The sequence below is a fragment of the Pseudomonas sp. CC11G genome, assembly GCF_056174845.1.
On sequence record NZ_JBWBZC010000001.1, the window covers coordinates 57,261 to 145,000 of the forward strand.

71 protein-coding genes, 1 tRNA gene, 1 rRNA gene and 3 pseudogenes (2 of these 76 cut by a window edge) are annotated in these 87,740 nt (G+C 58.5%); 30 read left to right on the forward strand and 46 right to left on the reverse strand.

Annotated elements, in window-relative coordinates; genetic code table 11:
- The 3 genes from AC0V2S_RS00265 to AC0V2S_RS00275 form a co-directional block, all read right to left on the reverse strand.
- A protein-coding gene (locus tag AC0V2S_RS00265) for an endonuclease (protein ID WP_475508023.1) crosses the window boundary here: on the reverse strand, nucleotides 1–388 show its 5' portion. It extends 272 nt beyond the left edge of the window; only the first 388 of its 660 coding nucleotides appear in the window; it begins with the start codon at nucleotides 386–388; the stop codon falls past the left edge of the window.
- Between the two features lie 398 nt (nucleotides 389–786).
- A complete protein-coding gene (locus AC0V2S_RS00270; RefSeq protein ID WP_475508024.1) occupies nucleotides 787–1,347 on the reverse strand; it encodes an NADPH-dependent FMN reductase in 561 nt (186 codons plus the stop codon).
- 84 nt (nucleotides 1,348–1,431) lie between these two features.
- A complete protein-coding gene (locus AC0V2S_RS00275) occupies nucleotides 1,432–2,331 on the reverse strand; it encodes a LysR family transcriptional regulator (RefSeq protein WP_475508025.1) in 900 nt (299 codons plus the stop codon).
- A gap of 165 nt (nucleotides 2,332–2,496) precedes the next feature.
- On the opposite strand from AC0V2S_RS00275, the gene AC0V2S_RS00280 reads away from it, so the two are divergent.
- From AC0V2S_RS00280 to AC0V2S_RS00290, 3 genes are all read left to right on the forward strand, one after another.
- Nucleotides 2,497–3,591 carry a polyamine ABC transporter substrate-binding protein gene (locus AC0V2S_RS00280; RefSeq protein ID WP_475508026.1) on the forward strand — a complete coding sequence of 365 codons (1,095 nt, stop codon included), beginning with the start codon at nucleotides 2,497–2,499 and terminating at the stop codon, nucleotides 3,589–3,591.
- A gap of 11 nt (nucleotides 3,592–3,602) precedes the next feature.
- The gene (gene speB, locus AC0V2S_RS00285) at nucleotides 3,603–4,562 is read left to right on the forward strand and encodes an agmatinase (protein WP_475508027.1); all 960 of its coding nucleotides are present in this window, start codon (nucleotides 3,603–3,605) and stop codon (nucleotides 4,560–4,562) included.
- A 79-nt stretch (nucleotides 4,563–4,641) separates the two neighbouring features.
- Nucleotides 4,642–4,800, forward strand: coding sequence for a YqaE/Pmp3 family membrane protein (locus AC0V2S_RS00290; protein ID WP_074939855.1), 159 nt, complete (start codon nucleotides 4,642–4,644; stop codon nucleotides 4,798–4,800).
- Nucleotides 4,801–4,860: 60 nt separating this feature from the next.
- On the opposite strand, the gene AC0V2S_RS00295 is transcribed toward AC0V2S_RS00290, so the two are convergent.
- Together AC0V2S_RS00295 and AC0V2S_RS00300 are read right to left on the reverse strand one after the other, a co-directional pair.
- The gene (locus tag AC0V2S_RS00295; RefSeq protein WP_475508028.1) at nucleotides 4,861–5,370 is read right to left on the reverse strand and encodes a hypothetical protein; all 510 of its coding nucleotides are present in this window, start codon (nucleotides 5,368–5,370) and stop codon (nucleotides 4,861–4,863) included.
- Between the two features lie 100 nt (nucleotides 5,371–5,470).
- A complete protein-coding gene (locus AC0V2S_RS00300) occupies nucleotides 5,471–5,671 on the reverse strand; it encodes a YjfB family protein (protein WP_475508029.1) in 201 nt (66 codons plus the stop codon).
- A gap of 272 nt (nucleotides 5,672–5,943) precedes the next feature.
- Here AC0V2S_RS00300 and AC0V2S_RS00305 point away from each other — a divergent pair, with 272 nt between their 5' ends.
- Nucleotides 5,944–7,896, forward strand: coding sequence for an acyltransferase family protein (locus AC0V2S_RS00305; RefSeq protein ID WP_475508030.1), 1,953 nt, complete (start codon nucleotides 5,944–5,946; stop codon nucleotides 7,894–7,896).
- Nucleotides 7,897–7,946: 50 nt separating this feature from the next.
- Here the strand turns inward: AC0V2S_RS00305 and AC0V2S_RS00310 are convergent.
- The 9 genes from AC0V2S_RS00310 to AC0V2S_RS00350 all read right to left on the reverse strand — a co-directional run bounded on the left by AC0V2S_RS00310 (nucleotide 7,947) and on the right by AC0V2S_RS00350 (nucleotide 24,569).
- Nucleotides 7,947–9,169 (reverse strand): IS3 family transposase gene (locus AC0V2S_RS00310; protein ID WP_475508031.1). Its coding sequence is split into 2 segments (ribosomal slippage): nucleotides 7,947–8,818 and nucleotides 8,818–9,169, totalling 1,224 coding nucleotides; the frame shifts between segments, so codons are not numbered across the junction.
- 605 nt (nucleotides 9,170–9,774) lie between these two features.
- Nucleotides 9,775–10,752 carry a radical SAM family protein gene (locus AC0V2S_RS00315; RefSeq protein ID WP_475508032.1) on the reverse strand — a complete coding sequence of 326 codons (978 nt, stop codon included), beginning with the start codon at nucleotides 10,750–10,752 and terminating at the stop codon, nucleotides 9,775–9,777.
- Nucleotides 10,753–11,776: 1,024 nt separating this feature from the next.
- On the reverse strand, nucleotides 11,777–17,212 hold the full coding sequence (locus AC0V2S_RS00320; protein ID WP_475508033.1) for an ATP-binding protein: 5,436 nt from the start codon (nucleotides 17,210–17,212) through the stop codon (nucleotides 11,777–11,779).
- Nucleotide 17,213: 1 nt separating this feature from the next.
- Complete coding sequence (locus AC0V2S_RS00325) at nucleotides 17,214–18,689, reverse strand: hypothetical protein (protein WP_475508034.1); 1,476 nt, start codon at nucleotides 18,687–18,689, stop codon at nucleotides 17,214–17,216.
- Between the two features lie 53 nt (nucleotides 18,690–18,742).
- The gene (locus tag AC0V2S_RS00330) at nucleotides 18,743–20,203 is read right to left on the reverse strand and encodes a hypothetical protein (RefSeq protein WP_475508035.1); all 1,461 of its coding nucleotides are present in this window, start codon (nucleotides 20,201–20,203) and stop codon (nucleotides 18,743–18,745) included.
- Between the two features lie 281 nt (nucleotides 20,204–20,484).
- Nucleotides 20,485–20,883 carry a hypothetical protein gene (locus tag AC0V2S_RS00335; protein WP_475508036.1) on the reverse strand — a complete coding sequence of 133 codons (399 nt, stop codon included), beginning with the start codon at nucleotides 20,881–20,883 and terminating at the stop codon, nucleotides 20,485–20,487.
- A 20-nt stretch (nucleotides 20,884–20,903) separates the two neighbouring features.
- On the reverse strand, nucleotides 20,904–22,214 hold the full coding sequence (locus AC0V2S_RS00340) for a DNA cytosine methyltransferase (protein WP_475508037.1): 1,311 nt from the start codon (nucleotides 22,212–22,214) through the stop codon (nucleotides 20,904–20,906).
- Nucleotides 22,215–24,004: 1,790 nt separating this feature from the next.
- Entirely contained in the window at nucleotides 24,005–24,343 is a 339-nt protein-coding gene (locus AC0V2S_RS00345; protein ID WP_475508038.1) for a helix-turn-helix domain-containing protein, read from the reverse strand.
- A 7-nt stretch (nucleotides 24,344–24,350) separates the two neighbouring features.
- Nucleotides 24,351–24,569: a DNA-binding protein gene (locus AC0V2S_RS00350; RefSeq protein ID WP_475508039.1), complete on the reverse strand. Its 219-nt coding sequence runs from the start codon at nucleotides 24,567–24,569 to the stop codon at nucleotides 24,351–24,353.
- A gap of 136 nt (nucleotides 24,570–24,705) precedes the next feature.
- On the opposite strand from AC0V2S_RS00350, the gene AC0V2S_RS00355 reads away from it, so the two are divergent.
- Nucleotides 24,706–25,236, forward strand: coding sequence for a hypothetical protein (locus tag AC0V2S_RS00355; protein WP_475508040.1), 531 nt, complete (start codon nucleotides 24,706–24,708; stop codon nucleotides 25,234–25,236).
- A gap of 322 nt (nucleotides 25,237–25,558) precedes the next feature.
- Here the strand turns inward: AC0V2S_RS00355 and AC0V2S_RS00360 are convergent, their stop codons facing one another.
- From AC0V2S_RS00360 to rpsU, 6 genes are all read right to left on the reverse strand, one after another.
- Entirely contained in the window at nucleotides 25,559–26,632 is a 1,074-nt protein-coding gene (locus AC0V2S_RS00360) for a tyrosine-type recombinase/integrase (protein WP_475508041.1), read from the reverse strand.
- Nucleotides 26,633–26,760: 128 nt separating this feature from the next.
- Nucleotides 26,761–26,837 (reverse strand) — tRNA-Ile (locus AC0V2S_RS00365).
- 16 nt (nucleotides 26,838–26,853) lie between these two features.
- Nucleotides 26,854–30,585: an EAL domain-containing protein gene (locus AC0V2S_RS00370; protein ID WP_475508042.1), complete on the reverse strand. Its 3,732-nt coding sequence runs from the start codon at nucleotides 30,583–30,585 to the stop codon at nucleotides 26,854–26,856.
- A 143-nt stretch (nucleotides 30,586–30,728) separates the two neighbouring features.
- Nucleotides 30,729–32,579: an RNA polymerase sigma factor RpoD gene (gene rpoD / locus AC0V2S_RS00375; RefSeq protein ID WP_475508043.1), complete on the reverse strand. Its 1,851-nt coding sequence runs from the start codon at nucleotides 32,577–32,579 to the stop codon at nucleotides 30,729–30,731.
- 67 nt (nucleotides 32,580–32,646) lie between these two features.
- A complete protein-coding gene (gene dnaG, locus AC0V2S_RS00380) occupies nucleotides 32,647–34,653 on the reverse strand; it encodes a DNA primase (RefSeq protein ID WP_475508044.1) in 2,007 nt (668 codons plus the stop codon).
- Between the two features lie 318 nt (nucleotides 34,654–34,971).
- Nucleotides 34,972–35,187, reverse strand: coding sequence for a 30S ribosomal protein S21 (gene rpsU / locus AC0V2S_RS00385; RefSeq protein ID WP_002551877.1), 216 nt, complete (start codon nucleotides 35,185–35,187; stop codon nucleotides 34,972–34,974).
- Nucleotides 35,188–35,388: 201 nt separating this feature from the next.
- Between rpsU and tsaD the strand changes: the two genes are divergently transcribed.
- The gene (tsaD, locus tag AC0V2S_RS00390; protein ID WP_475508045.1) at nucleotides 35,389–36,414 is read left to right on the forward strand and encodes a tRNA (adenosine(37)-N6)-threonylcarbamoyltransferase complex transferase subunit TsaD; all 1,026 of its coding nucleotides are present in this window, start codon (nucleotides 35,389–35,391) and stop codon (nucleotides 36,412–36,414) included.
- Nucleotides 36,415–36,417: 3 nt separating this feature from the next.
- Here tsaD and plsY read toward each other — a convergent pair whose 3' ends face one another.
- Complete coding sequence (gene plsY / locus AC0V2S_RS00395) at nucleotides 36,418–36,987, reverse strand: glycerol-3-phosphate 1-O-acyltransferase PlsY (protein WP_475508046.1); 570 nt, start codon at nucleotides 36,985–36,987, stop codon at nucleotides 36,418–36,420.
- 74 nt (nucleotides 36,988–37,061) lie between these two features.
- On the opposite strand from plsY, the pseudogene folB reads away from it, so the two are divergent.
- Nucleotides 37,062–37,417, forward strand: a pseudogene (gene folB, locus AC0V2S_RS00400) (dihydroneopterin aldolase).
- Nucleotides 37,408–37,913, forward strand: a pseudogene (gene folK / locus AC0V2S_RS00405) (2-amino-4-hydroxy-6-hydroxymethyldihydropteridine diphosphokinase). The pseudogenes folB and folK overlap by 10 nt, the downstream one beginning before the upstream one ends.
- A 76-nt stretch (nucleotides 37,914–37,989) precedes the next feature.
- On the opposite strand, the pseudogene AC0V2S_RS00410 reads toward folK, so the two are convergent.
- The 12 genes and pseudogenes from AC0V2S_RS00410 to AC0V2S_RS00465 all read right to left on the reverse strand — a co-directional run bounded on the left by AC0V2S_RS00410 (nucleotide 37,990) and on the right by AC0V2S_RS00465 (nucleotide 52,448).
- Nucleotides 37,990–39,209 (reverse strand): annotated as a pseudogene (locus AC0V2S_RS00410) (multifunctional CCA addition/repair protein).
- A 54-nt stretch (nucleotides 39,210–39,263) separates the two neighbouring features.
- A complete protein-coding gene (locus tag AC0V2S_RS00415; RefSeq protein ID WP_475508047.1) occupies nucleotides 39,264–39,773 on the reverse strand; it encodes a DUF4136 domain-containing protein in 510 nt (169 codons plus the stop codon).
- Nucleotides 39,774–39,834: 61 nt separating this feature from the next.
- Nucleotides 39,835–41,400, reverse strand: coding sequence for a SpoVR family protein (locus tag AC0V2S_RS00420; protein WP_475508048.1), 1,566 nt, complete (start codon nucleotides 41,398–41,400; stop codon nucleotides 39,835–39,837).
- A gap of 9 nt (nucleotides 41,401–41,409) precedes the next feature.
- Nucleotides 41,410–42,681: a YeaH/YhbH family protein gene (locus AC0V2S_RS00425; RefSeq protein ID WP_475508049.1), complete on the reverse strand. Its 1,272-nt coding sequence runs from the start codon at nucleotides 42,679–42,681 to the stop codon at nucleotides 41,410–41,412.
- Between the two features lie 130 nt (nucleotides 42,682–42,811).
- Complete coding sequence (locus AC0V2S_RS00430; RefSeq protein WP_475508050.1) at nucleotides 42,812–44,734, reverse strand: PrkA family serine protein kinase; 1,923 nt, start codon at nucleotides 44,732–44,734, stop codon at nucleotides 42,812–42,814.
- A gap of 279 nt (nucleotides 44,735–45,013) precedes the next feature.
- A complete protein-coding gene (glpE, locus tag AC0V2S_RS00435) occupies nucleotides 45,014–45,343 on the reverse strand; it encodes a thiosulfate sulfurtransferase GlpE (protein ID WP_475508051.1) in 330 nt (109 codons plus the stop codon).
- Complete coding sequence (locus AC0V2S_RS00440) at nucleotides 45,340–46,164, reverse strand: symmetrical bis(5'-nucleosyl)-tetraphosphatase (protein WP_475508052.1); 825 nt, start codon at nucleotides 46,162–46,164, stop codon at nucleotides 45,340–45,342. The genes glpE and AC0V2S_RS00440 overlap by 4 nt, the downstream gene beginning before the upstream one ends.
- The gene (apaG, locus tag AC0V2S_RS00445) at nucleotides 46,164–46,544 is read right to left on the reverse strand and encodes a Co2+/Mg2+ efflux protein ApaG (protein ID WP_475508053.1); all 381 of its coding nucleotides are present in this window, start codon (nucleotides 46,542–46,544) and stop codon (nucleotides 46,164–46,166) included. The genes AC0V2S_RS00440 and apaG overlap by 1 nt, the downstream gene beginning before the upstream one ends.
- Nucleotides 46,545–46,582: 38 nt before the next feature.
- A complete protein-coding gene (rsmA, locus tag AC0V2S_RS00450; protein WP_475508054.1) occupies nucleotides 46,583–47,398 on the reverse strand; it encodes a 16S rRNA (adenine(1518)-N(6)/adenine(1519)-N(6))-dimethyltransferase RsmA in 816 nt (271 codons plus the stop codon).
- A gap of 76 nt (nucleotides 47,399–47,474) precedes the next feature.
- A complete protein-coding gene (gene pdxA, locus AC0V2S_RS00455) occupies nucleotides 47,475–48,461 on the reverse strand; it encodes a 4-hydroxythreonine-4-phosphate dehydrogenase PdxA (protein WP_475508055.1) in 987 nt (328 codons plus the stop codon).
- A complete protein-coding gene (locus AC0V2S_RS00460) occupies nucleotides 48,458–49,750 on the reverse strand; it encodes a peptidylprolyl isomerase (RefSeq protein ID WP_475508056.1) in 1,293 nt (430 codons plus the stop codon). Before AC0V2S_RS00460 ends, pdxA begins: the two co-directional genes overlap by 4 nt.
- Nucleotides 49,731–52,448, reverse strand: a complete 2,718-nt coding sequence (locus AC0V2S_RS00465; RefSeq protein ID WP_475508057.1) for an LPS-assembly protein LptD — start codon at nucleotides 52,446–52,448, stop codon at nucleotides 49,731–49,733. The genes AC0V2S_RS00460 and AC0V2S_RS00465 overlap by 20 nt, the downstream gene beginning before the upstream one ends.
- A 126-nt stretch (nucleotides 52,449–52,574) precedes the next feature.
- On the opposite strand from AC0V2S_RS00465, the gene AC0V2S_RS00470 reads away from it, so the two are divergent.
- From AC0V2S_RS00470 to AC0V2S_RS00480, 3 genes are read left to right on the forward strand one after another with little or no spacing between them, the layout of a single operon-like run.
- Entirely contained in the window at nucleotides 52,575–53,600 is a 1,026-nt protein-coding gene (locus AC0V2S_RS00470; protein ID WP_475508058.1) for an aminoglycoside phosphotransferase family protein, read from the forward strand.
- Complete coding sequence (gene murU, locus AC0V2S_RS00475; protein WP_475508059.1) at nucleotides 53,597–54,268, forward strand: N-acetylmuramate alpha-1-phosphate uridylyltransferase MurU; 672 nt, start codon at nucleotides 53,597–53,599, stop codon at nucleotides 54,266–54,268. Before AC0V2S_RS00470 ends, murU begins: the two co-directional genes overlap by 4 nt.
- Nucleotides 54,268–55,041: a TerB family tellurite resistance protein gene (locus tag AC0V2S_RS00480; RefSeq protein ID WP_475508060.1), complete on the forward strand. Its 774-nt coding sequence runs from the start codon at nucleotides 54,268–54,270 to the stop codon at nucleotides 55,039–55,041. The genes murU and AC0V2S_RS00480 overlap by 1 nt, the downstream gene beginning before the upstream one ends.
- A 171-nt stretch (nucleotides 55,042–55,212) precedes the next feature.
- Here the strand turns inward: AC0V2S_RS00480 and AC0V2S_RS00485 are convergent, their stop codons facing one another.
- On the reverse strand, nucleotides 55,213–55,773 hold the full coding sequence (locus tag AC0V2S_RS00485; protein WP_475508061.1) for an alpha/beta fold hydrolase: 561 nt from the start codon (nucleotides 55,771–55,773) through the stop codon (nucleotides 55,213–55,215).
- Nucleotides 55,701–56,282 carry a DUF3530 family protein gene (locus tag AC0V2S_RS00490; RefSeq protein ID WP_475508062.1) on the reverse strand — a complete coding sequence of 194 codons (582 nt, stop codon included), beginning with the start codon at nucleotides 56,280–56,282 and terminating at the stop codon, nucleotides 55,701–55,703. Before AC0V2S_RS00490 ends, AC0V2S_RS00485 begins: the two co-directional genes overlap by 73 nt.
- A gap of 111 nt (nucleotides 56,283–56,393) precedes the next feature.
- Between AC0V2S_RS00490 and AC0V2S_RS00495 the strand changes: the two genes are divergently transcribed.
- The 12 genes from AC0V2S_RS00495 to trpC all read left to right on the forward strand — a co-directional run bounded on the left by AC0V2S_RS00495 (nucleotide 56,394) and on the right by trpC (nucleotide 69,954).
- Nucleotides 56,394–58,796, forward strand: a complete 2,403-nt coding sequence (locus AC0V2S_RS00495) for a PAS domain-containing sensor histidine kinase (RefSeq protein ID WP_475508063.1) — start codon at nucleotides 56,394–56,396, stop codon at nucleotides 58,794–58,796.
- A 15-nt stretch (nucleotides 58,797–58,811) separates the two neighbouring features.
- Nucleotides 58,812–59,441 carry a response regulator gene (locus AC0V2S_RS00500; protein ID WP_475508064.1) on the forward strand — a complete coding sequence of 210 codons (630 nt, stop codon included), beginning with the start codon at nucleotides 58,812–58,814 and terminating at the stop codon, nucleotides 59,439–59,441.
- 308 nt (nucleotides 59,442–59,749) lie between these two features.
- Nucleotides 59,750–60,862: an ABC transporter ATP-binding protein gene (locus AC0V2S_RS00505; RefSeq protein WP_475508065.1), complete on the forward strand. Its 1,113-nt coding sequence runs from the start codon at nucleotides 59,750–59,752 to the stop codon at nucleotides 60,860–60,862.
- A gap of 62 nt (nucleotides 60,863–60,924) precedes the next feature.
- On the forward strand, nucleotides 60,925–61,956 hold the full coding sequence (locus AC0V2S_RS00510) for an ABC transporter substrate-binding protein (protein ID WP_475508066.1): 1,032 nt from the start codon (nucleotides 60,925–60,927) through the stop codon (nucleotides 61,954–61,956).
- Between the two features lie 80 nt (nucleotides 61,957–62,036).
- The gene (locus AC0V2S_RS00515; RefSeq protein WP_475508067.1) at nucleotides 62,037–63,266 is read left to right on the forward strand and encodes an ABC transporter permease; all 1,230 of its coding nucleotides are present in this window, start codon (nucleotides 62,037–62,039) and stop codon (nucleotides 63,264–63,266) included.
- A 15-nt stretch (nucleotides 63,267–63,281) separates the two neighbouring features.
- A complete protein-coding gene (locus AC0V2S_RS00520) occupies nucleotides 63,282–64,112 on the forward strand; it encodes an ABC transporter permease (RefSeq protein ID WP_475508068.1) in 831 nt (276 codons plus the stop codon).
- A 197-nt stretch (nucleotides 64,113–64,309) separates the two neighbouring features.
- Nucleotides 64,310–64,984 (forward strand): ribulose-phosphate 3-epimerase, encoded by a 675-nt coding sequence (gene rpe / locus AC0V2S_RS00525; RefSeq protein ID WP_475508069.1) that lies wholly within the window; start codon nucleotides 64,310–64,312, stop codon nucleotides 64,982–64,984.
- A complete protein-coding gene (locus AC0V2S_RS00530) occupies nucleotides 64,981–65,817 on the forward strand; it encodes a phosphoglycolate phosphatase (protein WP_475508070.1) in 837 nt (278 codons plus the stop codon). The genes rpe and AC0V2S_RS00530 overlap by 4 nt, the downstream gene beginning before the upstream one ends.
- A 164-nt stretch (nucleotides 65,818–65,981) precedes the next feature.
- The gene (gene trpE, locus AC0V2S_RS00535) at nucleotides 65,982–67,475 is read left to right on the forward strand and encodes an anthranilate synthase component I (RefSeq protein ID WP_475508071.1); all 1,494 of its coding nucleotides are present in this window, start codon (nucleotides 65,982–65,984) and stop codon (nucleotides 67,473–67,475) included.
- A 12-nt stretch (nucleotides 67,476–67,487) separates the two neighbouring features.
- Nucleotides 67,488–68,084: an anthranilate synthase component II gene (locus tag AC0V2S_RS00540; RefSeq protein WP_475508072.1), complete on the forward strand. Its 597-nt coding sequence runs from the start codon at nucleotides 67,488–67,490 to the stop codon at nucleotides 68,082–68,084.
- Nucleotides 68,081–69,130 (forward strand): anthranilate phosphoribosyltransferase, encoded by a 1,050-nt coding sequence (gene trpD / locus AC0V2S_RS00545; protein WP_475508073.1) that lies wholly within the window; start codon nucleotides 68,081–68,083, stop codon nucleotides 69,128–69,130. Before AC0V2S_RS00540 ends, trpD begins: the two co-directional genes overlap by 4 nt.
- Nucleotides 69,127–69,954 (forward strand): indole-3-glycerol phosphate synthase TrpC, encoded by an 828-nt coding sequence (gene trpC / locus AC0V2S_RS00550; protein WP_475508074.1) that lies wholly within the window; start codon nucleotides 69,127–69,129, stop codon nucleotides 69,952–69,954. Before trpD ends, trpC begins: the two co-directional genes overlap by 4 nt.
- A 91-nt stretch (nucleotides 69,955–70,045) precedes the next feature.
- Here the strand turns inward: trpC and crp are convergent, their stop codons facing one another.
- Nucleotides 70,046–70,690, reverse strand: coding sequence for a cAMP-activated global transcriptional regulator CRP (gene crp / locus AC0V2S_RS00555; protein WP_108099316.1), 645 nt, complete (start codon nucleotides 70,688–70,690; stop codon nucleotides 70,046–70,048).
- Nucleotides 70,691–70,926: 236 nt separating this feature from the next.
- Between crp and AC0V2S_RS00560 the strand changes: the two genes are divergently transcribed.
- Together AC0V2S_RS00560 and speD are read left to right on the forward strand one after the other, a co-directional pair.
- Entirely contained in the window at nucleotides 70,927–71,349 is a 423-nt protein-coding gene (locus AC0V2S_RS00560) for an OsmC family protein (protein ID WP_122450745.1), read from the forward strand.
- Between the two features lie 264 nt (nucleotides 71,350–71,613).
- Nucleotides 71,614–72,411: an adenosylmethionine decarboxylase gene (speD, locus tag AC0V2S_RS00565; protein ID WP_475508075.1), complete on the forward strand. Its 798-nt coding sequence runs from the start codon at nucleotides 71,614–71,616 to the stop codon at nucleotides 72,409–72,411.
- Between the two features lie 189 nt (nucleotides 72,412–72,600).
- Here the strand turns inward: speD and coq7 are convergent, their stop codons facing one another.
- The 3 genes from coq7 to AC0V2S_RS00580 form a co-directional block, all read right to left on the reverse strand.
- Nucleotides 72,601–73,248 carry a 2-polyprenyl-3-methyl-6-methoxy-1,4-benzoquinone monooxygenase gene (gene coq7 / locus AC0V2S_RS00570; protein ID WP_475508076.1) on the reverse strand — a complete coding sequence of 216 codons (648 nt, stop codon included), beginning with the start codon at nucleotides 73,246–73,248 and terminating at the stop codon, nucleotides 72,601–72,603.
- Nucleotides 73,249–73,317: 69 nt separating this feature from the next.
- Nucleotides 73,318–74,121 carry a formylglycine-generating enzyme family protein gene (locus AC0V2S_RS00575; protein WP_475508077.1) on the reverse strand — a complete coding sequence of 268 codons (804 nt, stop codon included), beginning with the start codon at nucleotides 74,119–74,121 and terminating at the stop codon, nucleotides 73,318–73,320.
- Nucleotides 74,121–74,459, reverse strand: coding sequence for a histidine triad nucleotide-binding protein (locus tag AC0V2S_RS00580; protein WP_108099325.1), 339 nt, complete (start codon nucleotides 74,457–74,459; stop codon nucleotides 74,121–74,123). The genes AC0V2S_RS00575 and AC0V2S_RS00580 overlap by 1 nt, the downstream gene beginning before the upstream one ends.
- A gap of 55 nt (nucleotides 74,460–74,514) precedes the next feature.
- Here AC0V2S_RS00580 and AC0V2S_RS00585 point away from each other — a divergent pair, with 55 nt between their 5' ends.
- A complete protein-coding gene (locus tag AC0V2S_RS00585; protein WP_475508078.1) occupies nucleotides 74,515–75,996 on the forward strand; it encodes an AAA family ATPase in 1,482 nt (493 codons plus the stop codon).
- Here the strand turns inward: AC0V2S_RS00585 and AC0V2S_RS00590 are convergent.
- From AC0V2S_RS00590 to hemJ, 5 genes are all read right to left on the reverse strand, one after another.
- A complete protein-coding gene (locus AC0V2S_RS00590; RefSeq protein ID WP_475508079.1) occupies nucleotides 75,993–76,781 on the reverse strand; it encodes an SDR family NAD(P)-dependent oxidoreductase in 789 nt (262 codons plus the stop codon). The genes AC0V2S_RS00585 and AC0V2S_RS00590 overlap by 4 nt on opposite strands.
- 42 nt (nucleotides 76,782–76,823) lie before the next feature.
- The gene (locus tag AC0V2S_RS00595; protein ID WP_475508080.1) at nucleotides 76,824–77,906 is read right to left on the reverse strand and encodes a DUF805 domain-containing protein; all 1,083 of its coding nucleotides are present in this window, start codon (nucleotides 77,904–77,906) and stop codon (nucleotides 76,824–76,826) included.
- A gap of 93 nt (nucleotides 77,907–77,999) precedes the next feature.
- Nucleotides 78,000–79,265 carry an alanine racemase gene (locus AC0V2S_RS00600; RefSeq protein WP_475508081.1) on the reverse strand — a complete coding sequence of 422 codons (1,266 nt, stop codon included), beginning with the start codon at nucleotides 79,263–79,265 and terminating at the stop codon, nucleotides 78,000–78,002.
- The gene (locus tag AC0V2S_RS00605) at nucleotides 79,262–80,224 is read right to left on the reverse strand and encodes an NAD(P)H-dependent flavin oxidoreductase (RefSeq protein ID WP_475508082.1); all 963 of its coding nucleotides are present in this window, start codon (nucleotides 80,222–80,224) and stop codon (nucleotides 79,262–79,264) included. Before AC0V2S_RS00605 ends, AC0V2S_RS00600 begins: the two co-directional genes overlap by 4 nt.
- 35 nt (nucleotides 80,225–80,259) lie before the next feature.
- Nucleotides 80,260–80,685, reverse strand: coding sequence for a protoporphyrinogen oxidase HemJ (hemJ, locus tag AC0V2S_RS00610; protein ID WP_475508083.1), 426 nt, complete (start codon nucleotides 80,683–80,685; stop codon nucleotides 80,260–80,262).
- A 300-nt stretch (nucleotides 80,686–80,985) separates the two neighbouring features.
- On the opposite strand from hemJ, the gene argC reads away from it, so the two are divergent.
- Both argC and erpA read left to right on the forward strand, forming a co-directional pair.
- Nucleotides 80,986–82,020, forward strand: a complete 1,035-nt coding sequence (gene argC, locus AC0V2S_RS00615; protein ID WP_475508084.1) for an N-acetyl-gamma-glutamyl-phosphate reductase — start codon at nucleotides 80,986–80,988, stop codon at nucleotides 82,018–82,020.
- A 125-nt stretch (nucleotides 82,021–82,145) separates the two neighbouring features.
- The gene (gene erpA / locus AC0V2S_RS00620) at nucleotides 82,146–82,496 is read left to right on the forward strand and encodes an iron-sulfur cluster insertion protein ErpA (protein ID WP_108099340.1); all 351 of its coding nucleotides are present in this window, start codon (nucleotides 82,146–82,148) and stop codon (nucleotides 82,494–82,496) included.
- Between the two features lie 65 nt (nucleotides 82,497–82,561).
- Here the strand turns inward: erpA and AC0V2S_RS00625 are convergent, their stop codons facing one another.
- Entirely contained in the window at nucleotides 82,562–83,656 is a 1,095-nt protein-coding gene (locus AC0V2S_RS00625) for an anhydro-N-acetylmuramic acid kinase (RefSeq protein WP_475508085.1), read from the reverse strand.
- Between the two features lie 4 nt (nucleotides 83,657–83,660).
- Nucleotides 83,661–85,091, reverse strand: a complete 1,431-nt coding sequence (locus AC0V2S_RS00630; RefSeq protein WP_475508086.1) for a peptidoglycan DD-metalloendopeptidase family protein — start codon at nucleotides 85,089–85,091, stop codon at nucleotides 83,661–83,663.
- A 211-nt stretch (nucleotides 85,092–85,302) separates the two neighbouring features.
- On the opposite strand from AC0V2S_RS00630, the gene tyrS reads away from it, so the two are divergent.
- Both tyrS and AC0V2S_RS00640 read left to right on the forward strand, forming a co-directional pair.
- A complete protein-coding gene (gene tyrS / locus AC0V2S_RS00635; protein ID WP_475508087.1) occupies nucleotides 85,303–86,502 on the forward strand; it encodes a tyrosine--tRNA ligase in 1,200 nt (399 codons plus the stop codon).
- 544 nt (nucleotides 86,503–87,046) lie between these two features.
- Nucleotides 87,047–87,740: ribosomal RNA gene (locus AC0V2S_RS00640) — 16S ribosomal RNA — on the forward strand; it runs 843 nt beyond the window's last position.

Below are 87,740 nucleotides of genomic sequence, written 5' to 3' on the forward strand. Positions count from 1 at the left end.
ACTTGCTCGTCACGCCATCGCCCAGCTCGCCGAACTGCGCATTGCGCCGCGCCAATTCCACCAGGCTCAACGCTGGGTACATGTTGTGCAGGTCACTCAACATGAAGGGGTATTGCGGGTTGGCGGCTGTGCATTGTTCGTCGGTGACGCAGCGCAGCGCCGATTTGATCTGCTTGGCGGTATACACCAGGCTGGCCGTGACCTGGCCGCGCTCGCCGGTAAAAGGTTTGGCGCAGTACAAGGTGGTGCCGCCTTTGGCGTAGAGCTGTTTCCAGAAGAATTGGTCGATGGCGACCTTGGGATCGGAGTGCTGATTTTGCCCGCCAGCAAACGCGGCACAACACGCGCAAAACGTTAAACCAGCGACGGCAACTGCTACGGCGCGCATGAGACTAACCCCAGGGAACTGCAAAATTCGGCGATCTGATTGTGTTGTTATTTTGTAGGACAATGCGAGTCTAACAAGACGCCCTTCACAAAATAAAGCCGACCATAAGGCTTGGTTTAAACCTGTGTAAGCCAAAGCTTACAAAGCGTGCTGCTTATCGCCACTTTTGTTAGTAATAACGTCTGGTTACTCTCTTTTCCCATGGACGTTGCGTAGGAAGCGCCAAGGAACCAACAGGGATACGCTGGATTTCCATCAGGATGATGGTTGATTACGGATCGTCAGGACACAGTCTGCAAAGCCCCGCCTCGGCGGGGTTTTCTTTTTTCCGGGGTTGCATTTCCCGCCAGTCAGAAAAACACCGACGCTCTGTCGGTGTTTTTGTCTGCGGGCCGCGCTTAGCCTTTGCTGTGCAACGCCACCCATTGGGCATAGGTGTCGATGAATTTCTGCAGGAAGGGTTTGATGCCGTCGCTCAGTTTGCCGTCTTCGCTAAAGAAGCTGCCGGCACCGCCCAAGTAGGCTTCCGGCTGCTGGAGCATATGCACGTCGAGAAACACCATCGACTGGCGCAGATGGTGGTTAGCGCCAAAGCCGCCGACCGCGCCGGGCGAGGCACTGACCACGCCGCCAGCCTTGCCGCTGAACACGCTCTGGCCATAGGGGCGTGAGCCCACATCAATGGCGTTTTTCAGCGGCGCCGGCACCGAGCGGTTGTATTCCGGGGTGATGAACAGCAGCGCTTCGGCAGCTTTCACTTTCTCGCGGAAGGCGGTGTAGGCGGCCGGCGCCGGGCTGACGTCGATATCTTCGTTGTAGAGCGGCAGGTCGCCGATTTCGACAATCTCCAACTGCAGCGAGGGCGGTGCCAGCTCGGCCAGGGCCAGTGCCAGCTTACGGTTGATCGAGGCTTTACGCAGACTGCCAACCAAAACCGCGACGCGGTGAACCTTGCTCATGGTGACTCCTCAGGCGGGATGGAAAAGGGTGAGCTAGGAACTATAGCTGGCGTTTGCCGCTGCACCGCCCCGGTTAGAGCCTTCTCAGTGCTGCTTGAACGCACTGAACAAGTCGGCGGAAAACGCCTTCTGCGCCTCGCTCGGTTGGCGACCGCGGTGGCTGCCCAGGTAGAAATTGACGCTGAAGCCCAGCTGTTTCGGCAACAACGCACGCAGCCGACCGGCTTGCACCCAGGGCGCTGCGATATGCGTCGGCAAGTAACCCAAGTGAGCGCCCGACAACACGAATGCCAGCGTGCCTTCCACCTGCTCGCTGCGCGCGCTGCTGACTTGCGCCTGCCAAGGGTCGTCGGCCTGGTCGAACCGGTACGGGTATTTCACCCCGTCCTGCGCGCGCAGTTCTTCCAGGGTTACTTTCTTGCGGGCAAACAGCGGATGCCCTTCGGCGCAATAAAGGGCCTGCTCTTCGGTAAACAACAGTTGATGATCGATGGCCGCCTGCACCCCGGAAAAATAACCGATGGCCAGGTGCATCTGGTCTTGCAACAGGCGCCGCTCCAGCTCGGCCGGTGCTGCGCTGCGCAACTCGATTTGCACGGCCTGGTTGCGCTGGCGGAAACGGCGGATGGCCTCGCTCACCTTGGCCAGCACGTGCGGGTCCAGCGCTTCGGATAAACCGATGCACAAATCCCCCAGCAGCTTGTCGGCCATGCCGCGCGCTTCGTTCTTGAACACATCGAGGGCAGTGAACAGCTTGCGCGTGGCCAGCAGCACTTCTTCACCCTTGGGCGTCAGGCGAAACCCGGCTTTGCCGCGCTCGCACACGCGAAAGCCCAGACGGGTTTCCAGCTTGGCCATCTGCGTGCTGATGGTGGATTGGCCAATGCCCAGATCACCTTGCGCGGCGCTAAAGCCACCGTTCTCCACCACGGCGATAAACAGCCGCAGCAGTTGCAGATCAAGGTCGCGTACCTGGCTGAGCATGGCGGCTCCAAACATTGATGGCTGTCGATGCCAAGGTATATCACTTTGCATTTATCAGAAGCAAAGCGCGGCGCAGTATCGACGCCATCCAGAGCTTCCGGCCACCGCTGAGTGGCGTTCATTTGAGAAGCGCGGTAACCGTCATCTGCCCAGGAGATCATCACCATGCGAATTACCGCGTGCGCTTTACTGCTGGCCGCCACTTTGCCGATGCACCTGTCGGCCCAGGCCGAAGAGAAGGCGCTGAATATCTACAACTGGTCCGACTACATCGGTCCTGAAGCGCTAAAAGCCTTTCAGGCTGAAACCGGCATTCAGATCAAGTACGACGTGTTCGACAGCCCCGAAGCCCTGGACAGCAAACTGCTCACCGGCGGCAGCGGCTACGATCTGGTGTTTCCATCGTCCAGCGGCCTGGCCCGCGCGGTGAAAGCCAAGGCTGTGCAGCCCATCGACCACAGCGGCCTCAAGCTCTACAGCAACCTCGACCCCGACCTGCTGGGCAAACTCGCCACCTCCGACCCCGGCAACCGCTACGGCGTGCCCTACACCTGGGGCACTGTTGGCCTGGGCCTGAACAAGGAGGCCGTGAGCAAACGCCTGGGCGCAGACGTGCCGCTCAATACGCTCGATTTGCTGTTCAAGCCCGAATACGCCAGCAAGCTGAAAGACTGCGGTATCGGCGTGCTCGACTCGCCGCAGGAAGTGATCAGCATCGCCCTCAACTACCTCGGCCACGACCCCTACAGCGACAAACCGGCCGACCTCAAAGACGTGCAGCAACTGCTCGCCAAGCTGCAGCCGAACGTGCGTTACGTCGCCTCCGGCCGGCAGATCGATGACCTGGCCAAGGGCGAGGTGTGCATGGCCCTGAGCTACAGCGGCGACGCCGCCACCGCCGCTGCCCGGGCAGTAGAAGCCAAGCAGCCGTTCGAGGTGGTGTACCGCATTCCTCGCGAAGGCACGCTGGTGTGGTTCGACACCATGGCCATTCCGGTGGATGCCCCGCACCCGCAAGCAGCGCTCGCGTTTATCAACTACATGCTGCGCCCGGAAGCCATCGCCGAAGTCACCAACACCGTGTTCTTCGCCAACGCCAACAGTGCGGCGACGGCCCTGGTAGACCCGGCCGTCACCAGCGATCCGGATATCTACCCGCCGGCCGAGGTGCGTGCGCGCCTATTCAGTGACCAGATGCAAAGCCTGTCGGCACAACGTGATCGCACTCGCCTGTGGACCGCCTTCCGCAGCCATTACTAAGGAGCAACGCAATGGACCAGGCCTCTCGCAACGACCAAGCCATCACCCGTGAAAGCCTCTACGGCACAGCCGCCGAATCCACCTACGGCGGCATCACCAGCTTTATGCGCCGCCGTTACAGCCGCGACCTGCAGGGCGTGGACGTAGTGGTCAGCGGCGTGCCGTTCGACACCGCCACCACCAACCGCCCCGGCACCCGTTTTGGCCCACGGGCGATTCGTGCGGCGTCTTGCCAGATGGCCTGGGCGCGCCCGTCGGCCTGGGACTTCGACCCCTTCGATGAACTGGCGGTAATCGACTACGGCGACTGCGATTTCGACCACGGCCAGCCGCAGCTCACCCCTGGCGCCATTGAAGCCCATGCCGATGAAATACTCGACGCGGGCTGCGCGATGCTCACCCTGGGCGGCGACCATTTCATCAGCTACCCGCTGCTCAAGGCCCATGCGAAAAAACACGGCGCGCTGTCGCTGATCCACTTCGACGCCCATAGCGACACCTGGCCGGACGAAGAGGTGCAGCGCATCGACCACGGCACCATGTTCTATCACGCGGCCCGCGAAGGCCTGGTGGACCCGGCGCGTTCAGTCCAGATCGGCCTGCGCACCACGAACGACGATGTGATGGGGTTTCAAGTGCTCGACGCCCGCCATGTACACCGTCATACCCCGGAGCAGATCGCTGAACAGATCCGCGCGCGGGTTGGCGACAACCCGGTGTACCTGACTTTTGATATCGACTGCCTCGACCCGGCTTTTGCCCCCGGTACCGGCACGCCGGTATGCGGCGGCTTGAGCAGTCACCAGGCCCTGGAAATTCTCCGTGGCCTGCGCGGCATCAACCTGGTGGGCATGGACGTGGTTGAAGTAGCGCCACCTTACGATCACGCCGAAGTAACCGCCCTGGCCGGCGCCACCATCGCCGTGGAAATGCTCTGCCTGTACGCCGCGAAACATACGCACAAAGACTGAGGGCAGCGTTAGGTTGAACCACGCGGCACGGCGGCGGGTCGGTTATGGGGTACGTTTTCTCACTAAAGGAACTGACTTCATGGACCTGATCCGCATCCTGATCGCCATTCTGCTGCCGCCGCTGGGCGTCTTTCTGCAAGTAGGGTTTGGCGGCGCGTTCTGGCTCAATATTCTGCTGACGTTGTGCGGCTACATCCCTGGCATCGTGCATGCCGTGTACATCATCGCCAAACGCTAAGCCGTTCGCCGCCCCATAAAAAAGCCCCGCAATAGCGGGGCTTTTGTTCACGGATAACGGTTACGGCTGAAGCGTCAGCTGAATATCGTCACCCAGGTCATCGGCGAGCAAGCCCAGCGAGAAGCCGGAAATGGACGCGATGGTGCCACGCCACAGCAAGCCTTCACTGGCCGGCAACTGCCCGGACGGCGTGCTCAGCTTGGCGTCTTTCAGATGCAGGTACTGTACAGGCGGCGGGGTTTCCGAGTCGGACGTTGGCAGTCGCGACTTGCCCAGCTCGGCATAGTGCGCGCGCAACCGATCGGCATCCGCCACCGGCCAGGAACTGGCGAACGACTCGCCGAACAGGCGGAAATACTGCTCCACGCTGATCAGAATGCCCGAGATAAGGCCGGCCGGCGTCGACAAGGTGATGCCCACCTGCAGCTCGGTCTCATTGGTCAGCTGCACCAGATCCTGCAAAAACCAGTCGGTGGTCCGACCGTGCCAGGTCAAGTCCTTCATCACCGGGTCGACCAGATCATCGGCCACTTGTTGATGCCAACTTGGTTTTGCATTGTCCTGAGTCATCTTCGCTCCATGCTGCCGATGAAGGCAGTTGTCAGTCATTACGGGTGTCTGTTTATCAACCCAGTGTAGGCAACGTCCCGCACTGAAGGCCAATCTGCCGTCAGGCCATTACATCCACCGAATTACCAAGATTAGGCGGATTGCTGGTAACCGCCGATAACTCGGGGATCGCCTCCAGGAGCTGCAGCGCGCTGCTCTCCTGAAAATCCAGAGCCTTGTTAAGCATCTTGATCGATACGTCCGAAGCCAACTTCGCTGAGTTCGAATTCGAGACCGCAGTGGCAACGCTGGAAATGTCCATGCCGTACCTCCGTATTTAACGGTTACCTAAGGTCGACTGGCCTATAGCGCTTGAAGTTCAAATTTGCCGCCCAGGCCAGGCGCTATCGAACAGAGGGTATCGGCCGGGAAGGGGAATGCTGGAGGTCCGTTGGTCCAGCGCGCTGGCAGTCGGGAATTGCCTGCGTAGCTAACGAAGCTGCTGCGAGTTTTGTAGGAGAAACAATACAATGCGGCACGAATTCGTACAGGTGCGCGCTCTTCGGCCTCGTATCGCCTTTTGGAATTGTTTTGATGGTTCAAACTTCAGACGGATTTCGCCTCGACATCAATGGACTGCGAGCGTGGGCGGTAGTAGCTGTGGTGCTTTACCACTTCGGTATCACAGGGATAGGCGGCGGCTTTGTCGGCGTCGACGTGTTTTTTGTGATTTCCGGTTTTCTGATGACCCGCATCATCGTGGGTGGTCTGGAGTCGGCGCGTTTTTCTGTCTGGTCTTTTTACCTGGCGCGAGCCCGCCGGATTATTCCAGCGTTGCTGGTCGTAACGCTGGTGCTATTCGCCGTCGGCTGGTTTTGGCTGCTGCCCGACGAATACCAGATGGCGGCCAAGCACGCCTATAAAAGTGTCTTCTTCGTTTCCAACCAGACCTACCTGAGCGAAGCCGGCTACTTCGATCAGTCGTCCCACGAAAAGTGGCTGCTGCACACCTGGTCGCTCTCCGTTGAATGGCAGTTCTACATCCTGCAACCGCTGGTGCTGATGGCGCTCTGGAAGCTTCTGCCCGGCCGCCGAACCGTCGCCATTGCCCTGGCGCTGCTGTCGCTTGCCTCGCTGGCCTGGTGCCTGAAGCTGACCGAGAGCAACCCCGCCGCTGCGTTTTATAGCCTGAGTTCCCGGGCCTGGGAGCTGATGGCCGGCGGCCTGGTGTTTTTGGCGGCGCCTTATGTACAGGGTTCCACGCGGCTACGCGTCGGCCTGGAATGCGCCGGCTTTGCCCTGATTATTGGCGCCATCGTGCTGCTCGACCCACAGAGCCAGTGGCCCGGTTGGCGTGCCCTGTTCCCGGTGCTCGGCGCCGCGCTGGTGCTGCTGGCCGCCAACCAGGCCTCGTGGTTTACCGGCTCGCGCGTGGCGCAATGGCTGGGCGAGCGGTCGTACTCGATCTACCTCTGGCATTGGCCGCTGGTGGTCACCCTGGTGTACGCACAAAAACTCACCGACCCGTTCTGGGTAGCGGGCGGCCTGCTGCTTACGCTGCTGCTCGGCGATCAATCCTACCGTTGGGTGGAAGTGCTGGCCCGGCGCGGCCTGGCCCGCTTCAAATCCGCTTCGGCCACCCTGCTGATTGTGGTCGTGGTGCTGCTGTGCATGCTCCCGGCGCGTTTAATCCGCACCCACGACGGTTACCCCCAGCGGGTGCCGGCGGCCGTTGCAGCCGTTGAAGCCGAGAAAAAGAACTACGACAAACGCCGCTCTGCCTGCAAAAAAGCCTCCGCCCGCTGCGTGTACGGCGGCCACAACGTAGCGGCAATCATGCTCGGCGACAGCCACGCCGACGCACTCGTGAGCAGCTTGGCCGCAGCGCTACCCCATGCCGACCAAGGCATTTTGCTGCGCGCCGCCAACGGCTGCTTTATCAGCTTCTCGTCGGCATTCGAGGCACCCAGAAAAGACTGCAAACGCCTCAACACCCAAATCCGTGAACACCTCGCCAACGAATACCCCGGTGTGCCCGTGGTACTCGTCACCCGCACCACCGCCAACCTGTTCGGCGGCTTGCCCGGCGAACCCGAAGACCCACCGCTACGCCGCCCGGCTTTCTTGTTCGGCACCCAATACGACAGCTTCACCCCCGAATACCTGGCCGAGGTGGAAAAAGACTACCTGGCCACCGCCTGCCAGATCGCCAAACACCACCCCCTGTACCTGATGCGACCGGTACCGGAGATGGGCGTCAACATACCCGGCACGGTTGCCCGCGGCATGGTGTGGGGGGAAGAGCGCCCCGTGTTCACCACCCTCAACGCCTATCACCAACGGCACGCATTTGTCTGGGCCCTGCAAGACAAAGCCCAAGCCCAATGCGGCGCGCAGATCCTCGACCCGCTGCCATTGCTATGCGACGGCGAACGCTGCTCCGGCACGCGCAACGGCTGGCCGCTGTACTTTGATGATGACCACATGAGCGAGACGGGGAATAAGGTGCTTAGGCCGATGTTTGAGGCGGTTTTTAAGCAGGGTTGAGTTGGGCATTGCATGTCTAGTCCTGAAATAGGTTTACACCTGTTTCACTCTCAAAACGCCCGATGCACCGCATCGGGCGTTTTGTATTCCAAGGCCAGATGTGGCCGCTCTTCGTTATAAATCCCCACTGACTCGTCCACCATCTTCCGTGCGTGCGCGAGGTTTTTGGGGCGATGCAGCAGGAACTCCATCTTCAAAATCCCGTTCACCCGCTCGGCCATCGCGTTCTGGTAACAGTCGTAGCCATCGGTCATGGAGCAAGTGATGCCGTGCTTGATGTGCAGACGTTGGTAAAGGTCCGAGCAGTACTGCGCGCCACGGTCTGAGTGATGGACCAACTGCTGATCAGTTTTTCGCTCGCCCACGGCTTTTTTCAAAGCCTTGAGTACCGACTCTGTGTGTAACGTCTCATGCACGTGGTGTCCCACAATTTTTCGCGAGAAGGCATCTGTCACCAGGCTTAGATACGCCACGTTTTCTTGGGTCGGCAGGTAGGTTATGTCGGCCACCCAAACTTGCTCAGGCCCCGTAGCAACGATTTGTGCAGGCCCTTCTTTTAGCAGGTTGGGATGGCGCCGGAACCGATGATGGCTGTGGGTGGTTTTGTGGTAGGCACGCTTGCGAGGCACCAGTTCTCGGGCCTCTCGCAAGATCGTGAACAAGCGATCCCGACCAACTTGTAGGCCCGCTTCAGCGTCGATATGCAGCAAGTGATGCAGCTTGCGCGTCCCCAGTCTTGGCTGGCGACGGCGCTTCTCCAAGACAAACTCCAGCACGTTCTGATCATGCTGGTCGCGGGCTTCGGCGGCCCAGATTCGCTTGTAGTAAGCCTGGCGCGAAATCCCCATGAACAGGCAAGCCCTGGTAACACTCAGGCCTTCGATTTGCCCTTGCGAGAGGACTTGCCGGGTCGCTTTTTTACGATGGAAACGCCGTAGTCGTTCTTTAGAACATTCACGACAGCTTCAAAAAATTGAGCCTTCTGGTTGCTCAAGGCGAGCTGCTCTTCAAGCTCTTTGATCCGCTGTTCTGGCGTCAGCGGTGCAGATGGCTCGTTCACGGCACGGGTCCTCTGAACTCGAATGGAGGCGCCTTGGCTCCAGTCCTGCCGACCATGCTTGCGTAACCACACCAACACTGTCGACCTGCCCTGGATGCCATAGCGGGTTTGAGCGTCTTTATAACTCAACTCGCCTTTTTCGACTTGATCAACGACCGCCAGTTTAAAAGCCAAGGTGTAATCGCGCTGGCTGCGCCTTTTCCCCGAATCCATTGAGTCCTCCTGAAAATAGGTCAGAAGGTGTAAACCTTATTCAGGACGGGACAGCAGAAACAAAAAAGCCGCGCATTTGCGCGGCTTTTTAATTGGTGGGGCCACACGGGTTTGAACCGTGGAGCAAAGGATTATGAGTTGGCTAGAAACGCTGCAAGCCCAGTGAAATCGGGCGTAGCTTGGCGTAGGTACAGTTAGCTGGAAGTAGCGTCGTAGAGAGTGTTAAGCGAAATTGAGCGAAATCTGTAAAAGCTGGACGCTGTACCGTCAGCGTACTGTTTTTTGTACCGCGAAACGGTCAGGTTTTGACTTTTCCATCGTGAGCATAGAGTAATCTCCAAAAGCTGAGCACTGTGCCGCGTGAGTAATTTTTTAGGTCGCACGGAGAGAAGTATTGACCACCTTTACGCTTCAGTGTTCTTTAGTGTGCAGCGGGACGTCAGTGAGCACTCAAACGGTCGAAAAAATTAGCTGCTTTTGAAAACGTAAGCAGACACTTTGAATGTTTAAATATCCTGCATCTTTTATTTTCAGCAAGGCGTTAAGCGTTCATTTTTTTTTCGGGGTGGAAAATCCAAAGGTTTGTTCGAGCTCACTTTTAGCTCTCATAAAAATAGGTAGTCCGGTCTGATCTTTTCCCCAGTGTCTATTATTCCGTCAAAATAAGATGGCGAATAAATGCCGTACTCTCCAATCCAAATGGCTCGCAAATAAGATATCCACTTTAAAGTTTCGCCATTTGTTTTCTTTAACCGAGACTTTGAGTTTAGATAAGTGGCTATAGAGAGTTCCGGGAACCACTCATTCACAAAGTCATCAAATGTCAGCGTCTCTCCTATAAGTTTATTTTTTGCCTGCGCTACGATGTTGGCGGAGAAAAAATTAGCATCTTTTAAGTACAGGTCTGAAGCGCTACAGCACGAGCTACCGTCGGAGTGTAGTAATAGGTCGTTATCAGCGAAGCCAAAGGTCATGTCAGCTGCTCTAGTTTCACTTTGCATGTATATTAGATGTTTGGAACGATACGATTTTGGTAGAGCGTATTCGCTGCCCTGCTTGCTGGCGCCATACTGGCGGTAGCGTGAAACAGGTTCTCCTCCGAGAAGATCAGAGAGGGGTTTGCCGAAATTAGCGTTAGCTTCTAATGGGACCTTTAAGTACTCGGCAGAGATGTGTCTTACGCCAGCGGTTTTGGCGACTTGAAGCAGTCTGTCGAAGCTATCCTCAAATTCCGGGATTATCGGTTGCATGCGGAAGCTAACGGGAATGCCAATCGCTGATAACCTTTCTGCGGCGTACGCTAAATCAATAATAGGCGGGCAGCCTTTATCAATAAATTTTCTCGCAGAATCTGAAATCACGGTTGTGGAAAAGCGCACGTAGCAATTTGAGTCACGCAGCGCGTCTGTATATTCGATAGTTCCAGAAAGAGAACTTTTTGTGCTTATTATGAACGGATAATTATGCTCGTTGAGTACTCTTATATATTCAAGGGTTTTCTTTTCTTTGGTTTCTATCGGGGAGAATGGGTCAGACATTCCCCCCATTTGAAATGGAATTCTTCTCGAAATGAACTCATCCAATGCAGACTGGATAACTCCACTCGAAACTCTGCTCAGCCTCTTTCGTAAAGCATCTGGATTGGAGATTTGCAGGCGCTCATCTCGTCCAAAACCTTCTCGTGTACGAGCAAAGCAATACCCGCAACTGAATTGGCAGTGATTATAGCTATCAAGTCTTAGCGGGGTTGCACAAAATGCAAGTTGGCTGGTGATGGCGGCCGAGTATCTATAAGTTTTCCTCATCCGAGTATCTTGTTGATGCAAGGAAAGATATAAGAAAGGCCTGCATAGATATGTTGCGCGAAGACCAGAGCGAACGACAAAAGACTAAAGGTTAAAAGTATGCGGATTGCTATTCTCGAACACCTTCTAGAATTCGAATGACGACCAAATATTTCCCAGAATATTGAACTTTCAGCGGTCTCAATTTTTTCAGGTGTGCCTTCTGTCATTGGCATTGCCAAAGAGTACGTTACATTGTTAACTGTCATATACACGACCGTTTGGTCGGCTTCAACATTGGGGTTTTCACTTGGAGGAGTGAAATTCGAGTCATGCTTTACTAGATAGTTTTTTTAAGAAGACGAGAAATGAATTTAGGTAGTTCAGTACCTTCATCATATAATTCTTTGGTAAGCCAAGAAATCCATCTTTCATCATGCCCATACATTTTGTAGTCGGAAAATTGATTGTACTTTTTAATGAATTCCGGGCATCTTATGAGGTATATTAGGAATGATATTAGGAATAAAAAAGATGATAGCCAAAGGAACTCCCAGTTGAAGGGGAGGGAGAGACTTATAAGATAGGTTTCCCCGCTAATTTTCAAAGGAAGAGGATTTGGTAATCCCTGCAAGATTCCAGCGAGAATCGGAACCAAAGAGAACCAAACTGTCAGATATCTGAATATAGATATCTGGTAAAAGTTTTTATATGCTTCCCATCGCTTTGGTTCATATATTTTTCGCCAGTTCATTTTGGCTCCGATTTTAGTTAAAGGTCACACGGCTGCTTTCGGATGCAGCGAGTAAAGTATAAGCGGAAATCACCGATGGAGCTCAAAAAAAGGAAGCCCTCGAATTACTTCGCCAGCTACATCGAAGGATTTGTATAAACACTGGTGGTTTAGTAGAGTTTTAACTCGGTCTGATAGCTCCGCAAGGTCAGAGGTAAAACCCAACGCGCCCAGTTCTGCTGGTGTGACATTGGGAACCTTGTGGATAAACCAGGTGAGTAGAGGCTCTCGATAGTCAGTAGCTCCTGCCTTGAAATGCTTAAGGTACTGCGACGCAAGTATCACGCCGGTGCCGAATTCGCGCCCTTGTAGAAGTAGTTTCCTGAGTACGTCGAACTCATACCGCATTATGTTATCCGCTTCATCAACCAGAAGATATGAGTCAATGGCTCGAAGCTGCGGCTGATCCCCAATAAATGGACGTTTAGGGGTTTTTAGCATGTTTTCATAGAACATGTTTAGCATGATGGCTACGAGCATGTTTTTGCTTTTATCATCCTGCCCCATTGAATCTAAAGATATCACTACAACACCGTCAAAAAACTCGTCGAATGACATCGTCTCTGAAACGTTGCGAGAGAAAACTTCCATGTCGACGAGATCGTCAATAATTGCCATGGGTGAGTCTGACTTCCCATCGAGTATCAGTTGATATTCTTTGTGTATGTCGTAAATCGTCGGTTGCAGTCCTGCTGGACTGGTTGCTTCGTAGGCGTTGCGGACAGCACTTTTTAGCTTTCCAAGCTGCACCGGCCCCATGCCGGAATAAATTTTGTCCAATACATCTGCGAAAAATCTAAATCTGTCGAGCCATGGCGCGGACGACTCGCCCATGCCAGTGGTATCGAATAAGTTCAGTGGGAGACGAAAAGGCTTTATTACTTTTGCGCCCGTTGCCTTTACGAAGTCTTCGCTGCTGTAGTCTCGTTTGTAATCAAATATCAGGAAGCGGGGCTTGATGGCGCGGTTTTCTAACGCCGATCTTGATATTTGAGAAATTAGCGATTTTAAGAACTGAGTTTTGCCGGTCCCAAGATCTCCAACTACCCCAATATTTAACTGGTTTAGCCGAGTGTCTGAGATATTCAGGGTTAGCGGGCGAGGTTCAAATCCATCTACGGTAGCACCCACAGATAAAATTACGCCGCTGCCGCCAACGGTATCAGGGGCGCATAAGTCTTCATGGGCAATCTCAGAGTCAATGTTTTCTCGTAGCACCAGACTCTCCGGTTTAACAGGTGAGGCTATTGGTACTTCGGGGGTGGAGCTTAAGTGGGAAATTAGTTCGTTATTAGCTGCGACCGGTATCAGCGCCCAATCACCTACTTTCTCGCGGACAGCATCGTAGAAGGTTTGAGCGTCATTCCCCGCGACTATGCGTCCTGCATCCTGACTAGAAATAACAATTGTCTCGTTGAATTCATCTCCATCCCGGTTTTGCGCCCCGCTGTGAGGTGAGCCATCCACGATAATAAGTCGCCCACGCAGATCTAGGCTGGGTGTCGAGGTGGGATCGAGGATCGCTGCGGCAATTTTCTGGTGGTAAAAGGCCCAGCGGGGGCCCTGCCCCTCAACGGCTTGATGTTGGCTATATACCCGAAGCCCAAAGCCTACAATCGAGAGGAGCAGGTGCTGATAAGCCAAACGCCATATCATGGACGTTTTCGCCTTATCCTCGATTGCTTGCAACAACGATGATAGGGCCTTGGCTTGAGCGAGAGCATCTGCTGTTTCACTCGTGGTAAAGACACCTTGCCGGCACTTAACTTCTATTGGGGTCAGATGTAGGCAAACTCTTTCATTCTGAACTCGTACACCTACGACAAGAAGATCTGGACGAGAAAGAGAAGTGTCCTTACGTTCCTTACCAAGAGATCTAGCCAGATCGGCGAGATAACCTCTGAAGGGGTCGACCGGGACGATAATGGCAATAGTGGCATCGTCAAGTGTGCCTCCCAGGACTGGCAGAAGGCTGTTTTGGTTTCCGGAAATACGGAATTGATCCTGTAGCAGTCGAACGGCCAAGAACAGGCCGAGATCTCCCGTAGCCCCTGTATCGTCCCCAGATAGACCTCGAACTGTCGGAATTCCTCTTCTGGCGACCTCAAGGAGAATTTGTTCGACTTTCTCGTCGTCTAGATCATCGCACCCCGGCAGTGGCTTCAAGACCCGACGCAGCGCTTCACTATCCGCCGGTTTGACTTTAGATAGAAGATAGTAACCGCTCGTATCGCCAGCTCGATGCGAGTATGACGGCAGATCGTAATCCCACAGGAACGTACCTTTTATCCATCCGCCTAGGAAGCAGGCAGGGTCAATTGCAGAAGACGATACCGCGACGTAACCGGCACTGTTTTCTTTGAGCATGTCGGAAATTGCGTGAACACTAGGTGAAAACTGCAGGCCTAGTTTTCCGTCCTTCAGCTTTTCGACCATCAGCATGCATGCGGAGACTTTGTCAGCGAATAGTTCTCCAGTGAGAGGCATTTGAAGCCCTTGTCGTGACTCACATAAGAAAGACCCTAGTAGCTGCCGTCTTACGCGATGTCTGATGAGGCCGCCGGCTCCCATCGGGGAGAGCATTCCAACTTCTTTGGATTCAGGTTGTGCCGAGTCTAACTGCGCAATAATTCCGAGGTCTGGCTTAGTACCTCTAGGCTGTTTGTCATACCAGCGAACATGATTCTCGGTGTCTTCGCAAAGGTTTGCGATCGTAGCCTGATCCGGTCGACCAGATAGCCTAGTATCAAACACCTCAAGAATTCGAGTGCCTACACTTTGTCTAGATGTCTCTGGATCGGCGTTTCCGAACCGTTTCGTGCACCAAGTGGCGAGCCCCTCATTACATGCGTCACTGGTCCCGCCTGCGCTTGAAACGACTACGCTTACTAGAGGTTTGGCGGCTAGAAGGTCAGTGACATCGTCCAGTGCACGTGAGACTTGCGCAGGGCTAAATCCACTCGATATCCCGCCAACTGTGAGACCGAATCCGTTATCGAACGGGGGAAGGCGTGTTCTGCTGGGCAAATGGCTTAGGCGTGAGCCATTCCAAAGCACGGACCAATAGTCGGAGCTGCACTCCACAGATAGAAAGTCGACTTGATCAAACCCATTCGGAGACTGCAGCGAGATTGTAAGTATGTCAGGAACACAATCAGGATCCAGAATGCTGGCCGCGGGGCAGGGACTCGGATTGTCGCCCTCTACCTCGTCTCTAAGAACCTTTTGAGCGAGACAATGCCATGCGAATCGCAAAGGGTGGAGAGGAGAAAGAATTATTGCGTCCGGTGCTTTGTTTAGAGTAAGCCCATCTGACTCTAACGAACAGACTGCCACCGTATCAATCCAGCAAGCTGCAGTCGGTTCTGCTGCGAGCCACGCCATGTAAGTCTCAATATAAGTTTCGACAAGGTGGCGGAACTCTTCGTCGTTGGAAAGCAAGGCTCCCAATTGTGCTGACTCGATCAATCCAGATTGGTCGTCACTGCCTCGTATGTATCGCGCGATTTCTCGCCGAGCCTCGATGAACCCTTTCGGTGGTTCGAAACAGGATCGATCAGGTCTTGGATCTTGCAGAAAGCGGCCATTGGAAAGGATCGGGCCGTTTGGGGATGTCCAGTCCGGAGGTGCCCAGACGGACGCATAGTCGTCCGCTATTACTAGCGGACGAAATGAGTTCGCGATGTTTTGTTCTTCTAGTATCCAGGACTGAAGGCTAGATGAGCGAGCATTGCGGTCTAAATGCACTACTGCTTTTACGTCAAATTTCTCAAGATGTCGGCGGTTCAGCTTGATGAGACGCTCGAACTCGCTACGGCAGCCCTCTTCAATAGTCTCCTCGCAGGCTAGATAGACTCTGCATGTCTGAGGTTTTGTTTCAGTGGGAACACTGAAAGCTATATCCATCTGATATTTGCCGTCTGCCTCAACCTCTACGAGATATTCGTTTTCACCTGTCGCGCGGGCTTCAAGTGACTGACGTTGTTCTTCCAGTTCGGTGGAATCGTCGGGCATTCCTTCCACACGGTTGATAACGGTTCCGGGCGAGAGGTGCAGACGCAATTCGTAGCGTCCCGAACCTGGAAGCGTTAAGGATGTTTCCCATGGACTTGCCGGAGAATTGTTGCGTGGTTTTTTGGGGAGTGTGACCTTAGTTGCTAGCTTGCAAGTCACTAGAATCCCAGGCTTCCAGCTCGATAGAGAAATAACTCGTATGCTTGCGGGTTTACAGCCTTCGGAGGCCACCTTGTAAGTGATGGGGGTTTTATGAGCTGGGGGTGCTGGGTCTACAAATTGATTGAGCCCGTCTTGTGAGAAAGAACGTGGCATTGGCGCTTTGCCAAATGATCCGCCGGTGAGAAGAAACTTCCCTTCTTCTCCCTCGCTCCTTGCAATCGATAACTCCAACTCCCTATGAACTATCGCAGGCAGCCCCTTCATAGCGGGAACAATACTGTTCGTACATCGGATGTTGAGCTCGCCCATTACCTCGTCGGGCTCATCAGCCAACAAAGCTGTCCACTGCGCTACAGTTAGATTCTTCCACCAGAGAGGAGCAGGGGCGAGTTCGAGACCCCGGTTAGGCAAATAAAAGGCAGCGGAAGCACGCTCGAAGGCTGTAGGAACTTGGCACGTTGCCTGAAGATGGGAGAGTAGATCTCTAAGTGACTCTGCTACATCTGCCGAAGCCGTTTGCGAGAGGCGATCGATGCCCGTTTTAAAGCCGTCCGCGAGCTCGTCGGTTACTTTACCTAGCGTTGAAAGTTGAGCTTTTGATGAGACTCTCCCATCGCTCGTGGGAGGAAATCCGCAAGCTAGCGCGAGTGCGTCTCCTGAAGAAATCCCTTGGTTAGAGGTAGCTATAGAGTAAATGCGAGAGAGCATTCTCCATGAGTCTCTATGGCCAACCTGATCAGGATCGACTCCGTCAATTGCCTCGGACGCCTCCCGGACCAGTTCCTTTGCGTCGACTCTTAAAGCGTCGTCTATTCCCGCGATCTCAAAGGCGTTGGTTACGGCCTGTTGTACGAGGCTGTCCTCCCACCATTTTTCGAAGTTGGGGCTCATACCGAACACATCGCTAGACGATTCGATTGAAAGGTTGTTGTGCTGGCCAGCAGGGACTAGGGCGACAAAGCTGGAGTTATTCGGGTCGTTTCGAACGTTCAGCAAGTGGTCGTTATCACACTTTCCTGAATTGCCAATTCGTAGCGGAGGGTATTGGTTCTTTAGCTGGTCGGCTGGGCATTGGAGGAGAACTGGTAGTGTTATGACGCTGCCATCAGTAGCTGACTTAACCCGGACTCCTCCGTCGCGAACCAACTCGTCATAGACCAGCTCTAGTATTTCGAGAGGCGGACCTCGAAAAATGAGCCGGTACTCGAGTTTATTTGCACCTAATCCTTGTGTAGCGCCCTCAGCTTTTTCGCGAACGATAGCTGCAAGCCAATGTGCGAGACTGTTCACGTTAACTTCCCTGAATAACGAGATTTGTGTTGAAAGGCGGCAGCAGTAACATGCCGCTTTCGGCGTCGGGACTGTCGAGTACTAGTCCGAGCATTCTCAACTGGTGGCCTAGATCGTTTCTGGCAATATCGTGTTTGTCCACGGCAATGCCATATGCTTCAAGGTGCATGCCTAGTCGATGAATTGACCGAGGTCCGCCCATTCCGGTTAATGCGCAATGGACCAGTGCGAGTACAGCGACGGGGCCTAGAGATACGATCCAAGGGCTGGATGGACTGCTACCTTTCTTCCTGAGGATGTACCCTTGGTCATACCCTCGAAGAAGAGGCACTGCAGCCTGCCGCTGCCCCAGCGCGTGCCGAACGAATTCCATCAAGTTGGATCCGATGCCCTTTTTACAACGCAGCGCGCGACCCTCCTCGTCCTGTACGTCGGTGATAAAGCCAACGGTATTCGAATTTGAAAGCGCCATTCGATTGGACGCGATATGGGCACATAGCGCAGCGACTCCTTTTCCTGACGACATGTCTGCGTCATAGGGAGCCCCAATTTGATGGAGCGACCAAAGGAGTCCATTAATTCCAAGTCTTGCATTTAGATAGCTGGAGACTTTGTCTTTGATTCCTGGCAGCGCTTTCCCGCCGTAACCCATGTACTGCGCACTTTCAGGGAAAATCTCTGCTCGTGCTTGTTGCTCTGTTAGCACGATCCCATTGTTTAGGACCGACAATAGGCAGCTCCAGATTCTCGCCTGAACATCACATAGCCATGTCACATGAGATACTGTACCCAGACGCAGTATTGCCTCCAGTAGGCTGGTCCACTGGCGCCGAGTCATAGAGTCTTTTGCCTGGATAATTGCTTGCAGGTCTCTAACAAACCTTCTTGCGGGCAAGAATTTCATCTCCGAGTAGTCGGAGTGATTCAGAGTCACTGCTTCGTCCCCTGGAATTGGCGACAAAGCCCAGACATGCTCCTCTGTGGACCAGGATGATGTTTCCTCTTCTAGCCACCGAGCGAAAACGTCATCGTTGTCCCCAACACTCAATGCTTGGAAGAGCTCCTTCCAGAGTAATTGGGCCGAGTCTTGATCTTTTGAGCCGAGGCAAACCATCCGGCGAATTAAGCTGCCTGCTGGCCAAGAGTTATTACTCAATCGCGCCGAGCCGGAGAACAACGCTAGACTCGGGACTAGTGGTGTTACCTGAACAAAGCGCTTTGAAGATTGGTTTGGGAGTTTGGGGCTTTCCAGTATTCCATGAAGTACCGAGTTCCAGGCCTCAACTCCTACTACGGAACCGGAGGGAGGTGGTTGCCGCTTTTCGCGCAACTTCTGAATTCGTTTATCCAAATCTCGCCCCGCTTGGGGCACGTTGCCCTCGCTTGTCGATGCGAAGCCAATTGTCCGGTAAAGCGCGGCGAGAAGGACTTCAGAGCTTGCGTACTCTGGAGCTGGACTTATAGCCAGCGCAGACATTTGGTAGCTCCTATAAGAGTTTCTCCAGGGGGCCTGCTTAAAGTCCGAAAGACTCATACAAGATCCTCTTTGCTCGACACGAAACCATTCCATGATCGTCCGACCACTGTTCCATCCCCGCCAACTCGGATTTTTGCATCGTCGAGCAACTCTTCGTCACGAACTATTGGTCCGGAAAGACGGGCTTTCGTGGTGTCGAGAAGTGCAAGAACCGTCCGAGGCAGAGACGCAGGAGAGAGACCGCGTTCCAGCTCTTTCACGGCTTTGAATAGGTCGTAAGTCAGGGGGATCGCTTGCGCCGACTGTCCTTGGCCTACCCCGAGGTAGCAGATAGGGGGCCGAGGACGGCCATTAGCATTTTGGGAAAGCATTTTGACCTGGCGAATAGGTACCACGAGTGTCGCTTGCCTTAGCCTTGGGGGAAGCGGCTGGCCAAAGGTCGTGGTTAGCGATACTTCAAATTCCTTTCCTGTGTTAAGCAGGTCTTTCACCTGCTTAACGACTTCAAACAGATGTTGATGCTTGTCGTCGTCTTCAACGACTTGCTGAAAGGCTTGCAGAATTGGAGAGTCAGCAACTACGCCGGTTCTGGTGCATATGCTCCGGCGCACTAACCGGCAGGCGAAGTCGCGCAGTACATATTGTGTGCGAGTGGCTGCGGCGGGCTTTTTCCTTCGGATAGCTGGCAGTGAGAGCATCCGGTCAGCGTTGGATAGACGCTTAAGTAGCTCAATTTCGCTTGCTGACAACACCTGCGATTTGCGGACAAACTCAATTCCTCCCGCCAGAGAGCGGCTGAAACGCATGTCGAGATCGCCTAGGTTAATAGTGGTGCTTTTGCTAACTGCTACCTCACTTTCCGGGCTAGCAAATGCAGGATCCAGAGCTTCTACTAGCCCATCCAAAAGATGCGCAATAGTGGCTGGAAGGTAGTTGGACTTTCGCTCAGCTAAGAAATGGACGAGCCCCATTAGAGTTCTTCCTTCTTCCGCATCCAGCTCCTTTTCCAACCCTAGATCCTTTAGATCACGACGAAGAGATGTTGCAACGTTCTTATCCCATTGATGGAATAGTGCGTGTTGGTAGCTTGAAGTGGCCAGATGGAAGCACGCAGTGAGGGTCGAACGAGTAGGTTTTTTCGCTGTTGCGGCCTTCGCATCAAGCTCAACTAAGCTCGCAGCCCATTGACATGGCGTCGATTGAGGCGAGCTTTTGGCTGAGCCCTGAGCAACTGGGTGATGTCCTGCTAATAAGTATGACGTAAGGGAGAAGAGGTCCCGGAAGCTCCATCGCTTGCCGCTGGCGAGTTCGTACCAGCGCAGTATTTTCAGTAGCGCCGCCCGGTGCTCCTCTTTCACCAAAATTGCCTGGCTAGTGCAGAACGGGCATTTTTCGCCACCTGGACACGACCCCTTCAAAGGCCACATTTCAGGCTCGGTGGCCTGGTCAAAAAGTATTTCTCCTGGAGCGAGATTAGCCTCGTCCGGCTTTACAAGCAGTGACTCTGCATCCATCGGCCACACGGCAATAGAGGGAAACCCTTGGAGAGGCCAGCATGAGGGAGCGCCATACGAGAGACTTACCGCTCGGGTAACGGCCTCAATGATTGCCCTCGGCTTGTTCAGATCATGGTCGATGGAGTGAATCAGTGCGTCATCAAGTACGCCCCGATTTACGCAGCACAGGTACGCTTGAGATGGGGGGCCATCTATCAGTCTGCTGAGCTCTTCGATTAGAAGCGAGGATGCGGTCTTTCCTTCGTGGCCGGCAGATGCGTCTTGAACAATGTCGAGACTCAGACTGCTACTGTTTCTAGCAAACGTGCCAGCGTTGACTCGAACAATTCGCGGAACCTTATTACCAGCAGAAGGATGGAAAGCTTTCGAAAGCTCTCCGACCAATCGTCCATCACAGCCAAGGCTTTATCCAGCCAATGTATGGTGGACTCGATGGCTTCGGTTTTCCCGTTTCCCGGCCCGCCGACTAGCAGGACAATTCTCGGGATGGTCATATTTTCGGCGGGAAGGCGGTTAGCCCAATCTTCCAAACGTGCCAAAAGGTTTGTGCGTAGCAATTGCTTATTAGGCTGGCCGCTATCGTCGTCTAGAAGCCGTTTCACTCCCCCCGAGTGATGTCCGGCCCAGTCGACAAGCCCTGCGGGGTAGCGTGCTTCTTCTAATTGGGAGCTATCCATTCCCCTACGTTCCTATGTTTTCAAGCGATGGCTAATGTTTGCTCTTCTTCAACCCTCACGTGCTGCCCAGACCCGGTAGTGGCTTCTTCTAACATCGATTGGATTGCAAGTCCGATCGCCCTTGCGAGGTATGGCGGCACAGCATTTCCGACCTGCGTATAGCGTGGGCATTCCTTGGTCCGCTGGCTGCCGCCAGTGGTGAATTTCCCTCGAAATTGATACCAGTCAGGAAAAGTTTGAAGTCTGGCAGACTCCCTAACAGTCAATATACGTGGCTCGCTGTAGTGCAGAACATCGTCCGGAAGCGTGGTTATGGTGGGACCTGGTGTATCAGCTCGCATTAGGTAGAGACGATGCTTTTTGAGTCCATATTTTTGCCTGCGCTCAAGGTTCATCAGGCCGCCTTTTGCGCTATCTGGATCTGCCAGGAGCGCTTTGAAACGGGCGCTTACCTCAGCCCGATGTCTCGCGAAACGAGAGCTGTCTATGTAGTCGTCGCTCCCTGCGTTCATAAGCTTTTGGAAGCTTGTCCTGGGGCCCGCATAATCAAGCTCTAGGAAGCCTTTTGGGGAATATGGGTCGTTGCAAGGTCTCGTCCCTGCATGGGCTATTTCGAGATCTGAAATGGCTTCCGATGCGCTAACGATTTCAGAAAGACCTAAATCTTGCAGCTGTTTAAGTCGAGCAACTTCTAGCAACTCAAATGCTCTTGAGATACCACCAGAGAGGTTTGCAGCGAGATCTTTACGGACACCCATTACGATCAGGCGAGGACGCTTCTGAGGTACTCCAAAGCGCGAGCAATCAATGATTTTCCCCAGCACTTGATATCCAATATGGTCAAGGCTTTCAACCAGCTTGTCATAGTACGACTGGGGTTTGATGAGTATGCCCAGTTCTTTCCAAGTCTTAGAGGTATGCGCCACCTTCATGCCAGGGACGTTTTCTAGTACTAACGCAGCTGGTTGTATGGCCTTGACCATTTCAACGTACTTTTCAAACAGCTTGTTGCGAGGGTCTGATTCCTGACGCTTGCCTGCAAAACTAAAACCTTGGCATGGAGGGCCGCCAGCCAGGACGTGAACTTTTCCCTTGAGTTCAGCAAGGTCGAGAGCGTGATGCTCGAGTATCTCGTCGATTCCCCAGGCTTTTTTCTCGAGCCATGAGGGCCATGCGAATTGAGGGATGGGCACGTTTCTGCCTTCCAGCAAATTTGCTGACAGGGTCGAGAAGGCCATTTTATCCCGTTCAACAGCAAAAACGCCGCTCAGCCCAGCGAGCGATAGCCCTAGAGATAGACCTCCGCACCCTGCGAACAGGTCGGCGAACATCAGGGGTTTTGAGGAAGAGTGCAAATGCAGAATCTCGTATTTTTTCGAGGCGCGTTACAGGGGCGCAAATGCCCCTGAACCTAGCGCAACTGAAAGGTGATGACTACGGGCAAAAGGGCCGTGTGAGTTGAGCTCTGTGGTGTCTTCGGCCTGTGCCTCCTTGTCTCTCAAATTGCCGTGAATTCGAGGAGGTAACGACACCTTTGGACCGATTCTTTGTGAGGATGATGAATTGCCAGCCATTCAAACGCAATGGTCTGGGCGCCCGTTAAGCGGCTCACTTTCTAGAGTCAAATTTCTACCTTGGTCCAGATTGTCTAGGGCGAATGTATCTGGTGGAAAAAGAGAAAAGCGCGCTCACGGGCATCCTGAGACGAAGGGAAATGGGCTCCCAGTTCGGTCCACAGATGAACTAACCCTAGGGCATCCTTGGCGGATATGTCGTGGAACGTGAGTTTAGCGGTCAACTAATCCAGAGCGAGGCATAAGCAGGGCTGACAGTTTCTCTGGATTTTATGTCATGAATGACGCTCCGCGGCCTATCCTGCACTAGTCATCTAGACGCTCAATCTTTGGCTATAAAACCTGTCGTTACGGGGGTGTCCGGAGAGCAAAAAGTGAGCAAATGGTAAGCAAGGTGAAATCCGTCGGTTAGCCAATGGATAGCGACATGAGAGCGAAAGAGGAGCAGAAGGAGAGCAGAAGGAGAGCATTTTTGAGTTAGCTCGCGGGGCATTAGACTAGCCGCCCGGTCGAAGCTCGATTTTAAGTGTGATGAACAACTCTCATGCCTGGTTGGTAGGAGCATTCGGGGTGCACAAAATGACAAATGGTAAGCAAGGTGAAATCTGTCGGTGAGACGGCAGATAGCGACGTGAGAGCGAAAGAGGAGGAGAGGATTTGTTAGTCAGCTCGCCAGGCGTTAGGTTAGGGGCCCGGTCGAAGCTCAATTTAGTGGTGATGAACAACTCCCATGTCTTGTTGGTAGGAGGCATTCGGAGGTAAGGAGATCTTTACGAGTCGAGTCATGTGTGCGCACACCAGTCAGCCGTGCGCTAAACCAATCTACGGTGATGAAGAACTCCCACGCTGTGTTCTGTTCGGGTGAATCCATCGCCTAATAGGACTTGCTTGTGCTCGCTAGGCACGGCTCACTCCATGCAAGGTTGAATTGATTTTCAAGATGGTCAAGGTGTCGTTGACGCCCAATCCGTTTCTTAGGTCAGTTAACTGGTCCTGTTGTTTCACCCATTCGTTGACCAATTCTTGGTCGGGAACGAGGCTTTTTTCTTCTGCGGAAATAAGCTCGGCTAGCTGACCGATTGCTATGTCTAGTTTCATCTTCGCCGAATCTAATCAGCCCAGCGTTCGGGTGTAGGCATTCGGTTTCCTTAAGATGCAGAGATTGTTTTCTCAGCAATTGACCTTGCATCCTCAACGCTCATGCCTTGGCTACTAATTGGTTGCAGTATTCGTCTTGGCTTCTAGCTTTTGGAGGCGCGAGCGTAAAGGCGGTTTTCCCCATTCTGCGTTGCACGCCCCTAAACCATTGGATCGGGTGGTTTGAATTAATCCCCCATCCAGCGCCTTTTTCAGCTCTGCCAACAAACGTTCAGCTCTCTCGGGAGATTCGTGCAGGAGCAGAGCTTTGATTGCTCGTTCTGATGCTACGTCGAGCGCCGAGTGAAAGCGGCCTTGCCGGCTCGTTTCACCTATTGGTTCTACTGATGGTTCTATTGGTGGTTGTAGCTTAGCCATAGCTGTGGCACCCCCACCATGACACTGTTGTGTCATCCCCGGCGGTCAGAGCTGTCACCCTCTAACGTCTGATTTGAAGGGGAGGGTGTCAGATTGTCAGGGTATGATTTTTGATTCAGCGTGTAGTTGTTTGAGACCTGGCGCCCTTCAAAATTGAAGCGAGGTTTGGCGGTAAGAAGGCCTGAGGAAACGAACTCCTTTAAGACCCTCTGGACTGTTCTCTGCGAGACACAGCATTTGGCCGCTAGCGTCTTCATTTTTGGCCAGCAGTCGCCCTCTTCATTTGCGGCGTCTGCCAATGCCATCAAGATCAGCTTAGCGTTTGGAGGAAGGTGCTGCTCCCAAGCCCAATTCATCGATTTTATGCTCATGCCGGCCTCAGAAATCGTCGATCAGTCGTGCGATAGCTGAGGTTTTGAAGTAGATACGCCGGCCAATTTTCACTCGACATTTGCTCAGCTTGTGAGAGAGCGGATTATCCCCGCTGAGCGAAATCCTGAGGCCATCTTTGCTCCGGTGCAGAACCTCCGCTAGCTGCTCCAGCGACAAGAGGGGTGAACCGCTGTAGCGATTTAATAGGGTTTCTTCGGTAGTCATCAGAGGTCCTTTGGGGCGGCGGGATGCGTCCCCGAGCTGGTAAGCTATATCTGCGTAGATAAGCGTTAGAGTCCGTAACAAATATCAAATGTCCAAAATATAGACATTAAGTACTTTTTAAGGTCGAAGGGCTCGTATGTCAACCACTATCGAAGATAGAGTCATCCTGATTTTGAAGGAGCAGATGTCTCCTGCTGATTTGGAGGGGCTCAAAAATGGAGAGGGTCCTTTCTCTGCTTTGCTCAGCTTTTGGACTCCACCACCTTTTGCGGGTCGTGGTTTCTGGGAAAAGCTCTCGCAACTGACGGATGTGCCTTCGGCTAGGTGGCGTAGCGCGTTTGCGAGAAAGCAAAAACCCACGTCTACGATGATCGAGGCTGTAGCTCACCTTTGGCCGAAATACGCTTTTTGGCTGGCCACCGGCATCACTGATTCGGCTAACGGGCATGTAGCGCCAATCACAGCGCTGACTTTTCCCGAAAGTCTTCATGCTGAGGAGCCAGGTGCAAACGACTACTTCCTTCAAGCGATTGCTTTGGTAAAAAGCTTTATGAGCTTGGTGAGGTGGACCTTTCAGATGATGAAGCTCGGCAGAGTGCTGCAGAGCGCCATTTGCAAATGGCCCACTGGGTTGGAAGTGATTTGGTTTCAGTCGCGTACGGGCTAGTCGATACTCCCGAGTACGCTGAGTTGAAAGCTGCGTGGGAGCGGCGCGAGCGTGATCGTGCGGGGCATGTTGAAAGAATTTTGGGTCTAAACAGACCTTGGGAACAGAAGCAGGAAGACTTGATAAAAGCCGGCGTCAAAGTCGACCCGGTTTTTGGTGAAGACCCTAGAGTGACGCATCAAAGCACATGGGATCTTTTCTATCAGAGCCGCGCCGACAGTTAATTTCGATAGCTCGTGAGCTTCACTTTCGTACTAGCCCATTTTTTCAGGTGGACTTGTCCACCTGAAAAAATGGGCTTTGCCGTTCTGCACTTCAAGATTCAGACGTCTACTCGACGGGAGGGGAAGTCGTCGAGTTTAGAGACAAGGTCTTCTGCCCTAAGGTGCGTGTAGCGCTTCAGCATCTGCATCGATTTGTGCCCGCTAATGGCAGATACCTCTTGGTCCGACAGCCCACCCTCAACCAGTCGACTCACTGCTTCATGGCGCAAGTCGTGGAAACGCAAGTCAGGCATGCCTAGCTTGGTCTTCAGCAGCCCCCACGTTTTCGTAAATGCGTAGGCGCTCCGCTTACCGTTCTTACCCGGCTCTCCGAAGAACACCAGGTCGCAATCGATTGGTCGTACCGGGTTACTCAACGCGATTTGAAAAGTCTCAGTCGCCCACTTGCTCAGTGGAACCGTCCGCGCGCTATCGTTCTTGGTGTCTGAGAGGCGCACCACGCGCTTTTTCATGTCTACCTGGTGTCGTCGCAGGGACGTGATCTCAGACGAGCGCATGCCTGTCTCCAGCGCGATACGAACTATCCAACCAAGCATTGGGTTGCTGTGATTGTTTACGGCTGTTAGCAGCCTACGTTCCTCGTCCGCGGACAGGCGACGATCACGGCCCTCTCCTGGGCTCGGCTTTCGAATGTTCAGCACGGGGTTGAAGCTGAGCCCTAGGCCCCATTCTTGAATCGCTACGGTGAACAGGTGACTGAGTAGAGCCAGCTCCAGCCGCACGGTGTTGTTGCTCGTAGGCTTGCCGCGATTGGTGATCGAGGCGAGGCGCGTGTCTCTGTAGTTCGCGATGATCTCGGCGGAGAGGGCAGCCATCGAGTACTTGCCCAGGTGGTGGATCAACTGCAACGCCTTGGTCGCTTCGGCCTTCTGAGTGGTGGGCTTTTTGGTGGGGCTGATTTCGCTCAAGTAGCGCTTCAGTGCCATCGCAAGTGTCATGCGCTCGGAGCCGCTGCGCTGAATGTATACGCCACGAACCATTTCGTCTTCGGTGCGGCGTGCCCAATCTTCGGCGTCGCGTTTGGTGCGGAAGGTTTTGGTGTTGGTTGGCCAACCGGTTTTTCGAACCAGAGCCTTCCAGGTTCCTGCATCCGTTTTGACGATGGTGGCCATTTTCGAGCTGCTCTCAAGGCGTGCCGCTGTACCGGCACTGTACTGAATTTGTACCTTGAGATTATAGGACTGGTCTAGCTGCTTTTCCTGCAGAAACCAAAAAGCCGCGCACTGCGCGGCTTTGAATGTGGTGGGCCCACACGGACTTGAACCGTGGACCAAAGGATTATGAGTCCTCTGCTCTAACCAACTGAGCTATAGGCCCTCAGAAAGTGCGCGGATTATACCGGTGCGGTTTGCGGAGTGCCAATTGCGTGGCGCGGGCTTAGGAACGTGCCTGCAAATTTGTCGGGCGTTACCGCGCGGCTAAGGATGAAGCCTTGGATTTGTTCGCAGCCTTCGTCGACCAGAAAACGTTCTTGCTCGGGGGTTTCCACGCCTTCGGCGATCACGGTCAGTTGCATGCTGCGGCCCAGGGCGATGATCGCGCGGGTGATGGCGGCGTCGTGGGTGTCTTCGGGCAGGCCGCGGACGAAGGATTGGTCGATTTTGATGGTGTCCAGCGGCAGGCGTTTGAGGTAGCTCAGCGAGGAGTAGCCGGTGCCGAAGTCGTCGATGGCCAATAGCACGCCGAGGTTTTTCAGGTCGTGGAGGATGGCCAGGGCTTCCTCGGTCTGATTCATGATGAAGTTTTCGGTGATCTCCAACTGCAACATGGACGGCTGCAGGTGGTGTTCGGCGAGCAGGTTGGCGATGCGTTCTACTAGGCGCGGCTGACGCAGTTGCGCGCCGGCGAGGTTGACAGACAGCGGGCCGAACGGCTGGTGGTGTTGTTGCCATTCGCCCATCTGTTTGCAGGCCTGGGCGAGCACCCAGTCGCCGATGGGCAGGATCAGGCCGTTGTCTTCGGCCAGGGCGATAAAGCGCTCGGGCGGTACGTTGCCGAACACTGGGCTGTGCCAGCGCAGCAGGGCTTCGGCGCCAACGATGTTGCGGGTTTGCAGGCATTGCTTGGGTTGGTAGTGCAGGCTCAATTCGTTGCGTTCGATGGCGCGGCGCAGTTCGTTTTCCAGGGCTATGCGGTCGGTGGCTTGTTGGGTCAGGTCGCTTGTGTAGAGCTCGGCGCGGTTGCGGCCTTTGGCTTTGGAGCGGTACATGGCGGCGTCGGCGTTTTTGATCAGGGTGGCGACGTCGGTGCCGTCCAGGGGAAACAAGCTTGCGCCGATGCTGGCGGTGATAAAGAACTCGTGGCCGTCGGCTTGGAAGGGCGCGCTCAGGCAGCTGAGCAGTTTGTTCGCGACGCGTTCGGCGTCGCTGGCTTGGTGCAGGCCTGGCAGCAGGATGATGAATTCATCGCCGCCCAGGCGCGCCACCGTGTCGATATCGCGCAGTTGGCTGCGCAAGCGTTTGGCGGTGGCTTGCAGCAGGATGTCGCCGACCGGGTGACCGAGGCTGTCGTTGATATGTTTGAAACGGTCGAGGTCGAGGAAGAGCACGGCGCCGAGTTGGTTGTTTTGTCCGTCGGCGAGCAGGGCGTGCAGGCGGGTTTCGAATAGCAGGCGGTTGGGCAGGCCGGTTAAGGAGTCGTGGTGCGCCTGGTGGTCAAGCCTGTCTTGCGCACGCTTGAGCGAGGTGATGTCGGCAAACACGCCGACAAAGTTGGTGATTACGTCGTCGCTGTTGCGCACGGCGCTGATGGTTAGCCATTCCGGGAAGAGTTCGCCATTTTTCCGCTTGTTCCAGATTTCGCCCTGCCAATGCCCGGAGGCCTCCAGCTGGTGCCACAGCGCGGTGTAGAACGCGCTGTCGTGATGCCCGGAGGCGAGCATGCTGGGCAGGCTGCCGAGTGCTTCGGCTTCGCTGTAGCCGGTTATTTCGGTGAAGGCGCGGTTGACCGCCGTAATGCGCCGTTCGGTGTCGGTAATCAGCACGCCTTCGGCGGTGCTCTCGAACACGGTGGCGGCGAGTTGCAGTTTTTCCTGGTTGCGGGTGCGTTCGGTGACGTCGCGGGCGATGGTCAGTACGCAGCTTTCGCCTTTGATTTGCATGCCTTGCATCGAAATTTCGCACAGCCGCAGCTCGCCGCTTTTGGCGCGAATAACTGCGGTGTAATCGCGCACGGTGCCGCTGTCGCGCAGGCGTTGCATGACGTTGGTGCGGTCTTGCGGGTCGTGCCACAGGCCTAGGCCGATGGTGGATTGGTTGGTTACATCCGCATTGCTGTAGTCGGTCAGGCTGGTGAAGCCTTCGTTTACTTCGAGGATGCGGCCGTCTTGCATGCGGGTGAGCAGCAAACCATCCGGCGAGGCGTGGAAGGCTTTGGCGAATTTCTCTTCGGAGAATTGCAGTTGTTCCTGGGTGCGTTTTACGTGGCTGATATCGCGCACGACGATCACAAGCGCAGGGGTGTCGGCGAGCTGGAAGTGTTGGGCGGAAATCAGGCCGGTAAATAGCTCGCCGTTTTGCCGGCGAAAGAGCATCTCCAGGTTGCGTAGGCTTTCCCGTTGCAGGCGCTGCAGCACCTGCGGCCCGGCGCCGGGCACGCCCCAGAGGTTGAGTTCGGTGCCGTTCTTGCCCAGGGCATCGGCGGCGCGAATGCCGGTGTGTTCTTCAAAGCTGGGGTTCACTTCCAGCAGTCGGCCGTCGTCCAGGCGGGCGATTAGCAGAATGTCGGGGCACTGCTGGAAGACCGAGGCGAACTTCTGTTCGGACAGGCGCAGCGCCTGCTCGATCTGTTTGGTTTCGGTGACCTCAATCATCACCCCGCGCAGTACGGTGGTGCCGCGGTGTTCGATCAGCGTGACGATGTCGTGCACCCAGACCAGGCGGCCATCGGCGGCGTACATGCGGTAGTCGATGGTGTGGTCGCGGCCGGCGTCGGTCTCTTGCCGGCAGTAGGTGAGGGTGCGTTCGCGGTCTTCTGGGTGCAGGGCGTTGGCCCAGAAGTCGGGGTGTTGCCAGGCGCTCAGCGGGTAGCCGAAGAGTTTTTCGGCGTGGGGCGATACATAGGAGTAACTGAAGTCGTCGAAGTTGGCTTCCCAGGTGACGGCCGAGAGGCATTCCACCAGGCTGCGAAAGTGTTGTTCGCTGCTGCGCAGGGCTTGTTCGAGCGTGTTGCGGCGAGTGATTTCGCTGGTGAGGCGGCGGTTGACGGCCACCACGGAGACCAGAATCAGCAGCAGGGCCAGCAGGCTGGGCACGGCGAACATCAGGGTTTTGCGCCAGACGCCGCGCTGGTCGAGTACACCGCCCAGCCACTGTTCTTGCATCGCCTCGATTTCGCTGGCGGTCAGGTCGGCGAACACTTTGTCTAGGATGTTGACCAATACCGTCTGGTCTTTGGGGACGGCCATCGACAGCTGATAGCGGTAAGGCGTTTCGCCGGTAATGGCGATGCCTTCGAGCTTGAGTTGGCGCAGGCTCCAGACGCTGGAGGCGAGGTCGCCGACCAGAGCGTCGGCCTGGCCAGTGGCCAATGCTTGCAGGGCGGCGGCGACGTTGGGCACGGGAAGCAGATTGAGATCCGGGTGTTGGCTGCGCAGCAGTTCGTGCGGGGCGTAGTTTTCCACCACGGCTACTTTCAGGCCGTACAGGTCTTTCAGTTCGCGGGGTTGGCGGCCGTTGGTGCGGCCCAGAATGACGATGGGAAAGTCCAGATAGGGGCGGGTAAAGCTGAGGTAGCTTTGGCGCTCGGGCGTGGACATGGCGCCGGGTAGCAGGTTGATGGTGCCGGCTCGCGCCTGGTCGAGCACTTCGCTCCAGGTGCTGGGCTCAAAGACTTCCATCTTCACGCCGAGGCGTTTCTCCACGAGGGCAATGTAGTCGGCGGCCAGACCCATATAGCGGCCTTGCTCGTCGCGGTATTCGAAGGGAGGCCAGGTGGCGTCTACGCCCATGCGCAAGGTGGGGTGCGCTGTTAGCCAGGCTTGCTCGTCCTGTGTCAGCGTCAACGCGTGAGCGGGCGCGGTCCAATAGGCCAAACACAACAGAAGAGTGGCAAGCAGACGCGGCATGACACAGCCTCGAAACAGCAATAAGTGTGGTTCGCCGAGTGTAGCGCTTGTGGCGTGTTGCCAGTACCCAGAAAGCAAAACCCCCGGACGAGGCCGGGGGTTTTGTTTGCACTTTTGTTAAGTGCTACTCGTTGAGTAACAAATTACTCATCGAGGAAGGAGCGCAGGTGCTCGCTTCGGGTCGGATGACGCAGCTTGCGCAGCGCCTTGGCTTCAATCTGCCGAATCCGCTCGCGGGTTACATCGAACTGCTTACCAACTTCCTCGAGGGTGTGGTCGGTATTCATGTCGATGCCGAAGCGCATGCGCAGTACTTTGGCTTCGCGGGCAGTGAGGCCGGCGAGTACTTCGCGGGTCGCTTCCTTGAGGCTTTCTACCGTGGCGACATCGATTGGCGACTGCATGGTGGAGTCTTCGATGAAGTCACCCAGGTGGGAGTCTTCATCATCGCCGATCGGTGTTTCCATGGAGATCGGCTCTTTGGCGATCTTCAATACCTTACGGATTTTGTCCTCAGGCATTTCCATGCGCTCGCCCAGTTCTTCGGGAGTAGGCTCGCGGCCCATTTCCTGAAGCATCTGACGCGAGATGCGGTTCAACTTGTTGATGGTCTCGATCATGTGCACCGGAATACGGATGGTGCGGGCCTGGTCGGCGATCGAGCGAGTGATCGCCTGACGGATCCACCAGGTGGCATAAGTCGAGAACTTGTAGCCGCGACGGTATTCGAACTTATCCACCGCTTTCATCAGACCGATGTTGCCTTCCTGGATCAGATCGAGGAATTGCAGACCACGGTTGGTGTACTTCTTGGCGATGGAGATCACCAGACGCAAGTTCGCTTCAACCATCTCTTTCTTCGCGCGGCGGGCCTTGGCCTCACCGATCGACATGCGACGGTTGATGTCCTTGATCTCGGACAGTTTCAGGCCAGTTTCGGCTTCCAGGGCTACCAGCTTCTGCTGGCAACGCAGGATGTCGGCCTGCAGGCGGCCAATGGCTTCAGCGTATTTGCTTTTGCCTTTGGACAGCTGCTCAGCCCAGCTTTCGTCGATTTCGTGGCTCGGGAACTGACGCAGGAAGTCGGCGCGCGGCATACGGGCATCACGCACACACAGCTGCATGATGGCGCGTTCTTGCTGACGCAGACGATCCAGGGCATCACGAACACGGGTAACCAGTGCGTCGAACTGCTTGGGAACCAGTTTGATCGGCATGAAGAGGTCGGCCAGTTCAGCGAGTTCGGCCAGGCCTTGCTTGCTGTCGCGACCGTGCTTTTTCAGCACTTTTTTGGCTTTTTCCAGTTGGTCGGCCACGGCGCCAAAGCGCACGCGAGCGATTTCTGGATCTGGACCGCCATCACCTTCTTCTTCGTCGTCGCTGTCACCTTCGGCTTCTTCGTCTTCGGTTTCAGGTTCGGCAGCCGCGGCGCCGTCCTTGATGACCGGGACGGGTACTTCGGCCGGCGCGGCAATGCCGTCATCCGGGTCGATGTAGCCGCTGAGGACTTCGGCCAGACGGCCGCCCTCGGTGGTAACGCGGGTGTACTCGGAGAGAATGCTGTCGACCGTGCCTGGGAAATGGGCGATAGCGCCCATGACTTCACGAATGCCTTCCTCGATGCGTTTGGCGATTTCGATCTCGCCTTCGCGGGTCAGCAGTTCGACCGTACCCATTTCGCGCATATACATGCGCACCGGGTCGGTGGTGCGGCCAATATCGGTTTCTACCGCAGCCAAAGCAGCGGCTGCTTCTTCGGCGGCCGCTTCGTCGGTATCGGCTTCAGCCAATAGCAGAGCGTCCGCATCCGGAGCACTCTCGAATACGTTGATCCCCATGTCGTTAATCATGCGGATGATGTCTTCCACCTGTTCCGGATCTGAAATATCCTCCGGTAGGTGGTCGTTGACCTCTGCGTAAGTCAGGTAACCCTGCTCACGACCACGGCTGATCAACTCTTTAAGGCGGGACTGTTGTTGCGCTTTTCCGGACATAACACCCTATCCACTGAAGGTCTTGGCGGGCAAAAAACAAGCCGAGGATTATACCAGAGCTGAGACCTCACGCGCCAGTTGAGGTCGGGGTGACGGGAGTTGCGGTGCGACTGAGCAGGTCACGAAGTTGTTCTTTCTCCTCCGCACTGAGCTCACTTTGACGGGCTTTGCGCAGCAAATGTTCCAGGCTGCGCTCGCGTTGGCGTGCTGCCAGACTAGTTATAGTGTCGAAAAACTGTTGTTCAAGGTTGTCGGCATCAATCAGCCATTCCTTTTCTGCCAACGCCTTCAGCAAGCGGCCTTGTTCCGTGCCGTGCCAGCGGGCGATCAATTGCAGTGAGCGCAGCTTCGGGTTCTTTTGCATGGCGCCGAGCAGGGCCACCAGCAATTGGGCGTATGTGTCGTTTTCTGCAGCGAAATGGCTGGCATCTTCGACTTTTTCCGCCAGTTGCGGATGGTGCAGCAGGGTGCGCAATGCGGTTAACGTGGGTGATTCCACTGGGGCGGCAACGCGTGGCCCGCGCGGAAATTCATCGCGGTCTCGATCACCTTTCTTGCTCCAATTCTTTTCCCATTTCTTGCCGCCATTCTGGCCTTTGCCTTTGAAACCGGTTTTCGGCTGCCAGGCTTGCTCGGGCTGCGGGGCGAACTGGTCCTGGCCAAAATCGGCCGGGGTGTCGTAGTAGCCACTGGGGTCGTAATGCGGCGTTTCGTCCATGTCGTACATGGCTGAAGATGGTGCCGACGGAGTGCTGACCGGATTGTGGGCCGGCGACGGGCTAAACGACTCGCTGCTCAGCCCGGTGATTTCCGTGAGGCGCTGTCGCATCAGAATTTTCAGGTTCGCACCTGGGATCTTGTCGATCAGCGGCGCGGCCAATGTCGCCAAGTGCGCCTTGCCTTCCAGGGACCGCGGATCTGCTTCCTGAGTCAGCTGCTGAAAGAAGTAGTCGGCCAACGGCTGCGCCTGCTGGTTGATGCGCGCGCGGAAGGCATCGGTGCCCTCGGCGCGTACCAGGCTGTCCGGGTCTTCGCCTTCGGGCAGAAATAGAAAGCGCGCGCGGCGGCCGTCTTGCAGGCTCGGCAGCGTCGACTCCAGAGCACGCCAAGCGGCGCTACGGCCGGCTTGGTCGCCGTCGAAGCAGAACAGCACGCTGGGTACGATCCGAAACAGGCGCTTCAGGTGTTCTTCGCTGGTGGCGGTGCCCAGGGTGGCGACGGCGTTGCGCAGGCCTTGTTGGGCCAGGGCGATCACGTCCATATAGCCCTCAACCACCATCACCTCGTCGAGGTCACGGTTGCTCTTGCGTGCTTCATACAGGCCGTAGAGTTCCTGGCCTTTATGGAAAACCGGGGTTTCCGGGGAGTTCAGGTACTTGGGTTTGTCGTCGCCCAGTACGCGCCCGCCGAACGCGATGATCCGGCCGCGGCTATCGCGAATGGGGAAAATCACCCGGTCGCGAAAACGGTCATAGCGTTTGCCACTGTCGGCGTTTTCGATCAGCAGGCCGGCTTCGATCATCGCTTTCTGTTGCAGCGTGTCGGTCGCCAGGTGCTTCATCAGGTTGTCCCAGCCGGGCGGGGCAAAACCCAAACCGAAGTCACGGGCGATTTCGCCTGACAGGCCGCGGCCTTTCAAATAATCGACGGCCGCTTTGCGCGTTGGATGGCTTTTCAGCGCCTGGCGATAGTATTCGGCAGCAGCAGTCAGCAGCGGGTAAAGCGGCGAGTCGGTGGGTTGCCGCGGTTTGTGCGGGCCGCCACGGCCACTCTCTTCGCGCACCACTTCCATGCCGGCGCTTTTGGCCAGGTCTTCCACGGCCTGGACGAAGTCCAGGTTGTCGTGGTCCATGATAAAACCCAGGGCGTTGCCGCCAGCGCCACAGCCAAAGCAGTAGTAGAACTGCTTGTCCGGGCTGACGCTGAACGACGGGGTTTTCTCTTTATGGAAGGGGCAGCAGGCGCTGAAGTTTTTCCCGGTTTTCTTTAGTTGCACGCGCGAGCTGACCACGTCGACGATGTCGGTGCGGTTGAGCAGGTCGTCAATAAAGCTTTGGGGAATCAGCCCGGCCATGGCGCTCTCGAAGTCGGTCGAATCGCCGGCATTGCAGCCGCGATTTCAGGTGTTCGGAAATAGATGCAAAGCGCTTTCCCGCAGATGACGCGGCGGGGGGTGGCTAATCATGCCAAGAGTTCGTGGCGGGCTCTACAAGCCTTTTACGATCAGACTGCGCGGATTTTTTTCCGCGCAAACGCGAAAAAGCGAGGCTTATCGCGGTTGCCTAAGCAACGTAGATAACTTCGCTAATGCGTTTGGAGCGTTGTGCTATCAATTCTGCCGGCAGCCCGACTTGCGTCGGGCGTGGCAAAACAGGCGGCGTTTGTCTGCGTATTAGTACAGACGAACGGCGCGGCGCTGTTCGCGCTGCACTTTCTTGGCGTGGCGCTTAACTGCGGCTGCAGCTTTGCGTTTGCGCTCGGAAGTTGGTTTCTCGTAGAACTCGCGGCTGCGAACTTCAGCCAGAACACCGGCTTTTTCACAGGAGCGTTTGAAGCGACGCAGAGCTACGTCGAAGGGTTCGTTCTCTTTAACTTTGACGGCTGGCATCCAGAGCTACCTTCATTCATTACCGGGGTAGACGTACTCGTTGCAAAAACAGAGCTGGAGGACGTCGGGTTTTTAAGGGTTGCGGATGTTAACGCCTCATTGCCAGGAATGCAAAGCCTCTGATCGAAAACCGCTAGGCGGCGTTACAGACGGCGATTATCATGCGCGCCTTCGAAATTGCCCAGTCTGAAGGGAATACCCATGCTCGTGCTGGGACTAGAAACCTCCTGCGATGAAACCGGCGTTGCCTTGTATGACAGCGAGCGCGGCTTGCTGGGCGATGCTTTGTTCAGTCAGATCGACCTGCACAAAGCCTACGGCGGCGTGGTGCCGGAGCTGGCCTCGCGTGACCACGTCAAGCGCATGCTGCCGCTGATTCGTGAAGTGCTGGAGCAGTCCGGCTGCGCCACATCCGACATCGACGCCATCGCCTACACCGCCGGCCCAGGCCTGGTCGGGGCCTTGCTGGTAGGCGCCTCTTGCGCGCAAGCGTTGGCGTTTGCCTGGGATATCCCGGCCCTCGGCGTGCACCATATGGAAGGCCACCTGCTGGCCCCCATGCTGGAAGAAACCCCGCCGGAATTTCCGTTCGTTGCCCTGCTGGTTTCTGGCGGCCACACGCAGTTGGTACGCGTTGATGGCATTGGCCAATACCAGCTGCTCGGCGAGTCTCTGGACGATGCCGCCGGCGAAGCCTTCGACAAGACCGCCAAGTTGATCGGCCTGGGTTACCCCGGTGGCCCGGAAATCGCCCGTCTGGCGCTCAACGGTGTGGCAGGGCGGTTTGTGTTCCCGCGGCCGATGACCGATCGCCCGGGCCTGGATTTCAGTTTCAGCGGCCTGAAAACCTTCGCCCTCAACACCTGGACGCAGTGCCGCGATGCTGGCGACGACGGCGAACAAACCCGTTGCGACATCGCGCTGGCCTTCCAGACGGCCGTGGTCGAGACTCTGACCATCAAGTGCCGCCGCGCCCTCAAACAGACCCATCTCAACCGTCTGGTGATCGCTGGCGGGGTGAGTGCCAACCAGGCGCTGCGTCGTTCGCTGGAGAAGATGCTCGGCGAGTTCAAAGGCAATGTGTTTTACGCCCGCCCGGCGTTCTGCACCGACAACGGCGCGATGATCGCCTACGCCGGTTGCCAGAGGCTGATGGCCGGTCAGCACGAAGGCCCGGAAATCTCGGTGCAGGCGCGTTGGCCGATGGAGCAGTTGCCGGCGATCTAAGGCTTAGAAATGCCGTTCGCGCCCGGCCAGCAGGTCGCGTAAATTGCTGCGGTGGCGCCACACTATCAGGCCGGTCAACACACACATGGGCAGCAAGGCGCCCGGTTGTTGCCAGGCGAGCAGCGGCAGCGTAAGTGGAGTGGCGATCAAGGCGGCAAGCGAGCTGGTGCGGGTGAGCCAGAAGGTCAGGCCCCAGCCGATGACGGCAAGCAGGGCCGCCGGTGGATACAGCCCCAGCAGCATGCCCGCCGCCGTCGCCACGCCTTTACCGCCACGAAAATTGAAGTACACCGGGTAGAGATGCCCGACCACGGCGGCCAGGCCGATCCAGGCTTGCTGTTGCACGGTGAAGCCCAGCGCATAGGCGAGCAACACCGGCAACAAGCCTTTGAGCAGGTCGCCGAACAAGGTCAGAATGGCCAGCTTTTTACCCGCCACCCGCAGCATATTGGTGGCGCCGGGGTTGCCGGAACCGGCAGCGCGCGGGTCGGGACCACCGACCAGGCGGCTGAGCAAGATAGCGAAGGACAGCGAGCCGAGCAGGTAGGCGAGGATCGCCAGCAACCAGAACATGGTATCCATCCGGGGCGAGTGAGCCCCGATTCTAGCGGGGCACAGCGCCCTTGTCGTGCGGCGGAGCAGAGTGCTTGGACAGAGTGTTTATCGAAGGTCTGGAAGTCGACACCGTGATCGGTGCCTATGACTGGGAGCGTGACATTCGCCAGTGCCTGCGCCTGGACCTGAGCTTCGCCTGGGACAACCGCCCGGCCGCTGCCGGCGACGACCTCACCAAAGCGCTGGACTACGCCTCTGTATCCACACGCATTCAAGCCTTTGCCGAGCAGGCGCAGTTTTTGCTGGTCGAAACCTTCGCCGAACGCCTGCTGAAATGCTGATGAGCGAATTCAATATTCCCGGTTTGCGCCTAAAACTCACCAAGCCCGGTGCGGTGCCCGCTGCCACCGGCGGCGTGGGCGTGGAGATCCAGCGCGGATGTCTCTGACCCCCATCCTGCTGGGCCTGGGTAGCAACGTCGAGCGCGAAACGCATTTGACGGCTGGCCTGGAGGCCTTGGCGCAGTTCCTTCAAGGCATGCAGTGCTCGCCGGTATTTGAAAGCCAGCCGGTGGGCATCAAAAGCGGGCCGTTTTTCAATCTTGTGGTGCTGGCAGAAACCGATCTGCCGCTGCACGAACTGGATCGCCGCCTCAAACATATCGAGGCCGACAACGGCCGCTACGCGCCGAACCGCAAAGGCTTGCCGCTGGATATCGACGTGTTGACCTATGGCGATCTGGTCGGCGATTTCGACGGGCTGATTTTGCCGCGCGCCGAAATTCTCAAGAACGCGTTTGTGCTGTGGCCATTGGCGTTGTTGGTGCCGGAGCATCGGCACCCGTGCGTGCAGAAGCCCTATGCCGAGCTATGGCGGGATGCAGAGATTGAGCAGGTGCTGGCGCCGGTGGCCTTCGAGTGCGTGGGCAGCAACTGACACCGTAAACGATGGGTTTCGCTGCGCTCTACCCATCCTACAAACGCGTACGGACCGTAGGAGGGTAGAGCGCAGCGAAACCCATCAGCTCGCCTTGTAAGCCTGCAAAGCCTTTAGCCGCTCACGCTTGAGCGCTTCCCCCAGATCCGCGCCTTTGTAGCCCTGTTCCACCAACGGCTGAACCTTCACTGCACGCGCCGCTTCCGCCGCGCCTCGCAGATACACCGCCTGTGGATACTCGCGTTGTTCCAGTCCGAGCCGCCCACGGGCGTCCATCTCGCACGCAGCAATAACTCTTCAAAGCGCTGCGGCCGACGGTAGACGTCGAACGTCTGCAGCAACTCCAGCAAGGTCGAAGCCTTCAACTCCAGCGCCCGATGTCCATGGGTGTGGTATTCGCCCACCAGCACCGCCAATTCTTGGCAATCGCGTGGCGCCTTGCAGCGCTCGTTCACCGCCTTGATCAGCTTGATGCCGCGATGCTCGTGGGCGATATGCCGGGGCCAGTCCTCCTGCGGCGTCAGACCTTTACCCAAATCGTGCAGCAAACAAGCCCAGCGTACCGTAAGCGGTTGTTGGTGCTCAGCGCACTGGCGCAGCACGCTGAGCACATGGGCGCCGGTGTCGATCTCCGGGTGGTGGGCGGCGGGCTGCGGCACGCCGAACAGGGCGTCCACTTCCGGCAGCATGGCGTGCAGGGCACCGCAGCTGTGCAGCACCTCGATAAACACGTCTGGGCGGTCTTCCATCAGCGCTCGGGAAATTTCCTTCCAGCTGCGCTCCGGCGTTAAGGCTGACAGCTCGCCAGACTCACTCAAGCTGCGCATCAGCGCCAAAGTGTCATCGGCCACCTGGAAGCCCAGCGGCGCATAACGGGCGGCAAAGCGCGCGACCCGCAGCACCCGCAACGGGTCTTCGCCAAAGGCCGGCGAAACGTGGCGCAGCAGGCGCGCTTCGAGGTCTTTCTGGCCGCCGTATGGGTCGAGCACGTTGCCGTGGTCGTCTTCGGCCATCGCATTGATGGTCAGATCGCGGCGGGTCAGGTCTTCTTCGAGGGTGACCTCGGGGCTGGCGTAAAACGTAAAACCGCCGTAGCCGCGCCCGCTTTTACGTTCGGTGCGGGCGAGGGCGTATTCCTCTTGGGTTTTGGGGTGCAGAAACACCGGGAAGTCATCGCCGACGGGGCGAAAACCCTGGGCGATCATTTCTTCGGCGGTGGCACCCACCACCAGCCAATCGACATCGGTGACCGGGCGCCCGAGCAAGCGGTCGCGCACGGCGCCGCCAACCTTGTAAATCTGCATGAAAACTCCTCCGTAAGCGCCACAGCATACCTGCTGCGCCGCCAGAGGCCAGGCTTAGCGGCTGACGGGAATCTGTTCCAGCAGGGTAACCACCGCCTCGTGGAGCAGCGCTTCACGCTGCCAGGACGGGCTCAGGCTGGTGGTGATCAGGCCTTGCCACAGGGTTTTGTCGGCGCGGTCGCTGACCCGCAGGCGCAAGGTGACGTTTTCATCCTGAAAGCGGTGCACGGCCAGGTAGCTGCCCAGCGGATTATTCGGTGTGTTATCGACGCGGAATTCCAGCGGCGTTTCATTCAACGTCAGCGTATAGGCAACCCGCACATCGGCCTTTTTGGCTTCGCGGTAGCCATGATTGAGCAAGCCTTGGCGTAGGGCCGCTTCCACAAGGGCGTAATCAGTGGTGGGCGGCAACTGGCCGTCGGTATTGGTGCTGGGTGGCAGCATTTCGAACGTGTGGTGAGTGCCGAGCGACGGCGTGGCGGTTTGTACCACTAGCACTTGCGGCGAAGACGTGGCGCAGCCGGCGAGCAGCAGGCTAAGGAGAAGAATGCGTAGAACAGGCATAAACGACGGGCTCCGCTGAGGAAGCAATATGCTCAACGCAAGCCCGCCGCCGGTCAACCAATCAAATGGGCGGGATGGCCAGGTCCAGCCGTGGATACTCGTTACTGTCGCTCTCGCCACGGGGCGGCACGTGCTGGGTTTGTATCACTTGATCGCCGCGTACCGTTTCCAGGTGGATATCGAACCCCCACAGGCGATGAAGGTGCTTGAGCACCTCTTCGGTGGAGTCGCCCAGCGGTTTACGGTCGTGTTGCTGGTGGCGCAAAGTCAGCGAGCGATCGCCGCGTCGATTGATGCTGTAGATCTGGATATTCGGCTCGCGGTTGCCAAGGTTGTACTGCGCCGCGAGGGTTTCGCGGATGATCTGGTAGCCCGGCTCGTCGTGAATGGCCGGCACCACCAGTTCGTCTTTCTGGTCGTCGTCCATCACGCTGAAGAGCTTCAAGTCGCGGATCACTTTCGGCGACAGGTACTGCAGGATAAAGCTCTCGTCCTTGAAGCTTTTCATGGCGAATTTCACCGTAGACAACCAGTCGCTGCCGGCGATTTCCGGGAACCAGCGCCGATCCTCTTCAGTCGGTTCTTCGCACATGCGGCGGATGTCGCGGTACATGGCAAACCCCAGGGTGTAGGGGTTGATGCCGCTGTAATACGGGCTGTCGAACGGCGGCTGGTAGATGACGCTGGTGTGCGACTGGAGAAACTCCATCATGAATCCGTCGGTCACCAAACCTTCGTCGTACAGGTCGTTCATCAGCGTGTAGTGCCAGAACGTGGCCCAGCCTTCGTTCATCACCTGGGTCTGGCGCTGTGGATAAAAGTACTGAGCGATCTTGCGCACGATGCGCACCACCTCGCGCTGCCAGGGTTCCAGCAGTGGCGCGTGTTTCTCGAGGAAGTACAGGATGTTTTCCTGCGGCTCGGCCGGAAAGCGCCCGGCGTCTTTGTCATTGCCCTTGTCGGCCCCTTTGGGAATGGTGCGCCACAGGTCGTTGATCTGCCGTTGCAGGTGTTCTTCGCGTTCCTTTTGCCGCTGGCGTTCTTCCTCAGCGGAAATCGGGTAGGGGCGTTTGTAGCGGTCGACGCCGTAGTTCATCAGCGCGTGGCAGGAGTCGAGCAGGTCTTCCACGGCATCGATGCCGTAACGCTCCTCGCACTGCATGATGTACTGCTTGGCGAACACCAGGTAGTCGATGATCGAGCTGGCGTCGGTCCAGGTGCGGAACAGGTAGTTGCCTTTGAAAAAGCTGTTGTGGCCGTAGCAGGCATGGGCCACCACCAGCGCCTGCATGCAGATAGTGTTTTCTTCCATCAGATAGGCAATGCACGGGTCGGAGTTGATCACGATCTCGTAGGCCAGGCCCATTTGCCCGCGGCTGTAGGATTTCTCGGTGCTGAGGAAATGTTTGCCGTAGGACCAGTGGTGGTAACCCAGGGGCATGCCGACCGATGCGTAGGCATCCATCATTTGCTCGGCAGTGATCACCTCAATCTGGTTGGGGTAGGTGTCTAGCGCATAGCCTTCGGCAATCCGGGCAATTTCCTTGTCGTAGGCGCGGATCAGCTCGAAGGTCCATTCCGAGCCAACAGAAAGGGGTTGGCTTCTTTTCTTCTCTCGAGCGCTCATGGCAACACCTCAGCTAACGAGTCGGCGCTGAAACAGTTCGCGGAATACCGGGTAGATATCACCGGCGGACACAAGTTGCTGCTGGGCAAACGTATCGGCAAAGGCCTCGCCCACCTGTTCGTATTCGAACCACAGCGCCTGGTGCTCGCGCGGGGTGATTTCCACATAGGTGAAGTACTGCACCAGCGGCATGATCTGTTTCATCAGAATGTCGCGGCAGATTGGTGAGTCGTCGTTCCAGTTGTCGCCGTCGGAGGCCTGGGCCGCGTAGATATTCCACTCGCTGGTGGGGTATCGCGCTTCCATTACTTCCTGCATCAATTTCAGGGCGCTGGAGACGATGGTGCCGCCAGTTTCACGCGAGTAGAAAAACTCTTCCTCGTCCACTTCGCGGGCACTGGTGTGATGGCGGATAAACACCACCTCGATCTTTTCGTAGTTCCGCTTGAGAAACAGGTACAGCAAGATAAAAAAGCGCTTGGCGATGTCCTTGGTGGCCTGGGTCATCGAACCGGAGACGTCCATCAGGCAGAACATCACTGCCTTGGAACTGGGGTTGGGCTGCTTCACTAGCAGGTTGTATTTAAGGTCGAACGTGTCGAGGAATGGCACCTTCTTGATCCGTGCCCGAAGAAGCGCAATCTCGGCTTCTTGGGTCTGAATGTCGGCGAAGTTGTCGGGTTCTTCGGTTTTCAGGCGGTCCAGCTCGGCGATTGCCAGGTGCAGTTTGCCGCGGCTGCTGCCGGACAATGCAATGCGCCGGGCGTGGGACGCGCGCAGTGTGCGGACGATATTGATGCGCGAAGGGTTGCCGTCATTGCTGACCCCCGCGCGCACGGTTTTAAAGGTGTCGGTGCCGGTGAGCTGACGCTTTACCAGGTTGGGCAGTTCGAGGTCTTCGAACATGAAATCGAGGAATTCTTCCTGGGTAATCTGGAAGGAAAACTCGTCCATGCCGTCGCCGGAATTGCTGGCCTTGCCGGCGCCTTTGCCGCCGCCACCGCCTTGCGGCCGGGGAATACGTTCGCCGGTGGTGAAGTCTTTGTTGCCGGGGTGAACCTGGGTCTGCTTGCCGCCACGGCCGTGGTGCAGCAGCGGCTCGTCAATGTCACGACCGGGAATGCTGATTTGCTCGCCATGCTCCATATCGGTGATGGAGCGGCGGCTGACCGCTTCTTCCACGGCCTTCTTGATATGGTCGCGGTACCGTCGCAAAAAGCGCTGACGGTTCACCGTGCTTTTGTTCTTGCCGTTAAGACGGCGGTCGATCACGTAACTCATGGACGCTCCTTAGAGCCCCCTCAAGGCCGACTTCGCGGGCAGCTCGCGATGACCTTAAGTGGTACTCATGCGGCCTGCATGCGCATGCAGGCCTTGCGGCAACGACGCAGGCCCAAGCCTGCGTTGCAGGTTACTGCGACTTGCGAACCCGCAGGTACCATTCGGACAGCAGGCGAACCTGCTTGTCGGTGTAGCCGCGCTCGACCATCCGCGAGACAAAATCGTTGTGTTTGGTTTGGTCCTCCTTGCTGGCCTTGGCGTTGAAGCTGATGACCGGCAGCAGGTCTTCGGTGTTGGAGAACATTTTCTTCTCGATCACCACCCGAAGCTTCTCGTAGCTGAGCCAGGTCGGGTTCTTGCCGTTGTTGTTGGCCCGCGCACGCAGTACGAAATTGACGATTTCGTTGCGGAAATCCTTCGGATTGCTGATGCCGGCCGGTTTCTCGATTTTTTCCAGTTCTTCGTTGAGCGCCACACGGTTGAGGATTTCGCCGGTTTCCGGGTCGCGGTATTCCTGATCCTGAATCCAGAAGTCGGCGTACAGCACATAGCGGTCGAAGATGTTCTGCCCGTATTCGCTGTAGGACTCCAGGTAAGCGGTCTGGATTTCCTTGCCGATAAACTCGATATAGCGCGGCGCCAGGTATTCCTTGATGTAGCGCAGATAGCGTTCGCGCACCTCGGCGGGGAATTGCTCCTGCTCGATCTGCTGCTCCAGCACATACAGCAAGTGAACCGGGTTGGCGGCGATCTCGTGCGGGTCGAAGTTGAAGACCTTGGAGAGAATCTTGAAGGCGAAGCGAGTCGACAGGCCGTTCATGCCTTCGTCCACGCCGGCACTGTCGCGGTATTCCTGAATCGACTTGGCTTTGGGGTCGGTGTCTTTCAGGTTTTCCCCGTCATACACGCGCATTTTCGAGTAGACGTTGGAGTTGTCCGGCTCTTTGAGGCGCGACAACACCGAGAACTGCGCGAGCATTTTCAGCGTGTCGGGTGCGCAATGAGCTTTGGCCAGGGAGCTGTTGAACAGCAGCTTGTCGTAAATCTTGATCTCGTCGCTGACGCGCAGGCAGTAAGGCACCTTGACGATATAGATCCGGTCGATGAACGCCTCGTTGTTCTTGTTGTTGCGGAAGCTATGCCACTCCGATTCGTTGGAGTGAGCGAGCAACACGCCCATAAACGGAATGGCACCGAGGCCCTCGGTACTGTTGTAGTTGCCTTCCTGGGTAGCGGTGAGCAGTGGGTGCAGCACCTTGATCGGTGCCTTGAACATCTCCACGAACTCCATCATCCCCTGGTTGGCACGGCACAGTGCGCCGGAGTAGCTGTAGGCGTCGGCGTCGTTCTGCGGGAATTCTTCCAGCTTACGGATATCCACCTTGCCGACCAGGGCGGAAATGTCCTGGTTGTTGTCGTCGCCCGGCTCGGTTTTGGCTACGGCAATCTGGTTAAGGATGGACGGGTAGAGTTTTACCACGCGGAATTTGCTGATATCGCCGCCGAACTCGGCCAGGCGTTTGGTTGCCCACGGCGACATGATGGTGCTCAGGTAGCGCCGTGGAATGCCGAAGTCTTCTTCAAGAATGGCGCTGTCTTCAGCCGGGTTGAACAACCCCAGCGGCGACTCGAATACCGGTGAGCCCTTGATGGCGTAGAAGGGCACCTTCTCCATCAATTGTTTGAGCTTTTCCGCCAGCGACGACTTACCACCGCCCACCGGGCCGAGGAGGTAAAGAATCTGTTTCTTCTCCTCCAGGCCCTGAGCGGCGTGACGAAAGTAGGACACGATCTGGTCGATGCATTCTTCCATGCCATGGAAGTCTTCAAAGGCCGGATAGCGGCGGATCACCTTGTTGGAGAAGATCCGCGACAACCTGGAGTTGTGCGAGGTGTCGATCAACTCGGGCTCGCCAATGGCCATCAGCAGCCTTTCGGAAGCCGTGGCGTACGCGCTCTTGTCCTGTTTGCACAGGTCGAGATATTCCTGAAGGGAATATTCCTCCTGGCGAGTCGCTTCGAAGCGTTGTTGGAAGTGGCTGAAAATACTCATGACGTCACCTCGCTTGATGGTCGAGCCGGGCGGGATCGGTCGAGCGGGTGCTGGCAATCTGCCGATAAGTCGGCAAATGAGAATCCCCCAGAACACCTAAAGGTCGCTGCCGATAGCCCCGGAAGCCGGTGTGCCGGCTCTCCCCTATATGGATGGCCTGAGGCTAAGGATAGTTCGGAATTGGAGAGGTCAAGGACCGACAAACGATAAGCATGTGTCGGTCTTTGTTACAGAAGGGCGAGAGGCCAGGCAGGGCGCGGGGTAGACGGCTGGAAAAAATTATTCGGCAGGTTCGCTGGCGGTCTCAGCCGGATAAGTGGCGCGCCACAGTTCAAAGCCGCCGTCGAGGCTGTAAACCTCGGAAAACCCCTGGCTGACCAGGTAGGCCGCCGCGCTTTGGCTGGAGTTGCCGTGGTAGCAGGAGACGATCAGCGGCGCGTCGAGGTCGGCCTGGGTGATGAAGTCGTGCAGCGACTGGTTATCCAGGTGCCGCGAGCCGCTGATATGGCCCATGGCGAAGCTTTGCGGGTCACGGATATCCACCACCACGGCACCTTGCTCGCGCAGGGTCTGGGCGGTTTCGGGAGGGATGCGTTTGAATTCGCTCATGGTGTGGGTTCCTTGCAGTCACAGCTGTGGCGTTCACCGCTGTCGACGTTGAGTAAAGTCATGGCATTGCCCCAGACGCAACCGGTATCCAGGGCGATGACGCCTGGCGCGTCACAGCGGCCTTCCAGGGCGGCCCAATGGCCGAAGATGATTTTCTGCCCGGCGGTTTTGCGCTGCTTGTGGCTGAACCACGGCAGATAGCCGGGCGGGGCGCTGTCTGCACCTTCCTTGGTTTTCAAGTCCAGGGTGCCGTCGGCTTTGCAAAAGCGCATGCGGGTGAAGTAGTTGGTGATCACCCGCAGGCGCGTAACGCCCTTCAGGTCGCTGTCCCAGCGGCTGGGTTCATTGCCGTACATGCCATCCAGAAACGGCAGCAGGCGCGTATCGTCGCGCAGGGCTTCTTCCACTTCCTCAGCGCAGCGCAGCGCCTTTTTCAGCGACCACTGCGGCGGGATGCCGGCATGCACCATGGCGATGTCGCGGTCGGCGTCGTAGTGCAGCAGCTTTTGCTGGCGCAGCCAGTCGAGTAGTTCGGCGCGGTCGGGCGCTTCCAGAATTTCGCGCAGGGTGTCGCCCTTTTTCAGGCGCTCGATGTTGTGTGCGGCGGCCAGCAAGTGCAGGTCGTGGTTGCCCAGTACGCACACCACGGCCTCACGCATGTCATACAGAAAACGCAGGGTTTCCAGTGACTGCGGGCCGCGGTTGACCAAGTCGCCGACCAGCCACAGCTTGTCTCTGGCCGGGTTGAACGCCACGCGCGCCAGCAGGCATTTCAGAGGATCCAGGCAACCTTGCAGGTCGCCGACCGCGTACACCGTCATCAGTGCAGAGCGCCGGGAACGGCGAGGCGGAAGGGCGCGATGATGGCGTCGAAGCGTTTGCCGTCATCGGCCACCATCTGGTAGCTGCCCTGCATATTGCCGACGCGCGTGGCCATCAAGGTGCCGCTGCTGTAGGTGTGGCTGCCGCCGGCCTCGATGGTCGGTTGCTGGCCGATGACGCCCGGCCCACGCACTTCCTGCACGCGCCCGTCGCCATCGGTGATCAACCAGTGGCGTGACAGCAGCTTGGCCGGCAGTTCGCCGTTGTTGCGGATGGTGACGGTGTAGGCGAACGCAAAGCGGTTTTGCTCCGGCTGCGACTGCTCTGGGAGAAAACGGGTCACGACGCTGACGTCGATCTGATAACGGCTATCGGACATGCGAAAGGCTCAGTTAAGCGAACAGCGAAGTATCGAGTTTAGTGTGCGGGCGCGGCTGTTGTCTGCTCATGCAGTTTGTCGGCCAGGCGCACGAACGCGGCGAGGTCGAGCTGTTCCGGCCGCAGGCTACCGTCGACGCCGGCGGCTTCGATCGCCTCACCGGTCATCAAGGCCTTGAGCGTGTTACGCAGAGTTTTGCGGCGCTGGTTGAACGCCTCACGCACCACGCGCTCCAGCAGGCGGTGATCTTTGGCCGGGTGCGGCAGGGTGGCGTGGGGCACCAGGCGCACGATGGCCGAGTCCACTTTCGGTGCAGGATTGAACGCCCCCGAGCCGACATTGAACAGATGCTCCACCGCGCAGTGGTACTGCACCATGATCGACAGCCGGCCCCAATCGCCGCCGCCCGGCGTGGCGGCCAGACGCTCGACCACTTCCTTCTGCAGCATAAAGTGCATATCGCGTATCAGGCTGGCGTTTTCCAGCAGGTGAAAAATCAGCGGCGTGGAGATGTTGTACGGCAGGTTGCCGACTACGCGCAGGCTGTTCGGCGCCGGGTTGAGACTGGTGAAGTCGAACTTCAGCGCGTCGCCCTGGTGCAGGGAGAAGTTGGGGTTGCTCTCGAACTTGCTCTTGAGGATCGGGATCAGGTCCAGGTCGAGCTCGACCACATCCAGGGTACCGCCACTGGACAGCAGGCCCTCGGTAAGGGCGCCCTGGCCCGGGCCGATTTCCAGCAGGCGCTCGCCGGGCTTGGCATGAATGGCGCGCAGGATGCGGTGAATAACGCCGGCATCATGCAGGAAGTTCTGGCCGAAGCGCTTGCGGGCGCGATGTTGGTAGTGCTCAGTCATAAAGGCTCTGCTGCGAAATAGGGCGGGCGGCATCTGTGCCAGTTAAGGCGCAGGACGCGACAAAAGAAAGGTTTGGCTAACGGCTTTCAGCCATCTGGTAGGCAGTTTCGAGGGCCACCTGCAGGCTGCCGGTGTCGATCTTGCCGCTGCCGGCCAGGTCCAGGGCGGTGCCGTGGTCGACCGAGGTGCGGATGATCGGCAGGCCCAGGGTGACGTTCACGGCGGCGCCAAAGCCTTTGTACTTGAGCACGGGCAAGCCCTGGTCGTGGTACATGGCAAGCACGGCGTCGCAGTGCTCGAGGTATTTCGGGGTAAACAGGGTGTCGGCGGGCAACGGGCCGATCAGGTTCAGGCCATCGGCGCGCAAACGTTCCAGCGTTGGCTCGATGACTTCAATTTCTTCGCGCCCCAGGTGGCCACTTTCGCCCGCGTGGGGGTTGAGGCCGCACACCAGAATACGCGGCGCGGCAATGCCGAATTTGCCCACCAGGTCGGCATGCAGAATTCGCGTAACGCGTTCCAGACGCTCGGCGGTAATGGCCGCGGCCACGTCCTTGAGAGGCAGGTGAGTGGTCACCAGCGCCACGCGTAAACCGCGGGTAGCGAGCATCATCACCACTTGCTGGGTGTGGGTCAGGTCGGCGAGGAATTCGGTATGGCCGGAGAAGGCGATACCCGCTTCGTTGATAACGCCCTTGTGCACAGGGGCGGTGATCATGCCGGCGAAGTCGCCGTTTACACAGCCAAGTCCGGCGCGGGTCAACGTTTCCAATACATACGCGGCATTGGCCGAGTCGAGCTGGCCGGCAACCACGGCGCTGCGCAGCGGCGTGTCCCAGACGTACAGCGTGCCGGCGGGGGCTGGTGCGTCTGGCCAGGCATCAGGCGCAACGGCAACAGCGTGAACGGCAACGCCAAGCTGGGCGGCCCGCTCATTGAGCAGGTCGACGCTGGCGATGGCGATAAGGGGGTAAGGCTGGGCGTGCTGCGCGAGCAGCAGGCATAGGTCAGGACCTATACCCGCCGGCTCGCCGGGTGTCAGAGCGAAGCGCGGTAGGGTCACAGTTTGACTTCTACGTACGCCTCGTCGCGGATCTGGCGCAACCAGGCTTGCAGCTCTTCGTCGTACTTACGGTTACGCAGGGCATTGAGGGCCGCTTGTTTGCGGAACTCTTCGCTGCTGTCGGTGGCGCGGCGGCCAAGGACTTCCAGCACGTGCCAGCCGTAAGGGCTCTTGAAGGGTTTGGAGACCTGACCGCTGGCGGTGTTGGCCATCACTTTCTGGAACTCCGGCACCAGAGTGCTTGGGTCGATCCAGTTGAGGTCACCACCGTTCAGTGCCGAGCCCGGGTCTTCGGAGAAGGCCTTGGCCAGTTCGGCGAAGTCTTCGCCGGCCATGATGCGGTCGTACAGGCGCTGAACCAGACGCTCGGTTTCAGCTTCGCTGCGGATTTCGCTTGGCTTGATCAGGATGTGACGAACGTGAACTTCGTCTTTGACCTGGCTACCGCCGCCGCGTTTTTCCAGCAGCTTGATGATGATAAAGCCGCCTGGAGTACGCATCGGTTCAGTGACGTCACCGACCGACAACGCGCCGATCATGCCGTCAAAGGGAGCCGGCAGTTGAGCGGCTTTACGCCAGCCCATGTCGCCGCCTTCCAGTGCGGTTTCGCTACCCGAGCTAGAAATCGCCAGTTGGCCGAAGTCAGCGCCTTGCTTGAGTTGCTGGTAGATCTGGGTGGCTTGCTTGTCGGCGGCCTGAATGGTTTCCGGCGAGGAGCTTTCCGGAACCGGAATCAGGATATTGGCCAGGTGAAACTCTTCGGAGAGCTGCATCTTGCCGAGGTCCGAGGCCAGGAAGTTCTGCACTTCCTGATCGGTAACCTGAATGCGCTCGGCCACACGGCGTTGGCGCACACGGCTGATGATCATCTCGCGACGAACCTGCTCGCGTGCGTCATCGAACGACAGACCATCTTGTGCCAGCGCGGCGCGGAATTGATCGACGCTCATGTTGTTGCGCTGGGCGATGGTGCCGATGGCCTGGTTCAGCTCTTCATCAGTGATGCGAATGCCCGAGCGGTCGCCAATCTGCAGTTGCAGGTTTTCGATGATCAGGCGTTCCAGCACTTGTTGACTGAGCACGTGCTCCGGTGGCAGGGCGGAACCGCGCTTGGCGATGGTGTTTTGCACCTCGCGCATGCGGTCGTCCAGCTGGCTTTGCATGATGACGTCGTTGTCGACGATGGCCACGACGCGGTCAATGGACTGCACTTCGGCCTGTGCCGCGGTACCCAGAAGCACAGCGCCCAGCAACAGCGGGCGCAGACAATCAGTAAGCTTGGTCTTCACGTTCACGATAACCTTGAATGCCTTGGTCGAGGAAACTCTCAACTTTGTTGCCGACTACGCCACCGAGGCCTTTCAGCACGATTTGCAGGAAGATCCCGCGGTCGCCTTTCTCGTCGCGTTGCAGGTCGAATTCGTCGTACTCAACCCAGTAACGGTTGATCAGACGCAGCTTCCAGCAGCAGTTGTCGTATTCGAAACCACCAAAGGCTTCCAACGTGCGGCTCTGGTTGTAGTCGAACTGCCAGCGAGCGATCGCGCTCCACTGTGGAACCACCGGCCAGATAACCGAGAAGTCGGACTGATCGATCTTGTACTCGTCGCCCGCCACTTCGAACTCGCCAGTGCGCGGGTTGAAGCGTTTGACGTCGTTACGGTAGCGGTAGCCGGCGTTGATGATCTTGCCGGGGTTGGCTTCAGGCTGGTAATGGGCCATGACGTTACCCGAACGGGTTTCGCCTGCATCCGGATCCCAGTTGAAGTCCGAGCTGACACGCCAGTCGCGGTTTACGCGGTACTCGCCAGTAAGGGCGTAAGGTGAAACCGAGGCGTCATCCTTCACGTCAATCCCAGGCAATTGCACTTTGCGATCTTCAAAATAGAAGGTCTGGCCAAGGGCAACGCTGGCGCGCTGGAAGCCGTTCGGTTCGATGAACTTGCTGCTGGCGCCGAGCGACAGTTGGTTGGCATCGCCAATACGGTCGCTGCTGGAGAAGCGGTTTTCACGGAACAGCGAGGCATAGCTGAACGGAGTTTCGCTGGTGTCGAAGACCGGAATATCCGACTGGTCGCGATACGGCACGTTCAGGTAGTAAGCGCGCGGCTCGAAGGTTTGACGGTAAGCGTTGCCGAACAGGCTGGTGTTGCGGTCGAAATACAGGCCGCTGTCGACGCTGTACAGCGGTACGCCACGGTCCTGGCTGCTGCTGTAGTCCTGACCGGCCAGCAGGGTGGTTTTGCCCTGTTGGTCGAGGTCTAGGCTGTAGTCGGTGTACAGGTACTTCATCGTTGGCTTGATGTAGCCCCAGTTCCAGTTCAGCGGCAAGCTGACGCCTGGCTCCAGGTGTACACGATCACCGGTGGCGCGGGTCAGACCTTGCAGGTAGCTGTCCGGGCTGGCGGTGCCGTTGTACGTGTACTCGTCCAGATTACGGTCGAAGCGCACGAACTCGGTGTCGTACGTGAAGTTCAGGCCGCCCGGCTGGAACGGCAGAACACCATTGACGGTCAGTTGCGGCAGACGGTCGTACGGAGTCACGTCAGTAACGGTAGCCAGTTCGTAGGCATGCACGTTGAGCTTGGCATCGAAGCTGTCGCCACGGTAAGTCAGATCGCCCTGCTGGTTTACGAACGTCTGGTTGCTGACGTCCAGGTCTGTTTCCAGGTCCTGGAAGTAGTACGGGTCGCTGATGTTGGTGTAGTTGATCGTGCCCAGCAGGCGAGAGTCCAGACCGGTCTGGTTCTGCAGGCTGTACAGGTAACGGTTCTTCTCGTACTTGGGCTCGTCTTTGCGCTCGTCGTCACCGTCGTTCAGGTAAGCAGCGCTGACTTTGCCTTCGCTGCTTTCGGTGAGGTAGCGGAACTCGCCTTCCATCATCACGCCGCGCTCGGTCATGATGCGTGGGTACAACGTGGCGTCGTAGTTCGGCGCCAGGTTGAAGTAGTACGGCGTTACCAGCATCAGGCCGGTATCGCTCGACGAGCCGATGCTAGGCGGCAAGAAGCCGGACTGGCGACGGTCGTCGATCGGGAAATAGATGTACGGGGTGTAGAACACCGGAATGTCTTTTACCCGCAACGTCACGTTGGTGGCCGTACCGAAACCGGTGGCCTGGTTCAACGTGATGTTGTTGCCCTTCAGGGTCCAGGCATTGCTGCCGGGTTCGCAACGGGTGTAGGTACCATCCTTGAGGCGGATGATGGAGTCTTCCTGGCGCTTGGCATACAGCGCACTACCGCGAACGCTGGCCTTGTGCAGCACGTACTCGGCGTTGTCGATCTGCGCTTCACCGGTGTCGAGCTGAATGGTGGCGTGGTCGCCCACTACCAGCGCGCCGTTGTCACGCAAGCGCACATCGCCTTTCAGTTCGCCACGGTTCTCGGCTTGCAACAGGCTGGCCTCATCGGCCTGCACTTGCATGCTGCCCTGGCGCATGACTACGTCACCTGCGAGGGTGGCGACCTGTTGTTCCTGCTCATAGCGCGAGGCTTTGGCGGACAGGTAAGTCGGCGCGTCTTTCTTCGCCGTCTTGTCGTTCATGCCGGGACGCTCAGGCTCGATATACGCGCCGGAGCAATACGGGCCGGTTTCGGCCAGTTGCTCGGCGGTGAGCTTGTCGCGCGGAACCCAGTCGAGGTGACTGTAGTCAGCACTGCGTGATTTAAGGGCGCGGCCTTTGCTCTCGGTTACCAGCTGAGGCTTGGCCTCGGCGGAAACGGCTTCACCCGAGGCGACCGTACTGGTCTTCTCGGCAGACGTACCGACCACGGAGCTGACCGCGCCAGCGCTATGCACTGGACGCGGCGGCAACACGGCGTTGTCCGCTTTGGGAGCGCAAGCCCAGCCACCCGCAGGCGACACCTGGCAGTCAAACTGCTCGGCGGCGACCACGTATTGGGTAGCAACAGGTTGCAAGGCCAATAGGCTGCCGGTAACCAGCAGAGGGAATTTTTTACGAAACGCGGGGTATTTTACTGCCATCTTGTAGTCCGGGCTTCCTGCGCGCCATCGGCCCGCTAGGACCGCACGCCTCTCGATGGGCTGAAAAAGATGCTGGATAATAAAGCATGACCCGCACAACGGCTAGGGCCGTCGGAGACCCTTGTAATGCTTGATGAAGATGTACGTCTGCAACAGCTGTCCGCGTGGCTCGATGAGCAACTGCCGGTCCTTTTCGCCGCCCGTGGTTGGGGTGACGTTCCCCCTGCAACCCTTACTGCCGCTAGCAGCGACGCCAGTTTTCGGCGCTATTTTCGCTGGCAGGGAGAGGGCCGAACATTCATCGTGATGGACGCTCCGCCGCCTCAGGAAGACTGCCGGCCGTTCGTAAAAGTCGCCGGTTTGCTCGCCCGCGCAAAAATAAATGTGCCGGAAATTTTGGCCGAAGATCTCGAACGCGGCTTTTTATTGCTGCCCGACCTCGGTCGCCACACCTACCTCGACGTCATTAATGAAGAAAATGCCGACGCGCTGTTCGCCGATGCGTTGCACGCGTTGTTGGCCTTCCAGCAATTGCCGCACGACACCCCGCTGCCCAGTTACGACCACGCGCTATTAACCCGCGAATTGCAGTTGTTCCCCGACTGGTACGTGCGCCACGAACTGGGCCTGGAATTTACCGATGCCCAGCAAGCCGCCTGGCAGCGCATCTGCACTGTGTTGATCGACAGCGCGCTGGCCCAACCGAAGGTGCTGGTGCACCGCGACTACATGCCCCGCAACCTGATGCAAAGCGAGCCGAACCCCGGCGTGCTGGATTTTCAGGATGCCGTGTATGGCCCGGTCACCTATGACGTTACCAGCCTATTCAAGGACGCCTTCCTCAGCTGGCCGGAGCCGCGGGTGCGCGCCTGGCTCACCGAATATTGGCAGCAAGCCACCGCGCTGGGCATTCCGGTGCAGCGCGAGCTTGAAGACTTTCTGCGGGCCAGCGACCTGATGGGCCTGCAGCGCCACCTCAAGGTCATTGGTATTTTCGCCCGCATCTGCCACCGCGACGGCAAGCCGAAATACCTCGGCGATGTGCCGCGCTTCTTCTCCTATATAGAAGCAGTGCTGGCCCGTCGTCCTGAGCTGGCGGAACTGGGCGAGCTGTTCGCCAGCCTGCGCCACGCCAAAGCGAGCCGACCATGAAGGCGATGATTCTGGCCGCCGGCAAAGGCGAGCGCATGCGCCCGCTGACGTTGCACACGCCCAAGCCGCTGATTCCGGTAGCCGGCGTGCCCCTGATCGAATACCACCTGCGCGCACTGGCCGCCGCCGGGTTTCGAGAGGTGGTAATCAACCACGCTTGGCTCGGGCAACAGATCGAAGACCACCTGGGTGATGGCGCGCAGTTTGGTCTGCACATCGTCTATTCACCTGAAGGCGAACCGCTGGAAACCGGCGGCGGTATTTTCCGTGCGCTGCCGTTATTGGGGGACGCGCCGTTTTTGGTGGTCAATGGCGACGTCTGGACCGACTACGATTTTCACGCCGTTCCTCTGCACCTGAATGGCCTGGCCCATCTGGTGATGATCGACAACCCGGCCCATCACCCGGCCGGCGATTTTATCTTGGAGAACGGCGTGCTCAGTGACGGAAAACCAGGGGCCGCCACGCTCACCTACAGCGGCATTGCCGTGTTGGCTCCCGCCATTTTTGCCGGCAGCCAACCCGGCGCCTTCAAGCTCGCCCCGCTGCTGCGCGAGGCGATGGCGGCCGGGCAGGTGAGTGGCGAACACCACCGTGGGCATTGGGTGGACGTTGGCACCCATGAGCGCTTGCAAGAAGTCGAGCAACTGCTCGCGGTGGCCGGCTGATGCTCTGGCCCGCGACCTTTGTAGGCGCCACCGCCGGCCTGGCGCTGGCCAGTATTCCGGGCGCGCTGCTGGGCATTCTGCTTGGCCAGGTGGTCGACCGGCGCATGGCCCTGGAAAGCTGGACTGACTTGCGCGGTCGCCTCAAGGGCGCGAGGCCAACCGGAGTGTCCGATCAGGATTTGCTCTTTGTATTGCTCGGCCGTTTGGCCAAGAGTGATGGGCAGGTGCTGGAGGTGCATATCCAGCAAGCGCGCGCGGAAATGCAGCGCATGCAATTGGCTGACGGGGAACAGCGTCGGGCGATTGAAGCTTTTACCCGGGGCAAGAATGGTCAGGATGGTTTGCGTGTGCCGCTACGGCGGATACGTGGGCAGGCGCTGGTGGCCGAAGAAGTGCTGCGCGCTTGCTGGCGCATGGCCTGGGCCGATGGTCGGGCCACCAGTACCGAGCGCGAACTGATTGTGTTGTGGGGCAAATGGTTGGGCCGCGGCCGCGATACGGTGGCGGCGCTGGGCGCAGAATTCGAGCCACGCAAAACCACCCAGCTGACGAATACCGTCAGCTACGAACAAGCCTTGCGGGTGTTGAATGTGGCCCATGGCAGTGATGTGCAAACCATCAAGAATGCCTACCGGCGTCTGCTTAGCCGGCACCATCCGGACAAGTTGGTCGGCGCTGGTGCCAGTCCTGCCAAGGTGCGTGAAGCCACTGAGAAAACCCGTGAGTTGCACGGTGCGTATGCAGTGGTGCGCGAGCAGCGCGGGTTTAGGTAGGGCTTCCTTGCGACCCCTGCTCTCAATCAAAACCACCGTCATTCCCGCGCAGGCGGGAATCCAGAATTGAGCAGGTGACGTCGGTCGCGTTGCAATCACCGCGCCTGGATCCCCGCCTGCGCGGGGATGACGGAGTCTGGGGAGCAATCGAGTTTTAGCGAGCGAAGGTCGCTATATCCCCGGCGACGTGGGCTCAGGCGGTGGTGGCGGCTCTTGCGCCTCTACCGGCGCCGGCTGATCCGGCTGCGCCGCGCCCGATTGCAAGTGCTGACTCAACCACCCCTTCACCCGCCGATACAACTGCTCTTGCTCGGTCGCCCGATCACCCGACAGCGAGCCCATGGCCACCTGAATATACGCCGGATGTTTTTGCCGCTTGCTGGCCTCCTTGCGCAGCTTGGCGGCGTCGCGGTCCAGGGGCTGGTCGTTGTAATAGAAGTCGCCGGTGGCCAATTTCAGCTCCGGTACCAAGTCCTCCAGCGCCGGGCTAAACCCCACAGGCATTTGCGCCGCCACCAGAATCAGATTGCTGACCTGCTTGGGCTTGTTGTCTGCCAGGTAACGTGCCGCCCAATAACCGCCGCTGCCATGACCGAGCAGCACGATAGCCTTGGCTTTCTTCTCCTGCGCAAAGGCGATGGCCGCCTGGATACGGGCGCTCACGCGGGTGGCGTGGGTGGTGCGTTGTTCTTCCGTAATGCCGCTGGGCGGCGGAGTGTTATCGGCTGGCACCGCCGCATTTTCCGGCGTGGTGGCGGGCGCAGCCGCTGTGGTGTCGGCGGGCGCATCGGCTTTCTTTCCTCGCCGTCGGCGGGGGGCGCTTCTTCGATCGGACGCAGCGGCGGTTCATCACCCTGGGGGTCGGGCAGGCTCAGCGCCAAGGTATGCCAGCCGGCGTCGGGCAGCTTCTCGCGCAGAGGCGCCATGGCTTGCGGCCAGTCGGCGGTTTCGCCGTCGCCGGGAATCAGAATGACCACGCCCGAGGCATCGCCGACGTTGGCCAACTTCCACAGCGCGAGGAATTCTTCATCGCCGGCCTTAAGCAATTGCCGCTCCTTTTCCGGCACCCGTTTGGCCAGCGCGGCGGCGTCATCGACACTGCGCTCGGCCAGCGGCGCACGCTCGACGGCGGCGGCCGGGGCGTCGCCTTCCTTGGCCGGTGCCGGCTCATCGGCGGCCTGCAAGGCGCCGCACAGCAGCAGTGACAACAGGGCAAGGCGCGGGCGCAGCGACCGGGGCATCGGGTGAATCCTTGGCGATGGCAATGGGTGCAGCCTAATCGGCTGTCGGCTATTTGTCAGGCGTGGAGTAAGGTAGGCCGCTTTCCACCCCGTCACCGAGGTTTGCTGGGGATGATCCGTTACGTCCTGGGCACCTGGTTGCTGCTGATTGCGCTGCTGCCGGGCGCGGCTTTCAGCGAGACGCCAGCACCGGCGCTGACATTGAGTGCCGAGCAAAGCGACTGGCTGGCCGCGCACAAGCAACTGCGCGTCGGTGTCGTGCTGCAAGCGCCCTACGCGCAGATGGACCGCCGCGTGCAGAAGCTGTCGGGCGCCCATATCGACCTGATGAAAGCCCTGGCCGCCGCGCTGAATGTTGAGCTGCTGTGGCAAACCTACCCCGACCAGGCCGCCCTCGAAGCCGCCGCCCAGGCGCGCCTGTTCGACCTCGCCCCCGGGCAGATGCAAACCCCGCTGGGCTTGCGCCAATGGATCTTCTCCGACCCTTATATGCGCGTGCCACAGCTGGTGGTCGGCGCTCGGGTGGGTGGTGCTGCGGTGGATTTCGAGCAGTTGGGCGCCAGCGCTCCAGTCGCCGTGCGCATGCCCAGCCCCGTCGCCGATTACCTGCGCACGTCCTATTCCAACCTCAACCTGCGAGGCGTCGAGAACGAGCGTCAGGCACTGCAATACCTGCTCGCCCAGCAAGTGAAATACGTGGTGATCGACGAAGCGCAGCTCAGTCGTTTATCCGGCGAAGCGGAGTTTGGCGAGTTGGCGGTGGTCGGCGATATCGGCTTTCCGCAATTGTTGCGTGTGGCCTCGCGGCGCGACTGGCCGGAGCTGTCCGGGTTGATCGACAAGGCCCTGGCCGGCCTCTCGCCCAAGCAGCTCGACCAACTGCATAACCGATGGGTGCAAATCAAATACCCGCGCCTGAGCGAGTCGCCGGGCTTCTGGCAAAACCTCACCAGTCTGTTTGCGGTGTTGCTGTTGGCGGCAGTGGCCTGCCTGTTCTGGCTACGCCGCCAGGTGCGCGGCCTGGAGCGCGGGTTGCTGGAAGCGCGGCATGCGTTGCAGCTGCGCGAGGCCGCCGAAGAAGCGCTGCGCCTGACGCAGTTTTCCATCGACCAGAGCACCGTCGGCATTCTCTGGGTCAACTGGGACAGCCACGTGCGCTACGCCAACCGCGCTGCCGAACAGATGCTCGGCTACCCGGCCGGCGGCGTGGTGGAGCGGCCGCTGGCGGCCTTCGACCCCAACCTGCATATGGACCGCTGGCTGGCGCTGTGGAAGCGCGCCCGCGGCAGCGACGGCGAGCCGCTGAGTTTTGAAAGTACGTTGCTGCGCTTTGACGCCAGCACGTTGCCGGCCGATGTGTCGCTGAGCTTTCTGCGCTTTCGTCAGGCCGAATACCTGGTGGTGTATATCACCGACGTCACCGAGCGCCGCCGCGCCCTGGCCGCGTTGCAGGAAAGCCAGGCACGTCTGCAGGGCATCGCCGCCAACGTGCCAGGCATGGTGTTTCGCCTGGAGCGGCCGCATGCCGGCGCCGAGGTCGACTTCGCGTTTATCAGCGACGGCAGCGAAGGCATGGTCGGCTACCCCGCCGCCGTGTTGCAGGCGCCGGACCGTGGCCTGCGCAGCCTCGTCTACAGCGAAGACAAAGCCAGCTACCACGGCAGTCAGGACCTCGCTTTCGCCAACGACCGCGACTGGCATTGGCAAGGCCGCATCCTGACCAAGGGCGGCGAGCAACGTTGGGCCGATATCAAGGCCATGGCCCGGCGGCTGGATGACAACTCGGTGGTGTGGGACGGCATTGCCTGGGACATCACCGACAACAAACGCATCGAGCTGGAACTGGCCGATTCCCGCGCCCAATTGCGCGAGTTGTCGGCGCACCTGGAAAGCGTGCGTGAAGAAGAAAAAGCCCGCATCGCCCGCGAAGTGCATGACGAACTCGGTCAGGTGCTCACCGTGTTGAAGCTGGAAACCTCGATGTGCGAACTGGCCTATGCCGAGCTCGACCCCGGTTTGCAGGACCGCCTGAACAGCATGAAACGGCTGATCGCCAACCTGTTCCAGCTGGTGCGCGATGTGGCCACCGCATTGCGTCCGCCGATTCTGGATGCCGGCATTGCCTCGGCCATCGAATGGCAAGCCCAGCGCTTTGAAGCGCGTACGCAAATTCCGTGCATCGTGCAGGTGCCGGACAACCTGCCAGCGCTGGCCGACGCCAAGGCCATCGGCCTGTTCCGTATTCTGCAAGAAGCGCTGACCAACGTGATGCGCCACGCCCAGGCGCATACTGTGGAACTGCGTCTGGCGCTCGAAGGTGACGACCTGTGCCTGACCGTGGTCGATGACGGTATCGGCTTTGTCGCCCAGCCGGGGCGCAGCGCCTCGTTCGGTTTGGTGGGCATGCGCGAGCGTGTGCTGATGCTCGGCGGCACGCTGCGCCTGGACAGCCAGGTGGGCGAGGGCACCAGCCTGACTGTGCATATTCCGTTGGCCCAAAATCCATTGCTGTAGCTAGGAGCAATTGCCGTGATTCGTGTACTGGTCGCCGAAGACCACACCATTGTTCGTGAAGGCATCAAACAGCTGATTGGCCTGGCCAAAGACCTCTGCGTGGTCGGCGAAGCGAGTAACGGCGAGCAGTTGTTGGAAACCCTGCGCCAGACCGAGTGCGAAGTGGTGCTGCTGGATATCTCCATGCCGGGCGTCAACGGGCTGGAGTCGATTCCAAGGATTCGCGCGCTGACCAATCCGCCGGCAATTCTGGTGTTGTCGATGCACGACGAAGCGCAGATGGCCGCCCGTGCGCTCAAGGCCGGCGCGGCCGGATATGCCACCAAAGACAGCGATCCGGCGTTGCTGCTCACGGCGATTCGCCGGGTGGCAGCGGGTGGCCGCTATATCGACCCGGACCTGGCCGACCGCATGGTGTTCGAAGTGGGGCTTACCGATTCGCGGCCCCTGCACACGCGGTTGTCAGAGCGCGAGTTTTCCGTGTTCGAGCGTCTTGTGCAGGGCGCCAACGTCAACGACATTGCCCAGCAACTGGCGCTGAGCAACAAGACCATCAGCACCCATAAGGCGCGGTTGATGCAGAAGCTCAATGCCAGTTCGGTGGCGGACCTGGTCAAGTACGCAATGGAACACAAGTTGGTCTGACCATCAAAAGTCTGTAGGAGCGAGCTTGCTCGCGAAGCTCTTTGGTCGGCGTTAAACCGATTCGCGAGCAAGCTCGCTCCTACAAAGAGTTCGCGGCGCTTATCTATTTACGACGCGATTAACCCAACCACCCGCTCTGCCTCCCCATTCCCCCATCTGGCAATACCCAATTACGCCACCGGGGTAGGGCAATCCCTACCCTCAGTCTTCCGGCTTGCTTATAGCAATCTCTCATAGCCCCCGATTTGCGCTGCCTGCAGGGTTCTCTAGCCTTAAGGCACGACGTACAAAATCAAAAGGGTGGGGTCATGGTCGAGTCGCAAGTCAACGATGTGCTGGTCAGCTTTCGTGGCGTTCAGAAGAGCTACGACGGCGAGAACCTCATCGTCAAAGACCTCAACCTGGACATTCGCAAAGGCGAGTTTCTCACCCTGCTGGGGCCGTCCGGCTCGGGCAAGACCACCAGCCTTATGATGCTCGCCGGCTTTGAAACGCCCACCAGCGGCGAAATTCAACTGGCCGGTCGCTCCATCAACAACGTGCCGCCGCACAAGCGCGATATCGGCATGGTGTTCCAGAACTACGCGCTGTTCCCGCACATGACCGTGGCCGAAAACCTGGCCTTCCCGCTGACCGTGCGCGGCATGAACAAGACCGATGTCAGCGAGCGGGTCAAACGTGCGCTGTCCATGGTGCAGCTCGACAGCTTCCGCAATCGTTATCCCGGCCAGTTGTCCGGCGGCCAGCAACAGCGTGTGGCCTTGGCCCGTGCGTTGGTGTTCGAGCCGCAGCTGGTGCTGATGGATGAGCCGCTGGGCGCGCTGGATAAACAGCTGCGAGAGCATATGCAGATGGAGATCAAACACCTGCACCAACGTCTGGGCGTAACCGTGGTGTACGTGACCCACGACCAGGGCGAAGCGCTGACCATGTCCGACCGCGTGGCGGTATTCCACCAGGGCGAAATCCAGCAAATCGCCCCGCCACGCACCCTCTACGAAGAACCCAAAAACACCTTTGTCGCCAACTTTATCGGCGAGAACAACCGCCTCAATGGCCGTCTGGTCAGCCGTGATGGCGAACGCTGCGTGGTCGAGCTGGCGCGTGGCGAGAAGGTCAATGCGCTGGCCGTCAACGTCGGGCAGCCCGGAGAGCCGGTGACGCTCTCGGTACGCCCCGAACGCGTGCTGATCAACAGCGCCAGCGATGTGTGCAGCAACCGATTCTCCGGCCGTGTGGCCGAATTTATCTACCTGGGCGACCACGTGCGTGTGCGTCTGGAGGTGTGTGGCAAGGCCGACTTCTACGTCAAACAACCCATCGCCGATCTCGATCCGGCATTGGCAGTGGGCGACGTCGTACCCCTCGGCTGGCAAGTGGAACACGTCAGAGCTTTGGACCCGCTTCTGGAACAAGCCTGACCGCTTTGAAGTTCGCAGTTGGTTATCGCGTCATTCAACTCAGCACTGTGGAGAAAACAACAATGAAACAAGCACTCAAACTCGTCACCGTGGCACTTGGGCTGGCGGTTGCCGCTCAGTCCATGGCGGCCGATCTGACCGTTATCTCGTTCGGGGGAGCGAACAAGGCAGCGCAGGTCAAAGCGTTCTATGAGCCGTGGGAAGCCGCTGGCAAAGGCAAGATCGTCGCCGGTGAATACAACGGTGAAATGGCCAAGGTCAAAGCCATGGTCGACACCAACAGCGTGTCCTGGGACCTGGTGGAAGTAGAGTCGCCAGAACTGTCGCGCGGCTGCGACGAAGACATGTTCGAAACCCTCGACCCCGCGCTGTTCGGCAACAAGGCCGACTACGTGCCGGGCGCCATTCAGAGCTGCGGCGTGGGCTTCTTCGTGTGGTCCACCGTGTTGGCCTACAACGCCGACAAACTGAAAACCGCACCGACCAGCTGGGCCGATTTCTGGGACACCACCAAGTTCCCCGGCAAACGTGGCCTGCGTAAAGGCGCCAAGTACACCCTGGAATTCGCCCTGATGGCCGACGGCGTCGCGCCGAAAGACGTCTACAAAGTGCTGGCCAGCAAAGACGGCCAGAACCGCGCGTTCAAGAAACTTGATGAGCTGAAACCGAATATCCAGTGGTGGGAAGCCGGCGCTCAACCGCCGCAATACCTCGCCTCCGGTGACGTGGTAATGAGCTCGGCTTACAACGGTCGTATCGCGGCCGTGCAGAAAGAAAGCAACCTGAAAGTGGTGTGGACCGGCGGCATCTACGACTTCGACGCCTGGGCCATTCCGAAGGGTGCGAAAAACGCCGAAGAAGCCAAGAAGTTCATCGCCTACTCGGTTCAGCCTGAGCAGCAGAAGATCTACTCGGAAAACATCGCGTACGGCCCGGCCAACTCCAAAGCCGTTGCGCTGCTAGACAAGGGCATCCTGAAAGATATGCCGACCACCCCGGAAAACATCGCCGATCAAGTACAGATCGACGTGACCTTCTGGGCGGATAACGGTGAGCAGTTGGAGCAGCGCTTCAACTCGTGGGCTGCCAAGTAATACCGCTGTCGATGTGAGCAAGACCGCCACTTGCGTTGATGCGCAGGTGGCGTTTTCAGAGTTTTATTCCGGAGTTCGTTATGGCTGCCGTCCCGATGCCCACCTTGAAACAACGCCTCGCGCGTGCCGAGCGCGTCAATCGCCTCAAGGCACAAGCGCTGATCGCGCCGCTGGTGCTGTTTCTGCTGCTGGTGTTTCTGGTGCCGATCGTGGCGCTGCTTTACAAGAGCGTCGCCAACCCAGAAGTGGTCAATGGGTTGCCGCGTACCGTGGTCGCCGTGGCTGCATGGGATGGCAAAGGCTTGCCCGCTGAGCCGGTGTACCAAGCCATCAGCGAAGACCTGGGCGAGGCCCGCAAGAATCAAGTCTTGGGCGATCTGTCCAAGCGTCTGAATATGGAATCGGCCGGCTACCGCAGCCTGCTGATGAAAACCGCCAAAGCGCTGCCGTTCGCCGAAACGCCGGCCTCTTATAAAGAAGCGCTGGAAGGGTTGGACGAGCGTTGGGGCGACCCGGCGTACTGGCAGGTGATTCGCCGCAATACCAGCAGCGTGACGCCGTACTACCTGCTGGCGGCTGTCGATCACCGCATCGACGATGTCGGCGAAGTGGCGCCGGCCACTCCGGACCAGGCCATTTACCTGGATATCTTCGCCCGCACCTTCTGGATGGGCCTGGTGATTACCGCCATCTGCCTGGTGTTGGCCTATCCGCTGGCGTACCTGCTGGCCAACCTGCCGTCGCGGCAGAGCAACCTGCTGATGATTCTGGTGCTACTGCCGTTCTGGACCTCGATTCTGGTGCGCGTGGCGGCCTGGATCGTGTTGCTGCAGTCCGGCGGGCTGATCAACAGCGCGTTACTGGCCATGGGCATTATCGATAAGCCGCTGGAGCTGGTGTTCAACCGCTCTGGGGTCTATATCGCCATGGTGCACATCATGCTGCCGTTTATGATTCTGCCGATCTACAGCGTGATGAAGGGCATCTCGCCGACCTATATGCGTGCGGCGATTTCCTTGGGCTGCCACCCGTTCGCGAGCTTCTGGCGTGTGTACTTTCCGCAGACGTTGGCCGGTGTCGGCGCCGGTTGCCTGTTGGTGTTCATTCTCGCGATTGGCTACTACATCACCCCGGCGCTGCTCGGCAGCCCGACCGATCAGATGGTCAGCTACTTCGTCGCCTTCTACACCAACACCAGTATCAACTGGGGCATGGCCACGGCTCTGGGCGGCCTGCTGCTGTTCGCCACCCTGGCCCTCTACGTGGTTTACAGCTGGCTGGTGGGCGCAAGCCGCCTGCGCCTGAGCTGATAAGGAGAACATTCGATGCAAAGCCCTTATATGTCTCCGATTGAACGCGTGTGGTACTACGCCTTGCGCGGCCTGTGCGCGCTGGTGCTGCTGTTTCTGATTCTGCCGGTGCTGGTGATCGTGCCGCTGTCGTTCAACTCCGGCAGTTTTCTGGTGTACCCGCTGCAAGGCTTTTCGCTGCACTGGTACCAGGACTTCTTCGCCTCAGCCGACTGGATGCGCTCGCTGAAAAACAGCCTGATCGTCGCCCCGGCCGCCACCGTGCTGGCCATGGTGTTCGGCACCCTGGCGGCCATCGGCCTTACCCGTGGCGAGTTTCGCGGCAAGGCGCTGGTGATGAGCCTGGTGATTTCGCCGATGGTGGTGCCGGTGGTGATCGTCGGTGTGGCCAGCTACCTGTTCTTCGCGCCGCTGGGGCTGGGCAACAGCTACCTGTCGCTGATCGTGGTGCATGCCGTGCTTGGCGTGCCCTTTGTGATCATCACCGTGTCGGCCACCTTGCAGGGCTTCAACTACAACCTGGTGCGAGCGGCGGCCAGCCTGGGTGCTTCGCCGATTACCGCGTTTCGCCGGGTGACTTTGCCGCTGATTGCGCCGGGGGTGATTTCCGGGGCGCTGTTCGCGTTCGCCACCTCGTTCGATGAAGTGGTGGTGACCCTGTTCCTCGCCGGCCCCGGCCAGGCGACCTTGCCACGGCAGATGTTCAGCGGTATCCGCGAAAACCTCAGCCCGACGATTGCGGCGGCGGCAACCTTGTTGATTGGTTTCTCCATCGTGTTGCTGCTGACGCTGGAGTGGTTGCGTGGGCGCAGTGAGAAGCTGCGGACTTCGTCTAGCGAGAGCTGAGGCCGGAAATCGTCGTTTCCAGGAAATCGAGGCTGAAGCCTCTCCCACAGGGTTCGCAACTCCATGTGGGAGCGGCTTTAGCCGCGATGCTTTTGATCTCCCCCTACCAAAGCAGCAGGTTACCGCCTGATACATGACAGGCGAAATCCTGAACGCCTCGGGTACAATGCGCGCCTTGATTTGTCATGAGGTGCGCCATGCAACCTTTCGCTATTGCCCCATCCATTCTCTCCGCCGACTTCGCCCGCCTGGGTGAAGAAGTGGATAACGTCCTTGCCGCTGGCGCCGACATCGTCCACTTCGATGTGATGGACAACCACTACGTACCCAACCTCACCATCGGCCCGATGGTCTGCACGGCACTGCGCAAGTACGGCGTTACTGCACCAATCGACGTGCACCTGATGGTCTCCCCGGTGGACCGCATCATCGGCGACTTTATCGACGCCGGCGCCACCTACATCACCTTCCACCCTGAAGCCTCCCAGCACATCGACCGCTCCCTGCAGTTGATCAAAGCCGGTGGCTGCAAGGCCGGTCTGGTGTTCAACCCGGCCACCTCGCTGGAAAGCCTCAAGTACGTGATGGACAAGGTCGACATGATTTTGCTCATGAGCGTGAACCCAGGCTTTGGCGGGCAGAAGTTTATCCCTGGCACCCTCGACAAGCTGCGCGAAGCGCGCGCGCTTATCGAGGCGTCCGGCCGGGATATCCGCCTGGAAATCGACGGCGGCGTGAACGTGCAGAACATCCGTGAAATCGCCGCTGCCGGCGCTGACACCTTCGTGGCCGGCTCGGCCATCTTCAATACTCCGGACTACGCGGCCGTCATCGCTCAGATGCGCGCCGAACTCGCGCTCGCCCGCCCATGAGCGGCTTTGCGCAGGTGCTCGCCGGGCGCATGCCGCGCCTGGTGATGTTTGACCTGGACGGCACGTTGATCGACTCGGTGCCAGACCTGGCCGCCGCCGTCGACCAGATGCTCAACCAGCTCGACCGTCCTGCCGCCGGCATCGAACAGGTACGTACCTGGGTCGGCAATGGCGTGCGGGTGCTGGTGCGGCGCGCCCTGGCCGGTGGCATGGACCACGAGGCGGTCAGCGAGGAAGACACCGAGCAGGCGTTGGCGATCTTTATGGAGCTGTACGCGGACAACCATTCCCTGAGCGCCTTGTATCCCGGCGTGCGTGAAACGCTGAAATGGTTGAAAAGCCAAGGCATCGAGATGGCGCTGATCACCAACAAACCCGAGCGGTTTGTAGGGCCGTTGCTCGATGAGATGCGCATTGGTCGTTACTTTCGCTGGATCATCGGCGGCGACACCCTGCCGCAACAAAAGCCCGATCCGGCTGCATTGAATGTGGTGATGCAGATGGCCGAAGTGTCGGCGGCCGAGGCGATATTTATCGGCGATTCGCGCAGCGACGTGTTGGCCGCCAAAGCCGCCGGCGTGCAGTGCATCGCGATGAGTTATGGCTACAACCATGGCCGCCCGATTCGCGATGAAGATCCGGCCCTGGTTATCGACGATCTGCGCGAACTGCTGCCTGATTGCGTCGAGCCTGCCGCTGAGATAATGTTGCCCGACGCTGTCAAATCCCCCCGCCCAAGAGATGCCATCGTGGTGGTCACCCGCAAACACTGGTTCGTCAAATCCGGGATGAAAATCCTCAAGGCCCTGGCCCGCTGGCGTTGGCGCGCCTGATTCGAGCCTGGCCGGTTCTCCGGTGTGTTTGCCATTACGACCCTAAACCTGAGCAATACGGTTGCGAGTACCCCAGCGAGGGCACGCAGTTGAAAGACTGCTGATAGTCCCGCGGCTTCGCAACCGCAGTCAGGTTTTTACCCTCAAGCCATGAGGCTGTTTACATGAACCGCGAAGAATTCCTGCGTCTAGCCGCTGAAGGCTATAACCGCATCCCGCTTGCCTGCGAAACCCTGGCCGACTTCGACACGCCGCTGTCGATCTACCTGAAGCTGGCCGACCAACCCAATTCCTACTTGCTCGAGTCCGTTCAGGGCGGCGAGAAGTGGGGGCGTTACTCGATCATTGGTCTGCCATGCCGCACCGTGGTGCGTGTGCATGACCACCACGTCAGCGTGACCCACGACGGCGTCGAGATCGAAAGCCTGGAAAGTGAAGACCCGCTGGCCTTCGTCGAAACCTTCAAAGCCCGCTACAACGTGCCGACCATCGCCGGCCTGCCGCGCTTCAACGGTGGCCTGGTGGGTTACTTCGGTTACGACTGCGTACGCTATGTAGAGAAACGTCTGGGCAAGAGCCCGAATCCGGACCCGATTGGCGTGCCGGATATTCTGCTGATGGTGTCCGATGCCGTGGTGGTGTTCGACAACCTGGCCGGCAAGATGCACGCGATTGTGCTGGCCGACCCGGCGCAGCCGAACGCCTACGAAGACGGCCTGGCCCGCCTGGAAGAGCTGCTGGAAAAACTCCGTCAGCCGATCACTCCACGCCGTGGCCTGGACTTCACCAAGGAGTCCGGCATCGAGCCGAACTTCCGCTCCAGCTTTACCCGCGAGGACTATGAGCGTTCGGTCGATACCATCAAGGAATACATCCTGGCCGGCGACTGCATGCAGGTGGTGCCGTCGCAGCGCATGTCCATCGACTTCAAGGCCGCGCCTATCGATTTGTACCGGGCGCTGCGCTGCTTCAACCCCACTCCTTATATGTACTTCTTCAACTTCGGCGACTTCCATGTCGTCGGCAGTTCGCCGGAAGTGCTGGTGCGCGTTGAAGACAACCTGATCACCGTGCGCCCGATTGCCGGCACGCGCCCGCGTGGTGCTACCGAAGAAGCCGACCGTGCGCTGGAAGAAGACCTGCTGGCCGATGCCAAGGAAATCGCCGAGCACTTGATGCTCATCGACCTGGGTCGTAACGACACCGGTCGGGTGTCCGAAATCGGCACGGTAAAACTCACCGAAAAAATGGTGATCGAGCGCTACTCCAACGTGATGCATATCGTCTCCAACGTCACCGGTCAGCTGAAAAGCGGGCTGACGGCGATGGATGCGCTGCGGGCGATTCTGCCGGCGGGCACGTTGTCGGGGGCACCGAAGATTCGCGCCATGGAAATCATCGACGAGTTGGAGCCGGTCAAACGTGGCGTCTACGGCGGCGCGGTGGGTTACCTGGCCTGGAACGGCAATATGGACACGGCCATCGCGATTCGCACCGCCGTGATCAAGAACGGCGAACTGCATGTGCAGGCCGGTGGCGGCATTGTTGCCGACTCGGTGCCGGCGCTGGAATGGGAAGAGACGCTGAACAAGCGCCGCGCGATGTTCCGTGCGGTGGCATTGGCCGAACAAACCACCACCCCGTCTGCCGACGTTTAAGGAGCACCTGCCATGCTGTTAATGATCGACAACTACGACTCCTTTACCTACAACGTCGTGCAGTACCTGGGCGAGCTGGGTGCCGACGTAAAAGTGGTGCGCAACGACGAGCTGACCGTGGCTGACGTTGCCGCCCTCAAGCCCGAGCGCATCGTAGTCTCGCCAGGCCCATGCACGCCGAGCGAAGCCGGTATTTCCATCGAAACCATCGACGAACTGGGCGGCAAGCTGCCGATCCTCGGCGTCTGCCTGGGCCACCAGAGCATCGGCCAGGCGTTTGGCGGTGACGTGGTGCGCGCCCGTCAGGTGATGCACGGCAAGACCAGCGCCGTGTACCACAACAACACCGGCGTCTTCGAAGGTTTGAACAACCCGCTGACCGTCACCCGTTACCACTCGTTGATCGTCAAGTTGGAAACCCTGCCGGACTGCCTGGAAGTGACCGCCTGGACCCAACACGCAGACGGCTCGGTGGACGAAATCATGGGCCTGCGCCACAAAACGCTGAACATCGAAGGCGTGCAGTTCCACCCGGAATCCATCCTGTCGGAACAAGGCCATGAGCTGTTTGCCAACTTCCTCAAGCAAACCGGGGGTGTGCGCGCATGAATATCAGAGAAGCGCTTAACCGCGTGGTCGCTCAGCTCGACCTGACCACCGAAGAAATGCAGGACGTCATGCGCGAAATCATGACCGGGCAGTGCACCGACGCGCAGATCGGTGCCTTCCTGATGGGCATGCGCATGAAGAGCGAAACCATCGACGAGATCGTCGGCGCCGTATCGGTGATGCGTGAGCTGGCGGCGCAGGTTGAACTGCCGACCCTCAAGCATGTGGTCGACGTGGTTGGCACCGGCGGCGATGGCGCCAATATCTTCAACGTGTCCACGGCGGCGGCGTTCGTCGTCGCGGCGGCCGGCGGCAAGGTGGCCAAGCATGGTAACCGCGCGGTGTCGGGCAAGAGCGGCAGCGCCGACTTGCTGGAAGCCGCCGGTATTTTTCTGGAGCTGACCCCGGTGCAGGTCGCGCGGTGCATCGACAGCGTGGGCGTTGGTTTTATGTTCGCCCAGGTGCACCACAAGGCCATGAAACATGCGGCCGGTCCGCGCCGCGAAATGGGTTTGCGCACCCTGTTCAATATGCTCGGCCCGTTGACCAACCCGGCGGGCGTCAAACACCAGGTGGTCGGCGTGTTCAGCCAGGAGCTGTGCCGCCCGCTGGCCGAGGTGCTCAAGCGCCTGGGCAGCGAGCATATTCTGGTGGTGCATTCGCGTGATGGCCTGGACGAATTCAGTCTGGCCGCCGCGACCCACGTGGCCGAGCTGAAAAACGGCGAGATCACCGAGTACGACGTGCGTCCGGAAGATTTCGGCATCACCAGCCAGACCCTCATGGGCCTGGAAGTGGCCAGCCCGGCGGCCTCGCTGGAGCTGATTCGCGATGCCTTGGGCCGACGCAAAACCGAAGCCGGCAAAAAAGCCGGTGATTTGATTGTGCTGAATGCGGGCGCTGCCCTGTATGCCGCCGATTTAGCGACTAGCCTGCATGAAGGTGTGCAGCTGGCCCATGACGCCCTCCACACCGGTTTGGCCCGGGAAAAAATGGAAGAATTGGCGTCCTTTACGGCGGTGTTCCGCCAGGAGAATCAAGCGTGAGTGTGCCTACCGTCCTGGAGAAAATTCTCGCCCGCAAGGCCGAAGAAGTGGCCGCGCGCAAGGCGGTGGTAAGCCTGGCCGAAGTGGAGCGTGAAGCCCGTGCGGCTGATGCGCCACGTGGTTTTGCCAATGCCTTGCTGGCAGCGGCCAAGGCCAAGCGGCCGGGTGTGATTGCCGAGGTGAAGAAAGCGTCGCCGAGCAAAGGCGTGTTGCGGGAAAACTTCGACCCGATTGAAATTGCCCAGAGCTACGAAGCCGGCGGCGCGGCCTGTCTTTCGGTACTTACCGATATCGACTTCTTCCAGGGCGCAGATCATTACCTGCAACTGGCCCGCAACGCATGCGGCCTGCCGGTGATTCGCAAAGACTTTATGATCGACCCGTATCAGATCGTAGAGTCCCGCGCCCTTGGTGCCGACTGCATTTTGTTGATCGTGTCGGCACTGGATGATGTGCAGATGGCCGAACTGGCCGCTGTGGCCAAGTCGGTGAACCTCGATGTGCTGGTAGAAGTACACGACGGCGAAGAACTCGACCGTGCGCTGAAGGTGTTGGATACCCCGCTGGTGGGCATCAACAACCGCAACTTGCACACCTTTGAAGTTAGCCTGGAAACCACCCTCGACCTGCTGCCGCGTATTCCCCGCGACCGCATGGTGGTGACCGAAAGCGGCATCATGAACCGCGCCGATGTGGAGCTGATGGAAATCAGCAACGTGTACGGCTTTCTGGTGGGCGAGGCGTTTATGCGCGCGACCAATCCGGGGCTGGAACTGCAGCGGCTGTTTTTCCCGGAGCGCAAAGGGCCTGTGAGTATCGACTGATGGGAATCTGTCGAAAACCGAGCACAAATAAAAAGGCCAGCTCCGAAGCTGGCCTTTTTATTGTTCGCGTTTTTATCCGAGCCTTGTGGGCTTAGCGGGTTCCGAACACCACCATGGTTTTGCCTTTGACGTTGACCAGGCCTTGTTCTTCAAGCGCCTTGAGGACACGTCCCACCATCTCCCGCGAGCAACCGACAATGCGGCCGATTTCCTGACGGGTGATCTTGATTTGCATACCGTCGGGGTGGGTCATGGCGTCGGGCTGTTTGCACAGATCGAGCAGGGTGCGTGCTACGCGGCCAGTAACGTCGAGGAAGGCCAGGTCGCCGACCTTGCGCGTGGTGTTGCGCAGGCGCTCAGCCATCTGGCTGCCCAGGGCGTAGAGGATGTCCGGGTCTTGCTGGGTGAGTTCGCGGAATTTGGCGTAGCTGAGCTCAGCCACCTCGCATTCGGTTTTTGCCCGCACCCAGGCGCTGCGTTCTTTCTCGATGCCGTCCTTTTCGAACAGCCCCATCTCACCGAAGAAATCACCGGAGTTGAGATAGGCAATGATCATTTCCCGGCCGTCGTCATCCTCGATAAGAATGGTGACCGAACCTTTGACAATGAAGAACAACGTCTCGCCGCGATCACCTGCGTAGATGATGGTGCTTTTAGCGGTGTAACGACGACGGTGACAATGCGCGAGCAGTTTGTCGATGTTCTTGATTTTTGGTGTGAGAGTTATAGCTACCATGCCCTAGCCCCGAAGAAAAATAAGATGTAACCCTTTGTCTAGCAGCAAAGTTTTTTTTGGTTATTCGAGCAAGTGTGCCAGTAATTTGTCGCCAGCTTAACAGACAGTCACCCCCGTTAGTCGGTTTTGCGACGTGGCTAACAGTGGGAGCTAACTATCGACCTGTCTGCCTTGAGTAAGTTGGTCTATAAGCCTGTGCTAAGCTGCCCGTCCCTTTTAACAGCGGAGGCGTGGCAATGAAAGCGCGGATTCAGTGGGCTGGCGAAGCTCTTTTTCTCGGTGAGTCTGGCAGCGGCCATGTTGTTGTCATGGATGGCCCGCCGGAGAGCGGCGGACGCAACCTTGGCGTGCGTCCGATGGAGATGGTGCTCATCGGTCTGGGCGGCTGCACCAACTACGATGTGGTCAGCATTCTGAAGAAATCCAGACAACCGGTTGAAAGCTGCGAGGCATTCCTGGAAGCCGAACGCGCCAGCGAAGAGCCCAAAGTGTTCACCAAGATTCATGTGCACTTCGTGGTCAAAGGCCGCGGTCTGAAAGAGGCGCAAGTGAAGCGCGCGGTGGAGTTATCTGCCGAGAAATACTGCTCGGCCTCGATCATGCTCGGCCGTGGCGGCGTGGAAATTACCCACGACTACGAAATCATCGAACTGGGCTGATCAGCCCGACACGTTCCCATCATAAAAGTGGCGCACACTCTTTCGTTCGAAAGCAGTGGCAAAGGCGCTGGCAGCCGCTAGCCGACCTCTGCATAATGGCGCCCCTTTTTCCGGGGCGCTGCCAGGTGCGCAGCGCCACGAACCCATACCCAAAATCGCCAAAGCGAAGAGGTGTTAACCGTCCTACGCAGCTGTGTTGTTCACAACTGACGGGCATGCTCGATCACGCGGCCTTGCCGCATCGTTAAAAGAGAGTTCCTTACGGTGAAAAGCAAACTCAAGCTCCACGGGTTCAATAACCTGACGAAGACCTTGAGCTTCAACATCTATGACATCTGCTACGCGGAAACGCCGGAAGACCAGCAGGCCTACGTCCAGTACATCAATACCGAGTACGACGCAGCGCGGCTGACGCAGATTCTCACGGATGTCGTCGACATTATCGGTGCCAATATCCTCAACATCGCCCGCCAGGATTACGATCCGCAAGGCGCCAGCGTGACCATTCTGATCTCCGAGCAACCGGTCACCCCGACCGAAAGCCAGATCGAGGAATCCCCCGGCCCGCTCCCCGATACCATCCTCGCGCACCTGGATAAAAGTCATATCACTGTGCACACCTACCCGGAAATTCACCCGGTTAGCGGCATCGCCACGTTCCGCGTGGATATCGACGTGTCCACCTGCGGCGTGATTTCACCGCTCAAGGCGCTCAACTACCTGATTCACCAGTTCGACTCCGACATCGTCACCGTCGACTACCGCGTACGCGGCTTTACCCGCGATGTGGAAGGCAAGAAGCACTTTATCGATCACGAGATCAACTCGATCCAGAACTACCTCTCCGACGACACACAAGCGGCCTACCAGATGACCGACGTGAACGTGTACCAGGAGAACCTGTTCCACACCAAGATGCTGCTCAAGGAGTTCGAGCTGGATAACTATCTGTTTGGCGATGCCACGCAGAATTTGTCCACCGAACAACGTGACACCGTGACCAAGCGTGTAAAGCACGAGATGCTCGAGATCTTCTACGCCCGTAACGTGCCCGTTAGCTAAACGAACGGCTGCGCGTCGGCATTGCTGCGTTGAAAAGGCTTTTTGAATGCTCATTGGCTACAGCCAACTGCGCTTCAAAAAGCCTTTTCGCCTTGCACTGCTCTAGCTCGCTCGTTCTTGAACGGCGTGATGGCAAGACACGCAAAAAGCAAAAAGCCCGCGTAAGCGGGCTTTTTTATGGGCGGCGAATCAGATGCGGTAGGTGCTCTTGGTCATCACCTTGGACAACAAACTCATCCCGAACTTCACCGGCCGCGGAAAGCGATAACCGCCGGCTTCCAGCGCGCTGGCCGAATGCTGCGCTTCATCGCTCAGCATCTGCTCCAGAATCGCCCGCGACTTTTCGTCTTCAACGGGAATCTGCGTGAGGTGATCGTCCAGATGTTTGCACACCTGATCTTCAGTGGCGGCCACAAAGCCGAGACTGACCTTGTCGCTGATCAAACCGGCCACCGCGCCCACCCCAAACGACAACCCATAAAACACCGGATTGAGAATGCTTGGGTGGCTGCCCAGTTCGCGGATGCGTTGTTCGCACCAGGCCAGGTGATCAATCTCTTCTTCGGCGGCGTGCTCCATGGCTTTACGCACGTGGGGCAGCTTGGCGGTCAGGGCCTGGCCTTGGTACAGCGCCTGGGCGCAGACCTCGCCGGTGTGGTTGACACGCATCAGGCCGGCAACGTGGCGGGTGTCGTCGGCGTTCAGTTCTACGTCGGGTTGCACCAGGGCCGGGGAGGGGCGATAAGGCTGGCCGCTGAAGGGCAGCAAGGTACGCAGGGCGGCGTCGGCCTGCAGCAGCAGGCGGTCGACAGGGGAGTAATGGCGTTCGGTAGTCATAGGATTACCTCCGGAAAAGTCTGCGGGCAGTTTACTCCAATCATCGGCGAGAAGCGGCACTTGGCCGGTTCAGGGCAGCTCGCGGAGCACGCGAAAACCTAAAGCATAGTCATCTTTGCCAGGCTGCTTCATGTCACGAAAGCTGCTGCGCAGATAGGTTGGGCCGGCATTCCAGGCGCCGCCGCGCACCACTCGGGGGCTTTGGTCGAGCAAACCGGCGGCCTGTTGCTCGCTGCCGTCGAAGGGCGTGACGAAGCGCGAGGCAGTCCATTCCCAGACATTGCCGGCGGTGTCGTACAGGCCAAATGCATTGGGCGCGAACTGGCCGACCTGGCTGGTTTTGTACTGGTCTGAGCGCGGCGAGCCGCAGCCCCGACAATGGGCGCGCGGATGGTCTTCCGGGCTGTCGAGCTGTTCGCCCCACCAATAAAAGCTGCTGCTGCCTGCTCGGGCGGCGTATTCCCACTCCGCCTCGGTGGGCAGGCGATAACGCTGGCCGGTACTTTTCGACAGCCACTGCAGATAACTCTGCACATCGAACCAGGACACATGAATGACTGGCCGCTGCTCGGATAGCCCCCAGCCTTCGTTATCCGGCAGCGGTTTGCCGGTGGCCCGGGTATAGCGTTGCCAATCGGCAAAGGTCAGCTCGAAACGGCCGATGGCGAACGGCTGAGCGATGGTGATGAGGTGCGCGGGCTGCTCGTTGTAGTTGCCGCGCCCGGTGCTGTCGCCAAACTGAAACTGGCCGGCCGGCACCTTCACCAGTTCAGGGCCGGGCTCATTGGTGTTGAGGGTGTCGTGAAAGACTTCAACGGCAACGGCCTGCAGGCTCAACAAGCCGGTCAGGCCCAGGGCTATAAACTGCCGCATCAACCCGGCGGCCACGCCAGCTGGCGTTTGCCGAGCACGTGCATATGAATGTGGTAAACGGTTTGCCCGCCATCTTCATTGCAGTTCATCACCGCGCGAAAGCCCTGTTCGCAGCCTTGCTCTTTGGCCAGGCGCTGGGCGGTGAAGAGCATATGGCCGGCCAGGGCTTTGTCGTCTTCGCCCAGGTCATGCAACGTGGCGATATGTTTTTTCGGGATGACCAGGAAGTGCACTGGCGCCTGCGGGCCAATATCGTGAAACGCGACAACCTGGTCGTCTTCATAAAGCTTGCGCGCGGGAATGTCCCCGGCGACGATCTTGCAGAACAGACAGTCCACGGACAGGTCTCCAGCTGACGATAGGAAGCCGGAGTTTACCCAATAGGGAGCAGGTGTGAAGAACGATATCCATGACTTGGGCCTGGTGCTCGATTCCAAAGTGAAGCTGGTGGTAATCGAGTCCTGGGACGAACAGCGGGTAATGGAAACCCTCACGAGCCTCGCGGTAAAACGCGGCCTGGGGCTGTTCACCTGGGCGGTAACCGAGGGCATGCAGAAGCTTGGCTTCGGCGGCGACCCACAGGGCGATGCGCCCAGCTTCGAGCCGGAAGCGGCGCTGCGCCTGATCAAGCACGATCCGATGCCCAACCTGTACGTGCTGTGCGATCTGCACCCGTTTATGGACGAGAACCCCAAGCTGGTGCGCCTGCTCAAGGAAATCGCCATGGCGCAGGGCGTGCATAAACCCACCGTGGTGTTGGTGTCGCACGCCTTGAAGCTGCCGCCGGAAGTGCAGCGCTATGCCGCGCGTTTCTCCTTGGCGCTGCCCTCCGAAGACGAATTGCTGGCCATCGTCCGCGAAGAAGCGGCGCGCTGGAGCGAGCGCAATCGCGGCGCGCGGGTACGCACCGACAACCGTACGTTGCAGCAGGTGGTGAAGAACCTGCGTGGCATGAGCCATGCCGAAGCGCGGGTGCTGGCCCGTGGGGTGATTTGCAACGACGGCGCTATCACTCAGGAAGATTTGCCGGAGCTGAACAAGACCAAATTCAAACTGCTCGATCTGGAAGGCGTGCTCAGTTTTGAACACGACACCGCGCGGTTTGCCGAGGTCGGCGGTTTGCTCAACCTCAAGCGCTGGCTGTCCGAGCGCCAGGATATTTTCCTCGCCGGCAAGGCGGCCGATCTGCCCAAAGGCATGCTGCTGGTGGGCGTGCAGGGCGGCGGTAAAAGCCTGGCCGCCAAGGCCGTGGCCGGGCTCTGGGGCTTGCCATTGCTGCGTCTGGACTTCGCCTGCCTGTACAACAAATTTTTTGGCGAAACCGAGCGCAACCTGCGCGAAGCACTGCGCCTAGCCGAGCAGATGGCGCCGTGCGTGCTGTGGATGGATGAAGTGGAAAAAGGCCTGGCCAGCGGCGACCAGGACGGCGGCGTAAGCCAGCGCGTGCTCGGCACCTTGCTGACCTGGATGGCCGAGCGCAAGGCACCGGTTTTTATGGTGGCCACCGCCAATGCCATCGACCGTCTGCCACCGGAGCTGGTGCGCAAGGGGCGTTTCGATGAGCTGTTCTTTGTCGACCTGCCGGACGCTGACACTCGCGCCGATATTTTCCGCATCCACCTGCTGCGCCGCGAGCTCGATCCTGCCGCCTTCGACCTCGCACAACTTGCCACGGTGAGCGATGGGTTTACCGGCGCCGAGATCGAGCAAGTGGTGGTCAGCGCGCTGTATGCCGGGCAGGCGCAACAACACGCGGTGGATCAAGGGTTGCTGCTGCGCAACATCAGCAGCACGGCGCCGTTGTCAGTGGTGATGGCCGAAGACCTCGCCAAGTTGCGCGCCTGGGCCCATGGCCGCACCGTGTCGGCAGGTTAGTGCGCAGTAAAGCGCTTGTTGATTGCCGCGGCCAGTTTGCGCACCAGCCAACGCGGGGCGAAGCGTGAACTGCGCGCGGCCAGGCGATTGCGCCAGCCGGGAATGATGATGGCGCGGTTTTTCTCCAGCGCTCGCACGGTGTAGAGCGCCAACTCTTCGGCGCTCATCATCAGCTTGCTGTTATCAAGCTTGCCCATTTCCATCGAGGCGCCGCGGAAAAAAGCGGTGCGCGTCGGCCCCGGGCACAACACCGACACCTTGATACCACGGCCCTTCAGTTCTTCGCGCAGGCCTTCGGACAGGTTCAGTACGTAGGCCTTGCCGGCGTAGTAACTGCTCATCCAGGGGCCCGGTTGAAACGCCGCAACCGAAGCGACATTCAGAATCTGCCCGCCGCCCTGTAGCGCCATGCTGTTGCCCACGGCATGGCAGAGGCGGGTGAGGGCTAGCAGATTGACCTCTAGCTGTTGCTGCTCGCGGCCCCAGTCGCTGTCGAGAAACGGCCCCGATGTACCCAGGCCCGCATTGTTTACAAGCAGGTCGATATGCAACTCGTCCTGTTCCAGTTCATGGATCAGGCCGGTGAGTTGGGTGGGGTGGGCGAGGTTGCAGGTGCGAAACAGCACCTCCACGCCGAAGCGCTGGGTGAATTCGCAGGCGACGCTTTCCAGCACATCGCGCTGACGGGCCACCAGAATCAGGTTGCGTCCGCGCCTGGCCAAGGCTTCAGCCAAGGCCAGACCGATGCCGCTGGAGGCCCCGGTTACGAGTGCATAACGGGGCATGGGGTTCTCCGCGCGGCTAGTGAGATGCAGATCAGTGGGGAATTACTCTTCGTCCGGGCTGGCTTCGTCGGCTGGTTCGCCAGGTTCTGCAGGTTCTACGGCTTCGGCAGGCGCGTCCATATCGACAGAAGGTTCTGCGGAATACGCCGACTCTTCGGCGCGTTGCACGTAGCCCTGATACGCCGGCAGCGCGATGGCGGCAAGGATACCGATGATGGGCACGAGCAGCATGGTCCAGGCCAGCACGACAACACCTTTGCTGTTCGGTGGCGGCGGCGGGCCATAACGGTTCGGGCCCGGCGTGCCAGGTACCACCAGCATGATGATGGCAAACACACTGCCAACGGCCGGCACCAACAACAGCAGCCAGAGCCATGCAGACCAACCGATATCGTGCAGACGTTTCGCACCGATAAACACGCCAATCACCACCATGGCGATCACGGCGAGAATGACCAGCAAGCCGCCGAACATATACGACAGCGCCGAGATGCCGGCGAACACACCGAGGATCGGGATGGCCAGCAAGGTCATCGCCATGCTCCAGCCCAGGTAGCGCACGCGGCCGATTCGGCCTTCCACGCTGAAGTAGTTGAGCTCGCCGTATTCGGGCATCACGTCGCCGACTTGTGCCTGCGGAGTGGCGTACGGCGACGGGGCGGCTGTGCTGACCACCGCAGCGGCAACAGGGGCCGGTTCTGCGGCGGCGGCTTCGGCGAGTTGCGCCTGCCGGGCCAGGTATTTTTCGATGACGATGCCGCAGGCGCTGCATTCGATGTTCTTGGCTTGCTCATGGCCGCACTTGGGGCAGGTCATGTGCGCGCCGTCTTCAGGCTCGGCGACCGGCGCGGTGCGGTGGTCGTCGGTTTCCACCAGGCTGAGGCTGGCGGCCAGGTCCTGTTCTTTATAGACCTTGGCGCCGGCGTTCTGCAGCGCGCCGACGTACTTGTCTGCCTCGGCGTCGTTGAGGTCGCGCTTGAGGGCAACGGGGTTACCGGTAAACAGGGCGTCAATCTTGCTGCGGTCGCTTTTGAACAGGCGCGCCAGATTGTCTTTGACCGTGTCCAGTGCTGCTTCCGGCATCAACTCACCGGTGAATACGATTTTGAAGCGTGTATCGGTCATGCGCACGTCCCTGTCAGCGATAGAGATGAAGTGGCCACAGCGTAATGGCCCTTTGACGGTTCAGACAAGCGCGAGCGTGATATGGGTCACGCTTCAGCCCATGTTTTCCGGCAACCAGCGACCTACCAAACGATTGTTGCGCAGCAAACGCAGCTCGGCGAAGTCATCCAGCAGGCCTTCGCTGAGTTGCGGGCGTAGAAATACCCAGTCGTCCACGCCCAATGCCGTCGCCCGTGAGCCGTTGACCCGCTCCTGATTGGCGCTGCGCCCGTAGAGGCTGTCGTAACTCAAACCGGCGGGCGCAACGGGGTCGGCCTGCCAGCGACCGCCGTACAGGTAATAGGCCTGTTGGCGATTGCGGTCCCAGGTTTGCAACGCGGCTTGCAGGCTTTTCAGGTAGGGCAGCTCGCCGGTCTGCGCCTTCAGTACTGGCGTCGCAATCCACAATGCGGGCAGATGTTCATCCAGCAAGTCACTGTCAAATTCGCTGGGCTTGAGCAGGGCCGAGCCGACTGACACCTCGTTCAGCGGCGTATCACCGCGCGCATGCAAGGCGTAGGTGAGGCTGCCGGCGCCATTGAGCAGCGGCTGTGCGGGCCAGAGGTCGGTAAAGGTTTGCGCCGTGGCGACAAACGCGCGGTAGCGGGCATTGCTATCGGCGAAGGCGCGGTCGCGGCCGATCCAGGGTGGTGAGTGCGCGACCTGGGCGTCGTAACCCATAAGGCCCCGCAGCGTTAGCGATGCTTTGCTGGTGCGCAGTATGTTTAACGCCTCGCCCAGCGCCTGCGGATCGCCGAAGCCGCCCCGGGCCAGGCCCAGGTCGATTTCCAGAGCAATTTGCAGCGGCTGCTTCAAGGCCGCCGCCAATTCGGCATATTGCTGGAGGCGCTGCGGGGTATCGATCAGCCATGTCACTTGGCGGCTGGGGTCGAACGCGGTGGTCGCGCCTAGCTGCTGATAGAACGCCAACGCGGCGCTGACCGGCAGCGGTTTGCCCAGCAGCAGGTCGGCGTCTTCGAACAGCCGCGCCAGTTGGTTGAGCTGCGGTTGGTGGAAGGCCATAAAGCGCCGAGTGGCCAGCTTTTTCGCCAGGTAATCGAGCAGACCATCGCTGGCCAGCGACTTGGCCACCAGGCGCAGCGGCAGTTTGTTACCTAGCCGCCGGGCCAGCAGTTCGGCGTTGGCGTCCAGCCGCTGCATATCCACCACCAGCTGCGGCACGCCGCCGCCTTGCTGTTTCAGCAGTTGGTTGAGGGTCGAGAAGTAGTCGTCATAGGGGCGGCCGTTGTCGCTTGGCCGGACCGCCCAGATACCCAACAGACCCAGTGCGCCCAGGCCAAGCAGGTGGCGACGGTTCATCGCGGCCAGCGCTGCCCCAGTTGCACGGTGCGCAGCTGAGCGGCGCGGTATTCGTCGTCCAGGCGCTTGACCAGCTCGGCCACGCTCGGCAAGTCGCTGATATCGCCCACGCCCTGGCCGGCCGACCACACGGTTTTCCAGGCCTTGGCTTCGTCGTTGATCGGCTTGAGTTTTTCGCCGTAGTTCACCGCGCCTTTTTCCTGCAGCGCTTTAAGGTCGAAGCCGCCTTGTTCCAGGCTTTGGCGCATAAAGCTGGCCGGCACGCCGGACACGGCCGGGGTGTGCACGATATCGGCGGCTTTGGCGCCGAGGATCATGTCCTTGTAGGCCTGCGGGGCATCGTTTTCTTTTACCGCGATCATGCGGGTGCCGAGGTAAGCGAGGTCGGCGCCGAGCATCTGCGCGGCAAGAATTTCATGGCCGTGGTTCAGGCAGCCGGCCAGCAGCAGGGTTTTGTCGAAGAACTGGCGGATTTCTGCGACCAGGGCAAACGGGCTCCAGGTACCGGCGTGGCCACCGGCGCCGGCGGCTACCGCGATCAAACCGTCGACACCGGCTTCAGCGGCTTTTTCGGCGTGGCGGCGGGTGGTGACGTCATGGAACACCAGGCCGCCGTAACTGTGCACGGCATCGACCACCTCCTTCACGGCACCCAGGCTGGTGATCACGATGGGCACGCGCTGCTCGACGCAGATAGCCAGGTCCGCCTGCAAGCGCGGGTTGGTGTTGTGCACAATCAGGTTGACCGCATAGGGCGCGGCTTCGGCACTGAGGCCTGCATTGATCTCGTCCAGCCAGGCCTTGAAGCCGCTGCTCTCACGTTGATTAAGGGCCGGGAAGCTGCCGACGATGCCGCTGTTGCAGCACGCCAACACCAACTGCGGGTTGGAAACCAGAAACATCGGTGCAGCAACTACCGGCAAACGCAGACGTTGTTCGAGCAGGGCAGGCAAAGACATAAACAATCTCCAATCAGTTGAGGTGGCTGTGGTGATTAGAACGGACGCACTACCACCAGAATTACAATAAACAGCAGCGCCAGTACCGGCGCTTCATTGAACCAACGGTAGAACACATGGCTGTGGCGCTGCTCGCCAGCGGCAAAACGCTTACGCATGGCGCCGCACATATGGTGGTAGCCGATCAGCAGCAGCACCAGAGTGAGCTTGGCGTGCATCCAGCCTTGGCTGAGCAGGGAGGGGTTGAGTGTGAGCAGCCAGATGCCGAGGGCGATGGTGGCAATCATCGAAGGGGTCATGATGCCGCGGTAGAGCTTGCGCTCCATGACGCAGAAACGCTCCTTGCTGGCGCTGTCTTCGCTCATGGCGTGGTAGACAAATAGGCGCGGCAAATAGAACAGCCCGGCGAACCAGCAAACCATGGCGATGATGTGAAAGGCTTTGACCCAGAGGTAGAGCATTCGGGGATTCTCGAACAGAAAGGACGGGGGCGGGCTTTAAATGCCCTGAAGAGGCCGTATTAAACAGGTTATATCGGCCAACCGTCACCATGGCGGTTGGCCGCTGGCCGGTGCACCCGTATCATCGGCACCTTTCCCCGACTACGGGAAAGCTACTGCGCTCGGATAGGCGGCGTTGAAAGCAGGTTCGAAATGCTCATTGGCTGCAGCCAACTGCGCTTTCTCACCGGCTTTCGCCTTGCCTATCCTTCGCTCGCTACGCTTTCCCGCAGCCGGCGTTCTTTCTATAGGGGGTTCGTGATGGTCAAGGTAGGTATCGTCGGCGGCACAGGCTACACCGGGGTCGAGTTGCTGCGTCTGTTGGCTCAGCATCCGCAGGCTGAGGTGGTAGTGATTACCTCGCGCTCGGAAGCGGGCACTCGCGTCGATGAGATGTACCCGAACCTGCGCGGTCACTACGACAACCTGTCCTTCACCGTACCGGACACGCAAACCCTCGGTGCCTGCGATGTGGTGTTCTTTGCCACGCCGCACGGTGTAGCGCATGCGCTGGCCGGCGAGTTGCTGGAAGCCGGCACCAAGGTGATTGACCTGTCTGCCGACTTCCGTCTGCAAGACGCCGAAGAGTGGGCCAAGTGGTACGGCCAGCCGCACGGCGCGCCCGACCTGTTGGGTGAAGCGGTTTACGGTTTGCCGGAAGTGAATCGCGAGCAGATCAAGAAGGCTCGCCTGATTGCTGTGCCGGGTTGCTACCCGACAGCTACGCAGTTGGGTTTCCTGCCGCTGCTGGAAGCGGGCCTGGCCGATACCAGCCGTTTGATTGCTGACTGCAAGTCGGGCGTCAGCGGCGCTGGCCGTGGTGCGAAAGTGGGCTCGCTGTTCTGCGAAGCCGGTGAAAGCATGATGGCGTACTCGGTGAAAGGTCACCGTCACCTGCCGGAAATCATCCAGGGCCTGCGCCGCGCCTCCGGGGGCGACGTCGGTCTGACCTTCGTGCCGCACCTGACCCCGATGATTCGCGGTATCCACTCGACGCTTTACGCCACCGTTGTGGATAAGTCGGTAAACCTGCAGGAATTGTTTGAAAAGCGCTATGCCAACGAGCCGTTTGTGGATGTGATGCCGGCCGGCAGCCACCCGGAAACCCGCAGCGTGCGTGGGGCGAACGTCTGCCGTATTGCCGTGCACCGTCCGCAAGGCGGCGACTTGGTGGTGGTGTTGTCGGTGATCGATAACCTGGTCAAAGGCGCGTCGGGCCAGGCGGTGCAGAACATGAATATCCTGTTTGGTCTCGATGAGCGCCTGGGCCTGTCCCACGCGGCATTGCTGCCGTAAGTAACGGCTTATGATCGGTGCGCGGGCTGCGTGCACTGATCAATAGTTGACCATTTTGGTAGGGGAAGCGGATAATGCCGCCATTCCCAAGTAATACGTCGGCCACTGGCCGGGAGAAAGACAGCATGAGCGTCGAATCCTTCACCCCCACACCGCTGCAATTCACGCACGGCGCGGCGAACAAGGTTAAAAACCTGGTCGATGAGGAAGGCAATCCACGTCTGAAATTGCGTGTGTTCGTTACCGGTGGCGGCTGCTCGGGCTTCCAGTACGGTTTCACCTTCGATGAAGAAGTGGCTGACGATGACACCATCGTCGAGCGCGAAGGCGTGAGCCTGGTGGTCGATCCGATGAGCTTTCAATACTTGGCTGGTGCCGAAGTGGATTATCAGGAAGGCCTGGAAGGTTCGCGCTTCGTGATCAAGAACCCGAACGCCACCACCACCTGTGGCTGCGGTTCGTCGTTCTCGATCTGATCGAACGCAGTATCGCCAACGCCGCGCTTATGCGCGGCGTTTTCGTTTCTGGCGAATGGGATTGGTCAGGCGGGATAGATCGCGCCGAGTACGCGCAGGCCTTTGGCGCCGGTGACGCTGGGACGATTGCTCGGAATGCCTTCCAGGCAACAATGGGCCAGCCAGGCAAAGGCCATGGCTTCGACCCAGTCTGCGGGTACGCCGTGTTCGTCGGTGCTACTAACTGTGCAGTCCGGTAGTAGTTCGGCCAGGCGCTTCATCAGCGTGAGGTTGTGGGCGCCACCGCCGCAGACCAGCAATTGCTGAGTGCCTTGCTGGGCGTTTTTTAACGCGCCGATAATGCTTTGTGCGGTCATCTCCAGCAGCGTGGCCTGTACGTCTGCTGGCGCGATGGCAGGCAATTGGCTCAGGTGCTGGTCCAGCCAAGTCAGGTTGAACAGCTCGCGGCCGGTGCTTTTCGGCCCTTGAGTTGTGAAGAACGGATCGCTCAGCAGCTCGTTCAGCAAGTCCTTTGAGACTTGACCGCTAGCGGCCCAGTCACCGTTGTGGTCGTAGCCCAGGCCCTGATGACGGTTGATCCAGGCGTCGAGCAGGACATTGCCTGGGCCCGAATCAAAGCCATGCACCGGTTGCTGCGGATCCAGCAAACTGAGGTTGCTGAAACCGCCCACATTCAGAATTGCCTGGCGGCTTTTGCCGTCACTGAAGAGTGCGTCGTGAAACGCCGGTACCAGTGGTGCGCCTTGGCCGCCGGCGGCGACATCACGGCGACGGAAGTCGGCGACCACGCTGATGCCGGTGAGCTCGGTGAGCAGCGCCGGGTTGCCGATCTGCACGGTGAAGCCTCGCGCGGGCTCGTGGCGCACAGTCTGGCCGTGGCTGCCAATGGCGCGGATGTCGGCGGGCTTGAGGTTGTGTTCGAGCAGAAGGGCATAGATGCCCTGGGCGGCGAGGCGAGCCCAGTGCTGTTCGGCGATTGCGCTTCGGGCCAGTTCGTCCGGGCCGGGGCTGCACAGCGAGAGCAGAACCGAGCGCAGTTCGTTTGGCATGGGAAGATAGTGGGTGCCGAGCAGGGTGGTGTGTTGCTGCTCCTGCTCAATCAGGGCGATGTCCAGACCATCGAGGCTGGTACCGGACATCAGTCCTATATAGCGCGGCATCGGCTTAGCGCTTGTTCAAGGCCAGCATGGTGGCCTTTTCCTGGTCCATCTGCGCCATCAGTGGCTTGCTCATTTGCATAAAGCGGGTTTTGTCCGGCCCGGAGATTGGGTCAGCCATTGCCAGCTTCTGGCTCAGTGGGTCGACGTGTACGCCGTTAACTTGGAACTCATAGTGCAAATGCGGACCTGTCGAGAGGCCAGTGGTGCCGATATAGCCGATGACCTGACCTTGCTTGACCATGCTGCCGGTTTTAATGCCTTTGGCAAAACCCTGCATATGGCCGTAGAGCGTGGTGTAGGTCTTGTTGTGCTGAATGATGATGGTGTTGCCGTAACCACCGCGGCGGCCAGCCAGTTGCACGCGACCATCACCGGCAGCTTTGATTGGGGTACCACGTGGAGCTGCATAGTCCACGCCTTTGTGGGCGCGGATCTTGTTCAGAATCGGATGGAAGCGGCCCATGGAGAAGCGCGAGCTGATACGGGCGAAGTCTACCGGCGTACGAATAAAGGCCTTGCGCATGCTGTTGCCATCAGCGGTGTAGTAGCTGGTGGAGCCTTGTTTGTTGGTGTAGCGCACTGCTGTGAACGGCTTGCCACGGTTAACGAAGCGCGCTGCGAGGATGCTGCCGTCGCCAACCTGCTTGCCGTTGACCACTTTCTGCTCGTAGATCACTTCAAACTCGTCGCCTTCGCGGATGTCCTGAGCGAAGTCGATGTCGTAACCAAACACGTTGGCCAGGTCCATGGTCATGTTGTGCGACAGGCCGGCGCGCTTGGCGGAGAGAAATAGCGAGCTGTTGATCACGCCGTGTGCATACGCGGAGCGCACGGTGGGCTTGGCTAGATCACGCTTGAAGTCGAAGCCTTTTTCGGTTTTCGCCAGGGTGATTGTTTCGAGGTCGCTCAGTTTGCTCTGCAGGTGCTGCAGGCCGCCGTCCTGAGTGAGCTTCACTTCCAGTACCTGGCCGACTTTCAACTGGCCGAAGCGCTTGGCATCGTCACTGCTGTTTAGGGCTTCGTGCAGGTGGGTGGGCGTGAGACCGGCCTTCTGGAATACGGTCGACAACGTGTCGCCGTTGGCGACCGTAATCAGCTTGGTATATGGATCAGCCGGTGGCGCTTCGGCTACAGGCTCGGCTGGTTTTTCGGCAGCTTTATCGGCTTCAGCGTTTTGAGTATCGGAATTCTGTGCGTCGATCTGGGCAAACGGCGATGCGCTCGACTCGCCCGGCAGACGTGGCTGCTGCGGGTCGCTAGGGGTGGCTTCGAGCTGTTCGGAGGCGTTCAGGTCCAGATTGAGCGTGGTCTTTTTTGCTTCTACTTCGCGAGAGGGGAAAACCAGAAGAGCCAGGCTAAGAAGGGCGGCGATCCCGCTGGCCGCTAGTAGATGGCTTTTGGGGTAGGGCGGTGGTGTTTTGGAAATAGAGGTCATAAGGCAACTTTGACTTTAAAAAGGTGAAAAGAAGAGATGAAGAAACTGATGAATATGAAATAACTGTATAAAATATAACCAAAATCACCTCGAGGCAAGCCTACGAATTTCTGGTTTATGACAGCGGCGCAAGTCGTGGGCACAAACTTGTAATTAGTTGGTGATCTTGTAAGGTTGGTTCCCTTCGAAAATCAGGTGGTGCGGGGCGGGTATGAAGTCGGTTGAAGAGCAGTTGGCGCTGATCAAGCGCGGCGCAGAAGAAGTGTTGGTCGAGGCTGAGCTGATCGAAAAATTGAAGCGTGGTCAGCCGCTGCGCATCAAGGCCGGTTTCGACCCGACCGCTCCCGATCTTCACCTTGGGCACACCGTGCTTATTAATAAGCTGCGTCAGTTCCAGGAGTTGGGCCATCAGGTGGTGTTTTTGATTGGCGACTTCACCGGCATGATCGGCGACCCGAGCGGCAAAAGCGCCACCCGTCCACCGCTCACCCGTGAGCAGGTTCTGGATAACGCAGAAACCTACAAGGCCCAGGTCTTCAAGATTCTCGATCCAGCGAAAACCGAGGTGGCGTTCAACTCCACCTGGATGGATCAACTGAGTCCGGCTGACTTCATTCGTTTGGCGTCGCAGTACACCGTGGCGCGAATGCTGGAGCGCGATGACTTTAGCAAGCGTTATGCCACCAACCAGCCGATTGCCATTCACGAGTTCCTTTACCCGCTGGTGCAGGGGTATGACTCGGTTGCTTTGAAAGCTGACGTCGAGCTGGGCGGTACCGACCAGAAATTCAACCTGCTGATGGGGCGCGAGTTGCAGCGTGCTTATGGGCAGGAAGCGCAGACCATTCTGACCATGCCGCTGCTCGAAGGGCTGGACGGCGTGAAGAAGATGTCCAAGTCGCTGGGTAACTATGTCGGAATCCAGGAAGCGCCGGGCGTTATGTACAACAAGCTGGTGTCTATTCCGGATGCGCTGATGTGGCGTTACTTCGAGCTGCTCAGCTTCCGTTCGATGGATGAGATCGAGGCATTCAAGGCTGAGGTCGCTGGTGGTGCTAACCCGCGCGATATCAAGATCAAGCTGGCTGAAGAGATCGTGGCGCGTTTCCACGGTGAAGAAGCCGCAGCCAATGCGCACCGTTCTGCGGGCAACCGTATGAAGGAAGGCGAGCTGCCGGATGATCTGCCGGAGGTGGAGGTTGTCTCTGCTGAGGATCTGCCGATCGCTTCCCTCCTTAATAAGGCGGGCCTGGTGAAGAATGCTGCGGGCGCGCGTGATCTGCTGAATGCCGGTAGCGTGCGTATAGATGGTGAGGTTGTAGATCGCACCTTTATATACAAGCTGGGCGCGACCCATGTTTGCCAGGCCGGTAAGAAGGCATTTGCACGCGTTACGCTAAAAGCTGAGTAAAAGGTCAAATAAAGCCTTGACGGGTTTTCGTGGGTGCTTATAATGCGCACCACTTCCGGCGCGGAAGGCTCTTAAAACTTCAAGTTAATCAATAAGTTAGCTGAATATTAAGGGTTGCAAAGCAGAGAGATCTGCGTAGAATGCGCCGGGCTGACAAGGTTGAGTTTTGGTCTTGTTGGTCGATCGTTAAGTTGATCGAAAGCGGTTTAAAGAGGGTGTTGACAGCGGTTTGAAACGCTGTAGAATTCGCCTCCCGCTGACGAGAGACTGAAGTTGATCGAAGGCGCAAGCGGTTGAGTTTGAAAAGAAATTTTCGAAATCGCTTGACGGAATGAGAGGCTGCTGTAGAATGCGCGCCTCGGTTGAGACGAAAGAATCAACCAACTGTTCTTTAACAACTGAATCAAGCAATTCGTGTGGGTGCTTGTGAGGTAAGACTGATAGTCACTAGATTGTCAGCATCACAAGTAACACTCGTTAATTTGAGAGTTTTTTTGCGATTGCTGAGCCAAGTTTAGGATTTTTACAAAATCCGATTATGTTTGAACTGAAGAGTTTGATCATGGCTCAGATTGAACGCTGGCGGCAGGCCTAACACATGCAAGTCGAGCGGATGAGAGGAGCTTGCTCCTTGATTCAGCGGCGGACGGGTGAGTAATGCCTAGGAATCTGCCTATTAGTGGGGGACAACGTTTCGAAAGGAACGCTAATACCGCATACGTCCTACGGGAGAAAGCAGGGGACCTTCGGGCCTTGCGCTAATAGATGAGCCTAGGTCGGATTAGCTAGTTGGTGAGGTAATGGCTCACCAAGGCGACGATCCGTAACTGGTCTGAGAGGATGATCAGTCACACTGGAACTGAGACACGGTCCAGACTCCTACGGGAGGCAGCAGTGGGGAATATTGGACAATGGGCGAAAGCCTGATCCAGCCATGCCGCGTGTGTGAAGAAGGTCTTCGGATTGTAAAGCACTTTAAGTTGGGAGGAAGGGCAGTAAGCGAATACCTTGCTGTTTTGACGTTACCGACAGAATAAGCACCGGCTAACTCTGTGCCAGCAGCCGCGGTAATACAGAGGGTGCAAGCGTTAATCGGAATTACTGGGCGTAAAGCGCGCGTAGGTGGTTCGTTAAGTTGGATGTGAAATCCCCGGGCTCAACCTGGGAACTGCATTCAAAACTGTCGAGCTAGAGTATGGTAGAGGGTGGTGGAATTTCCTGTGTAGCGGTGAAATGCG

Excerpts from the sequence above, each read along its gene's own strand:
- AC0V2S_RS00270 (WP_475508024.1), bottom strand. The coding sequence starts at position 1,347 with ATGAGCAAGGTTCACCGCGTCGCGGTTTTGGTTGGCAGTCTGCGTAAA.
- AC0V2S_RS00275 (WP_475508025.1), bottom strand. The coding sequence starts at position 2,331 with ATGCTCAGCCAGGTACGCGACCTTGATCTGCAACTGCTGCGGCTGTTT.
- AC0V2S_RS00280 (WP_475508026.1), top strand. The coding sequence starts at position 2,497 with ATGCGAATTACCGCGTGCGCTTTACTGCTGGCCGCCACTTTGCCGATG.
- speB (WP_475508027.1), top strand. The coding sequence starts at position 3,603 with ATGGACCAGGCCTCTCGCAACGACCAAGCCATCACCCGTGAAAGCCTC.
- AC0V2S_RS00290 (WP_074939855.1), top strand. The coding sequence starts at position 4,642 with ATGGACCTGATCCGCATCCTGATCGCCATTCTGCTGCCGCCGCTGGGC.
- AC0V2S_RS00295 (WP_475508028.1), bottom strand. The coding sequence starts at position 5,370 with ATGACTCAGGACAATGCAAAACCAAGTTGGCATCAACAAGTGGCCGAT.
- AC0V2S_RS00300 (WP_475508029.1), bottom strand. The coding sequence starts at position 5,671 with ATGGACATTTCCAGCGTTGCCACTGCGGTCTCGAATTCGAACTCAGCG.
- AC0V2S_RS00305 (WP_475508030.1), top strand. The coding sequence starts at position 5,944 with ATGGTTCAAACTTCAGACGGATTTCGCCTCGACATCAATGGACTGCGA.
- AC0V2S_RS00325 (WP_475508034.1), bottom strand. The coding sequence starts at position 18,689 with ATGTCTGCGCTGGCTATAAGTCCAGCTCCAGAGTACGCAAGCTCTGAA.
- AC0V2S_RS00330 (WP_475508035.1), bottom strand. The coding sequence starts at position 20,203 with ATGGATGCAGAGTCACTGCTTGTAAAGCCGGACGAGGCTAATCTCGCT.
- AC0V2S_RS00335 (WP_475508036.1), bottom strand. The coding sequence starts at position 20,883 with ATGGATAGCTCCCAATTAGAAGAAGCACGCTACCCCGCAGGGCTTGTC.
- AC0V2S_RS00340 (WP_475508037.1), bottom strand. The coding sequence starts at position 22,214 with ATGTTCGCCGACCTGTTCGCAGGGTGCGGAGGTCTATCTCTAGGGCTA.
- AC0V2S_RS00345 (WP_475508038.1), bottom strand. The coding sequence starts at position 24,343 with ATGAGCATAAAATCGATGAATTGGGCTTGGGAGCAGCACCTTCCTCCA.
- AC0V2S_RS00350 (WP_475508039.1), bottom strand. The coding sequence starts at position 24,569 with ATGACTACCGAAGAAACCCTATTAAATCGCTACAGCGGTTCACCCCTC.
- AC0V2S_RS00355 (WP_475508040.1), top strand. The coding sequence starts at position 24,706 with ATGTCAACCACTATCGAAGATAGAGTCATCCTGATTTTGAAGGAGCAG.
- AC0V2S_RS00360 (WP_475508041.1), bottom strand. The coding sequence starts at position 26,632 with ATGGCCACCATCGTCAAAACGGATGCAGGAACCTGGAAGGCTCTGGTT.
- AC0V2S_RS00370 (WP_475508042.1), bottom strand. The coding sequence starts at position 30,585 with ATGCCGCGTCTGCTTGCCACTCTTCTGTTGTGTTTGGCCTATTGGACC.
- rpoD (WP_475508043.1), bottom strand. The coding sequence starts at position 32,579 with ATGTCCGGAAAAGCGCAACAACAGTCCCGCCTTAAAGAGTTGATCAGC.
- dnaG (WP_475508044.1), bottom strand. The coding sequence starts at position 34,653 with ATGGCCGGGCTGATTCCCCAAAGCTTTATTGACGACCTGCTCAACCGC.
- rpsU (WP_002551877.1), bottom strand. The coding sequence starts at position 35,187 with ATGCCAGCCGTCAAAGTTAAAGAGAACGAACCCTTCGACGTAGCTCTG.
- tsaD (WP_475508045.1), top strand. The coding sequence starts at position 35,389 with ATGCTCGTGCTGGGACTAGAAACCTCCTGCGATGAAACCGGCGTTGCC.
- plsY (WP_475508046.1), bottom strand. The coding sequence starts at position 36,987 with ATGTTCTGGTTGCTGGCGATCCTCGCCTACCTGCTCGGCTCGCTGTCC.
- AC0V2S_RS00415 (WP_475508047.1), bottom strand. The coding sequence starts at position 39,773 with ATGCCTGTTCTACGCATTCTTCTCCTTAGCCTGCTGCTCGCCGGCTGC.
- AC0V2S_RS00420 (WP_475508048.1), bottom strand. The coding sequence starts at position 41,400 with ATGAGCGCTCGAGAGAAGAAAAGAAGCCAACCCCTTTCTGTTGGCTCG.
- AC0V2S_RS00425 (WP_475508049.1), bottom strand. The coding sequence starts at position 42,681 with ATGAGTTACGTGATCGACCGCCGTCTTAACGGCAAGAACAAAAGCACG.
- AC0V2S_RS00430 (WP_475508050.1), bottom strand. The coding sequence starts at position 44,734 with ATGAGTATTTTCAGCCACTTCCAACAACGCTTCGAAGCGACTCGCCAG.
- glpE (WP_475508051.1), bottom strand. The coding sequence starts at position 45,343 with ATGAGCGAATTCAAACGCATCCCTCCCGAAACCGCCCAGACCCTGCGC.
- AC0V2S_RS00440 (WP_475508052.1), bottom strand. The coding sequence starts at position 46,164 with ATGACGGTGTACGCGGTCGGCGACCTGCAAGGTTGCCTGGATCCTCTG.
- apaG (WP_475508053.1), bottom strand. The coding sequence starts at position 46,544 with ATGTCCGATAGCCGTTATCAGATCGACGTCAGCGTCGTGACCCGTTTT.
- rsmA (WP_475508054.1), bottom strand. The coding sequence starts at position 47,398 with ATGACTGAGCACTACCAACATCGCGCCCGCAAGCGCTTCGGCCAGAAC.
- AC0V2S_RS00465 (WP_475508057.1), bottom strand. The coding sequence starts at position 52,448 with ATGGCAGTAAAATACCCCGCGTTTCGTAAAAAATTCCCTCTGCTGGTT.
- AC0V2S_RS00470 (WP_475508058.1), top strand. The coding sequence starts at position 52,575 with ATGCTTGATGAAGATGTACGTCTGCAACAGCTGTCCGCGTGGCTCGAT.
- murU (WP_475508059.1), top strand. The coding sequence starts at position 53,597 with ATGAAGGCGATGATTCTGGCCGCCGGCAAAGGCGAGCGCATGCGCCCG.
- AC0V2S_RS00480 (WP_475508060.1), top strand. The coding sequence starts at position 54,268 with ATGCTCTGGCCCGCGACCTTTGTAGGCGCCACCGCCGGCCTGGCGCTG.
- AC0V2S_RS00490 (WP_475508062.1), bottom strand. The coding sequence starts at position 56,282 with ATGCCCCGGTCGCTGCGCCCGCGCCTTGCCCTGTTGTCACTGCTGCTG.
- AC0V2S_RS00495 (WP_475508063.1), top strand. The coding sequence starts at position 56,394 with ATGATCCGTTACGTCCTGGGCACCTGGTTGCTGCTGATTGCGCTGCTG.
- AC0V2S_RS00505 (WP_475508065.1), top strand. The coding sequence starts at position 59,750 with ATGGTCGAGTCGCAAGTCAACGATGTGCTGGTCAGCTTTCGTGGCGTT.
- AC0V2S_RS00510 (WP_475508066.1), top strand. The coding sequence starts at position 60,925 with ATGAAACAAGCACTCAAACTCGTCACCGTGGCACTTGGGCTGGCGGTT.
- AC0V2S_RS00515 (WP_475508067.1), top strand. The coding sequence starts at position 62,037 with ATGGCTGCCGTCCCGATGCCCACCTTGAAACAACGCCTCGCGCGTGCC.
- AC0V2S_RS00520 (WP_475508068.1), top strand. The coding sequence starts at position 63,282 with ATGCAAAGCCCTTATATGTCTCCGATTGAACGCGTGTGGTACTACGCC.
- rpe (WP_475508069.1), top strand. The coding sequence starts at position 64,310 with ATGCAACCTTTCGCTATTGCCCCATCCATTCTCTCCGCCGACTTCGCC.
- AC0V2S_RS00530 (WP_475508070.1), top strand. The coding sequence starts at position 64,981 with ATGAGCGGCTTTGCGCAGGTGCTCGCCGGGCGCATGCCGCGCCTGGTG.
- trpE (WP_475508071.1), top strand. The coding sequence starts at position 65,982 with ATGAACCGCGAAGAATTCCTGCGTCTAGCCGCTGAAGGCTATAACCGC.
- AC0V2S_RS00540 (WP_475508072.1), top strand. The coding sequence starts at position 67,488 with ATGCTGTTAATGATCGACAACTACGACTCCTTTACCTACAACGTCGTG.
- trpD (WP_475508073.1), top strand. The coding sequence starts at position 68,081 with ATGAATATCAGAGAAGCGCTTAACCGCGTGGTCGCTCAGCTCGACCTG.
- crp (WP_108099316.1), bottom strand. The coding sequence starts at position 70,690 with ATGGTAGCTATAACTCTCACACCAAAAATCAAGAACATCGACAAACTG.
- AC0V2S_RS00560 (WP_122450745.1), top strand. The coding sequence starts at position 70,927 with ATGAAAGCGCGGATTCAGTGGGCTGGCGAAGCTCTTTTTCTCGGTGAG.
- coq7 (WP_475508076.1), bottom strand. The coding sequence starts at position 73,248 with ATGACTACCGAACGCCATTACTCCCCTGTCGACCGCCTGCTGCTGCAG.
- AC0V2S_RS00575 (WP_475508077.1), bottom strand. The coding sequence starts at position 74,121 with ATGCGGCAGTTTATAGCCCTGGGCCTGACCGGCTTGTTGAGCCTGCAG.
- AC0V2S_RS00590 (WP_475508079.1), bottom strand. The coding sequence starts at position 76,781 with ATGCCCCGTTATGCACTCGTAACCGGGGCCTCCAGCGGCATCGGTCTG.
- AC0V2S_RS00595 (WP_475508080.1), bottom strand. The coding sequence starts at position 77,906 with ATGACCGATACACGCTTCAAAATCGTATTCACCGGTGAGTTGATGCCG.
- AC0V2S_RS00600 (WP_475508081.1), bottom strand. The coding sequence starts at position 79,265 with ATGAACCGTCGCCACCTGCTTGGCCTGGGCGCACTGGGTCTGTTGGGT.
- AC0V2S_RS00605 (WP_475508082.1), bottom strand. The coding sequence starts at position 80,224 with ATGTCTTTGCCTGCCCTGCTCGAACAACGTCTGCGTTTGCCGGTAGTT.
- hemJ (WP_475508083.1), bottom strand. The coding sequence starts at position 80,685 with ATGCTCTACCTCTGGGTCAAAGCCTTTCACATCATCGCCATGGTTTGC.
- argC (WP_475508084.1), top strand. The coding sequence starts at position 80,986 with ATGGTCAAGGTAGGTATCGTCGGCGGCACAGGCTACACCGGGGTCGAG.
- erpA (WP_108099340.1), top strand. The coding sequence starts at position 82,146 with ATGAGCGTCGAATCCTTCACCCCCACACCGCTGCAATTCACGCACGGC.
- AC0V2S_RS00625 (WP_475508085.1), bottom strand. The coding sequence starts at position 83,656 with ATGCCGCGCTATATAGGACTGATGTCCGGTACCAGCCTCGATGGTCTG.
- AC0V2S_RS00630 (WP_475508086.1), bottom strand. The coding sequence starts at position 85,091 with ATGACCTCTATTTCCAAAACACCACCGCCCTACCCCAAAAGCCATCTA.
- tyrS (WP_475508087.1), top strand. The coding sequence starts at position 85,303 with ATGAAGTCGGTTGAAGAGCAGTTGGCGCTGATCAAGCGCGGCGCAGAA.